Source organism: Lysinibacillus sp. 2017 (genome assembly GCF_003073375.1).
GTDB lineage: Bacteria > Bacillota > Bacilli > Bacillales_A > Planococcaceae > Solibacillus.
This window is the reverse complement of record NZ_CP029002.1, coordinates 807,400-922,742: the sequence shown is the minus strand read 5'-3', so window position 1 is coordinate 922,742 and position 115,343 is coordinate 807,400. Positions and strand designations below refer to the sequence as shown.

Genomic DNA, 115,343 nt, shown 5'->3' with positions numbered 1-115,343 from the left:
ACATATCTCGTCCAGCTTCATCTGCACCTAAAACATAGCCTCGAACACCTGGTTCAGTAAAACGTTCTAATAATTGAATTTTCATAACTGCCGTTTGGTCAATTACGAAGAATGCCAATGCTAAAACGCCTACGATTAATATCGTGATCCCTACTAATGAGAACATTGCTAATTTATCTTTTATAAACTCTCGCAAAATAACTTGAATACCCGTTGGTGGAGAGCTTTGAGATTCTAACTTTTCTACTGCTTGTTCATTTTTGTTTTCCATGATTAAAATCACCTCTCCTTAGTCATTATTAATTAATTAGTCTATGCGAATACGCGGGTCAACAATACTTAAAATAATATCGGACAATAGACTACCTAATAATGCTAAGAAGCCATATAACATAACTAGTGCTGTAATAACACTGTAGTCACGACTTAAAATTGAATCGATAAATAATTTCCCCATACCTGGATACGCAAATACTGTTTCGATGAAAATTGATCCACCAAGTAAACCAGTAATTGTGAAACCTAAGAAGGCTGCAATCGGAAGTAATGAGTTACGGAAAATGTGGCGTGAATACACCTTTTTCATTGGAATCCCTTTACTTCTAGCAGTTTTAACATAATCCATCGTTTTCGCATCGATAATTTCAGTACGCAAATATTGAATAATACCTGTCGTACCTAGTAGTGCATATGTTCCTGCTGGTAATAATAAGTGATAGAATTTGTTCCAGTAATATGCCCATGTTCCTTGGTCAAGTCCTATATCAACCGTACCACTTGTTGGGAACCACATGAGTCGATACCCGAAAATGTACACGAAAATTAATGATAATACGAATGTTGGAATTGCATACGAGATAAAGCTATATAAAACAATGGCTTTATCTGCAAGTGATTCTTGATAACGTCCGGCAACTACACCTAGTGGAATAGCTAGTCCGTACACGAGAATAACACTTAGTAATGATAGTAATAATGTATTCATACCACGGTCACCAATAATATCTGCAACTGGTTTTTTGAATGTATAACTTTGACCGAAGTCACCTTGTGCTGCATTTGCAATCCAGTTGTAATATTGTGTATACCATGGATCATTTAAGCCAGCTTTTTCTCGCAGTTGTTCAATTACAGATGGATCTGTTTCAGGTGTAATTAACCCTGTGAACGGATCTCCTGGCATTTGTTTTGCCAAAATGAAGATTAGGAGACTTAAAATAAATAGCTGCGGAATCATAATTAATACGCGTCGAGCAATCGTTTTCCACATACTATACACGCTCCTTTTCTGCTTCAGTCATCGCTACTTTATGCGTATCTGAAATTGATTTTAAAGGATATACTTTTCCATCTTTATCGTAATAATTATGTTGCTCTTCTTTATACTTCGCTTCAACTCTTTGACGTTCGATTTTACGTTCGATACGTGTTTCTGGCTCAATATTAGGAATTGCAGATAGAAGTCGGTTTGTATAAATATGTTGAGGATTCGTGTAAATATCTTCACGCTTACCTGTTTCTACAAAGCGTCCTTTATACATGATCGAAATATGGTCACACATGTGGCGAACAACACCTAAATCATGTGAGATGAATAAATAACTAATTCCATATTGATCTTGAATTTCCTTCATAAAGTTTAAAACTTGTGCTTGTACTGATAAATCCAGTGCTGAAACTGGCTCATCAGCAATGATCATTTTTGGATTACATGCCACTGCACGTGCAATACCTAAACGTTGCTTTTGACCACCTGAGAATTCATGTGGATATTTTAGTAAAACGTCTTCTGACATCCCAACAATGGCTAGTAATTCGTTAATACGTTTGCGCTCTTCTTGAGGCGACAATTTCATAAAGTTACGAATTGGCTCTGCTAAAATGTCTAATACACGTTTACGTGGATTCATACTTGAATGTGAATCTTGGAAAATCATTTGAATGTCGCGATTGTATGCAGAATCACGTTTACGACGTGTATTCGTTACATTTTCACCTTCATAAATAATTTTTCCTGATGTAATTTTTTCTAGTCCGATAATTGCTTTACCTGTCGTTGATTTACCAGAACCTGATTCCCCTACTAAACCGTAAGTTTTACCACGTTCGAATTCCATCGTTACACCATCTACAGCATATACATGGTCAACAACTGTATTGAAAAATCCACCTTTGATTGGATAGTGAACTTTTAAATCTTCAACTTGCATGAAACTCATCGATTTACGCTCCCTTCCTCGTCTTCAAAGTGGAAATTTTTCCAGCAAGTACAGCGTACAAGATGTCCTGGTGCCACTTCATGAAGTTGTGGATTCGCTTCGTGTTCTGAAGCATCAATCCATGGAGTACGAGATGAGAATCGGCACCCTTCACGTGGTAATTTCATTAGCGAAGGTACCATCCCCTGAATTACTTCTAGTTCATCGCTCTCACTGTTTGCTTGAGGAATCGATTTTAGTAATGATCTTGTGTATGGATGCTTCGGATTTCTGAATAATTCTACTACTGACGCTTCTTCAATTACCTGACCTGCATACATTACTGCAACTCGGTCTGCGACTTCTGCTACAACACCTAAGTCATGGGTAATTAAAATGATCCCTGATTGAATCTCGTCTTGTAGAGATTTTAACAAGTCTAAAATTTGAGCTTGAATTGTAACGTCAAGCGCTGTTGTAGGCTCATCGGCAATGATAATTGCTGGCTTACCTGATAAAGCAATGGCAATCATAACACGCTGACGCATACCACCTGATAATTGGTGAGGAAATTGATTAGCTACACGTGGCGGATTTGGAATCCCTACTTGATCTAACAATTCTAATACACGCTGACCGCGCTGTTGTTTGTTTAATTTTGAATGATAAACTAAACCTTCTTCAATTTGTTCTCCAATGCGCATTAATGGATTTAATGCCGATAATGGGTCTTGGAATATAAACCCAATATCATTCCCTCGAAGTTTATTAAACTGATCCTCATTCAATTTTACTAAGTTTTGATTGTTATAAAGAATTTCACCTTCAACTTTTGTGTTGTTTCCATTGTGTAATCCTACAATCGATGTTGCTAAAGTACTTTTACCGCAACCTGATTCACCAACGATAGCTAAAATTTCATTTTTGCGAAGCGTTAATGAAACATTGTCTACAGCCGGATAATAAGTATCTTTAATACGAAAGCTCGTACGTAAATCGCGGATTGTCAATAATTCATTCGTAGACACTAAATAATCGCTCCTTCCTTCATAACCCCTGCTCTGTCTCTACTTATCTCTCTATTTAAGCTATCTAAAACTCAGTCTCATAAAATATTATATTTTTTGTAATATTTATGTATTCCAATATAAATTATCCATAAAATACAACCAAAGTCAATTATTAAACTTTCTAACTATTCTAATTTAACATTTTTCTTTTATAAATAGCAAACTATTCTTTAAAATTTAAATTTTCCAATAATTAAATGCATAAAATAGGTAATAAATATCAGTTTAAAAGCTTAAAATTTGTTTTCCGCATATTAAACATTTTTGCTAAAGTTTAAAAAATTCCATTTCTATTAAACTTCAATTTTAAAAAAAATGCTGCTAGGCGTAAAAGAATTATATAACTATAACAAAAACGTGTAAAGAGTATTTTCAATACTTTCACACGTTTTTGAATTATTTTAATATTTTTTATTTTAATTTGCCTTCTTTTAAATCTTTATGCCAGTTTTTTAAGAAAGGAATTTGATTTTCTTCTATCGCTCCTGATTCATTTGCGGCTTCAATCAAAAAATCAAAATTTGTAAGAGAAACATATCTTACATTTGCGTCGTTAAATGCTTGCTCTGCTTTTGGTAAATTATATGTATAGACACATACAACGCCTAATACTTCACAGCCCGCAGCACGCAAAGCTTCTACCGCTACAATGGAAGATCCTCCAGTTGATACGATGTCCTCTACGACTACAACTTTTTGACCTGGTGCATACTTCCCCTCAATTTGATTGCCACGTCCGTGTTCTTTTGCTTTTGAACGTACATAAACCATTGGCAATTCTAAAATATCTGAAACCCATGCAGCATGAGGAATTCCTGCTGTAGCTGTACCTGCAACAACTTCACATTCCGAGAAATTTTCTTTAATTAAAGATGCTAAACCATTTGCTAATTGTTTTCGAATGACGGGATCTGAAATAGTTAAACGTGTATCGCAGTAAATAGGCGATTGAATTCCAGAAGCCCATGTGAATAGGTCAGTTGGATTTAATTCAACAGCTCCTACCTTTAACATTGCGTGTGCGATTTTATTTTGTAATGACATTTATTTTCCCTCCCATAATTCACAAACTTTTTTATATGCGATTACAGGATTTTCTGCACCTGTAATCGCACGTCCTACAACGATAAGTGATGAACCATCCTTTTTTGCTCCGTCTGGTGTTGCGATGCGTTTTTGGTCATTCGCTTCGTCACCAAGCATACGAATACCTGGTGTTACGCGTAAGAAATTTTCACCGCATGTTTCCGCAATAACTCTTGCTTCATGAACAGAACATACAACACCATTTAAGCCAGCTTGTTTCGTTAACTCCGCATAATGTAGAACAGATTCTTTTAGTGATAACGCAATTTTTTGCTCTTGGTGCATTTGTTGTTCTGTCGTTGATGTTAGTTGCGTTACTGCGATTAAAGCTGCGCGTTTTTTACCTGCTTCAGTACCAGCTTCTAACCCTTCTAGTGCACCTTCCATCATTGCTCTTCCACCTGCTGCATGGACATTGACTAAATCCACACCTAAGCGAGCTAAGCCCTTCATTGCTGATTTCACGGTATTTGGAATGTCATGTAATTTTAAATCCAGGAAAATATCATGTCCCTGATCTTTTACTTTACGAACAATATCTGGACCCTGTTGCATATAAAGTTCCATGCCAATTTTGACGAACAATTTTTCATCGAATTGCGTTAAAAAATTCATGACATCCTTCTCACCTGGAAAGTCGAGTGCAATAATCGGTTTTGTATTCATAATTAACGATGGCTCCTTCCAATAAGTTCTGAAATTTGGTTCACACCAAGTGCATCTAATTTCGCTGGTAACTCGTCGATAATTGTCGGACATACGAAATGATCGACAAAATTCGCTGTACCTACTGCAACTGCCGATGCGCCTGCTGACATGAAATCAATCACATCTTGCGCACAAGTAATACCACCCATCCCAATAATGGGGATATTCACCGATCTGTACACTTCATAAACCATACGAATTGCAACTGGTTTAATCGCCGGCCCAGATAACCCACCTGTACCGTTTGCGATGACTGGTTTTCCTGTACGTTCATCTAAACGCATACCTACTAATGTATTAATCATTGTAATTCCGTCTGCGCCTCCCGCTTCAACTGCTTTGGCGATATCGACAATATTCGTTACGTTTGGTGATAATTTTACATAGACAGGCACACTTGAAGCTGCTTTTACTGCCATTGTTAATTGTTTTGCTGTTTCAGGATCTGTACCAAACTGAATCCCTCCACATTTAACATTTGGACAAGAAATATTTAACTCTAATGCTTTTACGTTCGGTGCTTTCGAAATTTGCGCCGCCACTTCGACATAATCTGCTACTTCCGTTCCTGCTACGTTCGCAATAATTGGCACATCATAGCTTTCTAAAAATTTCAGCTCTTCCCCCATTACTTTATCAATACCTGGGTTTTGAAGGCCTATCGCGTTTAACATCCCTGCAGACGTTTCTGCTACACGTGGTGTTGGATTTCCTTTTCTTGTTTCAAGGGTCGTTGCTTTAATCATAATGCCGCCAAGTTTTGATAAATCATATAGTTGTGCATATTCGCGACCAAATCCAAAACATCCTGAAGCTGGCATGATTGGGTTTTTTAAGTCGAGTCCTGGTAGTTCAATCGTTAAACGGCTCATAGTGCCACAACTCCTTTCGGGAATACTGGCCCATCTGAGCACACTTTCACATAATCTTTTTCGATTTTATCAGTCGTGTCGCATACACAGGCGAAGCAAGCACCAATCCCGCAGCCCATGCGTTCTTCAAACGATAGATAGCCTTCTTTTTCTGGATAATAGCCTTCTAATGCGCGTAGCATTGCTAAAGGTCCACAAGAATAAAACACATCGAATTCAGGATTTACTTCATCGAAAACGGTTGTAACGAATCCTTTAGTTCCCTTTGTACCGTCTACTGTCGCATAGTATGTGTCGCCTAAAGCGTTAAACTCTTCTTCATAAAAACATACATCTTCTGATTGGAAGCCTAATACGTGGATTGTTTTGACACCGCGCGCATTTAATTGTTTTGATAACTCATATAATGGTGGTACACCAATACCGCCACCTACTAATAGCGCTGTTTGACCAGGCTCAGCTGCATCTACAGGGTAGCCGTTTCCGAGTGGTCCGAGCACATCAACAATTTGACCTTCACGGTTTGTCGCAAGGAATTTCGTACCTCGCCCTTCTGCACGATAAATCATCGTAAATTTACTTTTTTCTTTATCTACGTTGGCAATACTAATTGGTCGACGTAACAGTGGTTCGAATGTATCTGACACCTTGACATGAACAAACTGGCCAGGAGTCATGTCCTGAACCAGTTGTCCTTGTAGTGTCAATTCGAAAATGTTTGTCGCAATACTTCTTTGTGCTACAACGGTCATTTTCTCTTGACGAATCATGTTAGTGTACAACCTCCGCTTTTGGCATTTCTTCTGCTGTGAATGTCATCGATTCAATTACTCGTAACATTGCTTCTGCTGTATCAAGTGACGTTAAGCAAGGGACACCATTTTCTACTGATTCACGGCGAATACGGAAGCCGTCACGCGCTGGCTGTTTGCCTTTCGTAAGCGTGTTGACTACTAATTGTGCTTCTCCATTTTGAATCATATCGATTAATGTTTTTCCTTTTCCGCCGATTTTTTCAACGACGTCTGTTTTCACGCCATTCGCTTCAAATAATTTGGCTGTACCTTCTGTTGCAACGATACGGTAGCCTACTGTTGAAAAGCGTTTTGCTAGAGTAACAGCTTCTTCTTTATCTTTGTCGGATACAGTGAATAGGATCGTACCATGTGTTTTAATTTCCATACCTGCTGCTACGAAGCCTTTATACAATGCTTTTTCGTAAGTAGCATCTTTCCCCATTACCTCACCTGTTGATTTCATTTCAGGTCCTAATGTAATATCTACGCGGCGTAATTTTGCGAATGAGAATACCGGTACTTTGACAAACACACCTTTTCGTTCTTCAGCCAAGCCAGTTGGGTAACCTTGTTCAACAATCGATTGACCTAGGATTGCTTTTGTTGCAATGTTCGCCATCGGGATATTCGTAATTTTACTTAAGAACGGTACAGTACGGCTTGAACGTGGATTTACTTCGATTACATAAATTTCACCTTCACTCAATACATATTGGATATTCATTAAGCCAATAATGCCTAAGCCTTTTGCTAAGCGTGTTGTATAGTCGACTAATGTTGTTTTTTGTGCATCTGTTAGCTTTTGTGGTGGATATACTGAGATGGAGTCACCTGAGTGAACCCCAGCGCGTTCTACATGTTCCATAATCCCTGGAATTAACACATTCTCGCCATCACAAATGGCATCAACTTCGATTTCTTGACCCGTTAAGTAACGGTCAACAAGTACTGGATGATCTGGAGATGCTTCTACAGCATGTTCCATGTAGTACGCGAGTTCATCTAAGTTATAAACAATTTCCATCGCACGGCCACCAAGAACGTATGAAGGACGCACTAATACTGGGAAGCCTAATTTTTCTCCGATTACTAATGCTTCTTCCTTCGATACGGCTGTTTTACCAGCAGGTTGAGGAATCCCCATCTCTTGTAAGGCTGCTTCAAATTTGTTACGGTTTTCTGCACGGTCAATGTCTTCTAAAGATGTACCTAAAATTTTCACACCGTTTGCTTCTAATTTATCTGCTAAGTTAATGGCTGTTTGGCCACCGAACTGAACGACTACGCCTTCAGGTTGCTCTAGGTCAACGATGTGCATCACGTCTTCGATTGTTAATGGCTCAAAGTATAATTTATCTGAAATTGAGAAGTCTGTTGAAACTGTTTCTGGATTTGAGTTAATGATGATTGCTTCGTAACCTGCTTCTTGAATCGCCCATACTGAATGCACAGTTGCGTAGTCGAACTCAACCCCTTGACCAATACGAATTGGGCCCGAACCTAGTACGATAACAGACGGCTTATCTGATTTAATAGATTCGTTTTCGTCTTCGTATGTGCCGTAGAAGTATGGTGTATTTGATTCGAATTCTGCTGCACATGTATCGACCATTTTATACACTGGAATTATGCCATGTTCTTTGCGGTAGGCGTAAATTTCAGGCTCTGTCATATCCCATAACTGTGCAATTTTTTTATCAGCAAACCCTAGACGTTTTGCTGTGCGTAATATGTCTTTGTCTTGTTTGTTTTCAGTAAGTGTCGTTTCCATATCGACGATTTTCTTCAGTTTTGTTAAGAAGAATAAGTCGATGGCTGACCACTCATGAATTTGTTCTACTGTAACACCGCGACGTATTGCTTCCCCGATAAAGAATAAGCGCTCATCCCCTGCTTTTTTAATACGCTTTTCAATCCAAGAATCAGTTAAGCTTTCTGCGTTTTTCATTTCGATGTGTACATGACCTGTTTCTAAAGAACGCACCGCTTTTAGTAATGCTTCTTCAAATGTGCGCCCAAGTGCCATTACTTCACCTGTTGCTTTCATTTGTGTACCTAAATTACGTTTTGCAGATTCGAACTTATCAAATGGCCAGCGTGGAATTTTCGCTACGATATAGTCAAGTGCTGGTTCGAAACATGCGAATGTTGAACCTGTTACTGGATTTTTAATTTCATCTAATGTTAAACCGACTGCAATTTTCGCTGCTAATTTTGCGATTGGGTACCCCGTTGCTTTTGATGCTAATGCTGATGAACGAGATACACGTGGGTTTACTTCGATTACATAGTATTGGAATGAATAAGGATCAAGTGCTAACTGAACGTTACAGCCACCTTCGATTTTTAGTGCACGGATAATATCAAGTGAGATATTACGTAGCATTTGGTTTTCACGATCTGATAATGTTTGTGTTGGCGCTACTACAATTGAGTCCCCTGTATGAATACCTACTGGGTCAAAGTTTTCCATGTTACACACTACGATGGCGTTGTCTGCTGCGTCACGCATTACTTCATATTCAATCTCTTTTAAACCAGCGATTGATTTTTCAAGTAAGCATTGGGTTACAGGTGAATATTTTAACCCTGATGTCACGATTTCTTGTAAATCTTGATCGTTGTGACAAATACCACCACCAGTACCACCAAGCGTGAATGCTGGACGTACGATTACTGGATAACCGATTCTTTCAACGAATGTTTTTGCCTCTTCCATGTTGTGAATAATATCTGATTCAGGAACCGGTGCACCTAACTCATACATTAAGTTACGGAATAAATCGCGGTCTTCGGCTTTGTGGATGGCATCTAGCTTCGTACCTAAAATTTCAATTCCTAATTCATCTAAAATGCCTGATTCATCTAGCTCAATTGCCATGTTCAATCCTGTTTGACCACCTAATGTAGGAAGGATTGCATCTGGGCGCTCTTTGCGTAAAATACGTGATATGAATTCTAAGCTAATTGGCTCGATGTATACTTTATCAGCAATTTCCGTATCCGTCATAATAGTTGCTGGATTTGAGTTAATTAAAATAACGCGGTAGCCTTCTTCTCTTAATGAAAGACATGCTTGTGTACCTGCGTAGTCAAACTCTGCTGCTTGACCGATGACGATTGGACCTGATCCGATTACTAAAATTGTGTTTATATCTGTACGTTTAGGCATGTTGATTCTCCTTTGCTGCTTCGTTTTCCATCATTTCGATAAATTCATCAAATAAGTGATTTGAATCTTCTGGACCTGGTGAAGCCTCTGGGTGATATTGAACGGTGAATACTGGATATTTCGTATGGCGTACACCTTCACAAGTACCGTCATTTAATGCGACATGTGTTAATTCTAAATCTGTCCCTTCTAATGAATCGATATCGATCGCATAGCCATGGTTTTGTGATGTTAAATCTGTTCGACCTGTGCGTAAATCTTTTACTGGGTGATTTCCGCCGCGGTGACCGAATGGTAATTTGAAGCTTCGTGCGCCACATGCTAATGAGAAGAGCTGGTGACCTAAGCAAATACCGAACATTGGGACTTTTCCGATTAGATTTTTAATTGTTTCAATAGCTTCTGTTACATCTTCTGGGTTACCCGGACCATTAGACAACATAATGCCATCTGGGTGCATCGCTAAAATTTGCTCTGCTGTTGTATTATAAGGAACGACTAATACGTCACAGTCACGTTTGTTTAATTCGCGCAGGATTCCGTGCTTCATACCGAAATCTAGTAATACAACGCGCTTGCCACGACCTGGTGATGGGTACGGTGCTTTTGGTGATACTTCGTGTACATGATGCGTAATGAACGGTGTATTTTGTAATTCTAAAACTACTTTTTCTACATCAATTTCTGCATCTGCTTCTGTTAAAATCGCACGAACCGCACCTTTTGCACGGATGATGCGTGTTAGTTTACGTGTATCAATTCCTTCAATACCAGGAATGTTTTGAGAAGTTAAATAGTCGCCTAATGACATATCCGAGCGCCAGTTTGATGGTTGATCGGCTAATTCCCGAACAACAAATCCACGAATGGCTGGTGTAATGGATTCAAAATCATCACGGTTGATGCCGTAGTTCCCGATAAGTGGGTATGTTAATGTAACAATTTGTCCGTAAAAAGAAGGATCAGATAATGTTTCTTGGTAACCTGTCATCCCTGTTGTAAATACAACTTCACCTTGACTCGCTTCTTCACTACCAAATGCAGTTCCTGTAAATACCGTGCCATCTTCTAAAATTAATAAGCGTTTTTTCATCATTCTGCCTCCTGATATGCAATGTTGCCTTCGCAAATTGTCATGACTGGCCAACCTTTTGCTACCCAACCATTGAATGGTGTGTTGCGGCCTTTTGTCACGAAGCCCTCTGCATCAACTGTTTGCTCTTTATTTAAATCGATTACTACGAAATCTGCTGAAGCACCAACTTCTAATGTGCCATATGGTAAGTCAAAAATTTGTGCTGCTTTCACGCTCATCCAGTCCACTAATTGTTTTAATGTCCACTTACCAGTTTCCACAAAGTTTGTGTAAAGTAGCGGGAAGGCTGTTTCGAAACCAACAATACCAAATGGTGCGCGAACCATACCACAGCATTTTTCTTCTACTGTATGTGGCGCATGGTCTGTTGCAATGCAGTCGATTGTGCCATCAAGTAGTGCTGCGTGTAATGAATCTTTATCATCTACTGCACGTAATGGGGGGTTCATCTTCCAGTTGGCATCGTCTGACGGGATATCCATTTCTTCTAGCAATAAATGGTGTGGACAAACTTCGGCTGTTACACGGATGCCTGCTGCTTTTGCGTCACGTACAGCACGAACCGATTCTTTTGTTGATACGTGACATACGTGATATCTTGCCCCCGCAGCTTCAGCAAGCAGGACGTCACGTGCGATTTGTACGGATTCACAAATTGATGGAATCCCTGGTAAGCCAAGCTCAATATTACGTGTACCTTCGTGCATAACCCCATCATAAATTAGTGAGTTATCTTCACAGTGCGCAACAACGACCATGTTTAATTTTGCGGCTTGTTGCATTTGCTCGTACATTGTCGAAGCTAATTGAATACCAACTCCATCATCCGAAAATGCGACCGCGCCATTTGCTTTTAATTCGTCCATATTCGTACGAACTTCACCTGAAATATCTTTAGTTAACGAACCATAAGGTAGGACGCGAATAACAGCGCTGTCTTTAATTAGTCCGTTAATTAATTGCATGTTTTCTACTGAATCTGGTACTGGCTTTGTATTGGGCATCGCACAAATTGTTGTGAATCCACCTTTTGCTGCTGATGCGGTACCTGTTGCAATCGTTTCTTTATGTTCAAAACCTGGTTCACGAAGATGTGTATGAACATCGACAAACCCAGGTGAAACAAAATTTCCCTTTCCATCGATTACTTCAGCATCTTTTGGAATGTCTCCACCGATTGAAGCGATTTTTCCATCTTCTATTACAATAGAAGAAACTATTAATTCACCTTGTTCATTTAATAGTTGTATATTTTGAAGTACTGTTGTCATTTATTCTCTTCCTTTCAAAATCGTCTCTACGATGGCCATTCGTGTAAATACACCGTTTCGTACTTGCTCAAAAATTCTTGAACGCGCGCATTCTACTAATTCGTCTGCAATTTCAACATCACGGTTTACTGGAGCTGGGTGCATTATAATCGCGCCGTCCTTCATACGTTTTTCTCGTTCAATGGTTAAACCAAATTCATCATGGTAACTATCTTTCGAAAAATTTTTGCTCACTGAATGGCGTTCATGTTGGATGCGCAGTAACATAATGACGTCACTATCTTCTAGCACTTCATCCCAACTGTGGACAGCTTCAAAATCCCCTGCCCAAGCTGGTGGGCATAAAAATTGAACATTTGCTCCGAGTCTTTGCAGTGCTGTTGCATTGGATTTTGCTACGCGGCTATGCGAAATATCTCCAACGATTGTAATGTTTAGCCCTTCAAATCGACCGAACTCTTTACGAATTGTGTAAAGGTCTAATAAGCTTTGCGATGGATGTTGTCCCGCTCCGTCCCCTGCATTAATGACTGCACAGTTAATTCCTTCAAGCAGTTCGTTGTAATATTCATCTTCTTTATCACGAATCACAACCGCATCAATGCCGATCATTTCTAAAGTTTTGACCGTGTCATACATTGTTTCACCCTTTGTTGCACTTGAGAAGCTTGCATCAAATGGGATAACAGTACAACCAACACGTCGTTCCGCCATTTCAAAGCTTGTTTTTGTACGTGTACTCGGTTCAAAAAATAAATTTGCAATGTTGTATGGGCGCGATAAAATAGGCTCCTTACCGTTTTCGAAGTCTTGCGCTCGATCTAAAATACCTAGTATTTCTTCATTCGATAAATGTTCCATTGATAATAAATTTTTCATATCCGCGCCTCCGATTTAAAATGCATCATTAGTTTGAATTGCGTCAATTTTGGTTATTTGCATTATATTAAGAATATTTCACCTAAAGTTATGAGCGTTAACGTAATCCTGTTGTCTTTCTGACCTTTTGTGTAAAAAAAGCCTCGCTAAACAGTCATAGCGAGGCTTTAAGGGTGCGACAAGCTGGGCTCCACGATTGGCTTCATGTGCCTACTAACTTGCCGTACCCTTTATTGCCTCTCTGGACAATCTTAAAAGGTACTAACATATTTGATTAGTTTTCTATTTCTTCAATTTCACCAGTACTTTTGTCTCTACCTGGTAGTATTAAGTTTAACGCGACACCGATAATCGCGGCTAACGCCATACCTGATATGACTAATGTACCGAATTCAATTTTTGCACCACCGATACCGATAACCAAGATTACCGATGCGATAACCATGTTGCGGTTATTTCCAAAATCCACTTTGTTATCTACAAACATTCGTAAACCACTTGATGCGATGATACCGAATAATAGAATTGAGATACCGCCTAATACAGATACTGGAATCGTTGAAATGACCGCCATAACTTTACCTAAGAATGAAACTAGGATTGCCGCGATTGCTGCGCCAAAGATTACATATACGGAATACACACGTGTAATTGCTAATACACCGATATTTTCACCGTATGTTGTTTTTGGTGGCCCACCGATAAACGCACTGACAAATGTTCCTAAACCATCACCTAGTAATGAGCGATGTAAGCCCGGATCTTTAATATAATTACGATTTACTACTTTTCCTAATACTAATTGGTGACCAATATGTTCTGAAATCGTTACGATCACGACGGGTACCATTGCTAGTAAGATTGTTCCTGTAATCGAGAAATCATAATCTACTCCTGGAATCAAGAAGTTAGGTAGTGCAAACCAAGAAGCATCCTTCACTGGAGAGAAGTCAACAATACCGATTGCTAAAGAATAAAGATAACCAATGACTAAGCCTAAAAGAATTGGCATCGCGCTTAAAATATTTTTAAAGTATACATTGAAGATGATGGCTGTAAATAATGTAACTAAAGCAGCTGAGAAATGTAGTCCGTTATATTCCTCATTAAAGTTCATTGCCATATCTACTGCCGTTCCTGCTAAACCTAAACCAATTACGATAATTACTGGTGCTACTACGATTGGCGGAAGCAATGCCATTAACCATTTGTAACCTGTCATTTTAATTAATAACGCTACGATGGCATAAACAACACCGACTACCATTGCCCCAATCATTGCATTTCCTGGATTAACTGACATACCTGAAGCATCTAACCCTGCTACTGTAATAATTGGTGAGATGAAGGCAAATGAAGAACCTAAATATGCTGGCACTTTAAATTGCGTAATTAATAAGAAGATAATAGTTGCGATACCACTTGTTAATAATGCGATAGAAGGTTCTAACCCGACTAACGTTGGCACTAAAATTGTTGAACCAAACATGGCAAATAAATGTTGTAAACTTAAGGTTACGAGTTGTATGCTACCTGGCTTATCATTAATATCTAATACAGCTTTTGAAGACATTTATAATCTCCTCTTCTCTCTATTCTCTTTTAATCTTCTTTAACTATCTGAACAATGTCTTGGTCATCTACTTCTACTAAGTTGACGACAATTCGTTCATGTCCAGCTGTCGGAATATTTTTCCCCACATAATCTGCTCGGATTGGTAACTCACGGTGCCCACGATCTACAAGTACAGCTAATTGAATTTGTGAAGGTCTTCCCAAATCCATAATGGCATCAAGTGCTGCACGTACTGTTCTTCCTGTATACAGGACATCATCTACCAGAACAATTTTTTGGTCACTTACTTGATATTCAATATCCACTTGCTGCACTAGTGCTTGGTCGTTCACTTGCTTCGTTGATAAATCATCACGATACAGCGTAATATCTAGTTCACCTGTGCGAATTGCTTTTCCTTCAATCGTTTCAATTCTTTCTGCTAAACGTTTAGCTAAATAAGCGCCACGTGTTTTAATCCCAACGATAATTACTTCGTCAATTCCTTTGTTACGTTCGATAATTTCATGAGCAATGCGTGTAACGGCACGGTTCATCGATGGAGCATCTAATAAAACCGAAATATGTTGCATGTTGTTTCTCCTCTCATAAATTTGAAATGTTCACGGGTAATATAATGTTTCAATTCCAAACAAAAAACCCTCTAGATTACCTAGAGGGTTTGAAAAGTCATGTTGAAAAATTGCATACGGTATTTTTGCGCACAAAAATGCTCGTAGCTTTCACATTAGCCCTTCTCAGCCTCTCTGGACTGCCATTAAAGGTGAACAGTATTCATAATAAGTTGCGTGATTACTTGCTTGCTCTCGTCAAGATCTTTCATTCACTGTTGTCAGTATATATTCATTGCATTTCAAAGTCAATATCACTTATAGAGGTCAGACAACAAAGTCTCATTAAAAGAAGGTTTCTTATCACCCTTTTAATTCATAAAAAATAACCGAACCTGTTTTAGGCTCGGTTATTTTTATTATTTAGCTCGTAACTCTGTTAATAGTTCTTGGAAATCTTCTGGTAATGGTGTTTCGAATTCTAAGTATTCTTTTGTAACTGGATGTACGAAACCTAAAACACCAGCGTGTAATACTTGTCCGTTAAAATCAATTGTTTTCTTCGGACCATATTTTGGATCTCCCGCTAATGGGAAGCCGATATAATTCATGTGTACACGAATTTGGTGCGTACGACCTGTTTCTAAATGACATTCCACTAATGTGAAGTCACCGAAATGCTCAACTACTTGGAAATGTGTTACAGCATGTTTGCCTTTATCAACAACGGCTTGCTTTTGGCGGTCCTTTTGGTCGCGTCCAATCGGTGCATCAATCGTTCCTTTTTCGTGTGCAATATGCCCATGAACAAGTGCTGTATATTTACGCGTTACTGTTTTTTCTACTAATTGTTTCACTAAGCTTTCATGTGCAATATCATTTTTAGCAACCATCAGTAAACCCGATGTATCTTTATCGATACGATGCACAATCCCTGGACGTGCAACTCCGTTAATACCTGATAAATCTTTGCAATGATACATTAAACCATTTACTAATGTACCTGTAGGATGACCTGGTGCTGGATGCACAACCATACCTTTTGGTTTGTTTACGACTAATACATCTGCATCTTCATAAACGATTTCTAAATTTAAATCTTCTGGAATGATTTCTAAATCTACCACTTCAGGCACAGTTACTTCAATAACGTCGCCTTGTTTTACTTTATACTTTGGTTTTACATACACGCCATTTACAGTAATGCGTTCTTCGTCAAGCCAATTTCCGATTTGCGAGCGAGACCATGTTGCTTCCATTGATGAAAGCGCTTTGTCAATACGTTCCCCTGCAAATTCTTCTATCGTTAATGTGACTACTGTCATTTTTTCACCTTTTTCTTTCCTGCTTTTTCTTCTAAAATAATTGCTATAAATAGCATGACAACAGCAATTGTTAATGCTGCATCTGCGATATTAAAAATCGGGAAGTGATAGTTGATAACTGGAATTAATACATCCACAAAATCCACTACTTCTCCACGGAATAATCGGTCAATAAAGTTTCCGACTGCACCACCAAGTAACAACATTAAGCTAACTTGAAATAGTGGCTTGCCTTTTGCTTCTTTATGATAAAAATAGATAATGGCAATAATGACTGCGACAGTGACAATTGTGAACAACCACATTTGCCCTTCCATCATTCCCCAAGCCGCACCACGATTACGATGAGATAAAATACCAAACCATGGGTCCCATATACTTATACGTTCCCCAAATTCCATATTTTTAACGATTAGCCATTTAGACCATTGATCAAGAATGACTGCAAATATTGCTAACCCATAATATTTAAACACAGCAAATCCTCCGTTTACGATATATCTTTCCTATCTTAACATAATTGTCGGGTTGAACGATAATTTTAACTTTAAAATTGTGACAAGAATATTAGAAAAAGACATCTCGCCTAAAATAGTGCAAGATGTCGTCTATTAAGATATGAATTTCTAATACGCTTATACCTTCACGCCTAAAAAAGATTATAAACGATTATTTTTTAATGCTTCAATTAAATACTTCACTTGAATAATGTAAGTAATCGTATCATTTGCGTTATACGACTTTGTTTCAGAAAACCCATATAATTGTTTGATTTGTTCCATCGATGTTTCGGTGGATTGCACAATTTGTTCAAGTAACTGTTGGAGCTGCGAGTTCTCGTTCAGATTGCTCTATACGCCCAAAATATTGCTTCGTTTCCGCTGACATTTGTTGCGTTTTTTCTACAGTTTGCTGTTCACCTTGCACCAATAAAATCATTAAGTAAGTCTTCATTTTCTACACTATGTAAGAAAGTATTTTAATATCGCCATTGTCACTACGCCTGCAATAACTGTTTTCGATAAACTTTTTGTTAGTAGTGCTACAACTAAAGTAGGGATAAAGGTCACTACATTCACCCATTGAATCGTTACAACGTGCGCTTGCTTTTCAAAAAGGCCTTCAATAACTAATGCTGATAAAATACAAATTGGAATATACGCAAGCCAACGTAATACAATGGCTGGTAGTTTCATATTTTTTACTAATACAAACGGCAATATTCTCGGCAGCCATGTCACCAACGCGCACCCTAAAATTAATAACATCATTGCTAAAGAGGTCGTCATTTTTCTGTAGCCACCCCAATCGTCGCAATAACCAATGTCGAAAGAAGCACTGCCAGATGCCCAGGCATAACGTACATCATTCCATACATACTCATGACCATGAAGACGATAAGTTTTAAGTAATGCATTAGTTTTTCTCTCGGAATACTCTCTAATGTTAAAACAAGTAATGCTATAAACATTGCTACAAGTGCATAGTCCAAGCCCCATTTTTCTGGATCAGGTAACCACTGTCCAATGACGCCTCCAATCGTACATGCAGCAATCCAAGTTGTATAGGCGGTAATGTTTAGTCCATCCATCCATTTGCCACCAAGACGTTTTTCTTTACTTGCAGCTACTACGGATACACCAAAAGTTTCATCCGTTAATAATGTACCAAAGCCAATATTTCGCAAAGTCGAGTGTTTCGTAAAATACGGAGCAATCGTTAGTGACATGAGCAAATGACGTAAATTTACGATGAAGATTGTCACAATGACTGCTGTAACAGGTGCGCCAGCTAAATAAAGTCCGCAAAAAATAAATTGTGCCGATCCCGCATAAACAAGTACGGACAATAAAAATACTTCAAGCACAGATATCCCTGATGCAATCCCAACTACACCAAATGCAACGCCAATGCTTATATAGCCAAGAAGCGTTGGAATGCAATCTTTAACACCTTGCATAAACGTGTCAGGCGTTCGGATATTATGTTGTGTTTGTTGCACGATTTATACCTCCTTGAAATTTCTTTTTATTCAGAAAAATAAAAAGAGTATAAAGAACGCCATTACCAATAAAGGTAACAGCGTTCAATAAAGTGAAACTTCAATCAGTTAATACTGGATTAATTATGCGTAATAGTTTTCGACTACATCTGCACAACGTTTACATAAAGTAGGATGTGCTTCAGAAGTACCAACTGTTTCTGAAATTGTCCAACAACGGTCACATTTTTCACCATCTGCTTTTTCTACGACTAAAGCTGTTTTCTCTAGTACTAAGCTTTCAGCAGGAGCTGCATCTTTGCTACCAGCGATTACAAATTGTGAAACGATTGACAATTGAGCAAAGTTAATGTGTGCATCATTTAATAATTCCACTGTTTCACTATCTGCATAAACTGAAATTTTCGCTTCTAATGATTTACCGATTGTTTTAACGTTACGTGCTTCTTCTAACGCTTTTAACACTTCGTTACGAACAGCGATAATTTTAGCCCATTTTGGACGTAATTCAGCAAAGTTTGCTTGTTCATCTACTTCTGGGAAATCTGTTAATTGAATTGATTGTTCTTTATCATCTAATTCTACATAGCCCCATAATTCTTCTGTAGTATGCGGAATGATTGGTGTTAATACTTTTAGTAACGCCATTAATGTATCATACATAACCGTTTGCATTGCACGACGATCTTTGTTATCAGTACCTTCGATGTATACAACGTCTTTTGCAATATCTAAGTAGAATGAAGAAAGTTCGATTGCTACGAAGTTATTTACTGTTGTATAAACTGTTGAGAAGTCATAACGTTCATATGCAGCGCGAATTGTTTTAATAACATCTTGTAGGCGCATGTACATGTATTGATCCATTTCACGTAAATCATTGTACGCTACACGGTCAGTTGATGCATTGAAATCTGTTACGTTACCATGTAAGAAACGTAATGTGTTACGTACTTTACGGTAAGTTTCAGAAACCTGTTTTAACATATCCATAGAAATACGAACGTCGGCTGTATAGTCAACTGATGCTACCCACATACGTAGAATATCAGCACCGTATTGGCTCATTACTTTTAATGGATCAATTGTATTACCAAGTGATTTCGACATTTTACGGCCTTCACCGTCTAATACGAAACCATGTGTTAATAAGCCTTTATATGGTGCATGACCATTAATCGCAACAGATGTAATTAATGATGAGTTGAACCATCCACGGTGTTGGTCAGAACCTTCTAAGTAAAGGTCAGCAGGATATTTCATACCGCGTTCAACTAATACGCCTTGGTGAGATGATCCTGAGTCGAACCATACGTCCATAATGTCATTTTCTTTTGTAAATTTACCGTTCGGGCTACCTGGATGTGTAAAGCCTTCAGGTAATAATTCTTTTACTTCTTTTTGGAACCAAATATTTGAACCGTGTTCACGGAATAATTTTGAAATATGAGCGATTGTTTCTGGTGTGATAATTGGTTCTTCGTTTTCAGCATAGAAAATTGGAATCGGAACACCCCATGCACGTTGACGAGAAATTACCCAGTCACCACGGTCACGAATCATATTGTAAAGACGCGTTTCACCCCATGCAGGTGTGAATTCTGTTGATTTTACTGCAGCAAGTAACTCATCACGGAACATTTCAACCGAAGCAAACCATTGTGGTGTTGCACGGAAAATTACTGGTTTTTTTGTACGCCAGTCATGTGGGTATGAGTGAGAGAACTTAGACACATTTAATAACGCGCCTTCTTCTTTTAATTTTTCAATGACTACTGGATTTGCTTTTTCATAGAATAAGCCTTCAAAGCCAGGTGCTTCATCTGTATAACAACCACCATTATCTACTGGTGATAAAATATCTAAACCGTAACGTTTACCGATTTGATAGTCATCTTCACCATGACCTGGTGCTGTGTGTACACAACCTGTACCCGCTTCAGCTGTTACATGATCGCCTACCATTACTAATGAATCACGTTTGTAAATTGGGTGTTCTGCAACTAACATGTCAAGCTCTTGGCCTTTTACTTCTTGGACGATTTCGTAAGTTTCCCAACCAAATGTAGCAGCTAATTTTTCTAGTAAATCTTTCATGACGATATACTTAGAACCATTTGCTTCGACTACAACATATGTGTATTCAGGATTTACTGAGATCCCTAAGTTTGCAGGAATTGTCCAAGGTGTTGTTGTCCAAATCACGAATTTCGCATCCGCTGGTACGACACCTTTGCTATCTTTAATACCGAATGCTACATAAATTGAATACGATTCAACATCTTTGTATTCGATTTCTGCTTCTGCTAATGCTGATTCAGAAGATGGCGACCAATATACAGGTTTTAAACCTTTGTAGATGTAGCCTTTTTCCGCCATTTTACCAAATACTTCGATTTGACGTGCTTCGAATTCTGGTTTTAATGTGATGTATGGGTTTGCCCAATCCGCACGAACACCTAAGCGTTGGAATTGTGCACTTTGGTTTGCAACTTGCTCATATGCATATTTTTCACAAAGTTCACGGAAATCAGCTACTGACATTTCTTTACGCTTAACGCCTTTGTTTGTTAACGCTTGTTCGATTGGTAAACCATGTGTATCCCAACCTGGAATATAATTTACGTGGAAACCAGTCATCGATTTATGACGGTTAATCATATCTTTAATTACTTTGTTTAATGCATGACCTGCATGGATGTTACCATTTGCATATGGGGGGCCATCATGTAATAAGAAGTGTGGGCGATCCTTTGTACGCTCCATCACTAATTTATTGATATCCATTTCATCCCACTGTGCTTGAATTTGTGGTTCTTTTGTCGGTAATCCACCGCGCATTGGGAAATCTGTTTTTGGCATTAATAATGTATCTTTATACTCTACCATTTGAAAAGCCTCCTAAAGTTTTTTGAATAGCAAAAAGCCCCTCAATCCCATAAAAGGGACGAGGAGCATGACTCTCGTGGTACCACCCTAAATTTGCTCATCTTTATAGACTTGCCTCATTAGACACTGTAACGTCGTGTAAAACGAAATAGCTTACTTTTTTCAGCCATTTAGCTCAAGAGTGATTTTCTATTTAGATGCTTCGTTCGAGCTTCCACCATCCTCGAATCGCTTTACCACAACACTAAATTTACTGTCTCCGTCTTTGCTTTTATGCAGATTGCATCCTATTCATTATTTTTCAGTATATGAAAAGGTTACACACAATGTCAAGTACGATTCCTTAATACATTACATTTCCTTCTGCTGAACTCTCTTGTTCTTCATCAGAACGATTTTGATCTTGAATTTCTGTAAGATCAACATCATATTCAAGTAAGTGTTCCCAATCATCGGTGTTCAATAAATCTAATTGTGCTTCGACAAGCATTTTAAAACGATTGCGGAATACTTTTGATTGTTTCTTTAATTCATCAATTTCAATCGTTACTTTACGTGCTTTCGTTAATGCATCATTAATAATACGATCTGCATTTTTTTCTGCTTCTTTCACGATTAACTTGGCTTCTTTTTGAGAGTTGCGGCGAACTTCATCAGCCGCCTCTTGTGCTACAACGATTGATCTTTGCAATGTATCTTCTAATGAATTGTAGTGATTCATCCGTTCAGACATTATTTTTACTTTGTCTTCTAATTCTTTTCTTTCACGTAAAATAATCTCATAATCTTTAATAATTTGATCTAAAAACTCATTGACCTCATCTTCAGCATATCCACGGAATCCACGGGCAAATTCTTTATTATGTATATCAAGAGGTGATAATGGCATCTCGTTCTACTCTCCTTTACGAACAGTTCTTTTAAATATTATAATCTTTTCTAAAGTGAATAACATCCTATTTTCACAAAAAACACTGGTTTATTATGTTTTTTGCTCTAAACGTCCTACTTGTAGGCGAATTTTATCCTTTTTCGTACGTCCTTCTGTCATAATAACCTTCATTCGACCAAATCCACGTGCCGAAACAATATCGCCTTCTTGTAGCTCAAATGCAACAGCTTCACGCACCGTCCAATTGACTTTTACCTTTCCCGCGTTAATTAAGCTTTGTGATTTTTGGCGAGAAATATTAGCAATCGTTGCTAAGACAACATCTAAGCGCATAGAAGAAACGGTGTAAGAATTTTCCACCCATTTTTCTTCATTTTGAATATAGGGTGTTGTTGCATCTACTTCTTCTAAATGCACCTTCACTTTTCCAATACTCGTCAAATGAGCACGTACATAATCAGCAATTTCCATAGTGAGTGCAAATTGTACCGTATTTTCAGTTAAACGAATATCTCCAAACTTACTTCGATCAAGACCAATTGATAATAGTGAACCTAGCACATCTGGATGACGTAGTTGAACAAATTTCGTCGGGTAATGAATCGAATAAATCGTAATTTGAAACTCTTCTTCAGCAGGCTCAAAATAGGACGGAGCAATCAGCATTCGTTTTCGTTCTGCATTTTCAAATAAACCTTCCGTAAACACCTTCAAGTCCTCCGACTGTTTAACAATCGATTCAACGATAAAGCGCTGTCTCGGGTCAAGAAAATCCGTCAACTTTGGTGCATAGCGATCCTCTACTTCACGCTGCCAACCGACAACCTGTTCAATAAAGGGTTGTTCATCTTTTCGAAAATGTTGTATTAGATGCTCCACAGAACTTACCTCTTTCTTTAAAAATGTATCTTTAAATATTCCACTATTTTCTATTTCCGAAACACTATTTTCTTTAGAAAAACATTTTACGGGCCAAATAATGTGAAATTTTATCTTTTCTTATGTTGCTTGAAAATTTCTTCCTTCTTAGCCGTTAAAAAAGAATTCCCCTACTTGCCGCAGGGGAATTACTTTACTATAACAAAAATCCGATGACGTTATAAACACCTTGTTCGATGAAAATTAATACGAAAAGACCGACAATTGGTGAAATATCGATCATACCAATCGGTGGGATAAACTTACGGAAAAATCCTAAATACGGTTCACAAGCCTTTTCTAAAAATCGTCCTACTGCAGATTCTTGTAGCGCTGGAATCCAAGACATTAGTATGTAAGCGATCAGCATATAACGATAAATCATAAATGCTGCGCTAACAATTGAAATAATTGTCATTTTTATACCTCACTAAATTTATATTATTCAAACGTTAGGTTTGAAATTTCACCTGATACTTCTACGTTTTCTGGTGTGCATAAAAAAATATCATTGCCGATACGTTGAATATCGCCACCTAGTGCATATACCGTACCACTTAAGAAATCGATAATTCGTTTTCCTTGATCACGGTCGATACGTTGAAGATTTACAACTGTTGCACGTTTATTTTTTAAGTGTTCTGCTATATCTTGTGCTTCCGCATAAACTCGTGGCTCTATTAAAACAAGCTTTGAATTTTTAGAAGATGAAGCTGCTTGTAAACTTACAACATTATTTTGTACAGAAACTTCATTTCGTGACTGTTGTTGAGGCTTACGCTCTTTTTTTATACGATTTTGAATGACTTGCTGTTGAGGTATGCGCTCTTGATTTTGAGATGGCACTGCCCTTGGTACTTGCTTTTCTGCTGGTTGCGATTGCTCTAGTGCATGTTCTTCTTCTGCCTCTTCTAGATAGAAGAATTTATCAAATATATTTTTAATACTCATTGTACTTCCTCCTTAACCAACAAGAGCTGTTCCAATTCTTACAAATGTTGCACCTTCTTCAACGGCAATTTCATAGTCATTTGACATTCCCATCGATAACTCCGTACAAGGTACATTGTGTAAGTTTAATTGTGCAACCTCTTGTTGAAGCTGTTTTAATTCCTGAAACACATGTCTAATAACGGATTCATCCTCAGTGAAAGGAGCCATTGTCATTAAGCCAACTACTTCTATTTTTGAAAATTTCTCAAGTTGCTTTACAAATTCAAGTGTTTGCTCTTTCGTTAATCCATGCTTTGAATCTTCTCCCGATACATTCGCTTGAACAAAGCATTTCACCTTTTTTGTTGCTCTTTTTTCAATTTCCTCTGCTAAACTCAAACGATCTAATGAGTGTAAATAATCAATTTCATTAATGATTTGCTTCACTTTACGTGTTTGTAGAGAACCGATATAATGCCAAGAAATAGTTGACTGAATGGCCTGTAGCTTTGATTCTAAGCCTTCTGGACGATTTTCACCTAAGTTTACTAGACCTGCTTCAATTGCCTCTTGTGTGCGTGCTACATCAACTTGTTTCGTTACAGCAATAATATTGACGGCTTGCTGTGCATTTGATCGTTGTTTTGCTTGTTCTATATTATTTTGAATAATTTCTAAATTATTTACGATTTTCGCCACTTTTTCCCCAACTTTACAACAATAGTTTCTTTCATTGTAACAAGCGGTTCTGTAATTTTCAATGAATAGCGTGACCTATTCGTTTTGAGTCTTCACAAGTATGACATCTTTTCCCACTGTGAGTATATGACTATAAGCAATCTTCCTTACTCCCTCTTCCGCTTGGAATAAGTGGTAAAACTTCTTTGGCGCAGAAATTATAAACGCCTCAATCATTCCATCCTTTTCACTAACTTCTGCATCGACGATATAACCGATAAATTTTCCACTCTCTGCATCAATAATTTCCTTTTCCTGAACTGACGTAAACCGCATTTCTCCATCCTTTCATTTATATAAAAAGGACGGCCCATAATTTTGGACAGTCCCTTTTTAGTCATCTATTTTACATTTACCTAAAATCACGCTTCATCATTTCAACAGCACTCTTTTCTAATCGAGAAATTTGAGCTTGTGATATGCCTAATGATTGAGCAATTTCTGATTGTGTTTCTCCGTAAAAAAATCGTTTTGTAATAATTAATTTTTGACGGACATCTAATTTTTTCATACTTTCCTGTAAAGAAATTGTCCCGATCCATTGTTCTTCAGATACTTTATCTTTTAATTGATCAATCATATAAATGGCATCTCCACCATCTGAATAAATCGGTTCTTGTAAGGACAATGGATCTTGAATTGCATCGAGAGCATAGAGCACATCTTCTTTTTTCATATCAATCACTTGTGCCAGCTGATCGATTGTAGGTTCTACTAAATGCTCAGTAATATACTGTTCACGAGCTTGCATCGCTTTATAGGCAATATCACGTAATGAACGCGATACACGCAATGAATGATGGTCTCGTAAATGGCGGCGAATCTCTCCCATAATCATTGGTACCGCATACGTAGAAAAGCGGACATTATGCGATAAATCAAAATTATCTATGGCCTTTAATAATCCAATGCATCCTACTTGAAACAAATCATCTGCTTGTTCCCCTCGATATGCATAACGACCTACAATACTTAACACAAGTCTCAAATTACAAAACACTAATTCTTCTCGAACATGCTCTTCACCTTGCTGTAATCGGATAAAAAGATTTTTCATTTCTTCGGGCTTCAATAGCGGTAACGTTGATGTATCGACGCCACATAGCTCTACCTTTGTACGCATGTGCTTTCACCTTCCGAACTTTGATCTGTTTGCAATCAGTTTGTCCGTAAAAGCTCGCACTATGCGCGCCAAATTTAGCCAGAATTATGCGATTGGTTCATTTAAATATTCGCGTAGGTCTAAAATTATTTTCTTTTCTAAACGTGAAATGTAGGATTGTGATATTCCTAAATGATCGGCTACTTCCTTTTGAGTCATTTCCTCTTTACCATTTAATCCAAAGCGACATTCCATAATATATTTTTCTCGTGGTGTCAGCTGATCGATTGCCATAAACATATGTTGCCGTTCCAATTTCCGTTCGACATCCATCATGATAATATGTTCTTCTGTTCCTAATATGTCGGATAATAGTAATTCATTACCATCTGCGTCCGAGTTTAATGGCTCATCAAAAGAGACTTCGCCTTTCATTCGACTCGTTTTTCGTAAATGCATTAAAATCTCATTTTCTATACAACGTGAGGCATACGTAGCTAATTTAATATTTTTTTCTAAATTAAATGTTTCAATTGCTTTAATTAGTCCAATAGATCCAATACTGATTAGGTCTTCAATCGGGGTACCCGTATTATCAAATCTTCGTGCGATATACACGACTAAGCGTAAATTACGCTCAATTAGCATGTCTCTTGCTAGTAGATCACCATTCATAAAAGCTTCGACTACGACAACTTCTTCTTCACGAGTTAGTGGAATTGGCAATGAATCATGTCCTCCTATATAATATGTCCCTTTTTCGACAAAAATGTGGATGAATTTAAAAAAGAAATTTTTTATTTTTTGAAGCAATACCGATCCTCCCTTATGAATTGATAAGAACAATAACATGTGCAATCATTTGAGCATTTTGCGGAAAACGTGCGTCATTTTTAGTAAAAACAACATAATGATTATGATAGGTTTTTTCATTCATACAAAGTGCTATTCGAAATGCAGGCACGAACACTTTACGATTTTGTATCGTCGTAATGCTTACAATGCGCATGATTTTTCGAAATTTAGGTGGAAACATTTCCAGTTCAAGAGGCGCTTGCTCTGACCATTGTAATAAGCTCTCACTTAATTCAACGGGTAGCTTCTCTCGCACTGCTTGAAACGAAATAAAATGTACAGGTGCTTGGCTTAATGGTTCGATACATTCGTTTCCTGTATCGATATAAGCACGTAACGCTAATGTTTCTCCCGCTAATTGAACTTCACATGGAGTCACATATTGCGTTTGAATCATCTGAATGAGCTTCGCTTTCCAACTCGTTTTCATGATCAATAAACTACTACATACTATGCAAAAACATATAATAATATAAACGAAACTCGAGCGATGCATAAGTAATGGTTGAACAGCCGTAAGTAACCCGCCTGCTAATAAAGTCGCAACTAACAACCATCCACCTTGTACAAAAAAACTTTTAACACGGAATGAAAATGCTATTCCGATGAGCAAAATGAAACTCACAAATATGACCCACGCATGTCCATAAAAAATGACAACAATAAGCGCACTACTTAAGCTACTGATTAACATCCGCCAAATTGGTATCGTTACATTCGTCACCGCTTGTGTAAAACGAAGTAATGCTAGATTCAATATAAAATTAAATACAATGATTAATTCCGCAAACATGTATTGTCCTCCTGAAAAAAGACTATCATTTCAAAAGTTAAGATTTTGTAAAATAATGGCACCTAAAGCTAAAAATCATTTGACATTTTATTTACATATTTAGAATTTTTCGACATAAAAAAGCCGCTCGCAAAACTAAACTAATTAGTTTTGCGAGCGACTTTTTAAAGTAAGATTAGCGACGACGATTACGTAAGAATGTCGGAATATCTAATGCATCTTCTTGTTGATAGTTTGATTGTTGTTGCTGTTGACGAGGTGCTTCATGTTGAACTGGTTGTTCTTGAGCACGAACAGGTTGTTGTGGTGTCTGTGCTTGAGTTGCTGCTTGTTGACGTGATGCGATTGATGGACGAATCGGCTGAGGTTTTGGAACAATAAAGTCATCCGAGAAACCTGTTGCAATCACTGTTACGATGATTTCATCATTTAAGTTATCATTAATAACTGAACCGAAAATCATGTTTACTTCTTCGTCAGAAGCTAGTTGGACGATGTCTGCTGCTTCTTGTACTTCATATAAGCTTAAGTTTGTTCCACCAGTGATATTCATAATGACACCTTTAGCACCATCGATTGACGTTTCTAATAATGGTGAAGAAATAGCTTTTTTCGCAGCTTCTACAGAACGGTTTTCACCTGAAGCAATACCGATACCCATTAACGCAGAACCTTTATCAGACATAATCGTTTTTACGTCTGCAAAGTCTAGGTTGATAAGACCAGGTGTTGCGATTAAATCTGAAATACCTTGTACACCTTGACGTAATACGTTATCCGCTTCACGGAATGCCTCTAACATCGGTGTCGATTTATCTACAATTTGTAATAACTTATCGTTTGGAATGACGATTAGTGTATCAACCGCTTCTTTCATTGAAGTAATACCGCCAATCGCTTGTGTTTGACGTTTACGGCCTTCAAATGTAAATGGACGTGTCACAACACCAACCGTTAAAGCACCTAAATCACGAGCAATTGAAGCGATTACCGGCGCAGCACCTGTACCAGTACCACCACCCATACCAGCCGTTACGAATACCATATCCGCACCGCGTAGTACTTCTTCTAATTGTTCACGACTTTCTTCTGCTGCCTTTTTCCCTACTTCAGGGTTTGCACCAGCACCAAGACCGCGCGTTAACTTTCCACCGATTTGTAATTTATATTCAGCTTTTGATAAATTTAAAGCTTGTGCATCCGTATTAACAGCGATGAAATCAACGCCTTGTACACCATGTTCAATCATTCGGTTAACAGCATTGTTACCGCCACCGCCAACGCCGATTACTTTAATAACTGCTAGTTGGTCCATACCCATTTCAAATTCTAACATATGATTCTCCTCCTAATTGTTCACGTCATCCATTTTCGTATTAATCGAAAAATTTATTTAATAAGTTTTTAGCGCGATCAATAACACTTACTTTATTGCCGCTGTCTACTCTCTCCGGCGCATTTGCTTGTTTTTTAGAAGGAGCTTGTTGAGCAGGATAAGGTGCATAAGAAGCCACTGTACTTGGCTCACTTCGACCATAAAAATCATCATCGGCGTTCGCATAATGAATTAACCCAACTGACGTCGTAAATGCCGGTTCACGAACACCAATATAATCTGGCGTATAAATGCGTACACGTGATAACATTACTTGACGAGCTAACTGAGCGAGTCCTTCAAGCTGTGCTACTCCACCAGAGATAACAATACCACCTGGTAAATCTTGAATACCCATACGAGCTAACTCATCTAATACAAGTTCAAATAATTCTTCTAAACGTACACCAATAATTTCGGCAATATAACGCTGACTGTATTGGTCTGTTGAATCTGTTCCTACGACTGGAACTTCAAATAATTGTTCATCTGAAGCATCATCATAAAATGCATGTCCATATTGCTTTTTAATTTTTTCTGCTTGTTCCGTCGGTGTTTTTAATACAATTGATAAATCTTTTGTAATATGGTCGCCACCAACTGGAATCACAGCCGTATGTGTTAATAAGCCGTCCTGGAACACTGCAACTGTCGTAGATCCGCCGCCTAAATCAATATAAGCAGTTCCCTGGTTTTTTTCATCTTCCGTTAAAGCAAATTGGCCTGCTGCTAACGGCTGTAAATAAATTTCACGAATTTGCAAGCCGGCACGTTCAACACATCGTAAAACATTATGTACAAGCGTCTTAGATGTCGTAATCATCGTTGCGTCCATTTCTAAACGAATACCGATCATACCGCGTGGGTCTTTAATTTCATCGAGATTATCGACAATAAATTGTTTGGGAATTAAATTGACTAATTCACGCTCTGGTGGAATTGACATGACTTGTGCAGAATCAATTACACGAGCTAAATCATCATCTGTAATTTCTCGATCTTCCCCATTAACGGCAACAACACCTTTTACTGGTTGTAAAAAGGTTTGATTTGCTGGCACGCCAAGTACAACTTCTTCGATCTTAATCCCAGTCATTCTTTCTGCCTGCTCAACTGCTTTTTTTATTGATTGTACGGTTGCATCTATATCAACGATTGCACCTTTTCGAATACCTGTTGATTTCACATGACCTACACCAATTACGTGCAATTGATCATCACCCATTTCACCTATAAGGACCTTAATAGAAGATGACCCGATATCGAGTGAAACATATATTTCTTGATGATTCAATTTACTGCACCTCCTTCGATTAACTCCTATTATTCATTCTATTGTATATTTACGAGATTGTCTAAGTAAAACAATGTTTGTAATGTTATTTTAACGTGATTGTTACGAGTTTTCACCCTTTTTTAATCGTCTATTATCGATTTTTGTTAATATTATTCTACGAATTATAGCAATATTTTGAAATAATCGTACACCAAACGCAAAAATCGCAGCTAAATATAAATCTACGCCAATATGCACACCTAAAAATGCAAGACCTGCCGCTAAAATTATATTAAAGAAAAAACCGGAAATAAATACTTTGTCATCATATACCTGTTGTAACTGAGCGCGTATTCCCCCGACCATTGTATCAAGAGCGGCTAACACTGCGATAGATAAATAATTTTCATAAACTGATGGAATTTGAATATTCGTTAAAATACCTAACGCCACACCAAATATTAACCCTAAAAGTGGTAACCACATATTCGCATCCCCTTTTATTTCTCTTCTAAATACTTACTTTTTTGTAGCGTAACCGTTGAATTGATTCGAATGTTTTGCTTCGCGTCTTCAACTGTTAATAAAAGATTATCGATATAAAACTCATCCGGAAAAGTTGATGCAAGCAAATGATTTTTCAGCTTTTCGGCTTGTTCCATTGTTTGTGTAATAACATTTATTTTAATATCTGTTTTATCGATAGCTTCACTATTCACTGTTGTTTTCCCATTAATATCACGAATTGCCGTATTATAGGTTAACCGTTTCCCATCAATTTCAACCATTTCAGCATTATATCGATATAAATCATTTATTAGTCGGATAAGTAATTCGGGTGAAATAGGATTTATTTCATATCCGTATTGTAATAATTCAGTTGAAGGCTCAATCGTCAATGCTACTCCCGGACCACTTATCGGTAAGATGCCAGCTTGTTTTTTTAATTGATCGACAGTTTGTTGTAATAATAATTCGGGATTATCAAACTCCGCATCCTCATACTTATCAACAGTCGTAGATATGCTACTAATTTGTGAAAGCAATTCAGAATGACGCGATTTTTCCGCTGAAAGCTCTTGACGAATTTCCCAAATATCCGATGTATTGCGTTCGGTTGGATTTTGCACTGTATTGTATTGCACAGCTAACATAAAGCCAATGATGAACGATATAATGGTAATATTACGGTACATTTTTTTCGTCATCATACATCCCCCGAATAATTTCCTTACTCTTCATTGCTTGATTGCACCTTAATTAAATCACTTTTTTCAAGCGTCACATTCACTTGTTCATTTAATAATTGATCGAAAACACCGCCACTTATGTCTAATGAAGAAATAAGCACGTCTTGGTCACCAACTGCTTCAATAACAAACGGCGCAGGATATTGCACGTTGTCGATTGTAATAACAGGACCATTACAACTAATATAAGAGTTTGTTTTTAATCGTTGCCCGTTAATGGCAATCGCCTCTGCTCCTGAAATTTTCAACTCGTTTACAATTTTAAAAATATGACTTTCATGTACAATGTACTCGTTAGGATTCGTTGTTGCTGGATCGTAATCGCCATCTTCTAACGTAATTTTTATCCCTTTGCCTTGTCCAGCTGTATAACCCAATAACAGTCGTAGCTGTTCTGCTTCTGATATATTTTGTTCATACTGTTCTTCATTTGAAGAAAACTGTTTTTCATAAGTACGAATTTTTTCTTCTAAATTAGCGAGTTCTTCTGCCAATTCTTTGTTACGTTCTTTTTGTTCAATTAAATCTTCCATATATTGATTTTCATGACTTATTTGCAGTGCAGCGGTGCTTAATGTTCGCTTATCTTTTGAAAGATTATACGAAATCCCAATAATAAAGCCAGTGACGATACAAACGACAAATAGCACCATAAATTTTCGAGAAACGAAGAATGTTTTTTTATTCGGATGCTTGTTCATCTTGTTGTTTGTCATCTTGTTCTTCTCCCTCTAAATTTTCCCCATCAGTTTTTAGTTCTAATGAATACTCTTCTGAAAACGGACGATAGTAGGAACCGACCTCAATGTCAATAATCCCTTTTTCAAACGATTCTTCGTTCTCAATTTGTGCAATAATGGATGGATAATAATTTAGCTTCTCTGCTAACGTATTGGATTCGGCGCGTACTTCATAGCCATCATTCATATAGAGCGTGATTGCATATGGATCTGCTTCTGTAGGATTTGAATTCATTTGCGAAATAAGTGACAATACTTCAGGCTTTAATAAAGCCAGTTGCTTTAAAATCTTTTTTCGTAATGCTTCATCTTCAAATCTCAAAAAAATGGGGGCATCTATTGGTACAAATTCATTGGATTCATCAAAGATAACACCATTATCAAGGATCGGATAATAGACACCGTCTCGTGATATGTAAGCCACTTTTTGCCATTCTTCAATTGTTATTTGAACCCCATTTAATAACTGTCTTTTTACTTTCACAGATTTAATCCATTCATTCTTCGCTATATTCTCTTCAATATCCGCTATTTTAAAGCCCCATATCGAATCCGATTGTTTCAATGTCGATTGTTCAATATAAAATTCTTCATCTTTTAAGTGTGCCCCATGAACATCAATTTTACTAATGTCGCTATAAGATGATTGAAAATAAAGAAGTAATAAAATGATGAATAAGAAAAGGGTGATTAATGCGATGAATTTAAAATTCGTTCGACGTTTTCTACGCTTTTTCATGGCGGGTACACGTTCTGTTATATCGATTACTTTTTCCATCATTCATACTCCTTTCTTCATTCGAGTGAAAAATTTAAAATGAGCGCCACCGTTAGCCATATAACTAGCAGTGAGGTCCCTCCATAACTAATAAAAGGTAAAGTTACACCTGTTACAGGTAGTAAATTAATAACTACGCCAATATTTAGACAAGCTTGCACGGCAATCATTGTTGTTAAAGCACTAATGACATAAAAATGCAGGACTTTATGACATTGAAGCGCTAATTTGTAGCCACATATTAAAAAGCACGCAAAAATAAGCAGCAGTCCCATTCCCCCAACAAGCCCGATTTCTTCCAAAATGATAGAAAAAATAAAGTCATTTTGTGGTTCTGGTAAATATAAATATTTTTGTCTACTTTTTAATAATCCATGCCCAAACAATCCGGCTGGTCCAATTGCAAGCAATGATTGTACCGCTTGAAAGCCGCTTCCCAACGAATCTGCCCACGGGTTTAAAAAGGCTTCAATACGCTTTAATCGATACGGTGCAGCCGCAATTAAACCGACAAGCCCCCCCATTCCCAGTAAGAGAAACAATACAAATAACTTTATTGGATATTGTGCTAAAAAGAATAACAAAAAGGCCGTCACTACTAAAATAAATACCGCACCAAAATCAGGTTGCAACATTATTAAAGCAGATGGAATGAGTAGTACGATAAAATGCGACAATCTTACAATTCGCTGTCCACTCTTTCTTGCAGCGAGTAAAATACTTAAATAAATAAGCGTTGTCACTTTCGCTAATTCAGCTGGTTGCACGGTTAAAGAGCCGACCCCAATCCAACTTTGTGAACCATTTCGTACAATCCCCACACCAGGAATTAAAACACCAATTAATAAAACGACAGATAACAAGTATAAAATACGCCATACCTTTTCATTTTGTAGCCATTTTACATTCATAAATAGCACACAGCAAACTACCGCAAGGAGGAAATAAATACTTTGTTTTACATAGAAGGGAGTTTGTCCATCGTAATGGACAACACCCCAATACGTACCTGCCGAATAAATAAACAAAATCCCGACTAATGATAAACTAAACGCACTTGCAAAAAACCATCGTCTTAATGGTTGTGACAGTGAGACTATCCTTTCTTAAGAAAGTTTCATAACACGATCGATAAATAAATCCCCTCGAATTTCAAAGCTTGCATGCTGATCCCAACTTGCACATGCAGGAGATAATAAAATAATATCACCAGGCTCTGATACTTTTGCTGCATAACCTACAGCATCCTCGACATCAATCGCACGTACAATATTTGTAATACCACAAGTTTTCGCGAACTCAATAAAACGTAAGGCTGTTTCACCGAATGCAACAACCGCTTTTACACCTGACATTTCTTCACGCAACTCTTCAAATGAATGACCACGATCTAACCCACCAGCAAGTAATACAATCGGTTGTTTAAATGCTGCTAATGCACTCTTTGTTGCAAGCACATTTGTAGCTTTTGAATCGTTGTAAATTTTACGACCTTCCCAATCACGAACAAATTGAGTACGGTGACGAACACCCTCGAATGTTGATAATACTTGTTTGATTGCTTCTAACGGACAGTTTTGCAGTAACGCTGCCGCAACCGCACAACAAATGTTTTCTAAATTGTGTTTCCCTGGTAGCGCGATGTCACTACGTTTTAAAATTTCTTCACCTTGCCAATAAACACTTTGTTCATCCGCGCTAATACCTTCAGTTGAACGTCCTTTTGTTGTAAATGGAATAAGTTGTGCATTTGATTTTTTGGCATATTCCGTAACAACAGCTTGATCTGCGTTATAGATGAAGTAGTCTTCATTTGTTTGATTACGTGTTACACCAAACTTTGCTTCTGCATAATCTTCAAACGTGCCGTGATAGTCTAAATGTGCTTCATAAAGATTCGTTAAAATTGCAATATGTGGTTTAAATGTACGAGTACCCATTAATTGGAATGAAGATAACTCTGTTACGATAACATTTTCTTTCGTAGCTTCTGCTGCAACACCACATGCTACTGTCCCAATATTTCCTGCGATTAATGGTTTTAAATGACCTACTTGTAACATTTCAAAAATTAAAGTAGTTGTCGTTGTTTTACCATTAGAACCTGTAATGCCGATAAACGGTGCTTCACTTATTAAAAACGCAAGCTCTACCTCTGTAATGACTGGTAAACCTCGTTCAATCGCATCTGCTACGATTGGATTTGTATATGGAATCCCGGGATTTTTGACGACAAGTTCAAAACCTTCATCAAGTAAATCCTCTGGGTGACGACCACAAATAACGGTAATCCCTTTTGATAATAGTGCTTGCGCTTCAGGGTTAGCATCAAATGGTTTTGCATCGTTCACTGTTACGAATGCACCCAGCTGATGTAAAATTTCCGCAGCAGCTACACCACTTTTTGCTAATCCTAAAACTAAAACTTTTTTTGCTTGAAAACCTTCATATTCAATCATAATAACGCCTCCGCTAATACTGCTATAAGTGCCACTACTAATCCTGTTGACCAAAATACAATAACGACTTTCCATTCAGACCATCCTGATAATTCAAAATGGTGATGAATTGGACTCATTTTGAAAATACGTTTTTTACGAAGTTTAAAGCTACCTACTTGTAAAATAACGGATAACGTTTCAATAACAAAGACTAAACCGATTAGTAACAGTAAAAACTCTTGCTTCACTAATACGGAAATCATCGCTAAAGCGCCACCAAGTGCTAAAGAACCTGTATCACCCATAAATACTTTTGCTGGGTTTGCATTGAAAATTAAGAAGCCAAGTAATGCCCCTGTTACAGCAAATGCAAAAATCGCAATATCTGCTTGGTCATTAAATAAGGCAATGACACCAAAAGCAGCAAATGCTATCGATGCTGTACCTGATACAAGACCATCAAGTCCATCTGTTAAGTTGACTGCATTTGAGAAGCCAACTAACCAGAAAATTAAAAAGGCAACATAGAAAATGCCTAAATCTAGCGAAATATCTGTGTATGGAATCCCAACCGATGTATCAAATGAACCTAAACGTAATAATAAAAATGCAGCAATGGCAATCGCAATTTGCCCAATTAACTTTTGAATCGATGTTAAACCTAAGTTACGTTTAAAAATAACTTTTAAACCATCATCTAAAAATCCGATGATGCCAAATCCAACTAAAACAAGTAATAGGACAACGGTTTGCGTTGTAAATAAATCAAAAATCATCGCAACAATAATCGTTGAAACAATTATTGCTAATAAAAAAATGATCCCACCCATTGTCGGTGTGCCCGCTTTTTTCATATGCGATTTTGGGCCTTCTTCACGAATACTTTGCCCAAATTTTAATCGGCGAAGCAGTGGAATCCCAATTGGTGCTAAAATGACCGTTAATAAAAATGATGAAACAAGTATGGTCAATGTTGTAGATATTGTCATAATAAATCTCCTTTAAATCTTATGTCTGTAGAACTTCCTACACTATAATAGTTGTTTTAGGTGGATTTTAAAAGGTGAAATACGATTTAATTTCCTAAATATAAATGAATCACATCATTTTCATGGATGATTTCATTTGCTTGTGGTAATTGATGGGTAATTTTCTCACCTGAACCATGCCACTCAATTTTGTATGGATATAATTTTGTGAGCACTTCTTCTTTTGTAAGTTCCACAAAATTCGGCACTATTTCCGTCAATTCATCGCCCCATCTGTATTGCTTCTCGAGTTGATTTTGCTGCTTTTCAATGTTTAAAAGCGGCGCTGCATCTTCTATGATTTGGCCGACAATTGGTGCTGCAATGGCACTACCAAATTGCAGGGCACTTTGTGGATGATCAATAGCTACGTATATAACAACTTGCGGGTCATTTGCTGGTGCGAAGCCGATAAACGAAACAATATAATCGCCGTCTTTGTAGCGACCATTTTCTACTTTTTGTGCTGTCCCTGTTTTACCTGCAATTCGTAAGCCATCCCTAAAAGCGAGACGCCCAGAACCATTTGCAACAACACGCTCTAACGCTTCTCGTACAATATCCGAAGTTTGTTCACTAATCACTTGGTCTTTGACGACAGGTTCATTTTGAAGGAGAACTTTATTTGAATTTGAATCAATTACTTTCGACACAATATGCGGTTGATACAACGTACCACCATTAATGATAGCTGCTACTGCTTGCACTTGTTGGATAGGCGTTACAGATATGCCCTGCCCAAAAGAAGTTGTTGCATGTTCTACTGGACCAAATGCGGCTTTTGAAAATAAAATCCCTGTTGATTCACCTGCAATATTTGAACCTGTTTTTTTACCAAACCCAAATTTATGAATATAATCAAGTAATTTTGTAGCACCAACGCGTTGACCTAGTTCAACAAAGCCAGGATTGCATGAATTCTCGACAACTTCAAAAAACGTTTGGTCTTTATGTCCTTCCCGCTTCCAACATCGAAGTCGTGCACCTTCTACCATTGTATAACCTGCATCATGGAAATGTTCATCTTCCATATTCACAACACCTTCTTCAATAGCCGCACTTAATGTAATGATCTTAAACGTGGATCCTGGCTCATACGACATAAATACCGGTAAATTCCGGTTATAAATCGCTGGTTCTACTTCAGCAAATTTAGACGGATCATACGTTGGAAATGAAGCGAGTGCTAATATTTCACCACTATTTGGATTCATCGCTATTGCTAAAGCTTGATCGGAATCGTATTGTACCATCGCTTGAGAAAGTTCTCGTTCAACTATTTTTTGAAGTTCAATATCAATCGTCAATTGCAATGTTGCCCCGTCTTGCCCTTCCTTCCACTCATCATCAACATGCGCTAGTGAAACACCTTTTGCGTCAGTAAACAATCGGATTGCGGCATCTGAACCTGTTAATAACCGATCGTATTCATATTCAATGCCAGCTAAGCCTTGATTGTCTATACCCGTAAAACCGAGCAATCGTGCAAGTAAATTCCCTTGTGGATACGAACGAATATAATCGACCCCACTGTACAATCCTGGAATTTGCAATTGCTGAATTTTAACCGCTTGTTCATACGTAATATTTTTCGCTTCTGGTGCAAGTTTTACAAGAGATATACGCTGCTCTAATTTTTTTAAAATTGCAGCTCGATCTTTGTTTAATACACTTGAAATTGCTGTGGCAACTTGTTCTTTTTCACTATTTTGTGATGGCATAAAATATAGTGTCGGTGCTAATTTATTCGTAACAATAACTTCCCCGTTACGATCAGTAATTTCTCCACGCTGCGTGTTAAATGGTATTTCACGATCCCAGTTTTCCTTTGCTAATGTCGACAAATCATCATATTGCACGATTTGCAAAAACATTAGCTTAACAAAAATCGCCACGCCGTATAATACAAATGCGATGGCGATCCATGTTAATCTTTTTTTCGAATTTGTAGTTAACCATTTCATTACAACACCTCACATAACACAAAGTATGTCTGTAACTTAGGTTCTATTCAAATTCGATTAATCCTGTGGCAGTGCTTCTTCCTCGTTTTCTACTTCACTTTCTCCCTCTTCCATATCTTCAGCCGGTGGGGTCAAATAGTGCTCTTGCGGTGTTTTTAACTTCACAACAATTGGCGATTGATCCGAAACAATTGTTCCTTGCGACACACTTTGACTTTCTACATAGCCTTCACCGAAGAGTTCAATAGGAAGCTTCGTTAATGTTTTGTAAACGAGCATATTTCGTAGCGACCAGTTTTCAAATGATGGTAACGAAATGTCCCCATCTGTTTTTAAAAATACAATGCCGCCTTTTATTAATGACGAATTAGCTTTTGGGAATTGCTCGAGAATTTCTCCACCTTCACCAATTAGAATAGGATGCAATCCATCACCTTCAAGCTCTGTCATAACAGAATCTGTTTGTTGACCAACCATATTTGGTATAGCTTTCTTTTGAACTTCAGCTACATCTGTCGGATTAATATTCATATATTTCAAGCTGTTTTGTACAACTGAATTAAATACTTGTGATACAGGATCCGAACCAGCTTCTGTTGCACCAAGTTTTGGTTTTGCAACGGCAATGTAAACAATTAGTTGTGGGTCATCTACTGGTGCCATACCTAGGAATGAATACAAGAATTCATTTTTACCCCAGTCATAACCTGCTCCAGATACTTTTGGCATTTGAGCCGTACCTGTTTTACCAGCTACCTCATAACCCTCAATTTGGAAACGTTTTGCATTTCCTTTTTCTCCATAAACGGTTGAAGCTAAAAGTTCACGCATTGCTTTTGCTGTTTCTGCTGTAATCGGCTGTCCTTTTTTAGTTGGCTCAGAATCTAGTACAACCTCACCTGTATTCGAATTAACAATTTTATCAATCACAAACGGTTGCATCATTTTCCCATCATTAGCGATTGCTGTTAATCCTTGGATTAATTGAATTGGTGTGACCGTCGAACCTTGCCCAAATGTTGTTGTATATTTTTCTAAAGGATAGTGAGAGTTGATAACCCCACTGGCTTCACCAGGTAGATCAATTCCCGATTTTTGTCCAAATCCAAAACGGTCTAAATATTTTTCAAGTGTGTCCCAACCCATAATATCAAGTAAATTGGTCATCGCTGTATTACTCGAACGCTGGAATCCTTCTAAATACGTAATCGTACCCCAACCATATGTATTATGATCTCGAATCGTATTTTCATATACATTATATGAACCGGATTTATACCATGCGTTTGGGTGCCAATTTCCCGAATCCATCGCTGCAGCAACTGTAAATGTTTTCATCGTTGAACCGGGCTCAATTGTATTTTCAATAACGTCGTTCAACCAGTTTCCATCTAGTCCTTCGCGTGTATCTGGATTGAAAGTTGGACGTTGAGACATTGCTAATATTTCACCAGTCTTTGGATCTGCAACGACACCAATCATGGCCTGCGGATTGTATTTCGAATTCACACGAGACATGGCATCCTCTAAAAAGTTTTGAACGGTTTTATCAATCGTTAAATAAATATCATTACCATCTTGTGCATCTTGAACGACTTTATCACTACTTGGTAATAAGTAATTCTTTGCATCGCGTTGATACATTAACTTACCATCTTCACCAGTTAATTGATCATCATAAATAGACTCTAACCCCATTTTTCCGACAACTTCAGACGAACCATCCTTTTCCGTTTCACGAACCGCAAAACCGATTAAATGCGATGCGAAGGAACCGTTTGGATAGTAACGCTTTTTGTCACTAAATAATATGATCCCTGGTAAATTTAAAGCTTCTATTTGTTTTTTTACTTCATTACTAATACCGCGTCCAGCTAATCCAAACTCTACTTGATAAGGATCTGTGCCTTCAGCTGGCGTTAAAAGTTCTAAAATTTTTTCTTCATCCATAGGAATATACTGAGCAAGCTGTCTTGCTGTTTCAGTTTTGTCCACAACATGAATTGGTTTTTTGGGATTTTCTGTTGCTGATTCGCGAATTACAGCTACAAGACGATAACTCAATGTATCCTCTGCAATGACATTCGCATTGCGGTCAAAAATTTTCCCGCGATCTGCTGACAGCACATAACCTGATTGATATTTTGCTAATGCTTCTGCTTCTAGTTCATGTCCTTTTACAACACCCGTCGCTTGAATGGACACAAAACGCCAATATAACAGTAAAAAGAGCCCTCCAAATAAAATAAACATCAGAAAGGCTCCATACTGGTAACGAAATTTTCTCTTTTTCATTCTCCCGGCACTACCTTCACATTTTTCTCATTTTGTGTTAAACCGAGTTCTTTCGCTTTTTCCCAAATACGTTCATGAGTTGATAACTCACTTACACGTACTTTTAAATCTACGTTATTATTATTTGCCTCTGTAATTTCTCGCTCAATTTTTTGGATTTCCATACTCTTCGACTGAATATCACCTTGTGTATGTAAAATGGAAACGGCGAATGATGCTACAACAATTGCAAAAATGATAAATAAAAACTGTTCCCGAACAGAAAACAACCTTGGTTTTCTCTTTTTAGGTTGGACTGGTAGCCTTTGTTGCTCCTGTTCGGGTAGTTCTGGCTGATGTTGAATATATGTTTGCCTTACCCTAACTGCCATCGCTTACCCACGTCCTTTATCGTTTATTTTTTCAGCAATTCGTAGTTTTGCTGAACGTGAACGATTATTCGCCTCTAACTCCTCTTCAGTTGGTAAAATTGGTTTTCTAGTCACTAATTTCAACATCGGTTTCATATGATCTGGAATAATCGGTAAACCTGGTGGTAAATCTGGAAGTGATGAAGCTTCTTTAAACATTGTTTTTGTTAAACGGTCTTCTAATGAATGGAATGTAATAACGCTAATACGTCCACCAATTGCCAATAGTTCAATAGCATCTGCTAATGAATCTTCTGCTGCACCTAATTCGTCGTTTACCGCGATACGAATAGCTTGGAAAATTCGTTTTGCAGGATGTCCACCTTTTCGACGAGCAGGAGCTGGAATTCCATCTTTAATTAGTTCTACTAATTGAGCTGTCGTTTCGATTGGTGCAATTTCTCGAGCTTGTTCAATTTTACGCGCAATTTGTTTCGAGAACTTTTCTTCACCATAACGGAAGAAAATACGTAGTAAATCTCCAAAAGCCCATTCATTTACTACATGATACGCAGTTAGTTCAGCCGTTTGGTCCATACGCATATCAAGTGGTGCATCATAATGATAACTAAAGCCACGCTCTGGCGTATCTAACTGTGGTGATGAAACACCTAAATCATATAAAATTCCATCTACTTGATGAATATTCAAATTGTATAGTTCTTCTTTTAAATAGCGGAAGTTTGAATGTACGAATGTTACACGATCTAAATAGTCCGCTAACCGTACTTTCGCATTTTCAATAGCGATCGTATCTTGGTCAAAGCAAATTAATCGACCTTTTGATGACAATTGTTTTACTAAGTATTCACTGTGACCTGCACCGCCTAGAGTACAATCTACATAAATACCATCAGGATTGATGTTCAACCCGTCAACAGTTTCTTTCAATAATACGGTTGTATGATCAAACATTACCAATAACACCTCTTAATGCTTTAGAAATCAAAGCCAATTAAATTTTCAGCAATCTCATTAAAGGATTCCGCCGAATTATTAAAGTACTCGTTCCAAGCCTCTTTAGCCCAAATTTCAATTTTACTCGATACGCCTAATACAACGCACTCTTTTTCAAGATGAGCGTATCCAATTAGTGTTGATGGAATGTTAATTCGGCCCTGCTTGTCTACTTCTACTTCAGTAGCACCAGAAAAGAAAAATCGTGCAAATGCTCGAGCATCTTTCTTGGTCATCGGTAAATCTTTTAATTTCTCTTCGAGTTTTCGCCATTCATCCATAGGGTATCCAAAAATACATTGATCAAGACCCCGTGTTAGTACAAAGGTTTCACCAAGTGGTTCACGAAACTTTGCAGGTACAATCATACGGCCTTTAACATCGATCGAATGTTGAAATTCTCCCATGAACATGCTACTCACCCCACTTTAGTAAATAATGTACCACATCCCCCCACTTTCCACCACTGATTTTGCCATTTCTCCTTCCAATATAGAAAAATCGAGTAAATAAGCATATTCTCACACATACGTTCGGTGCCAAAAGACATAAAAAGAGTTACCTCATTACGAGGTAACTCTTCTATTTTATAGCGATACAATATTATGTCGATTAGAAATTTCCATATCTAACGACAGTAAATCATCAATTAATGTCGATCCATATACATTCATATATTGATATGGACTGTACACCCGTTCTTGATAGCCACCATTCGGGTAAAGCTCTGACTGAATTGTTTTGTATTGACGAATGGCCACATCATGTTTTTCCGTATCTTGCTGTTTAATTTTTTCCTGTAGATAGCGGAACTGTCGTTCATGATAATCTTTATTTTTTTTAATTAACGACTCTAAATGATAATTTCCTTGCTGTAAATATGTCGAAAGTTGCTCATATTGTTCTGCGAGTTGGTCATTCATTTGTTCGATTAATTGCTGAGACTTTTCATCTTGAATACTTTCAACAAACTTCGCTAATTTTTGTTCGACTCCATTATTTATTGCTTGTTCAACTGTTATATTATTTTGCTGTAATAGCGTTTGAACTTGTCTTGTCAGCATCGTAATATTCATTCTTGGTGCAAAAATCGGCATTTGTAAATTTAGTGTTTCAAACGCTGGCTTTAACGTAGCCCAATAAGCTAACTCTCCAGGTCCACCAACAAACGATAATACAGGAATCGTCATTTCTTGCATAAGTGGACGCGTCACAACATTGTTGCTTAGTAGCTGCGGCTCATTTTTAGCTAGTCCCAATAAATCCTCTTTCGAGAAATTTGCGTGAGCTAGAACATTTTTAAAGCGACCCTCTTTACGTTCAAGTAAAAAGCGTTCCCCATCTTTCACGTAAAACAAGTTAGCATTTTGTTTTGTTGCACCAATCGGCATCGAATAACCTGCTTGTACTAATTTTTCTTCTTGCGCAACAACTTTATGGGCAATTTCTTCATTATTTTTAATGATTGCTTCAAAATAGGCCTTTTCGTATTGACGGAATGGACCGTACGTCGCATCTAATAACAGCAAGCCATGATTTTTAAATAGATCATTCATTAATCTTGTGAAGAAATCTGTGAATGTTGAACTGCTATTTGCATGTGCTAAAACTGTATTTAATAATTGTTCCGTATATTGCGTTTCTCCAAAATCTTTAAAAACAGTCGCAATAAATTGTTGTATGGCTTCTTGATTCAACACAGTCGTTGAAGCCATTGTTTTAAATTTTGAGCGTTCGCTATAGCCACGCTTTTTTACTTCTGCATCAACGATCGTATACGTATGATTAATTTCTTCAATATCGTGGTCTTCTCCAGCAATCCAAAACATTGGTACAACGGGTATACTCAATTTTTCACGTTGCTGTTTTGCTAAGAGAATAACTGAAATCGCCTTATGCACGGAATAGAGCGGCCCCGTTAATAATCCTGATTGCTGACCGCCTACAATAACAAGCGCACCTTGTTCTAACTCTATTAAATGTTCATTTACCTTTTCAGATACGCCGTATTGTGACATATATTCGCGTATAATTTGAGCTAGTTGTTCAGAACGATGCGTTTTGTTTTGTAAATAGGTCGCACGTTCGTAAAAGGCCTGCTCATTGTATTGATAATCAAAAAATGAATGTATCGCTGTATTTTCAGCCCAATAATCCGCTAATAATTTATTATTCACTGGGGATTGTATTTGTTCCAGCTTCATTGAAATTCTCCTCTACTCAGTAACAAACTATATATTTGTTTCATTTATCCCGTATTAACAGTAGAGATGACTTCCCACTGATTGTCGGGTTCACTTTATCCATTTTCATTTTAACTGTTATGTACGCATAGTAAAAAGAAAATGCCTTCGTTTAATCCACCATCATAAAAATAATTACTGAGTGTGTTAAACCAACTGCCCATATTAAAAAATATGTAATACTTAAAAGGATAAAATAAATGCGCCATATTTTTTTAAATAGCGGTTTTACTTCGATTTCCTTCTTTGTTCGCCAATCAATATATGTAAAAAGAATTGCTATAATAAGCGCCGTAACTAATACAGGGATAACTACTGACTTATCCCATAAAGCTTGGATGGCGATTGGCACAGAAAAAAACAATAACCCTGTCGTTACATCCGCTGAATAACCAATTGCTTTATGCTTACCCAGTCGAATTTTACGACAAATAATTTGTGTCACGATAAATGCAAGAATTGGACATAATATTATGGTTGCTAATACAAATTGAACAACTAACATCACATTGTCTCACCGCTCTCCTCAAACGCTTTTACCAGCATATAAAGCGTTTGTAACATTGGCATTTGCTTATTTTGTATATGCGCTTTTTTTAAAATAGCGCCAACAATGGTATCAATTTCTGTTTTTCTACCTGCTTGAATGTCTGCTAACATAGACGATGTATTTTGCGACGTTTTCTCACATAGCCCGACCACCTGTTCAAATTGAAAAGTATCGGCATATTGAGGAAACGTATCTATTATTTCATTATATAAACTTTTTAATAATTGAAAAGCATTGTTTTGCTCAATTAGCTGACCATTTTTTACCCGAAGAATGGCAGTTAACGGATTAATAAAGCTATTTAATAATGCTTTTTCCATAAGCATGGCTTCTGCATCTAACTCAAACAAAATGGGTAGCAGGTCGCTCGAAAACGATTTTACTATAGAAAATTTCGAGAGCTCTCCTTTTCCTACCGCAATTTTCATCAACCCCATACCTTTATGTGCAACATGATGGACATCTAGCTTCTGTGCACCAAATTGAACGGAACTAAAGGCTATGTTCTGCTGTTCTAATTGCATCGCTTCTTCGAAATGCGCAATGCCGTTTTGAACAAATAAAAGCGGTATCGTAGAACGAATTGTTTTTAACTGCTCATATACCTGTTGTAATTGTCCATACTTCACAGCAATGATGACTAAATCCGTATCTTGACGAATAGTTGATGCTTCCTCCACTTGAAAAAACTGCGTAGTTGCATCTGTATTTGTTCGCTTAATTTGTATGTATTTTTCCTGCTTATTTTTCGCTCTTGTAATGAGACGAACTTCCGCTCCGTTTTCCGCATAAAAACTTGCTAATAATAATCCCACAGCGCCCGCGCCAATGATTTCAATTTGCATTTATTATACCTCAAATTTTTTTCGAATTAAAAAGGTCTGCCTTCAAGACAGACCCTCAGCTAACTCTATTATACTGGATACACTGGATGTTTTCGATATGGAAGCACCATTTGTTTAGAATTATAATAATTTAAACGTTGAACCAATGTCGTTCTCAATTGATTTGGTGCAACAATATCATCAATAACCATTTCCGATGCTAATTTATAAAGATCAATCTCTTCTTTATACTCTTCGATTTTTTGCTTCACAAATTGCATACGTTCTTTCGGATCTACAATTGCTTCTATTTTATTCGAATAGACAGCGTTCACAGCCGCTTCAGGACCCATAACTGCAATTTGAGCTGTCGGTAGCGCAATAACTACATCTGGATCAAATGCCGGTCCACACATCGCATAAAGGCCAGCTCCGTACGCTTTACGAATAATAACCGAGATTTTCGGAACAGTTGCCGAACTCATCGCGGAAATAAATTTTGCTCCATGACGAATGATTCCAGCGCGTTCTACCTTTGTTCCAATCATAAAGCCTGGTACATCCGCTAAAAATAACAGCGGAATTGAAAAGGCATCACATAATGTAATAAACTTCGATGCCTTATCCGCAGAATCTACAAATAGAACGCCGCCTTTTACTTTTGGCTGATTCGCAACAATTCCAACTACTTGCCCGTCAATTCTTGCTAAGCCTGTAATAAGCTCTGGTGCAAATAATTTTTTAACTTCAAAGAAACTATCAGCATCAATTAATTGGTCAATGCATTCATACATATCAAATGGTGCGTTTTGATTTTCTGGAATGATTTCTTCTAACGGTTTACTAGCAATTGGTGCCTTCACTTCTTCAAGTGGAGGAAACTCCGCAAAGTTCGCAGGGAAATAGCTAATATAGCGGCGAGCATGCAGTATTGCCTGCTCTTCATTTTCCGCAAGTACATCTCCACAGCCACTTACTGTACAGTGCATGCGCGCGCCGCCCATTTCCTCTAACGTTACTTTTTCTCCAATAACTTTTTCTGCCATACGCGGCGAGCCTAAATACATAGAAGCATTGCCATCCACCATGATAACAATGTCACAAAATGCAGGAATATAAGCCCCACCTGCAGCTGATGGACCGAATAGAATACAAATTTGAGGTACCATCCCACTCATACGAACTTGATTGTGGAAAATTCGCCCCGCACCACGTCTGCCAGGGAACATCTTCAATTGATCGGTAATGCGTGCTCCCGCAGAATCTACTAAGTATAAAATTGGCACTTGTAATTTCTCTGCCGTTTCTTGAATTCGAATAATTTTTTCAACTGTGCGTGAACCCCAAGAACCTGCTTTAATTGTCGAATCATTGGCCATAACACATACAGTTTGCCCATCAATTTGACCAATTGCTGTCACGACGCCATCTGCTGGTAAATCGCCCGCTTCGCAATTTGCAAAACGTCCATCTTCTTCATATTGCCCGTCATCAAACAATAGCTTCAAGCGGTCACGCACAAATAATTTGTTCGTTTCTTTTAACTTTTCATGATATTTTGATTGACCACCTGCATTGATGGTGTCAATTTTTTGTTGTAAGTGATTATTATATGTTGACTGCGTCATGCATTTCTCCCCCTGGCGATTAAGCTAGTTCCACTAATACATCATTTTCTTCAACAAAATCTCCTTCAGTTACATGGATCTTCACTACTGTTCCATCACTTTCTGAATCATGTGCAATTTCCATTTTCATAGATTCTAAAATGATAAGTGTCTGCCCCTTTGTTACACTACCGCCTTCTTTTACACTTACCTCAAAAACTGTTCCTGCCATTTGTGCTTTTACTTCTGCCATTATAATTCCCCCTAATAGAAGATATTTGCGCGAAAAAGCGCTATGTTTCTATCCTATTGTAAGCTAGCTTTAAATTTAAATACAAATATTTTCTCGAATAATATTATTATTTCTCTAATATTCAAATAAAACTCATTGATTTGTTTTTTCCCTTATTAGTAAAGCGCCTTGTTGCATCCACTTTAAAACCTTTTCATATTCGGTTTGAAGCTCCGAGTATTTCATTTCTAAATCATTATAAGCTTCTGTTAATTCTTCAAAACTTGATAATGCTAACTTTAAATGACTGCGCATTAATTGTTTAGGACGTTTTCTAACACTATTTAAAACTTGTCCATACTGCGCTCGTAACGTCTTATTCCATCGAAACCCACACGCTTGCTTCGTACGATTCAACGCCTGTGCAGCTTGTTCAAACGCTTCGAGCTGTGTGCGTCCATTTTGAACTGTTTGAATAACAATTTCCGCAAGCTTTTCATCATCTGCTAAAGTCCATTGGTCTTTCCTTCTTTTTTGTTCCATCATGCACCACCTCATATTTTTTACTACTATATGCACGGGGGAATGAAATAGAATAAAAAAGAGCAACCACAAAAATAGATTTGTGCTTGCTCGCTAGTATTACTTTTTGGATTTATTTAAAAAATTATTAACTGCTACGTGATGTGCTTCGGATTCCCATAGTTTTGCGCAGACAGCAATTTCTTGCATAACACGCTCGTACATATTACGTTCTCGCCATTTACGTAATTCAATTTCTTTATATGCCTGATGAACAGAAGGATGAACTTTCGCCATATGCTCAATAAAATCAGCTAGCGCTTGCTCTTTTGTTCCCTCTATATAAACACGCATCGCCCAGCCAATATCCAATAATGTTTGTGCATCATATGGTTTTGCATCTACGAGCATTTTCAACGCCCGGTCATGACGTAAGCCTCGCTCAAACAAATACGTTCCGCCGCCCCAACCAGATGTTATCGCGAGTGACCCTTGTATAAAGCCAGCCTTTGCATGAGAAGCCATTAAACGAAAATCACAAGCTGTTGCAATTTCACAGCCTCCACCAACAGCAGCACCATTTATAAGTGCAATCGTCGGAACTGGTAAAGTTGCTAATTCGTATAAGATATTCCCCATCTTACTTAACATACCAAAAGCTTGTTCTTCTGTTTCAAGATTATGAAATTCTGCTAAATCTCCACCAGAACAAAATGATTTTTCACCTGCACCAGTAATGACTAAAAAACGCACATCCTCATGTTCTTTAATATAGGTGATTACTTCCTTTAAACCATCCATTACAGCATAGTTAATGGCATTTCGTTTTTCTTCCCGATTGATCGTAAATGTTAATACGCCATCTTCGTTATGTATTATATAATCCATGAACTCATCCCCTATTTTGATATTTCAAAATAACACTATCATAATTAATAAACAATTCTTACAATAACCATAGTATCTGAGTCCATTTCATTTGACAATCATTTGCAAAGTAGCTATTTTAAAACAGAAAAAAGACTAGACGAGAGCCATGGTCTCTCATCTAGTCTTTATATAGCGTAAATACTGAATTATTTCGCTACTACTTCTTTACCTTTGTATTGTCCGCAAGCTTTGCAAACGTGGTGAGATAATTTAGCTTCTCCACAGTTTGGGCAAGCTACCATACCTGGTAACGTTAATTTGAAATGCGTACGACGCTTTCTTTTTGCAGTTTTAGAAGTTCTTCTAGCTGGTACAGCCATTATTGGCACCTCCTTACAGATAGTTATTCATCTGTTTGATCAAAATACTTAGCTAAAGCAGCCAGTCTTGGATCCAATTTTGGTTCGTCAACTTCCTTAGCTTTTTCTACATCTTCATCCGTTGAATAGGACCAGTCTTTACCACCTAGCACTTGTCCTTCGGTATTCTCTTTGAATACTTGCATCGGCACCTCAAGAAGAATTAAATCTTCAAGAACTGGCTTCATGTCAATAACGTCTCCAACTATATAGTGAATATCGCTAAAAACATCCCCGCGTTGTTCCTCACTGACCCAGCTAAAAATTTCAACTGTTTCAATGTTCACAGGGTATTCAACATCTTCCCACGTGCGAGCACATGGAAGCGTCAATGTAGCGCTAATCGTTAATTGACAAGTCATTTGCGATGCACCAAAAGTACATAGCCCTTTTACATGAACGGGTGAAACGTTACGGATATCAGAGTTACGTGATTTTACATCATTCAACTCGACATAGGTATCAAGTGGCATTCCGTCTTTACGAAACTTCGATAATTGATGAATTGACCATTTCATTCGTTAATCACCTCGAGACAACAATGTTGATTATATAGCGTTCAAAAAAAGATGTCAAGATAATTTCTTGTCACTCTTTAATTTCGTGCTTATAATCAAGTTAAATTCTATTTTTTTTGCATAGAATATTTTATTTTGATTATAAATTTCTATACCAATAACAATTGATTTTATCGTAAGGAGGATTTTTATGCAAGCTGTAGGAATTGTTGTTGAATACAACCCTTTTCATAACGGACATTTACATCATGTACAGGAAGCAAAAAGCACGACAGAATCTGACGTCGCTGTAGCAGTAATGAGTGGACAATTTTTGCAACGTGGAGAACCAGCGCTTGTCGATAAATGGTATCGTACAAAAATGGCACTTGAGAGCGGTGTCGATGTCGTTATCGAATTACCATACATTTTCAGTACAGCTCAAGCGAATCAATTTGCTTCAGGAGCAGTCCAATTACTCGAAGCAATAAAGTGTACTACGTTAGCGTTTGGAAGCGAACAGGGGTCTATTGAGCCCTTTTTGAATAGCTTTCAATTAATCGAAGCAAATCGCACCCTATACGATCAACTCATTAAAGAAAGTGTTCAATTAGGGACAAGCTATCCTCAAGCACTTCATACAGCTTATGAACAGCTTAAACAGCTTCATCCTAATTCATACATTGATTTAGCTCAACCAAATAATATTTTAGGATTTCATTATGTAGAAGCAATGGAAAAACTGCATTGTACGATGAAGCCCGCAACGATCCAGCGTATTGCAGCAGGCTATCATGATGCGATTGATGTACACAGTCAAATCGCAAGTGCAACTGGTATTCGCCAAGCACTCTTTAGTGGACAATCTTTACACGAAATTGCACATTATTTACCAAGAGCCAGTGTCGAACAGTTGGAAAAATGGCAGGATATACACAGTAAATTCGCGAGTTGGGAGAGCTTTTGGCCCTTGTTAAAATACGCCATTTTACGCCACACACCTGCTCAATTAAAACAATATGCGGATGTTTCAGAAGGATTGGAGAATTCTTTAATTAAGCACGCTCGAGCAAGTGAAACGTACACTGATTTTATGAATGCACTTAAATCAAAGCGTTATACATGGACACGCCTACAACGTATGCTTACACATATTTACACTGGCATTACAAAAGAACAACTCCATGCGCATACGGAGGCTTCTTTCATACGGATTTTAGGGATGACAAAGGCAGGCCAACAATATATTTCAAGTATCAAAAAATCGCTATCATTGCCATTAATAAGCCGTGTCGCAGCTGTAAACGACCCTATTTTAGAAATTGATTTACGCGCAACTGAAATGTATCAACTTGGAATCGCACAATTTTCCAATAAAAAAATAGGCGAAGATTATAAAATCCCGCCTATTCGTATTTAATTTTCCGGTTGTAATTTTTCTAAATAGCTCAGTGCATCATCAATTGTTTTAACCGGAACGATGATCATTTTTGAATGAATGTCCTCTGCTGTTTGTTTTGCTACTTCATAATTTGAAAGGATGTTTGGATTGTATTCAAGCATCTCTTTCGTTATTTCATCATCTGGTGCAAAGAAAATTTCCATTCCTTCACTATCTGCCGTGACTATTTTTTTCTCGATACCCCCGATACGCCCAACCGTACCATCCTCTAACATCTCACCTGTGCCTGCAATATCATAGCCCTTCGTAAGGTCCTCGTCTAACAACTGATTTAGCATTTCTAGCGTAAACATCAGTCCAGCTGAAGGACCACCAATATCCTCCGAATTTACTGTCACTTTAGGATCTGTTTTAATTGATTTGCTTTCAGAATATGTGATGCCAATGCCATATCGGCCATCTGAACCTGGTATTTCCTTTATTGTTAATAACTTATCTATCAACTCGTTGTCACGCTTAATAACGAGCTCAATCGTCTCATCTTGCTTTTTCGGCGTAATGATTTCTTTAAACATCGTTAAATTTTCAATACGTTTCCCATCTGCCTCGACAATTTCATCTCCTGGTTTCAGCTCACCGTCAGCTGCACCATCCGCTAAGACATTTAACACATATAACCCTTTATAGGTCACATTATAATCTAGCTTCGCACGATTAAACGCTACATAGGTTGCGTTAAATTGTGAATCAGTCATATATTTAAGCTGGCGAATATTGTATTCCTCGTCGTCCTCTTCTTCTTGACGCACATCAGAAATTTTCACCACATCATAATAATCACGGTACTTTGCCAACACGTAAGTTATTGGCGTTGCACGACCCATCGCAACAGTTGTCATATGAAACGTACCTTCGTCGTCCTCATCCCCATTTTGAATGTTGATAATATCCCCGACATTGTACGTGCCTCCTGGTTTTGTCACATAATAATCTAATTGATAAAAAGACAATCCCATCACAGCTAATAGAATCACTGCGAAAAAAATTTTTACTTTATTCCCCATGCTTATACGCCTCCAAAATCAGTGAAAGACTATTTCTAATCATCAGTGCATAAATTAGTGTAGCATTTGATTTCATGAATGACAAAACATCGCAGAGGATGAATTGAAATTTGGACGATATTATTATGTTTGTCTCTTATTATTCTCTTATTATTATTTCCTCAAGTAGCACATGAGGGCGCGGATTTAGGTGTCTCTCTTTTTATGGAGGCATTATTTCCCTACTTACTACCCTATTTAATTTTAACGAATTGGTTTATTCGCTTAACAGCTAATACTACTAAAAGCGATTCATTTTTCCTCTTTTTTAAAACTTATGCGATCAGTGCGATTGGTGGATTTCCTACTGGAGCTGCGACGATTGCGCATTTATTTAAACGGGGGGATTTCTCATCAAAGCAGGCCGCTTATTTACTTGGGATTTGCCATTGTCCAAGTCCACTTTTTATCTTTGGTTTTGTTGGACATGACCTATTTCAGTCAACAAGTATGAGTTGGAACTACTTACTCCTATTACATGCCATTTCTTTATGCGTACTTTTTTTCGCATATAGGGTTCTTCCGAAATCAACAAGTTCAGTTCAAGAAAACGTAAAAGAGCAATATCCTTTTACCAACAGTATACGAGACAGTGTTCCGACAGTACTTATCGTGGCAGCAACAATTATTTTTTTCACGACGGTCTATAGCGTTTTTTTACATAGCACTGAAACTTTTTTTACGTCACTCCCTCATTATTTTCATTTAATCGCAGCTAGTATCCTTGAAATGACAAACGGCTTATATTTATTGCATAGCCAGTTATATGGCAATACATTACTATTCGCAACGGTTTTATTACTTACAACACAAAGCTTGAGCATTCATCTACAAGTTATCGTTATTGCCCGTACAGCTAAAATCGCGATTCGGCCTTATATTTGGATTCGACTTTTTTATAGTATTGTTATTCCAATTCTTTATGCAGTTCTTTTTTTATAACAACAAAAAAACTTTCCCGCGCATGTAGAGAGCTATCTACATTACAGGAAAGTTTTTGTCATTTAAATTTTGTGATTAATGCTTGTTCCACAATTTTTGGAACAAGCTCACCAATATTGCCGCCGTATTTTGCTACTTCTTTGACGATGCTCGAACTTAAAAACGAATACTTATTTTTTGACATAATGAAAAATGTCTCAATATTTTCATCAAGCACTCGGTTCATCGACGTAATTTGCATTTCGTATTCAAAATCCGATACCGCGCGTAAACCACGGACAATTGCTTTTGCATTCTTTTCTCGTGCATAGTCAATCAATAGCCCAGAAGATGCTTCAATACGAATGTTCGGAATATCCTTTAATACTTCACCAATTAAAGCAATACGTTCATCAATCGAAAACAACGGGTTTTTCGCTGAGTTATTTAGCACCGCTACATAAACGATATCAAACACATCTGCTGCACGACGAATAATATCGACATGTCCCAATGTAATCGGATCAAAACTTCCGGGTACTACTGCTATTTTATCAATCAACTGATTTCTCCCTCTTCCTCTAAATGACGATAAATCGAGATAATCGTACTTCCATACGTTTCTTGTCTAGCTAACTGAAACACCCCATAATTTTCTGGCAGTGCCACTTCCCTTGAATGCTCACACATAATGATGGCATCTTCTGAAAGCTTCCCACCTTCAGCAAGTGTCTCGACTAAATCATAATACTCTTTTTTATGGTAAGGTGGATCGACAAATAAATAATCAATCACAATATCTCGTTTTAATAACGCCTTTACTGCGCGTATTGCGTCTGTACGAAATACTTCCGATACATCTTCATAGCGACATTTTTTTATATTTTCTTGTAGCGTTTGGTACGCGCGGCTATCTTTTTCAATAAATAGAGCATGCGCTGCACCACGGCTTAGCGTTTCAATGCCTAGTCCACCACTACCTGCAAATAAATCAAGTGCAATACCACCGTTAAAAAACGGACCAATCATATTGAAAATCGATTCTTTTACCTTATCCGTCGTTGGACGTGTCGTATTACCTTCAATCGCCTTTAGGGGCATTCCTTTTCGGTCTCCTGCTACTACGCGCATGATTTCACCAAACTTCCTTTATCAATCGTAAATATTATTCTTGAGGTGTGTTGATCGTGATGCGATTATCCGATTTTTTTAACTCAATTAAGAATAGACGTTGTAACCATGATTCCTCAATAAAGTGCTGATCCGCTACCATTTTAATCGGCATTGAAACAGTATTATAACGTCGTTGGTTAAATACATAAAATCCTGGATCCATTGGGAATCGGAACGAACGTGTCTCACTTGTTACATAATACCCGTTTTCACCAGTTTTCACATCATACCCTAACGCATTTAATAAAGAATCCGCAGAATATAATACTTCGCCGTCCTTTAAAACAACTTGAATATCGCTTTGTTTGTGTAAGTCGACATAAATTTCACGTGGATCGTTATATAAAAACGGATATGACGTTTTCGAGCGTGCACTCATCGTCACATATTTTGTCGATGCGCCAAGTACTGCTGATAATTGTTCATCGAGTACTTGTGCACTTATTTTTTTGTTTTCTAAATCTTTTAAATGCGCATTCCAATCTGCTAATTGCTCTTCTGTCATTTGCGCTGTAATCGTCGCAGCAACTTCTTTTGTTTTGTCGCTTCCAAATACTGAACCTGTTAAGTATGACGCCATTAATTCCTTAATCCAGTTCGGTGTATCACCAAATTGATACATCGATTCTAATTGTGAAATAATAACATTTTGCTGTACTTTTGCTACCGTTACATCTGGTAAGAACAACATGCGATCACTTTCTAGCTTATCCTTATTCGTTCCATTAATAATAGCTAAATGATCGTCACTTAAAAAGTTCACTTTCGCTAACTTCTCATAAAAAGCAGCTGTTAAAGGTGTTTTCGAATAAATAGAAAGCACATCTGATTGATTTTGCAAATCAAATCCACCTGATTGCCAGAAAAGATCCGTAACAGGTCCCTTCCCACTAAACATTGTGTAATTAACAAGCGCTAAATTTTGTTCACCAATTAACGGTAAACCGGTTACCCACTGACCTTCAATATCGTGGTCCGTTGTAATATGTACCGTTGAAAATTGAACATCTCCATTTTTTAATGTTGTAAAAACATTTTTCATCAGTTTTTGAGACTGTAAACCTTTTTCTAAAGGAATGGTATATGAAATGGATTGACCACGTGTATCACCTTCTTTGAACTTCGAAGAATCCTCACTTAAACGCGAACAACTATGTTCATTTTCAATAAAACAATTTGGATTCACAGCACTAATTGGCCATTGAATCGTAACTTCATCTGACGGTAAGTTTTTGAAATGCTGGCGAATATCAAGACTTTCACCACGGTAAACGATTTCAATTTCTTGCGAATACTTGTAACCTTTTTCAATCGAATCCACTTCGTCAGAGTATACTTGGAACTGCACAAAAACGATTGTTCCAATTATTATAGCTAAAAACGAAAAAATACTTACGGCAATTTTCATGTGCCTGTCCTCCTGCATCATGATACTATTGTATAGAAAGGATGTGTCTCTATTGATTCAACAATTTATCGAATTAGGTCAAGGCTATGGTGACGTTTATGAGCTTTGCGAATTAATTAAAACTAACGATCACCGTTTCCATAACGCGTTCATCTTCACTGCGAATCACGATAACGGCATGGTTGCTTCACTCGCTGTAGCGTTTAAGCCCTCAGGCGAAAGTAAATTTATGCCGATATATGTTTGCCGCGAAGGAATTCCATACAACGTCGAAAAACCATCGAAGCGAATCGAGCTATTTAAAGAAGCCGTACATACAATCGGCAAACAAGAAAATAGTTTCGAAATTAAGCACTCATCTATTTTTTCGGAATCAATTCAATTTTATCAATACTTAATTGGTATTTTACGATTAAATCATTATATTCCGCCGATGCAATAAATAAAGCATTATCAAAAATTGTCCAGGGATTTATAATCCCACTTTATAATCATACTCTTTTGCTTTATCTGGCTTCGCATTTTCGAATTCAGTTTTAACAAATGGTCGGTATGACTCTACAACGTCTTTCACAAATGGAAGGCGTTGTATTTTATTTTTAAGCGTTTCTACTTCATCACGATTACAATAAATGACAACATATTTTAATCTTCTTGAGATAAAATTCACATGTCCGTATTTTCGTAATGATTTTGCATGCTTCAATTGATGTACATATACGATTAGCCCTTGGCGTTCGTTCATGTAAAATCCCTCTTTTCTCTGCGCGGATTTCTTCTAAATTTTTACTTACTTGCCCACTAAAAGAATACCAAATGTGCAATTTGATAGCAACAGAGTTTAGACAGTAAGCATGCAACCCGTTATAATAGAAAGCAGTAGAGTGATTATTTAACTCATGCAAAATCCACCTAGCGCACTCTATTTTTCATGACACAAACGAAATTGGAAATGAATTATGTACGGTCAGAGGAGGACAAATTTATGGGTAAAAAAACAAAAGTGGCTCTGGCAATTGCTGCGGCAAGTGCAGCAGCTTGGGCAGGGTCAAAGGCGATTTCGAAGCCACAAAAGCGCGACTCAAAAGAAGCTTTACAATTTGAACGTCCCATTGTTATTGCCCAACATGGTGGGGCTGGCTTAGCACCTGAACATTCATTACAAGCTTTTGAAAACGCAGCACATTTAGAAGTAGATGGCTTTACAGTAAGCATTCGCTTAACAAAAGATGAGGAAATTCTCGCATTCCATGATGCCACAGTTGATCGCACCACAAACGGCTCTGGCTATGTAAAAGACTTAACTTTAGAAGAACTAAAACAACTGAACGTTGGCTATTACTTTGAAGATTTAGATGGAAATCATCCATACCGTGAGGACGCTGCATCTGTTGTGACACTTCGCGAACTTTTTGAAACTTATAATGACAAATTATTTATTATTTCCATTCAAGATAGTCCTGATACGTATGAAGGAAGCTTAATGCCTTCAAAATTATGGCGACTTATTGAAGAATTAGATGTACATTATCAAATCATTGTAACAAGTCCATATAGTGAACAAATTGATCGATTCAATTTATATGCACAAAACCGTATTGCTTTAGGCGCTGGCGATAGCGATATCAAAAAAGCCATCACAACATTTACAAGTCAATTTGGTCACTTGTATCATCCAAAAGTCGATTTATTTGTTTTGCCACTTAAATTAGGCGTATTCAATTTTGATTCGCAAAAATTTGTGAAGTTTTTAGCAGATTTAAATGTCCCTACAATTTACACAAACATTGATGATTTATTGACGATGAACCACGTGATTGAACAAGGCGCAATGGGTGTCGTAACAAATCGTCCAGATATTGCGCAAGTTTTACTACAAAAGGTTACTCATTAACACAAAAGAGCTTGTGAGATTATTGGTCTCACAAGCTCTTTTTTATTAAGCAGAACAAGAACAACCGCCACCAGTACCGCATCCCGTGCCACAAGATGAACTACTTGCTAAAAATGGGTTGCTAACCGGTACTTTGACCGCTTCCGAAACAGAATGACCTATCATCAGGCTTATCTCATCAAGTAAATCTTGATAATCATTTTCTGCTAGCTTTAATGCAGCTACTAGATCATTCAAATCAAGCTGACGTTTTTCTGTCCGAATCTTCTTCATAATTGTATGGTAATCAGGATGATATTTTCCAAATCGTTGGACATCCTCGTATTGATCTTTTAAACGTTGAAAGGTCTTAATTTGCGCGCTTAGCTCTGCATCCTCATAAACCGCCTTATACGCTTGTCGTAAATTTTGCGCTGCTTGAGAGGAAAGAATCATCGCACTTAATTCATCAACCTCATCTAATACAAAAACCCAATCTGAAGTCATGAGCATAGTTAATTCCTCCAATCTGACTTTATCATAACGAAAAAAAGTCAGAAAAGCAATGTGACATCGTATTATTACGATGCTGCCTTACCCCGTTTCTAATTGCTTCACAATTTGTCTTACGCATTCATGATCTGAAAAATAATCCACGGAACTTCCAATTTGCTGAGTTTTTTCATGTCCCTTTCCTAGGATGACAACCGTATCGCCCCTTTGTGCCATCTTTAGCGCTTTTTCGATTGCTTCTTTTCGTTCCAAAATCTCTTCATATTTTTGATAAGAAGAAAAACCTTCTTTAATTTGATTGTTAATTTGTTCAGGGGATTCTGATCGGGCATTATCAGTCGTTAAAATAATATAATCCGCAAAAGCAGAAGCAATCATGCCCATTTTAGGTCGCTTCATTTGGTCTCGATCTCCACCACAACTAAAGACTGCGATGACACGAGACTTTGCTTTTTTTCTAATCGTCTGTAGGATCATTTTCATCGCGTCTGGCGTATGTGCGTAGTCAATATAAACCGAAAGATCCAGCGTATTTATAATTCGGTCAAAACGTCCTTCAGGTAATGTTAGCTGTGGAATGACAGCGCAAATTTCATTTAATGGGAAACCTAACTCTGTAACAGAGCTAATCGCCGCTAATACATTGCTCGTTTGGTATTCCCCTATCACCGGCATTGTCACAACATGTCTCTCGTCTTTATATTGAATACAACAAACGGTACTTTCAGTCGATTCGATTAAATGTTGTATGTGATAGTTCACATGATTCGCTTTTCCATAATATTTTGCTTTACCCTTTGAAGCAATTCCAATGGATCGACAAGTGGCATCATCATTATTAATGATTACTTTTTTCGCTAATTTCATTAATATTTGTTTTGCCTGCTTATACTTTTCATAAGTTCCATGATCCTCAATATGCTCTTCTGTAATATTGAGAAAAACACCTAACGCAATTTCGCAATAATCTAATCGATGCTTTGCTAAACCCATTGACGATGCTTCGAGCACTATATAAGGAATTTCTCTTCGAATAGCCTCCGAACATATAAAATGTAAATCTTTTGCCTGGAGCGTTGTTAATTTTTCTAAATGTCCGTATTCTTGAACACCATTTACAAAAATACCATTTGTTCCGATAACCATTACTTGCTGATTGAGTTTAGTTAATAGTTGACCAATTAAATGCGTAACCGTCGTCTTGCCATTCGTACCTGTAATTGCAATAATTGATAATGCCTCTGATGGAAAACCATAAATCTTTGCACTTGCATAGGCAATAAATCTTTCACAATTCGGCACCCAAACAATCGGTACATTCATTTCGATCGAATCATAAAGTAGTTCATCATCTATCGCAATTGCTGTAGCACCCTTTTCAACTGCTTCTTTTATAAATTCTTTTCCATTATATTTCTTACCTTGTCTTGCAATATACAATGCACCTGGTGTGATTTTTCGCGCATCATCTTCAATGCTTTGTATATCAGTTCGCATCGAGCCCTTTACTGTGCATGGCCAATCCTTCACCAATTCCGCAATTTGCACGTTCACACTCCTCAACATACTATATGGCACAATAAAAAAAACGCCACTATAATCCGTAGCGTTCATCTGAATCAATATTTTGTTCGATATAGATTTGTGTATAGTAGTTAACAAATGTACCTGAGCCAATAAGTGTTAATTTATCATTAAGTAGCCACTCACGATGCTCTTTTGAATTGATCCACCCATACATTACTTCTATTGAATCTTTATAGTTAGAAGCTACATTTTCAGCTGCACTTTGAAAAGCCATGTCAATTTCATTTAACCGTTCATCTAGTGACTTGGTCGGTTCTGTAGCTTGAGTGGCCATACTTTCTAAAAGCATCCCTTCACTTTGCGTTTCCGCTAGCAAATTTAATTGCGGAGATGCAAGTAAAACAGGCAGTCTATTTTTTTGTCGATACGCATTTGCTAAATCCGTTAATTGTAAGCCATTTGCTCGATTAATATCCACTTGTTGAAAACTTGAAGGTGTAGTTGCTTCTAATAATTCCCCCACAAACTGTAATTCATATGGTTTATGGAGCACGAGCGTTTTTCCATCGATAAATCGCACACCATCCAACTTATTTGTTTCCGTATCTATGTATAATTGGGCATATAAACCTTCATAATTAACAAGAATACGACTATGCATATCTTGCTCATTCATCGCAAAAATATAAAGATTGCCTTCGATTTGAACCGTCACTTCTTGTTCAAAAATAGTCATTCGATACACATCATCTAACGACTGATCAATTACATAAGGTGCTGTATTAAAAGACGGAGAATTCGTATAAATTTGCGTAACCATTCCATCTTCCACTCCAACCATTAATAATGCATCATTTCCATGATACATCCACCATTCATAGCCAAATTCAGACGGATCAATCCGATCAGGTTTGCCGTAATTATCCAATATATCAGTGCTAGATTGACCGATAAATTTGGAAATCCCAGTAGTTGGTCGAGGTAGATTATTTTGATTTTTCTTTTGATCTTCAATATTGGAAACAGGCTGTATAATTTGTGAGGGTCCTTCTAATAGTTCGGTTTTTGATGGTTCTACATTTGAATAATAATAAATAATTCCTAAACATGTCGCGATGATTAAAATACGAAATAGCGTCTTCATAAGTCCCTTCTTCCAAGTATTTTCTTACTTATTATTATACCAATTGTAATGACGTTGACACAATGTTGTCATTGCAACAATTACCATTTTGTTCTATTATTAAATTTGACCGTATACTTATGTACGATAGGCAAAAGGAGGATATCTAGATGTATTTTGAAAACACACAACTCGAAGATGTAAAAGTTGACCAAGAAGTTTTATCTACAGTAATGGGTAAATTTGGTTTAGAGTGTCATGGCGCATGGGACTACGACCGTATGGCTTTTGACCGCTGCTATGATGTTCGTGAAGGTCGCTATTATTTACGCGTTTTCTGTAACGCAGTATCTGGCGATGTTGGCGCACATAATGCGACTTTAAACATTAACAAACCTGTTATCGGTAAATACTACTATCCACACGGTGTAGAATATACTGACGAAGTATTCCCAGCACATCTTGTAAAAGAGTGTGAAGCGGTATTAGCAGATGTTCGCAAAGAACTTACTGCATACGGAATCTAATCCTACAAAAAGCTGGTACTGCAATCCAGCTTTTTTATTTTGCCTTTCTTTATCATTTCCCCAAAAATATAAAAAGCTTCCCAAGCATTTGCCTGAGAAGCTTACATGTTAAAATCCTAAAATTGCTTTAAATACAGAGGTTGTTTCTCCGCCTTCATAAATTATATATAATAAGCAGTAAACTAAAACCCCTGTAATCCCGACGAAGAACCAAATAATACTTGTTATTGGACCAATTTTACGGTGTAATTTTAAATTATTTTTATAACCAGACAATATGCTTGTAATCCCAAACACAGCCCCAACTGTTGCTAAGGTAATGTGGAATATTAAGAAGAACGTATAATAGCCTTTAATATCATCTGGACCACCAAATGCGGTATTCCCAATAAATACTGTACGTGTTACATAAATTATGAAGAAAATTAATGCTGCTACACCCGCTGCAAACATTACTTTTTTGTGTGATTCCACTTTTTTCTGTGCAATTAATACCCAACCAATCGCTACTAAAACCGCACTAATAACGATAAAGCTCGTACTAATCGTAGGTAAGATAGGTAAGTCCATTTTCAAATCCCCAATCTACATGTAATCTGTTCGATGTTAAATTTAATACTGTGTTCTGTTTTGGAACTCTTTTAATGCATTTTCAGTAATTTCTTGTTGATTTGAACGCTCTGAATTCCACCATTTACGGAATATACGGAATAAAATAACCCCAAAAATGATTTCCTGAATAATTTTCATAAGAACGCCACCAACTTGTTGATCCGTAACTAAATCCATGCTCGAAAATAATTCTGGTCCAGATAAAGTTAATTCTGACAATGTTGATGCTGGCACACATAACTCCATTGCCTTCATCCACATTTCACTGTCACTATATGTACCATACATTGGACTTGAAGCAAAAATGATCAATGCACAAGCAGGTGTAATTAATACCGCATTCGCTGCAATATAACCTAATTTGTGAATGTTTTTCATTTTGTGTTGTCCTTCCACTTCATTTAATAAAGGCCAGTACATAAATAATGCAGCAAGAAATAAAATCATCGTGAAAATGCCATGGACTGTTTCGTTTAATTTAATGGCATCAAAAACTACTGGTAAATGATAAACCGAGAAAAGCCCAGTAAAAAGGAGAATTGCAAGTAAAGGTTTTGTGAAAATCTTAAAAATCGTACGAACAACTGGTGCCTCAACAATTACTTTCCAAACCCACCATGGGATTCCTTTAATAATAAAAACAGGTACTAACAATAGTAATAAGGCCATCTGTGTCATATGCATTGTAAACATAATGTGACCAAGCAAATCTACTGGTGAGCCCTTTACAATATAAAGCACAATCATACCTAAAATGAAATAAATTGCTTCAATTTTCTTTAATGGTTCACTTACTTTGAAATCTTTTCTCCAAGTGACAGTTACTAAAAAATAGACAACTGTTAGAAATACGATTACCCCTATTAAATAAGGACTCCATAATGCTTGAAAACCAAAAATACTAATCGGCATATAATCATGCTCCTTTAAACATCAGTAATTTCATTATAATTTGCCAATTGTTGAACTTCAATGGAAGAACTATGACAATTGCTTGAAATCAAACATGTATTTTATGTATTTGTTAAAAAATTGATACTTCTGTTCAAAAAACGTAAAAACTTCCGTTTAACCACGGGCAATGGGAGAACTCTTCGTAAAAATAGCCTTATTCAAAAATTGGACACAATCTAATGATTCTATACTTTATATTACAATAAGAAAACGCCCTCAGCTAAGCTAAGGACGCTTTCTTGCTGCATATTAACCCCACCAGATGATCGTTGTGAACGCTACAAAGAACGTAAACGCGATGAAGGCTGCACTCCAAATGAAGAACTCGATTACACCAACCATATGTGTAGAACGGTCTTCTAAGTGCATAAATGCATAAAGTTGTAATACGACTTGAATTCCAGCCAATAATAAAATGATTGGAATAATAAATGTTGGCGCAAAGCCAGATACTACAGAAGCAAACGCGATAAATGTTAAGAAAATCATAATCGCAAAGTTTACTACTTGTTTACGCATATGAGCTTTTGAATGAGCTTTATCATATTCGTATTGAGCTTGAGTACGTACTTCTATATGAGTTTCGTGTGACATATTATCCCAACACTCCCATCAGATATACTACCGTGAAGATAAATACCCATACAACGTCGATGAAGTGCCAGTACAGTGAAGCCGCAAAGAACTTCGGAGCGTTGTATAAGTTTAACCCACGTCCGCTGTTACGGATGATTAAACTTGAAATCCATACTAGACCAATAACTACGTGTAAACCATGCATCCCTACTAATGTAAAGAACGAAGAAGAGAATGCAGATTGAGTATAGCCGAAACCAATATGCACATAGTGATTGAACTCGTAAATTTCTAAAGCTAAGAATCCTAAACCTAATAGAACTGTAATTGCCATCCAAGTACGAACGCCATTAAAGTTATGATTCTTCAAATGGTACATTGCATACACAGAAGTTAATGAAGATGTTAAAAGTAACATCGTCATAATAAATGCTAATGGTAATTCAAAAAGATCTTTTGCAGCAAATTCCATTCCCGCAGGACCGTGATCTTTAAGTGCGATATATGTAGCAAACACACTCGCGAATAACACTGTATCTGATGCAAGGAAGATCCATAGTCCAACTAACTTGTTCTTCCCTTCCATTGTAGCTTGTTCAGGGTGTTTTGGCCAAGTTTGTGGAGTAAATTTTTGATTAATATCCATTACTTGTTACCCCCTTTTTTTCCTGTTGCACGGTAGTGAGCTAAATCAGCCTCAATTGCTTCTACTTCAGCAACTGATACATGGAATCCTAAATCGTCTTTGAATGAGCGAATGATCATACATGCAACTGTTAAACCTAAACCACCGATTATTAATGCTAATGAAACTGCAGGTGAAGTATGAATTGCTGTTCCAGCAATTGCTTGGTCACCCCATGGGCTATATAAAGCACCAAATGCAGCAATAAATACGCCGATTGACATTACTAAAGGTAAAATTGAATTGTTTGGCATGTGAATTTCACCTAGTGGCTCAGCATAGACCATTCCTTCTTTGTTACCTTCTTCTTTTTCAATCCAATATGGATCGTATCCACGTACAAGCGGCATTTGTTTAAAGTTATAGAATGGTAGTGGCGTTTCGATAGCCCACTCAAGTGAACGACCATCGCCCCAGTAATCACGTTTGTTAACTGGTTCTGATTTAATCGATAATAATACGTCGATTACTAGTAAAATTACCCCAACACCCATCATCATAGCGCCGATTGAAGAAATCAGGTTGAATAGATCCCAACCTTGACCACCCATGTAAGTGAATACACGACGTGGCATACCCATTAGGCCTAAGAAATGTTGAATGAAGAACGTTAAGTGGAAACCAATGAAGAATACCCAGAAAGTAAGTACTCCAAGCTTCGGATTTAACGCACGGTTAAACATGATCGGCCAGTAGAAGTGTGCTGAACCGAATAACGCTGTTACGATACCACCAACGATTACGTAGTGGAAGTGAGCAACGATAAAGTAAGAATCGTGTAATTGGTAGTCAAGTGGAGCAGTTGCTTGCATGACACCTGTTACACCACCGGCAACGAATGACGGGATGAAACCTAATGCGTAAAGCATTGGTACTGTAACTTTAATTGAACCGCCCCAGATCGTTAAGATCCAGTTGAATACTTTCATACCTGTTGGAACGGCAATTGCCATTGTTGCAACAGCAAAGATTGCGTTCGCAGTAGCACCTAAACCAACTGTGAACATATGGTGAGCCCATACCATGAACCCTAAGAAACCGATTAAGATTGTTGCGAATACCATTGAAGAGTATCCGAATAAGCGTTTACGAGCGAATACTGGAATAATCTCAGAGAATAAACCGAACGCTGGTAATACTAAGATGTATACTTCAGGGTGCCCGAAAATCCAGAATAAATGCTCCCAGATAATTGTGTTACCACCCATTGTATGATCGAAGAAGTTTGCTCCGAACATACGGTCAACTAACATTAAGAATAATCCACCAGTAAGTGGAGGGAATGCAAATAAGATTAATGAACTTGATACTAAAGTAGTCCAAGTGAATAGTGGCATACGCATGAACGTCATACCAGGTGCACGCATCGTAATTACAGTAACGATGAAGTTAATACCAGAAATTAATGTACCCGCACCAGAAATTTGTAAACCAAGGATATAGAAATCAATACCATGGCCTGGTGAGTATAAAGATAGTGATGCATAAGAAGTCCAACCTGCATCAGGTGCCCCACCTAAGAAGAATGATAGGTGAAGGAAAACTGCGCCTAGGAAGAATAGCCAAAACCCTAGTGCATTTAAGAACGGGAATGCTACGTCACGCGCACCAATTTGAAGTGGTACGATGGCGTTCATAAAGGCAAAGATAATCGGTGTCGCTGCTAAGAATAGCATCGTTGTACCGTGCATTGTTAATAATTCATTATATAGGCCTGCAGAGATGAACGTACTTTCTGGGAACATTAACTGAATACGCATTAGTAACGCTTCAAAACCTGCAATTGCAAAGAACAATGTACCAGCCGCTAAATACATAATGGCGATCTTTTTATGATCGACAGATGTTAAATAGTCCCATACATGTGCTCCAAAGCCCTTTTTCTGTGTAACAGAGCTCACAACTTTAACCTCCTTCAAAGTTTCTCTTTAATTGTTTAATTATTTTTCAACAGATAATGTCATTAAGTATTCAGCAATTGCTTTTGCTTCTTCTTCGCTTACAAGTTTATCTGGCATTGTATTAGTTGGCTTGTATTTTGAAGGTTGATAAATCCAATCTGCCGCTTTTTCAACTGTGTGATCCAAGAAACCAGCAACACGGTTACGATCACCAAATGTTGTTAAGTTAGGACCCATGCCGTTACCAGCTACTGCTGATACAGCGTGACATCCTAAGCAAGTGTTTGCAAAAGTAGCTTCTCCTACGTCAGATGATTCTTTGTCAGCTATTGCACCTTCAGTTGCTTGCATAGCTGCAACCCAAGCATCAAATGCCTTTGGTTCAAGTGTTTTAACTTTGAAGTCCATTAATGCGTGTGAAGGACCACATAACTCAGCACATTTACCGTAGAATACGCCTTCACCATCATTTAAATCAGATGATTCTTTGTCAAACTGTAAGTAGAATTTGTTAATACCGTCAACGTTTGTATCCATCTTACCACCTACTGATGGAATCCAGAATGAATGTTTTACGTCAGCTGCGATTAAATTGAAGTATACTTTTTCACCAGTTGGTACTACTAATTCTTGCGCAGTAATAATACCTTGCTCTGGATACTCAAATTCCCACCAATATAATTTTGCCGTTACATTTACTGTAAGTGCTGTTTTGTTGCCGTTTTCATCTACTTCATCCATTGCAGCAACATCTGCAAATTTATAAGTAGAGTTTAAAGTCGGTACAGCTAAGATTAGTAATAATACAATCGGAATAACTGTCCAAATCACTTCTAATGTGTGGCTTCCTTCCACTTGCTTTGGCATATGGTTCTCGCCAACTTTTGATCGGCGGAACTTTAAGAATGCAACTAAGTAGATAGTAGATACTACGATTACTACTAATGCCATAATCACAATAGATAATAATAAAATGTTTAATTGCTCTTTACCTACTGGACCTGATGGGCGAAGTGTTGAAAGATAATCTTCACCACATGCTGAAAGGAAAACTGTCATTACTGTTAATAGCGAGAATAAACGCCATTTTTTAAGCCCTTTCATCATAGCTTAATAAACCCCTCTTTCTTTGTTGTATTTTCCATGTGTAACTAGGACTACGTTATGTTGTATATGAATTCTTATGCAGTTTGCACTACGAAAGAAAGAATTCCGTTGTATAAATGCTACGTATTGCTTTCAGATTAGTTCACATTGATTCGTATTGTGTATGGAATGTACAGTTAGTAATAGCATTCTATACAACCAACAGGTATTAGTAGCATCGGAATATTATTCACACAATATTCATACTAGAAAAACACAAAAGAAAACGATGTAACAATCCACCATATCAACTTAAAGTGGATTAGTGCTAGAAATCTATTCGAACGGATAGATTGCTACTTTCCTTCTGATAAAAAAATGTTAACTAATCTAAATGCGTGTCCCCACATGTTGGCAGCGAACGATGCCATTAGTTACAAAATTTCGCTTACGTTATTAAGGAGTCTCTATTTCGTCATGTAACTATGCTTTCAATCCTCTCCCTAAGAGTTTATCTTTTCCAATTAATATTAAAAAAATATTCATTAGAGCAAATTGATGACTATATTTTGTAAGTTTCCATTAAGTTTGAATTGAATTTCCAATCTTTATGAGTGCAAGAAAATATTACAAAAATTCAGTCATGTAATGAACCAATTAATTCATTACAAACCATACATGATTAAAATTAACTTCTCCTTTCAAATTTGTAAGCATATTCCGCTACCATTAACTATATCTAAATTTGGATCGAATTTCTATACGTTTCGTGAAATTTCAACATTCAACATCTGAAATGTGACGAAGCGTTCAGAAATCTAAAACAACATATATATAGTAATGCATTTTCTTACAATATTTGTGAAGGATAGGAGACGAATTTATGAACAATTTGTGAAAAACTGGGTAATGAATATGGGTAAATATTGTTATAAGTTGTTTTTTTACCATTTTTTCGCTATCATCTTAAACTAGAGACGCTTTTATAAGCGATGTTGACTATTAAAGTAGGTGGGTTCACTTCATGCAACAAAAATATTACAAATATTTAAAATGGTTTGCTGTTGCGGCAACGCTTGGTATGTTACTTATTCTTCAGGGTGGGGCTCTCGTTACAAAAACAGACAGTGGACTGGGTTGTGGTCGAAATTGGCCAGACTGTAACGGATCTTTAATTCCTAAAGAAATTACATCCGAAGTTTTAATTGAATTCTCACACCGCCTTATTACAGGTGCTGTTTCCATCTTTATTCTTGTATTAGTTGTATGGACATGGCGTGCACTTGGACATATTCGTGAAGTGAAATTCTTAGGGTTCATGGCATTATTTTTCTTAATTTTACAGGCTTTAATCGGAGCTGCTCAAGTATTATGGGGGCAAGGCGATTTTATTCTCGCTCTACATTTCGGTATATCATTAATCTCATTTGCAGCTGTCTTATTACTCACATTTATCGTATTTGAAGTAGATCAGAAATTTGATGCAGATAAAATTTATATGAGTAAAAAGCTAAAAATACATACGATTAGCGTAACTTTATATTCCTATGTAGTTGTTTATACTGGTGCATTAGTTCGTCATACTGATGCAAGCTTAGTTTGTCCAGACTGGCCTTTCTGCCGTAATAATCAACCATTCGCCCTTCCTTTCAATATGTACGAATGGGTTCAAATGGGTCACCGATTTGCGGTATTACTTTTCGTCCTTTGGATTGCTTACATTACGATTTATGTTATTAAAAATTATAAAAAACAACGTGTCATTTATTGGGGTTGGATCATTGCAAGTATCATTGTTGTCATGCAAGTTCTAGCGGGTATGTTAGTTGTTTTATTAAAATTATATTTATTAGTTTCTTTATTACATTCATTATTAATTACATTATTATTTGGGTTATTATGTTATATGATTTTGCTCGTTTCACGAAGCAAATAAAAAAAGAACGGTTGCATTCATGTGCAGCCGTTCTTTTTTGGTCTTTATTCTAATTCGATAAGTAAATCACCTGTTGATATCGGATCACCCGCAGAGGCGTATACTTCTTTCACAATACCATCTTTAGGTGCTTGCACTGTCGTTTCCATTTTCATAGCTTCAGTAATTAATAAATGGTCACCTCGTTTAACAGAACTGCCTTTGTTCACAACCACTTTTAGCACAGTACCTGGCATCGTTGCCCCAATTTGATTAGGATTCGATGGATCTGCTTTTAAGGCGATACTACCGTCTACATCCACTGTTAAATCCTGAATGACCAATTCACGCGACTGACCGTTCATTTCAAAGTAAAGGACACGTGTACCATCATGTTGAGGTTCTCCAATCGATACGAGTTTAATAATCAGCGTTTTACCTTTTTCGATTTCCACTTCGACCTCTTCTCCAAGCTTTAGCCCATATAAGAATGTCGGTGTATCTAGTACAGATATATCGCCGAAAGATTCGGCAGTTTGCGCATATTGTTCAAACACTTTTGGATAGAGCGCATACGCTAGTAAATCCTTTTTCGTTGGTGTTCGACCTATCTTTTCTTCTAGCTCTACTGCTAATTGTTCAAAATTAACGGGTGCTAGTAACTCTCCAGGACGCACCGTAATAGGTGTGCGTTCTTTTAACACAACATCTTGAATTTCTTTCGGGAATCCCCCATGTGGCTGACCTAAATAGCCTTGGAAAAATTCTATAACTGATTCAGGGAAATCAATTGCTCGACCGCGATCGACAATATTATCTTCAGTTAAATCATTTTGCACCATAAATAGCGCCATATCGCCAACAACTTTTGATGACGGTGTTACTTTAACAATATCGCCAAACATTAAATTCACACGGGAATACATTGTTTTCACTTCATCCCAGCGGTCACCTAATCCAACTGCCTTTGCTTGTTGTTGTAAGTTACTATACTGACCACCTGGCATTTCATGAACATAAATTTCAGAATGTGGTGCGTTCATGCCACTTTCAAAGTCAATATAATACTTACGAACATCTTCCCAGTAATAAGAAAGTTTTTCTAAACTATCAATATCCGCACGTATTTCACGCTCAGAATTTTTCATCGCATAATACAGAGAGTTGGCACTCGGTTGTGAAGTTAACCCGGCCATTGAACCTAGAGCAGTATCAATAATATCGACACCTGCTTCAATCGCTTTTGCATATAAGTAAATCCCATTACCACTTGTATCATGCGTGTGTAAGTGAATCGGTAAACTTGTCGCTTCTTTTAACTCAGAAATTAAACGATAGGCTGCTTGTGGCTTAAGTAACCCGGCCATATCTTTAATTGCTAAAATATGTGCACCTGTAGCTTCTAACTCACGTGCCATATCTTTATAATATTGCACGGTATATTTTGCACGCGAATCATCTAAAATATCCCCTGTATAACAGATAGATGCCTCTGCAACCTTCCCACTGTTACGAACTTCATCAATTGCTACTTCCATCCCTTTAATCCAGTTAAGTGAATCAAAAATACGGAAGACATCGACACCTGATGAAGCCGATTCTTGAATGAACTCACGGATTAAGTTATCTGGATAATTCGTATAACCTACCGCATTCGCACCGCGTAATAACATTTGGAATAATACATTCGGCACTTGCTTACGTAATTTTTCAAGACGTGCCCACGGATCTTCTTTTAAGAAACGGTACGCCACATCAAATGTCGCCCCTCCCCACATTTCAAGTGAGAAATAGTTATGCATTAATCGCGCTGTCTCATCGGCAATTTGATACATATCTTGGGAACGAACACGTGTAGCAAGTAGTGATTGATGTGCATCGCGGAAAGTTGTGTCCGTTAAAAGAACATCTTTTTGCTCTTTAATCCATTTCACTAACCCGTCTGCACCTTGTGTATCTAAAATTTGTTTTGTCCCATTTAATGGTGGAACAAGGATATCCACTTTTGGCTTTTCTGGTTGCACAAAAATGGGCTTCGCGCGATTTTCTACGCCTGGGAAACCATTTAATGTAACATTTCCAATATAATTTAATAACTTTGTCCCACGGTCTTTACGCTCCATGAAATCGAATAATTCAGGTGTCGTATCAATAAAGCTTGTATCAAATGCGCCAGTTAAAAAATTCTCATGCACTACAACATTCCCTAAAAATGGGATATTCGTTTTCACACCACGAATACGGAATTCACGTAAATTTCGGTCCATTTTGGCAGCAGCTTCTGCAAAGGTCATGCCCCATGTCGAAATTTTTACTAACAGTGAATCATAATAGGGTGTTACCACAGCGCCTTGGAAGCCATTCCCTGCATCTAAACGAACCCCAAAACCACCACTTGAACGGTAAACCATTAATTTTCCTGTATCCGGCATGAAGTCATTTGCTGCATCTTCTGTCGTTACACGCGATTGAATCGCATAACCGAATAACGGAATTTTATCCTGTGCTGGAATCCCAACCTCTTTTGAATGAATATCGAGTCCTTGTGCTACTTTAATCTGTGCATGGACAATATCAATTCCTGTGATCATTTCTGTAATCGTATGCTCCACTTGAATACGCGGATTAACTTCGATGAAATAAAACTCTTCCCCCGCTACTAAAAATTCCACTGTTCCCGCATTAATATACGCAACATTTTTCATTAACTTAACAGCCGCATCACAAATACGGTTGCGTAATTGTTCAGAAATGGAATTAGAAGGTGCAATCTCTACTACTTTTTGGTGACGACGTTGAATCGAACAATCGCGTTCATATAAATGTATGATGTTTCCGTGCGTATCACCGATAATTTGAACTTCAATATGCTTCGGCTTAATAATCGCTTTTTCGACATACACCTCATCAGAGCCAAATGCTGCTTTTGCTTCTGATTTTGCACGCTCATAAGAAGAGGCTAATTCTCCTTCTGTTTGAACAAGGCGCATTCCACGACCACCGCCACCAAGAGAGGCTTTAATCATGACTGGATAGCCGTAATTATTCGCAAAGTCTTTTACTTCATCCAAGCTATCCACTGGACCATCTGTTCCTGGAATAACAGGAATGTCTGCTGCTATAGCTTGTTTACGCGCCTTCACTTTATCGCCAAACATATCTAAATGTGCTGAAGTTGGCCCGATAAACTGGATTCCTTCTTCTTCACAACGACGCGCAAACATTAAATTTTCAGATAAAAAACCATATCCAGGGTGAATCGCATCAACATTTGCTTCTTTCGCAATTTTAATGATTCCCTCAATATCTAAATAAGCATCGATTGGTTTTTTTCCAACCCCTACAATATAAGCTTCATCCGCTTTATAGCGGTGATAAGAGCCACTATCTTCACGAGAATAGATGGCAACCGTATTAATATGTAACTCATTACATGCACGTAAAATACGAATTGCAATTTCCCCACGGTTTGCCACTAAAATCTTTTTGATCGATTTCATTTCTCCCCAACCCCCATTACTTTCTTTTTTCTAATTTGTGATGTGTTGAGACATTAATTAATATCCCCATTGCTACTGAAAGCAATAATATAGAAGTACCGCCATAGCTAATAAAAGGTAGCGTTACTCCGGTTAACGGGATAATTCCCGATAGACCACCTAAATTAATAAAAGTTTGTAATCCTATCCAAGTAGAAATGCCCGTTGCAAGCATACGTGCTAACGGATCTTTTGTTGCCATTGCCACATAAAACCCTCGCATGACAATAAAGCCTAATCCTAAAATTACAATTGATACCCCTAACAATCCTAATTCTTCAGCAATAATCGCCATAATAAAGTCGGTTTGTGGCTCTGGAATATAGCCAAGTTTTTGAATGGATTGGCCAAGTCCTTTGCCTTCTAATCCACCAGAACCGATTGCATAATAACCATTTACAACTTGATATCCTGCACCTTTTGCATAAGCGAACGGATCTAGGTATGAAGTAAATCGGCCCATACGACCTACTGTTGAAATGGAGTCCCATTTCACAACTAATAATGCACCAACTAAAACAAAACCTAAGCCACTAAGTAAACCAAAAATCCTTAACAATGTTTTGCCCTTTAATCCACTAGAAAGTACGACCGCCATCGCAATAACAAAGAGTATCATTAAAGCCCCTAAGTCGGTTTCTATTGCAACACAGCCCAAAATAAATAACCACATTCCTAGTGGAAAAGAAATGTCATCAAACTTTAATTGCTGCATTGTACCTTTATTTACACCTTTACGATAAAAAGTACCCGCAAAGAATATAATAATAAATAATTTAGCAAACTCTGAAGGTTGGAAGTTCATTATTCCAAATAAACTAATCCAACTTTGAGAACCCGTTTCAGCTTTACCATGCCCTGCAAAAGTTACCCATAATTCTAATACAATCATCATGACCATTAACGGTAATAATAGCTTTTTGCTTTTCAAATTTCGATAGGGCATAATAACAGCCATCACAAAAACAATCAATGCTAGGAAAATATTAATTACTTGTTTATTATAATAGTAATTTGGTTCGGCACCTTTATAAACAATCGCCACCCAAATGCTCGAACTATAAATCATAACCAGCCCAAATAACATTAAGAAAATGTATACAATCAGCAAGCCATAATCAAAATTCCGAAAATAATTTTTAAAATATAGTTTCATTAAACAAACCTCATTTTTGAAAAAAAAACTCAAACGCATAATTGCGGTTTGAGTTTTCTTTTATTTCTCTGTATACGCATCATGTAATAAAGAAAGTTCTTTCTCTAGTGAGTCTAGAATTTCTTTTCCTTGCTCACGTTCAATTAAGCCTAGCTTCACTGCAAATTCAATTTCACGTGATAAACCAAACATTTGTGTATCTAAAACTTCTTCATATAATGGACAAGATGGCATTGTCAAATTATCCATTTGTACGCGAATTAATTGAGCAATTTTTTCTGCATCCGCAATTAATAGCTCTAATGCTTTTTCCTGAAAGGAAGCTTGTGCTTTCGTATCCATGAGGACGCCCCCATCTATGATATTTCTTCGATTCTATCTTAATAAAGTGTATCTTTTTACACTAAAAATTGCAAGCGTCTTTGTATGTTTTACATTCAATTCAATTATATTTCTTTCTCAATTGAATCGCGCTATAATAAGAAAGGATAAAAGCTAAGGGGGACTTACTCATGGTCGAAACAATTATTCCAATTAAAGGTGCAGTCAAATACCAGTTGACATTAGATCCAACAGTATGGATTTTTGATGATCGTAAACTAGATTTGACTACATATTTCCATACAGAAAAAGTAGAAGAAGATAACGAAAAGTATTTACGTGATATGGGGAAACATTGGTCACGTGAAATTATGGAAGGCGCTGTATTCCCTCCAACATTAAAAACGGAGCGTAAATTTGACCGTAAAGGTATGATGACAGGCACATTTGGAATGGAAATTAAACCATTCTTAAAAAATGCCGTTATTAATGCAGATGCAACAGAAGTAGTGTTTGAATGCACAACTGACGAAGAAGTTGTTTTTCCATTAGAAGAAGCAACAAACTTTATTTTTAAATTTTGTCAAGATGGTAAACCTCTATCAGAGGATGGTCCTGTTTACTTATTATTCGGTGATGGCTCTAATATCGAAAATCCAATTAAAAACATTCGTGCAATTCGCATTCAATAGGAGGTTGTTTCATGCGAGTAAAATGTGTTATTTGTGATACAATACATGATTTACCCAATGATTTACCTTTAGCAAAAAAATTGCGTAATCGTCCGATTCACACATTTATGTGCCCGTCTTGCTCACAACGCATCTCGGAAAACACAGAAAAACGTTTGGATACAGGAAAATTCCGATTTTTTAAAACGTCTTCTAAAATTGATGAAGAATTTTAATTGAACCAAAAAGCGACGAACCCTTCGAATTGGGCTCGTCGCTTTTCATTTTTATTAAAGATCAAATTTTTGTTCATGGAATTTAAATTTGATAAAGCTATCTGCATCAATTTTGCTTAGTTGGAAGAAGTTTCGCACTTCTGTTTTGATTCCATCAAAAATGCCTTCCTCATCTACTACATACGCTTCAATTGCAACAGGAATTTCCCCAAATTGCGCCTTTAATGTATGTGCAATTTGTTGTGCCATTTCTTCTGTTAAATCTTGCTCCACTAATAAATGAACGGCTGCTTTTTCAACCTTTGCATCTTCTAGTGCAATCTCTTCTTGTAATCCATCTTGGAAAACATTGGACATGACCATTGTTTCTTCGCCAACAATTGGTTGAACTAATTCATTTACTTTGGCATTTACATTTTCAGCATAGTATTCCCCTGAATAGTCACGATCTTTTGAAATAAAATCATACACAATTTTCGATTTCTCAGACTGAACAGTAATGTCAAAATCATCATTAACCGCGCCAACTGTTGATTTTGTAACGACAAATTGATCATTATAAATTTCACTTAATTCTGCTGCTGCTTTGTCTTCATTTTTAGCCGTTAATATTGCTGGGACAAAAATGATACAACTAATAATAACCAGTGCTAATCCCACACTGATAATAACTTGTTTTTTTGTAAAATGCATTTTCCTCTACTCCATTTACTTTATTTCAATCTCAACTATAAATTATACTGTTTTAGAATCCCTTTTCACAATTAAACGCACTAGTTAGAAGACCTAAATTGGCCAAAATAGCACGAAATTATGTCTTTCATTATGTGGATTCCATTAAAAATTTATACGTTTTATTCAACAAGAAAAAAGGTGTGGAAAAACGGAATGTTTTTCCACACCTTTTAATTTAGGCTTGTCTTGCAGCCTTTGCCTCTTCTCGTTTTTCACGCCATAAGCGAGATTTATAAACGATTAAAATTAAAGCTGCAACTATCAAACCTTCTACCATTGGTAAAAATAGCGCTAAAAACGTTAAGATTAAACATCCTATTAAAAGGAATGCATAAATCACAATGTTTTGACCAATTGATAGTTTTTTTGCAAAGCCTAATTTATAGACGAATGCTGACAAAAGGAACACAAGAATAAATGTTGCATAGCCAGCGATATCATAACTTGGTAAATTTTCGTATAAATATCTAGTAACACCAGACATACGACTAAAAACGTATTCTTGTTCATTCATTGATGCTAAATTTGCAGATGCTAATACTAAATTTAAATAGCTACTTATCACAGCCATCATATTCAACATCATTCATCCTTCCCATAAAGCGCTCATTATGAATTATTCTTGATCAGCGCTTTTTTTCTTTTTAGTAACACGTTCACGTTCGCCTTTTTCTAAAATCTGTTTACGTAAACGGATTGATACAGGTGTAACTTCTAAATACTCGTCATCATCTAAGAATTCTAATGCTTCTTCTAGAGACATGATTTTAGGAGTTTTAATAACGTTTGTTTGGTCTTTATTTGCTGAACGAACGTTTGTTTTTTGTTTCATTTTACAAATGTTTACAGTGATATCACCATCACGTGTGTTTTGACCAACGATCATACCTTCGTAAATTTCAGCACCTGGCTCTACGAATAATGTACCACGGTCTTCAACGCCCATCATACCGTAAGTAGTTGCTTTACCTGTTTCCATTGAAACTAAAGCACCTTGGTGACGGCCGCCAACTTTACCAGCTACTAATGGTTGGTAAGAGTCGAATGTGTGGTTGATAATACCGAAACCTTTTGTTAAAGACATGAATTCAGTTGTATAACCGATTAATCCACGTGCAGGTACCATGAATACTAAACGAACTTGTCCGTTACCTTCATTGACCATATCTAACATTTCACCTTTACGGTTACCTAATGATTCGATGATTGAACCTACGCAATCTTCTGGAACGTCGATTTGTACGCGTTCAACTGGTTCGTGTTTTTTACCATCGATTTCACGGATGATTACTTTTGGTTTAGAAACTTGTAATTCATAACCTTCACGACGCATATTTTCTACTAAGATTGATAAGTGAAGCTCACCACGACCAGAAACTAACCATGCATCTGGAGATTCAGTATCTTCTACACGTAATGATACGTCTGTTTGTAATTGAGAGCGTAAACGTTCTTCTACTTTACGAGAAGTCATCCATTTACCTTCACGACCTGCGAATGGTGAGTTGTTTACTAAGAAAGTCATTTGTAAAGTTGGCTCATCGATACGCATTGGAGGAAGTGCTTCTAAGTGATCAGTTGGACAAACTGTTTCACCAACGTTGATTTCTTCCATACCAGATACGGCGATTAAATCACCTGCATATGCTTCTTCAATTTCAACACGTTTTAAACCGAAGAAACCGAATAATTTTGTAACACGGAAGTTTTTCACTGCGCCATCTAATTTCATTACAGAAACTTGTTGACCTACAGCGATTGTACCGCGCATTACACGACCGATACCGATACGACCTACGAAGTCACTATAGTCAAGTAAAGCTACTTGGAATTGTAGTGGTTGATCGCGAGTATCAGCTGGTGCTGGGATATGCTCGATTACTGATTCGAATAAGCATTTCATATTTTCTTCTTGGTCTGCTGGGTTTGAGCTTAATGAAGCTGTACCATTTACACCAGAAGCAAATACTACTGGGAAGTCTAATTGATCTTCATTAGCACCTAATTCGATTAATAAGTCGATTACTTCGTCTACAACTTCATCAGGACGAGCTGAATCTTTGTCGACTTTGTTAACTACAACGATTGGTATTAATTTTTGTTCTAACGCTTTTTTTAATACGAAACGCGTTTGTGGCATACAGCCTTCATAAGCATCTACTACTAAAAGAACGCCATCTACCATTTTTAAGATACGCTCAACTTCACCACCGAAGTCAGCATGTCCTGGTGTATCTAAAATGTTAATACGAGTACCCTCGTAGTTAACAGCAGTGTTTTTAGCTAAAATTGTAATACCGCGCTCACGCTCGATATCATTTGAATCCATTGCACGTTCATCTACATGCTCATTAGTACGGAAAGTACCAGATTGTTTTAATAATTGGTCAACTAGGGTTGTTTTACCATGGTCAACGTGGGCGATAATTGCGATATTGCGTAAGTCTTGACGTAAATTTGTCATTTTTCCACTCCATATTCTTTTATCAGATGTTCAACTGTGATATTATAGCACATGAAAGATTAAATGTCTTTTTAGAAAATTTACGATTATCTTTTAGTCACATATAAAAAGTAATATGGAGGTCAAATTATGAATAAAGCAAAAGTGGTTATGTTCTTTTTTGCACTAGCAGCCATTTTATCAATGCTGAGCATGGGAATTTCAGTTTCATTAATTTTCATGACAGGTGATAAATACGAAACAACTGGTTTTATTAGTACTATCGTTGGTTTTGTAGTGATGTGCGCTATCTTTGATTTTGCCTTTAAAACAAAACGCAAATTCAGAGAACAAGGCTTATTATAGAAATAAAGAAAGCATTCTTGTATACGAATAATATACAAGAATGCTTTTTTATTTTTCTTCGATATAATTTTCTAAAATAAGTTGATGAATAGATGGATTAGCAATTATAAATGTATCAGTCGTCAAAAAATCGAAATGCTCTCCGTTAAAATTCGTCGCAACTGCACCCACTTCTTTTGCAATGACTACACCCCCACCGATATCCCAAGGTGCTAATCGCATTGAAATATAAGCATCTAATTTGCCACTCACAACAAATGCAATTTCCATCGCCGCAGATCCATAAGAACGTGTACCGCGAACCGTACGAACAAGCTCAATAATTTTTTCGTGATTAATCCGATTATTTGGGGTAACCCAGTTTGCATTTATGCCAATAACAGCTTCTTCTATTTTTAACGGCTCTAGTTTACGCATTGGTGAATCGTTATACCAAGCGCCCTTACCCGCAATTGCATAAAATAAATCTTCACGCATCACATCAAATATGTACCCTAAAATACCAACACCATCGATATACACACCTACCGATATCATAAAATGACGATGTTGCTTTACAAAATTCATCGTACCGTCGATTGGATCGATAATCCAAACAATTCCTTCTAGGCTTTCAACCTTCTCGCCCATACCTTCTTCTCCTAAAATTCGATACGTAGGGTCAAAGGCTTTAATTTTTTCAATGAAGAAAAGTTCCGTTTCACGGTCAATATTTGTCACAAGATCGTTGGCATTTGATTTGGTTTCAATTTCGATATCATAAGAAAATGCCTTTCGAATTCTTTCTCCTGCTTCAACAATAATCTCTTTCGCGAATTGATCAAGTTTTTTTACATCCATCCTGCATCCACCTTCCACCTACTAATAAGCATCATTTCACATCTTCAAGCCAATTTAATTTCTTTGAATATTCTTATTATAACAAAAAATCACTTGCTTTCTTTCATTCAGCAAGTGATTTTTTAGTTTGGATATGTTTTTTTATTAAGCATATGCATGTAAGCCATTTAATTCTTCTTGGATTTCAACTAATCGTTTTTTTGATTTATCGATTTCTGATTGATTATTTTCATTCATAGCTGCATACAGTGTTGCTAGCTCATAGTCCATCTCCAACATTAAAATCTCTTCATATTGCTTTTCAATATCCACTTTGCGTATAATTTTAATCATCTGTTTCATACCAATCACATCCTCGTCATATTTATGAACTTTTCACATTTGGATTAACAGTACTTTTATATTAGCGAATAGTTACTTATTACTAAAATTTCACTATTTCTAAATCCTCATGATAAAAAGTTTCTATTAACAGATTTTTTCCCATAAAATTAATAAAATAAACATCTTATCGAAAGGAATTGATAAAAAATATGAGTAATCTAAATTGGACTTCAGAAGATTTTCAAGTTTTTCAAATTGACGGCCTAGAAGAACGTATGGAGGCATTAACAACGATCATACGTCCAAAGTTCAATGAGCTTGGCGAATACTTTTCATCCTATTTTAGCGCAGCAACTGGAGATGAATTTTTTGCTCATGTAGCCAAACATGCACGCAGAACCGTTAATCCTCCAAAAGATTCTTGGGTAGCCTTTGCCCCTTATAAACGCGGTTATAAATCTTTACCTCATTTTCAAATCGGCTTATGGGGTAGTCACTTATTTATCGTACTAGCAATTATTTACGAGGCACCAAATAAGCAAGATTTTGCGAATCGCTTATCTCAAAACATGGATATACTTAAAAATTTATCAGATGATTACGTAGTTTCTGGTGATCATATGTCCCCAGATGCCATTACACTTCAAGAAGCTCGAGATGAAAAATTACAGCAACTTGTAACACGTCTGCATGATGTAAAAAAAGGAGAATTTCTTGTAGGTCGTCACATACAAGTACAAGAGGCCATTGGATATACTTCAGAACAGTTCATGGAGCTTGCCGAAAAAACATTCGACGACTTAGTTCCGATTTATAATATTATTGTTGGTAAATAATATTCATTACTTATTCATATGACCATTTTGCAAAGGGTATGCCCCTTTGCTTTTTTTTCATAAAAATAGATTTCACACCAAATAGCGCGAAATCATGTCTTTTCCTATATAAATTCCAATGGAAATTTTATACTTTCTTACCTATAAAAAAACTAGTAGCACAATTCAATTCATGCTACTAGTACGCTATTATTTCATTCGAACGATTTGACCGTCCGCTAATTCCTTGGCTAATTTAACAACTCGGAATGCTACATAGCTGCTTGCCTGTTCAAATTCACGGCAAATCGTTTTTTCCTCAGCTTGTGATGGGACAACTTCTTTAAAACGTTTATAACGTTCCATTACAAGTTCTCGTTTTGCGCCTTTTTCATATGCTAATTCAATCACTTCGAAAAAGTGAACGACATCCACCATTTCTTGTGTTGTCCAATCTGTAGATAACGGATATGAGTATTCCATAATTTTTTCCCTACCTTTATTTAAATCTTTTCTCATTTTATACGGAATAACAGTCGTTGTACAATTTTTCAATACATCAAATAATTATTCACCAACTTGTAATATAATATTAATTATTTAAAAATTTTGTATAGTCAGCAACTTCAATCGATGCTATAATTCACTTGTTTTAAAAAAATACTAAATAGTGAGGTGGTACCTGCGTTGTCACAATTAGAGACTCCTTTGTTTGATGCATTACTCAAGCATCGTAACAGACATCCTATTCAGTTCCATATTCCAGGTCATAAGAAAGGACAAGGAATGGATCCAGCTTACCGTGAATTCGTAGGCGACAACGTTTTATCAATAGATTTAATTAATATTGCTCCACTAGATGATTTACATGCTCCTAAAGGCGTTATAAAAGAAGCGCAAGATCTTGCGGCCAAAGCCTTTGGTGCTGACCATACATTTTTTTCCGTACAGGGTACTAGTGGCGCCATAATGACGATGATTCTGACCGTCGTCGGTCCAGGCGATAAAATCATAGTACCGCGGAATGTACATAAATCCATCATGTCCGCTATCGTATTTGCTGGTGCAATTCCTATTTTTGTTCATCCTGAAGTAGATCGAGAACTTGGCATTTCCCATGGGATTTCACCTGAATCAGTGGAACGTGCTTTAGCAAAATATCCAGATGCAAAAGCTGTACTTGTTATTAATCCAACGTATTTTGGCTTTGCTGCAGATTTAAAACGCATTGTTGATATCGTTCACGGCCATAATATTCCGGTGATTGTCGATGAAGCTCATGGTGTTCATATTAAATTCCATGAGGACTTACCGATTTCTGCAATGCAAGCTGGGGCAGATATGGCTGCTACAAGTATTCATAAACTAGGTGGTTCAATGACGGGTAGCTCTGTTTTGAATGTAAAGGAAGGACTTGTATCTGCAAAGCGTGTGCAGGCTGTATTTTCGATGTTAACAACAACATCTACTTCATATCCAATGTTAGCCTCTCTAGATACGGCACGTCGTCAGCTTGCGGTCCACGGGGAGGATTTACTCGATGAGGCGATTCGTCTTGCCAGAGATGCTCGTAAACGCATCTCAGCGATTCCGCACTTACATTGTGTTGGGCGTGAAAAACTAGGCTCTTCTGCAACCTATGACATGGATCCTTTAAAACTATTAATTAGCGTGAAGGATCTCGGCATTACAGGGCATGTCGCAGAAGAATGGCTTCGTCACAATGCGAATCTAGAAGTAGAATTGTCCGATTTATACAATATTTTATGTTTAGTGACGATTGCCGATACAAAAAAAGAAATCAACTTATTGGTAAACGTACTAAAACGTATGTCAAAAGCATTTGATTCTGAAGCGACCGTAACGGAGACGAATGTTAATATACCTGAAATCCCAGCATTAGCAATGACGCCTCGGGATGCGTTTTATGCTCAAACCGAAAGCATGCCATTACGAGACGCTGAAGGCTATATTTGTGCTGAATTCATAATGGTTTATCCGCCAGGAATTCCAATTTTTATTCCCGGGGAAATAATTACGCAAAGCAATATCGATTTCATTAAAATGAATATCGAAGCAGGTCTTCCTGTACAAGGCCCTGAAGATGATACATTACAAAATATTCGTGTCATTAAAGAACGCAAAGCAATTTATTAAAAAAGACAGAAATGTTGGATTCCAGCATTTCTGTCTTTCTCATTTATAAAAATAACATTGCCACAAATGGAATGATAAATGCACCTATTACTGCGCTTAACCCCATTGAAAGTGACCCCATTGATAAATCTTTTTCACTATATTCTTTTAGTCTTGTCAGCCCAACTCCATGTGAGGCACTCCCCATAGCAACGCCACGACTAATGGCCGTATCTATTTTAAATAGTTTAAATATAGTTGGACCCAGTAGTGCTCCTGTAAATCCCGCTACCATAACAAGGACCGCTGTTAACGGCGCAATTCCATTAACCGAATCACTTACTTGCATAGCTACAGGCGTCGTTAATGATTTCGGCAACGCTGTTAGTAAAAATGTATTACTTGCACCAAAAAGAATTAATAACACAATCACACTAATTAAACCAGCCACCATAGCGACAACAACACTGATTAATATTGAATATTTATATTTAAAAATAAGATGACGTTGGTTATATAAAGGAAAGGCAAGCGCAACAACAGCCGGTCCAAGCATTTTAGAAATCCATTGTCCACCTTCCATATATGTCTCATACGGAATATGAAATACAACTAAAATAACAGCCGTAATGATCGTTACTGTTAAAATTGGCAGTAAAAATGGATTTCCAACTTTTAAATACAATTTATTCATTACAACAAATAATACAACCGTACTAATGATGATGAAGAGAATTTGCAGTAGATGCATGGTTCGTTTTCTCCTCCTTTTTTTTCAGTTCTTTTTTCTCTACAAATTGACTCACTTTTCCCGTTACAATGAGTGAAAAAACTGTACTCACAATAACCGCCAAAATTAATAGTGCCCCTGAATTAGATAAGAGCTCAGGATAATTAATGACAGCCACTGTCGAAGGGATGAAGAATAATGTTAAAAACGCTAATAAAAAACTAGCCCCTTGCTGTATGTATGTAACTTTTAAAACTTTAAAAAATAAGGCGAGCCACAATAATACAAGCCCAATAATACTACCAGGAATAATGATCCCAGTTAATTTTACTATCCAATCTCCAAGCAAATAAAAACAATAAATAATTCCGATTTGTGCGATCGTGCGAATGATATTCATGTGTACCTCCTCGTATACGTATTTATCCCGCTATAATGTGAGTTACTTTATTTGAAGCTACAGAGTTATGATAACTCCCCTCTGAATTAAGGTTCACTTTATTTTACGCCTACCCAAAAATTATGTCTATTTTGTTTCTAAAAATAATTTACAAAATTTATGCTTTTTCGATAAAATCAACGGAGGTTTCAAACAAAAAGAGATATCGCCATTTAAGCAATACCTCTATTTGATACTATATTTAAGTTTAGGTCATTTATATTGAATGATATTCCAAGGGGGCCAGCGTATTATTTAGTTTTTGACAAAATCGAGTAGGAGACTAGCCATTAATTGGCTAGTCGACCTCTCACACCACCGTACGTACGGTTCCGTATACGGCGGTTCAAAAGTTTTATGTTGGATTTATGATTGTAGCGAGGTTCTTCAACTTGAGTTTTAACCAATATTTATTGTCTAATGCTCGATTGACGATTGGATTGTTCGAGGAGCGCCAGTACCCTTTGCGGGTATTGGCCATTTTATAGGCATCGTTATGGCTGATTCCTAATCTTTTGAGGTTTCTATATTTTGATATGGTTCTTTTCCATTCTTTCCATCGACATGCCCTTAATCTTCTTCGAATATGGCTATCTATTTTGTTAGCGTAAGACTGTATGTCGGCAACTTTGAAATAGTTTCCCCATCCTTGAATTAAGTAGTTAATTTTCTGAATGCGCGATTCCATATCAATTGAGTAATTACGGTTCGTAATGTCCTTCAGCTTTTCTTCGAAACGCTTCTTTGATTTCTTTGGCACGTATACCTTGATTTCACCTCTGTATTTATAGAAGCTCACACCCAAAAATATACGTGCTCTCGGCTTTCCCACTGCTGATTTCTCTTCATTTACTTTTAATTTAAGTTTCTTTTCGATAAATGATGTGACGCCTTCCTTAACTCGTTCTCCCGCTTTTACGCTTTTGACGTAGATGTTGCAGTCATCTGCGTAGCGCACGAATTTATGTTGGCGTTTCTCTAGCTCTTTATCCAGTTCATGAAGAATCACATTACTCAATAGTGGACTTAATGGTCCACCCTGTGGTGTTCCTTCTTTTGCGTAAATAAACGTTCCATCTATCATGGTTCCTGCATTTAAGAAGCTTCTTATTAATTTCAAGGTTGGTTTACATAAAATATATTTCGCCATAAGTGACATCAGCTTATCATGTTGAACTTTATCAAAGAATTTCTCTAGGTCTATGTCTACGACATACGTATAGCCTTCTTCAATATAGTTTCTTGCTTGTTCGATTGCTTGATGAGCGCTTTTGTTCGGACGAAATCCATAACTAAAATTACTAAACTTTGGGTCTAGTATTGGGGTTAATACTTGCACGACTGCTTGTTGAATGACACGGTCTGTAACCGTCGGGATTCCTAGAAGTCGTTTTCCTCCATCAGGTTTTGGGATTTCCACCCTTCTAACTGGTTGAGGTTTGTATTTTCCTGCTCGAATTGCTTCGATAATTTGGACTTTATTTTCTTTTAAGTATTGGCGGGTTGCCTCTATATCTTTCGCATCGACACCGGCTGCACCTTTGTTTTTACGCACTTTCTCAAAAGCATCATTCAAATTATCTCTGTTTACTATAACGTTGATTAATCCATCCATATGTTCGCGTGTGGGTAAGGAATGCACATGCAGAATTCCACGCTATTCCTACTCCTGGGGTATTCCGTACCTTACTGTAGGATAGACTTTTCAGTTCTGTGTCATCATTCGCATGTAATACCCTTATACACGTTCACTCCTTTCGTTCAGCCCTTCCCATTACTGGTACTATGGCTTCTGCTGACTTCTAATGATTCAGTTGTACATCGCTGTACAGGTTCCCTCTATGGGTTATTCATCAGATCTCCCGGGGTAAGTCTGCCCACTTTCCTCTCATCCATCTGCCGCATTTATCGCCTCATCTTTCCGAGGATATTTTGGACTTCAGTTTGTTTTGCAACCTTATCCAGATGAGACAACCTCATGCGATTCGTGTTCCTCAGACCAAGATTTTGCCTCGAACTTCCTTCAGATTCCGCGTCACCACGGACACCCTTGTTTTCAGCTAGTGGTTCGCATATCCTGACGCCCACAGTGAACTTTCATCACCTAGTTGACAGACATGCCCGGCACACAAAAAGGCTACGCAGTATTGAGCATACTACGTAGCCTTCAAAAATTTAAAATTATTTAGTAACGATATGGATTGGGTTGCCTAATAATACTTCAGCAGCTTCCATCGTAATTTCACCTAAAGTTGGGTGAGCATGGATAGTTAATGCGATATCTTCCGCAGTCATACCCGCTTCGATAGCAGTAGCCATTTCAGCGATCATATCAGAAGCACCAACACCAACGATTTGAGCACCTACTAATAGACCATCTTCTTTACGAGCTACTAGTTTCACGAAACCTTCTGTTGCGTTAAGTGCTAATGCACGGCCGTTTGCAGCGAATGGGAATTTTGCAGCTTTCACTTCAAGACCTTCCGCTTTAGCTTGCTCTTCTGAGTAACCTACAGTAGCCATTTCTGGATCTGTGAAGCATACTGCTGGAATTGCTAAGTAGTCAACTACTGATGGTTCACCAGCGATTGCTTCTGCAGCAACTTTACCTTCATAAGAAGCTTTGTGTGCAAGTTGTGGACCTGAAACAATATCACCGATAGCAAAGATGCTAGGTACTGAAGTACGACCTTGTTTGTCTACTTCTAATAAACCGCGCTCAGCATATTTAATACCGATTTGTTCTAAGCCTAATTCATCAGTATTTGGACGACGACCTACAGTTACTAATACATAATCCGCTTCAACCGTTTTTTCTTGACCGTCAGCTTCATAAGTAACAACTACGCCTGACTCAGTTTCTTCAACACCTTTAGCAGATGCGCCTACTACTACTTCAACGCCTTTCTTTTTAAGGCCTTTTTTAACAATTTGAGTCATTTGTTTTTCGAAACCAGCTAAGATGTCTTTACCGCCTTCGATAATCGTTACTTGAGAACCTAAGTTAGCATATGCAGAACCTAGCTCAGTACCGATATAACCGCCACCGATAACAACTAATTTACCTGGTACTTCAGGGAATGATAATGCACCAGTTGAACTAACTACACGCTTAGTAAATTTGAATGTTGGAATTTCAATTGGACGAGATCCTGTTGCTAAGATACAGTTTTTGAATGTATAAGTTTGTGCTTTTTCGCCATCGATTACACGTACAGTGTTACCGTCTACGAAGTAAGCTTCACCTTTAACAACATCAACTTTGTTACCTTTTAATAAGCCTTCAACGCCGCCTACTAATTTTTTAACAACGCTGTCTTTGAACGCTTGTGCTTTAGACCAGTCAAGTTTAACTTCTGAAGCTACAACACCCATATCATCTGAATGTTGAGCATGCTCGAAGCGGTGACCAACAGAGATTAAAGCTTTTGATGGGATACAACCTACGTTTAAGCATACGCCCCCTAATGCGCCACGCTCAACGACTGTTACTTTTTGACCTGTTTGTGCTGCGCGAATCGCTGCAACGTAACCCCCAGGACCTGACCCTACTACAAGAGTATCTAATTCGATTGGAAAATCTCCTACTACCATTTTTTTACGCCTCCATTAATAATAGTTGCGGCTCACTTAATAAACGTTTTAAATGATTTAAAGCGTTTTGTGCAGTCGCACCATCGATCATACGATGATCAAAGCTCATTGATAATGCTAACACATGTGCAGCTACAATTTCACCATTTTTTATTACTGGTTTCTCTGAAATTCGACCAATTCCTAAAATCGCTACTTCAGGATGGTTAATAACTGGTGTAAACCACTGACCACCTGCAGAACCGATATTTGTAATCGACATTGATGCACCTTTCATTTCGTGCGGTGCTAGCTTACCATCACGTGCTTTTACAGCTAGTTCATTAATTTCTGCAGATAAGCCAAATACTGATTTGTGATCAGCATGCTTAAGTACTGGAACTAGTAAGCCTTTGTCTGTATCAGCAGCAATACCTATATTATAGTAATGTTTTTGAATAATTTCTTGTGTCGCGTCATCTAGTGAACGGTTGAATTCAGGATATTTACGTAAAGTCGAGATTAAAGCCTTCACAACATACGGTAAATAAGTTAATTTAACGCCTTGCTCTGCCGCGATATCTTTGAATTGTTTGCGGTGTGCAACTAATTCTGTTACATCTACTTCATCCATTAATGTCACATGTGGTGCTGTATGTTTCGAATGAACCATCGCTTTTGCAATTGCTTTACGGATACCGCTCATTTTTTCACGTGTTTCAGGGAATTCCCCTTCAAGTACGACTGGCGCGGCTTGTGCTGCTTTGTCTGTCGAAGTAGATGTTGTCGAAACTTCTTGTGTTTCTTCTACTGTAGAAGCAGACGCCTGGCCACCATTTAAGAAGCTTTCAATATCTTCTTTTAAGATACGACCATTTTTTCCTGTACCTGTAACTTGTTGGATATCCGTACCTTTTTCACGTGCATATTTACGAACAGAAGGCATTGCAATAATACGCTTGCTTGAAGACGCTTCATCCACTTCTTTCACTGGTGCAGCTTCTTCTTTTTTTGCTTCTTGCTTGTCTGTAGTTACTTGTTCTTTTTCCACATTTTGACCAGCTTCAGCCGTCGCTTGTACTTGTGCTTCTGTTTTAGACGCTTCATTCGATTCGTGATGATCGTCGCCTTTTAGTTTCATGTCTTCATAGCCTGGCGCATCAAAGCGAATTAATGCATCGCCTACAACAGCAACTGTACCTTCTTCTACAAAAATTTCTTCAACTGTTCCATCTACTGGAGAAGGAATTTCTACTACTGCTTTATCATTTTGAACTTCAGCTAAAATATCATCCTCTTTTACTTGATCGCCTGGTTTAACGAACCATTTAACGATTTCACCTTCATGAATACCTTCACCGATATCTGGTAAACGAAATGTAAATGCCATCTATCTCACCCTCAATTCTTAGAATGTTAAAACTTTCTTCGCAGTTTCCATTACATCTTTATAAGTTGGTAACCATACACCCTCTGCTTGTGGGAACGGATAAATTGTATCCGGTGCAGTAACACGTAATACTGGTGCTTCTAATGAAAGAATCGCACGTTCTGTGATTTCTGCCACAACATTTGCTGCAATACCAGCTTGTTTTTGTGCTTCTTGAACAACAATGGCACGACCTGTTTTTTCAACTGAAGCAATAATTGTTTCAATATCAAGTGGTTGAATTGTACGTAAGTCAACTACTTCAACTGAGTATCCTTCTTTTTCAAGTTCTTCTGCTGCTTTTAAAGACTCGTGAACCATTAAGCCGTATGCAAAGATTGAAAGATCTTTCCCTTCACGTTTCACATCTGCTTTACCAAGTTCGATTGTGTATGATTCTTCCGGAACTTCTTCACGGAATGAACGATATAATTTTAAGTGCTCTAAGAAAATAACTGGGTCATTATCGCGAATAGAGGCGATTAATAAACCTTTTGCATCGTATGGCGTTGAAGGAATAACTACTTTTAAACCTGGTGATTGCGCCATTAACCCTTCTAAAGAGTCTGAGTGCATTTCAGGTGTGTGAACCCCACCACCGAATGGAGAACGAATTGTAACTGGTGCATTGTACGTTCCACCAGAACGGTATTTCATACGAGCTAATTGACCACTAATTGAGTCCATCACTTCGAAAACGAAGCCGAAAAATTGAATTTCAGGAACTGGACGGTAACCTGTTAACGCTAAACCAATCGCTAAACCACCGATACCTGATTCTGCAAGCGGCGTATCGAATACACGATCTACGCCGAATTCTTTTTGAAGACCTTCCGTTGCACGGAATACCCCACCGTTTACACCAACGTCTTCCCCGAATACTAATACGTTTTCATCGTTTTTCAATTCGCAACGTAATGCATCTGTAATTGCTTGAATCATCGTCATTTGTGCCATGGCTTATTTCGACTCCTTCTCTTTATAAATTGCATATTGCTCTTTTAAGTTCGCTGGCATTTCACTAGCGTACATATTATCCATTAGTTCTGTCACTTTTTGTTTTGGTGCTTGGTCTGCTAATTTAATCGCTTCTTTAATTTCGTCTTTAGCACGTTCGATTACTTCTTCTTCTTTTTGCTCACTCCATAATCCTTTTGCTTCTAAGAACTTACGGAAACGAACAAGTGGGTCTTTTGCTGACCACTCATTATCTGTATCAGAAGTACGGTAACGTGTTGGGTCATCCCCTGCCATTGTATGTGGACCATAACGGTAACACAGTGTCTCGATTAATGAAGGACCTTCTCCACGAACCGCGCGATCACGTGCATCTTTTGTTGCTACATAAACAGCTAGTGGATCCATACCATCAACTAACACACTTGGAATACCTGCTGCAATCCCTTTTTGTGCAATTGTTTTCGCTGCAGTTTGTAATTCACGTGGTGTTGAAATTGCGAATTGGTTATTTTGTACAATGAAAATTGCTGGCGCTTTGAATGCACCCGCAAAGTTAATTCCTTCATAGAAATCCCCTTGCGAAGAACCACCGTCACCTGTATATGTGATAGCCACAGTATTTGATTTACGTTTTTTCAAGCCAAGTGCAACACCTGCTGTTTGAACATATTGTGCACCGATAATAATTTGAGGTGCTAAAATATTTACACCTTCAGGTACTTGGTTACCAATAAAGTGACCACGGCTGAATAAAAATGCTTTCCATAATGGTAAACCGTGCATCACGATTTGTGGAACATCACGATATCCTGGTAAAATCCAGTCTTCTTTTTCCAACGCATAATGAGAAGCTAATTGTGATGCCTCTTGACCAGCAGTAGGCGCATAGAAACCAAGTCGTCCTTGACGGTTTAGTGAAATCGAACGTTGGTCTAAAATACGTACATAAACCATGCGTGACATTAATTCCACTAATTCTTCATCAGATAAATCTGGCATTGCTGCTTCGTTTACAACTTCACCTTGCTCATTTAAAATTTGGAACATTTCAAATTGTTCTTCAATTTGTTTTAATGTGCCAGCTGGGTCAAATTGTTTTATCATTTTTTCTCCCATATTATCCATCCCCTTTAAACTGTATTAAAAAAATATCATTTTCAATTAGTACAACTTCCTACTAACCCGAGTATAATGAATAAATTTCCATCGGTCAATCATTGTTTACCATCTAATTTAATCATTTTTCAATAAAAATTAAAAACTACAACAGTTTGTACGTCTGTTATACACATAAATTGAAACTGTACTATAATAGGACTAAAATGTTCGTATTGAAAGTTTTCCAGCAATAATTTTACAGTCCATTTTATCCATCTCCATATTTCGTTAAATTAAATCATTTTTTTTGCGTGTTCAACAAAGTTAGAAGTTTTTCCTACTTACGTTTTACAGAGTTGTGTATACTAGAAGCATAAAGATTTAAGTTCCAACTGAAAGGAAGTTTCACATGATTTTAATGAAAGATATTATTCGTGAAGGTCACCCAACATTACGCACACGTGCAGAAGAAGTGACATTTCCCCTCTCTGTAGAGGATAAAACATTAGCAGAGGATATGCTTCAATATTTAATTAACAGCCAAGATCCTGAAATGGCTGAAAAGTATAATTTACGTGGAGGCATCGGTCTAGCTGCCAACCAAGTAAATAGTTTAAAACGCATGTTTGCCCTTCATTTAGAAGATGAAAATGGGGAGTTATTAAGTTTTGTAGCAATTAACCCAAAAATCGTTAGTCATTCTGTTGAACAAACCTATATGACAGCGGGTGAAGGCTGTTTATCAGTTGATCGCGCAGTTTCTGGTTATGTCCCTCGCCACGCACGTATTACAGTAAAATTTATGACAATCGATGGCGAAGAGAAAAAGATGCGCTTAAGCGGATTACCAGCGATTTGTTTCCAACATGAACTGGATCATTTAAATGGTGTAATGTTCTTTGACCGTATTAATGAAAAAGATCCGTTTGGTGAAATTGAAAACAGCGTTCCATTTGACCGTCAATAATCAAATAAAAAGGTGTAGCATTTGTTGGCTACACCTTTTCTTCATATAAACTATTTTTTAATTGCACTAAATGTTCAATCACATCTTCATAAATGGAATCTTGTGCGTATTTTGTAAATATTTCAAAATACTTTTTAGCAGAATCAATAAATTCATTAATAAAATTTGTATACGATAAAATAAATACTTTTTCTTGTACTATAAACTCCAAAAAGTCTTGATCTAACTTTTTAAGATGTATATCGTTTGGGTCTTTTGTACAGACATTTTGTTTTTCCACTAACTCTTCAAATAGTTCAATATAGCGCAACCATTGTAACGGGATAATTTGACGCTCATATGTAACAAAAGGATCGACCTCGTTTATCAGCACTTTTATGTACCCGTAATGTATACCTTGTTTAACAATGCTTCTTACTTCTTCTTTCCTGTGTGTATCCTCAATATCAATATATAATTCGTGATCATTAGAAATATTAACTTCACAACTCCCACCAGATTTTCTTACCATGGTTATAAAACGAATCATGAATACATCCCTCCTGTAAAAGCAATAAAAGCCTCATTCCGAAACCAAATCAAATAATAAGTCAATTTAACTATCACCATTATATTAGAACATTTTGTCTATTTATACAATATTTATACATTTAAGCAGTTACTTTTAACCTAAATCAATCGCAAATCCTTCATTGCATTTGCTAATCCATCTTCGTCAACAGACTTTGCAATATAGGAAGCGGCTGCTTTTGCTTTTTCATGACCATTCCCCATCGCTACGCTAAATCCTACTGAACTCAACATTTCGATATCATTTAATCCATCTCCAAATGCTATTACATCTTCCATTGGGAAATTGATATATTCAATTAATTTTTGAATGCCTCTTGCTTTAGAGCCACCAGCTGGTAACATATCACAAGAATTTTCATGCCATCTTATAAATTGGACAGTTGGAAATTCCTTTTCATAATGTTGTTGTTCTTGTTGCTTTGCAAATAATAATGTTTGATAAACAGGTGTTTGCAAATAATACGAAGCATTAATTGCTGGATACGGATAATGAAGCGTAGCCAAACTTTCCGAAATACTAGTATAATTTGGGGCAGTCGCAATCATTTCTACATCATTAATAAAAACAAAAGGATGTTCATTTTTTTCACCATAATTTAAAATCTTTTGTAATGTGTCCTTAGGAATTTGATCTGTGAAAATAACTTTCCCTTTATAAACAACATATTGACCATTAAACGTGACGAATGTATCGATTTTTAATTCATCTAATAAACTTTGAATCATGAACGGGGCACGCCCTGTTGCAATTGCAATTTCATGTCCATTTTCGCGTGCTTTAAAGATTGCCTCTTTCGCTGATTTTGGTAACTGTTTATTGGAATCGTAAAGTGTGCCATCTACATCGAAAAATAAAAATTTCTTCATATTAATATTCCTTCTCTCTATTTAGTTATACCCTTTACAAAAGTCAGAATTTTTAGTAAAATAACATTTGAGGAGTGATGACCAATGTTACGACGTCTCAAAAAGAAATGGCTCAAACAATTAAATGGCATCCTCGGAAAAAAATTAATCGCCTAATGTATATATTTTCGATGGTACACCTCAAAAGTCGTGAGGTTGTACCATTTTTTCTTCTAATAAAACATTGTGCTTGTACATTAATTTGAAGGGCTTTTCTTTATTTTAAAGGAGCCTCATGATAAGATAAAGGAAATGTATTTTTCTAACGAATAGAAAATGCAATAATAATGTTCGTAATTAAAGGAGAGTAACTATGATTTACAAAGTTTATTATCAAGAAACAGTCACTGAGATTCCAGTTCGCGAAAACACAAAAACAGTTTATTTAGAGGCGTCGTCTGAACAAGAAGTGCGTCACTATTTAAAAGACCGTAATCATAATATCGAACTTGTTCAGCTATTAGAAGGCAACTACTTAGAGTATGAACAAAACAGCCCGAACTTCAAATTGGAGAACGCTTAACATTTATGAAATTCGTTAAGAATGATCAAGCGGCTGTTTTCGCACTCGGCGGACTGGGCGAAATCGGCAAAAACACATACGCAGTACAATTCCAAGATGAAATTATTTTAATTGATGCAGGTATTAAATTTCCTGAGGACGACTTACTTGGTATTGACTATGTCATTCCAGACTACACGTATCTAGTACGTAACGTCGACAAAATTAAAGGTTTATTCATTACGCACGGACACGAAGACCATATTGGCGGTATCCCGTATTTACTGCGTCAAGTTAATGTACCAGTTTATGGTGGTAAACTCGCTCTTGGACTTCTTCGTAACAAGCTCGACGAACACGGCTTATTACGTACGACGAAATTAATCGAATTCAAAGAAGATGATATTATCAAATTCCGTAAAACTTCGGTTAGCTTCTTCCGTACAACACACAGTATTCCAGATGCATACGGTATTGTTGTCAAAACACCACCAGGGAATATCGTGCATACAGGTGACTTTAAATTCGACTTTACGCCAGTGGGTGAGCCTGCAAACTTATCTAAAATGGCTGAAATTGGTCGTGACGGCGTACTGTGCTTACTTTCCGATAGTACAAACGCTGAAAAGACTGAATTTACAATGTCTGAGCGCACAGTAGGCAAAAGCATTGATGAAATTTTCCGTAAAGTAGATGGACGAGTCATTTTTGCAACATTCGCATCAAATATTCACCGTTTACAGCAAGCAACAGATGCTGCTGTAAAATACGGACGTAAAGTTGCCGTTTTCGGTCGTTCGATGGACAATGCCATTGCGATTGGACGAGAATTAGGCTATATTACAGCACCAAAGGAAACTTTTGTGGATGTACAAAGCTTAAACCGTTTACCAGCAAATGAAGTGATGATTTTATGTACAGGTTCTCAAGGTGAACCAATGGCTGCATTATCACGTATTGCAAATGGTACACATCGTCAAATTCAAATCCAGCCTGGTGATACTGTTGTATTCTCATCTTCTCCTGTACCAGGAAATACAATGAGTGTAAACAAAATTATCAACTTATTATTCCGTGCTGGTGCTGAAGTTATTCACGGCACATTAAACAATATCCATACATCTGGTCACGGTTCTCAACAAGAACAAAAATTAATGCTTCGTTTAATGAAGCCTAAATTCTTTATGCCAATTCACGGTGAATATCGTATGTTAAAAATTCACACGGAATTAGCAGAAGCTTGTGATGTTCCAATAGAAAACACATTCGTTATGGATAATGGTGACGTTTTGGCATTAAGTGCTAACGAAGCACATGTTGCTGGCCGTATCCCTTCAGGTGATGTTTATATTGATGGTAATGGTATTGGTGATATTGGAAATATCGTACTGCGCGATCGTCGCATTCTTTCTGAAGAAGGTTTAGTGATTGTTGTCGTAAGTGTTGATATGGAAAATAACAAAATCGTTTCAGGTCCAGATATTATCTCTCGAGGATTCGTCTACATGCGTGAATCAGGTACAATGATTAACGAAGCGCAAAAAATGTTAAACCAACATTTAAACAGTACAATCCAAGAAAAAGATACACAATGGAATGACTTGAAAAATGAAATTACAGACATTTTAGGACCGTACTTATATGAAAAAACAAAACGTCGTCCTATGGTTTTACCAATTATTATGGAAGTATAGAAATATACTTAAAAGAGCTGTTCCGTAAGCAAAACTTACAGAACAGCTCTTTTTTAGTAATTTGAAGGACTTCAATTTTTATCGTTGTATAACTTTTTTCACAAAGCGATTAATATCGACGTCCGCACCAATGATGAGTAGTACATCTCCAAGCTGAATACGCTCTGTTGCTGCTGGCGAGATCATTATTTCATCGCCTCTTGTAATCCCGACAATATTAACACCATATTTTGCCCGAATATCAAGCTCAATCAACGAATTTCCTGCAATATTTTCACTCGCTTTAATTTCCATAATGGAGTGCTCTGCGGATAACTCTAAATAATCCAAAACACTATTTGAAATCATGTTATTGGCAATTCGAATGCCCATATCACGTTCTGGGTGTACTACAAAATCCGCACCAATTTTGAGCAATACTTTTTCATGATAATCGTTTTGGGCTTTTACTGTAATTTGTGGTACCCCTAGTTCTTTTAAAATAAGCGTCGTTAAAATGCTCGATTGTATATTTTCACCAATGGCCACAATGACATGTTCAAAATTCCATAAGCCTAAAGATTTGATAACCTCTTCTTCCGTGGTATCTGCTACGATCGCTTGTGTGGCAATTTTCGAATATTCATCTACACGCTCACTGTCGGTGTCAATTGCCATGACATTGGCTCCTTGCTTCACCAATTCACGGACAATGCTACCGCCAAAACGTCCTAACCCTATGACTACAAATTCTTTTTTCATCGTTTCTCCTCCGAACCTATCCATTGCCAACATTTTAACGTAATTTCTTAACTTCCGCTATTAAATGAAGCGTTCAATTTTTTGTTGTAATAATTTTTTTGATGGTACTCCTGCTTGATAAAACCGTAGCTTTTTCTCTTTGTCAAAAAGATAATAGGCTGGTACAAATCGATTTTCAAACGCGTTCGTTAGACGTAAGTGTTGGTCAACATATACTGGTAATGCAATTGCAAGCTGTTTTAATTTTGATTTAATTGCCTTTACATCTTTGTCCTCTTCACTTCTCGGCATATGGATAGCAATAATCGTAAGTTTATTTTGAAATAATTGTTGCAGTTCTTTTAGTTTTATAATCGAAGTCTCACATTGATTACAGCTAATCGACCAAAAATAAATGAGTGTTATATTCGAAATATCCTTTGTTAATGCCCTTTCATTAATAATTAGCTCATCTCCATCTAAGCTAGGCATTGGCGTTCGAATCTTCAATTTATCTCCTCCTCAAGTTAGCATATGATGCCTCTCAATTTCCGTGAAATGACAAATGATTTTATTTCTAAAAGAATATTTATTTTTTAATACCATTATTATACTTGAAATTCTGTATACATTATGTATAATTATTATTGTTTTCGTAAACTTAAAGTTTTGTTAAAGTAAACTTCCATACTTAGAGTTTAACAGAAGTAAACTACTAGTGGAGCGTGATTATATGCAAATTGGCAATAAGATCAAGGCCCTTCGCATTAAAAAAGGGCTAACCCAAGAAGAACTTGGTGAACGAACAGACTTAACAAAAGGATACATTTCTCAACTTGAACGAGATCTAAACTCACCATCAATTGAAACTTTATTCAATTTATTAGAAGTTCTCGGGTGCTCACCGCGAGACTTTTTTGATGATGAACAGAAAAATGAAAAAATTGTTTTTACGAAAGATGACCAAACAAGCTTTATTGATCATGAAAAAAAATATGAAATCGAATGGTTAATTCCAACATCAAATGAAAAAGAAATGGAACCTGTTTTCATTACACTTCAAAAGGATGCAGAATTTAAAGAGTTTGCTCCATCATTAGCAGAAACATTCATTTATGTTATAAACGGAAGAATTCGTGTTGTTCTAGGCAATGACGAATATATCGCAGGGGAAGGTCATGCTGTCTATTACGAAGCATCTTCGAATCATCAAATTTTTAATGCGCACAATGGAATTACAAAATTACTATTAGTCGCAACACAATCTTATTTATAAGGCTTAGGAGGCTTTTGTATGGATAACACAATTATTCGCTTTGAAAATGTCACAAAATCATATGATGACGGTACAGTTGTATTAAAAAATATTAATTTTGAATTAGAACGTGGTAAGTTTTATACATTACTAGGACCATCTGGTTGTGGGAAAACGACTATTTTACGTATTATCGCAGGCTTTACAGACGCTTCTACAGGCGATGTTTATTTCGATGGAAGACGCATTAATGACGTACCTGCCAATGAACGTCAAGTAAACACAGTATTCCAAGATTACGCTCTATTCCCTCACTTAAATGTATTTGAGAATGTCGCGTTCGGTTTACGTATAAAGAAAGTAAAAGAAGCAGAAGTACAGCGACGTGTCCAAGAAGCATTAAAATTTGTAAACTTAGCAGGCTATGGCAACCGTGAAATTTCAGAAATGTCTGGTGGCCAACGCCAACGTGTTGCCATTGCACGTGCCATCGTTAATGACCCGGAAGTAATCTTACTAGATGAGCCATTATCGGCTTTGGACTTAAAATTGCGTACGGAAATGCAATATGAGTTACGTGAATTACAACAACGTCTTGGAAAAACATTCGTATTCGTTACGCATGACCAAGAAGAAGCACTTGCAATGAGTGATGAAATTTTCGTTCTATCTAATGGTGAAATTAAGCAATCAGGTACGCCAGTTGATATTTACGATGAGCCAATTAACCGCTTTGTTGCAGATTTCATCGGTGAATCTAATATCGTAGATGGCATTATGATCGAAGACTATAAAGTTAAATTCGCTGGCAAAGAATTCGAATGTGTCGATGGTGGGATGAAGTCAAACGAAAAAATCGATATCGTCATCCGTCCAGAAGATTTAGAAATTACAACACCTAATAAAGGGAAATTAATCGTAACAGTGGATACGCAATTATTCCGCGGTGTTCACTATGAGTTATCTACTTACGATAAAGACGGCAATGAATGGTTAGTGCACTCACTGAAAAAAGCTGACGTTGGCGAAGAGATCGGGTTAGATTTTGACCCTGAAGCAATTCACGTCATGCGCTTAAACGAAACAGAAGAGGACTTCGACAAACGTTTAGAAGCATATGGTGATGAAGACGATGAATAAAAAAACAGCAAAGGGACCGTTAATTCCTTATCTATTCTGGATACTTTTATTCGTAATCGCACCAATCGCATTAATCGTTTACTATTCAGTGTTAGATTTAAATGGTGACTTCACACTTGCCAACTATGTGAAATTCTTCACGCCCGTTTATTTAAAAATGACGTTAAGTAGTTTCTGGTATGCGTTTTTAATTACGGTCTTTACGTTATTATTTGCCTACCCTACTGCTTATCTTTTAACAAAAACAAAAAACAAGCAGCTTTGGTTAATGTTAATCATTATCCCGTCTTGGATTAACTTATTATTAAAAACTTATGCTTTCATTGGAATTTTTGGATTAAGTGGTCCAATTAACGCGATGATTAAAGTGTTCGGCTTTGATCCTAAGCAAATTTTATTTACAGATTTCAGTTTCGTATTCGTATCGGTCTACATCTTCATTCCGTTTATGATTATTCCAATATTCAACTCATTAGATAAAATGAATCCATCACTTGTTTTCGCTGCTCGAGATTTAGGAGCTTCAAGCTGGACTACTTTCCGTCGTGTCATTTTTCCATTAACTATTGACGGTGTAAAATCAGGGATTCAAGTTACATTTATTCCGGCATTATCATTATTCATGATTACGCGTTTAATCGCTGGTAACCAAGTAATTACGTTAGGTACTGCCATTGAGCAACAATTCCTTGTCTCTCAAAACTGGGGTATGGGTTCTACGATTGCGGTATTCTTAATTTTATTCATGATTTTAACAATGCTTGTAACAAAGCAAAAATCTAAAGGAGGCCGCGCATAATGAAAAAATTATCAGCAGCTTCTAAAGCCTATTTAGTTTTAATATTCGTCATTCTATATGCGCCTATCTTCTATTTAATTTTTTATTCATTCAATAGTGGCGGCAATATGAATAACTTTGAATCGTTCACATTAGAACATTACAAAGCGGTATTTGCAGATTCACGCCTGATTGTTATTTTAATTAATACGGTTATTGTTGCCTTACTATCAGGATTAATCGCAACGGTTATTGGTACACTTGGTGCCATTGGGATTGTTTCGATTAAAGATAAAAAAATGCGCAATACATTGCTCTCTTTAAACAATGTACTAATCGTTTCACCAGACGTTGTTATCGGGGCAAGCTTCTTAATTTTATTCACAATGGTTGGAGTTAAATTAGGCTTTGCATCCGTTCTTGTATCACATGTGGCATTTAGTGTGCCCATTGTTGTTTTAATGGTATTGCCAAAATTATTAGAAATGAACACTTCTTTACTTGATGCAGCACGCGATTTAGGTGCAACGAAGCGTGATGTGTTAACACGTGTTATTTTACCGTATATTGCACCAGGTATTTTCGCTGGATTCTTCATGGCATTAACGTATTCATTAGATGATTTCGCCGTGACATTCTTCGTAACAGGTAATGGCTTCAGTACATTATCAGTTGAAATTTATTCGATGGCTCGTGCTGGTATTTCCTTAACAGTAAACGCCATTTCTGGTTTAGTATTCGCGGTGACGTTAATAATCGTTATCGGGTATTACTTCATTAGTAAACGTACAAAATCTAATGCTGCGGAGGGACAACGATGAGAGATTTAGTTAAAGCTACCATTGCAATTATCATTGTCTGCGCCCTATTATTTGTTGTAGCAGATCAAATGCAATCGAAAGGTAGCGCAGGTAGCAAAGATACATTAACCATTTTTAACTGGGGTGAATATATCGACCCTGAGTTAATCGATAAATTTGAAGAGGAAACAGGAATTAAAGTTACCTATGAAACATTCGATTCAAATGAAGCAATGATGACAAAAATTGAGCAAGGTGGTTCGGCATATGATATCGCCGTGCCTTCAGAATATACAATTGAATCGATGAAGGAAAAAGATTTACTTATTCCAATCGATCATAAGTTAGTACCGAACTTAGTTAATATTAATGGAGACTTTTTAGATTTATCATTCGATAAAGGCAATGAATATTCTATCCCTTATTTTTGGGGAACGGTTGGGATTGTTTATAATCCAAACTTAATTGAGGACCATTTAACATTCGAGTCGTGGGAAGATTTATGGGACCCTTCATTAAAAGGCAAACTATTTTTAGTAGACAGCTCTCGTGAGGTGATCGGGATGGGCTTAAACTCGATTGGACATTCATTAAACGTGAAAGATGATGTGCTTTTAAGTGAAGCGACAGATAAACTAATTTCTTTAACACCAAACGTAAAAGCCATTATCGGTGATGAAATTACACCACTTATGGTCAAAAACGAAGCTGCTGTCGCACTAACTTGGTCTGGTCAAGCAGCCGATATGCTATGGGAAAATGAAGAACTAGATTTTGCTACACCTTATGAAGGTTCAAATATTTTCTTTGATAACATGGTCATTCCGAAAACATCGAAAAATGTAGCTGGTGCACATAAGTTCATTAACTTTATGTTAGATCCTGAAAACGCAGCACAAAATGCAGATTATGTTGGCTATTCATCGCCAAACGAAGCAGCATGGGCATTATTAGATGAAGAGGTAATCAATGATGAACGCTTCTACCCAACGCATGAACAACGCGAAAAGTTAGAAGTATACGAAAACCTGGGCCTAGAATGGTTAGGTAAATACAACGAACACTTCTTAGAATTTAAAATGAGCTTACGTTAATAAAAAAACCCGATCGCACTCTTCTTTCACAAGATACGATCGGTTTTTTTATGGCCAATTTAATTTTATGCTTGATTATATGCTTATAACATCAGTCAATAGGAGGATGATTTTTATCGATAATGCCGTTACAATATGGTATGCTATTGGAAAAATATTCATTTTAAAAATCGAAATCGTTCATTTGAAAGGCTGGCGAATATGGAGCAAAAATCAAACAAGCTTGCACTTTACTTATTAATGTTTAATATGTTTATCACAATGGGAGGTATCGGCATTATTGTTCCCGTGATGCCTGCTTATTTACAAGTTTTCGGCGTAGGTGGACAAGTGCTTGGCTTTTTAATTGCGAGCTTTGCACTCGCACAATTTTTACTATCCCCCGTTGCAGGTGATTTATCTGACCGTCATGGCCGTAAACGCTTTATCGTTTATGGGCTCGTTCTTTATGGCTGTTCCCAAATTTTATTTGGCATGGCATCGGAAGTTTGGATTTTATTTTTAGCTCGATTTTTAAGTGGTGTTGGCGCGGCCTTTATTATGCCACCGATTATGGCATTCGTTGCTGATATTACAACCTATGAAGAACGTGGCAAGGGCATGGGTATGATTGGGGCTGCGATGTCTCTAGGCTTTATGATAGGACCTGGTATTGGGGGCTTTTTAGCGAATGTTAATTTAACATTTCCCTTTTATTTAGCTGGCGTTGTCGCATTAATTGCAGCTATTCTTTCAGCAATCTTTTTACCAAATGTGAAGAATAACAAAGTTTCTGCACCACGCGAAAATATAGTCAAACAGCTAGCTCGTTCTGTGAAAACCTCGTATTTTATCTTTTTGATCGTTGTATTCACATTTAGCTTCGGAATTGCTAATTTCCAAGCAACACTTGCTTTATATCTAAATGGTAAATTTAACTACACACCGACAGATATTGCGATCATCTTAACAGTTGGTGGTTTCGCAGGTGTCATACTTCAAATGTTTATTGTCAATAAATTGTTTAAACGATTCGGCGAAATGAAAGTGATTTTAGTCAACTTGTTAGTCGCAGCTGTTATGATGCTATGTGTCATTTATATTAGTGGCTTCTTCGTTATTTTAGTTGTGGCTACATTATTCTCGATTGCAACGACGTTTATCCGACCTGCCGTTAATACACTCATTTCTAAGTTAGCTGGGCAAGAACAAGGATTTGCAGCGGGAATGAACAATGCCTACATGAGTTTAGGTAATATGTTTGGCCCTGCACTTGCTGGAATATTATTCGAGTGGAATCCCGACTCCCCTTATATCTTAGGAACAGTTGTATTAGTTGGTTGCTTCATTTTAGCTTTTACTTGGACATCAAAAAAGGCACCTCATTTAATGAAATCATCGTGAAAAACTGCGCAATTCTTTAACTCGAATTGCGCAGTTTTTTATTTTGTCTCTCTTAATTTCCTTACCGCAATCCATAAGCTAATAATTCCTATTAACATATAGGCAATGCAATATAGTAAAATCGGTGATAGTTCGACTTGCGTTACTTCTTTAATGCCAATCGCGATATCCGGGGAAATAATGCTTAATGCAACAGCAAATGGATTTAAGCTAATCCAAAAATACGAAACATTGGCCGACTGATCTACTACATGATTCACCATGCCTACCGCAAAAAAGATAGCTGTAAATAAGGCTAAAAAGATCGTCACACCATACGTTGAAATCATCGAAACAATCGTCTTTTTCGTCACGGTCGAAATCAAAATACCGACACTTCCTACCGCAAATACGGTTAATAAAAAGATTAAAAATACCGAGCCGAGCATTTTGGGTGATACGCCACCGAATAAAAACAACACACTATACATCGGTAAAGTTGCGATTAACATCACCACTAAAAATGCGAGTGATGCCATTAGTTTTCCTATGATGATTTGTGTCGACGTTTGAGTCGTCGTTAATAACATATTAAGCGTTTGTTTTTCACGTTCGGTACTAATCGAACCCGCCGTAAGTGCAGGTGCCATAAATAGTAATAGCCCCATTTGCAACATCGTTAAGCAACAAAATAAAATAAAGCTCGTTTGAGGTTGAATATACCCATTGCCCATAATGCCCGTCACGATGATAAAATAGGCCACTATAAAAATTGTTAACGCGATTAAATAAAAGGCTAAACTCGAGAAGCTTTTCGCATTACGGAATCGTAGCTTTAGTTCTTTTAGTAATACAGGATTAAAAGGTTTATTGTTCATGCTGCATGACCTCCTCTGTAATTACCATGAAAACATCTTCTAAATTTTTCTTTTGCACTTCAAATGATGTAATTTGAATGGTTGCTTCAATGGCCGACTTTAGTAAGTTTGCTTGCTCCATGTTCCCTCCGCTAAATGCAAAGGTTAACGTCTGCCCAAGTTCTTGAATTGACACATTGCTCACATTTGGTTGTGACATGAAAAACTGCTGTGCTTGCTGTAAGTCACTAACAGTTTGCAACGTGATCCATTTCTCCGCTTGTAACTGCGCTTGAATTTCTGAAATATTACCACTTGCGATTAATTTTCCTTCATGTAAAACGCCAATTTCATCACAAACTTCCGCGAGCTCTGGTAAAATATGCGAGCTAATGCAAATCGTTTTCCCTAGTCTTTTTAAATCCTTCAAAATATCACGCATTTCAACACGTGCCCTCGGATCTAAACCTGATGCGGGCTCATCTAAGATTAATACGTCAGGGTCATGCATTAATGTTCTTGCTAAACAAAGTCTTTGCTTCATCCCGCGCGATAAATCGTCCACGTATTCCTGTCGTTTCTCAGACAATCTGACAAGTGCTAATAACTGTGTGATTTTTTCTTTACGAACACTTGAAGGCAATGCATAGGCCGCACCGTAAAAGTCTAAGTACTCTTCTACTTTAAGTTGATCATATACTCCAAAAAAATCCGGCATATAACCAATGAGTGCTCGCACATCATGCGCATTCGTTAAAACACTTTTCCCGTTGACGAGTACATCGCCAGACGTTGGTGGAATGAGTGTGGCTAAAATAGAAAACGCTGTTGATTTACCTGCACCGTTTGCCCCAACAAATCCATAAATCGTTCCTTTTTTAATCGTTAAGGTTAAATCCTTTAGCGCTTGAACCGTATTGTAGCTCTTCTTTACATGCTGAAATTCAATCATAATTCATGCGCTCCTTTCAGCTGGATTATTGGAGAAGTAAATGTACGATTATAAATATTTTCTGAAATCGTCCATTTGAAGCGTATTTCCCCTTGTTTCAAATAATTCGATACCTCTTGTGTTGAAAACTGCGACGAAAATGGCTCATATTCATTCGTTGATACATTCCAAATTTGTGCCTTCATAAATGATTCATCAACCTCATAGTGAAGTTCCGACCAGTTCATCGGTTCTGCTTTTAATTGTTGTGGCAATTTATAGGTCACTTCATATTCACCGGGATCAAAATACCAATCTTTTAAACTTGTTACGGTTTGGTCTCTCATCCCACCATACATTTCAGAATTCAGTGAAACGAGGAAGGCTTGTTCCGTTAAAATCAGTTCACCCGTAAATTGAGTAGTTGCTGTAAATGGCTGGACAAGTAAAGTTGTCGATTCTGTTGTTGCCTTTTTCGTTAGTGTAGCGCCATACGTGATGTCTTTGGCATTGGCGATAATTGCTGGTGACTGCTCACTTGCGATTATACTTTGAGCAAGGGCTATTAATCGATTTTTTCGTTCTGTATCTATTGTCTCAGGTGTTGGTGTTGTGTACATTGTGTTATTTGGAAGTACAGTTGGTAATAATACAGCAAGTTGCATCGTCTTATTAACGGTTGTCGTCTCACCGCGTTTCATATCACCAATCGTTACTAGCTCCGCACCCGTCCAAATTTGCACATTCGTTACATCGACATCAAAGTTGTTTGTGATGGTACCAACTAATGTTCTATTTTCATTCGTTAAATCAACGTTAAATTGGCCAACATCGATGGCACCCTTCCCTACAATCGTCTCAACATCCCAATACGGGACATTTTTTAATAGTAATTGTTTTTTGTCACCCTCATTTTTCACATAGCTCCATCGACCATTCTGGAAATCATGTAAATTCGAAAAATCATTGCCGTAAACCGTTACATCGAGCTCTTTTCCAAATTCAAATTCATAATCTCCGCTACGATTTGAAAGTAAGGACTGAACAAAGTATTGCTGCGATTGCTCCCCTACTTTGATAACAGCCGTTTGTTGAATTTGCGGCTGCGCAATACGATCACGCGCTCCGATGAAAAATAACCCAAGTGAAAAGACAACAGCTATTGCAGGAATAATCCACCATGCATACTCTCGCTTATCTTTTTTCTTTAAAATAAAGTACAAAATTGGACCAATCACTAATATATACACGATGAGCACGGCTAAAATTTTCCACATTGAAAATTCAAAAGCAGGAAAGAGCTCATTTACTGATGCGACCGTATTAGACATTTCAATTTCTGCTGAATTCGAATACATTGGTGTTTGAAGATTCATCATTTGTGCTAGTAAGTTAGCATAGCCATCTGACGTTAATAGCACTGGATCTGTTAAAGAAAATGCTGTCTGTATAAGCGAACCCATTCCTACCGGACGCTTTGCAGCAAGGATTAGACCATCTACTTCAAACAGCTCCGAATTTTCTAAGGCATCCTTCTTCACAAGTGGTAAATCAGACTGAAATGTCCCTTCACGCGAAAACTGTTCTAAACTTTGAGTTGAAACCGTTGTCTTTGTAGCACCTTCGCTTGCTTGTAACGCAGCAAACTCTTTCATTGGTGTAAATGTTACATCCTGATCAACAATTAGTTGACCGCCATTTTTCATCCAACTGACAAGAATCTGAAGCTGCTCCTCATCATAAAGTTTAAGTGGCTCTGCTAAAATTAACGTATTAATAAAAGCTAATTGACGGACATCGGTAATTGTTTGTACGGTATCCATAGGAAAATATTGAACTTCTAAATTAGCATTCCCTTTTATTACACGTAATTTTTGAAGTGCCTTTGATACATCCTTTAGTCCTAAAATACCGACTACATGTGTGTCATACGAATAAAGCTTAGGCTCAGAATTTTTGAGTTGAAAATTTTTATATTTATCCCCTTTTTCTAAACTCCCCTCATATACATGTACAAATGATTTCGATTTTTGGTTATATAATTGATAGGGATAGCTATCAATTACGAAAAATTCCGAATATTTTTCGTGTGGTTCGAGTTTTAATCGAAAGACTTGACCCGTTTGTAATAAATAATTGCTAGGATATGTCGTCAATAGCTCCCCATCAAACGGTTGCTCATCATTTTCAATCGTAATCGTTACCCCAAGTGGCATGTCTTGCTTTCCTTGTCCATTTAAACCATAGTCTACGTTAATCTTCATTTCCGCAGATGCTGTTATTACAGGGATCAAGAATAAGAAAACAGCCATAAATGCGATGATTTTTTTCAAAATAAAAGCCACCTCCCTTTCTAACATTATACGAATTCAACCATATAAAGTTTCAATCCCATTTTATGGCTCATCACTATAAGTTGGGGATGATTTTTTCTTTATTAGTTTGTCTAGCTATTGGCAGGCTACGGCATGACCGCATTATGGCCACGTGGTACGTGCCCATACTACTGTCTTTAATGCCCGCATGCAAGGCCCGCCAATTCAAAGTGTCATGCATTTAACCTGGTCAAATGGAGTGACGCGAAGCGCAGGGGGCGACTCCTTGGGGGATTAAGCGTGAGCGGAATATCCACTTGTTGCTTGCCGCCGTAGAGGCAAGTAACAAGTTAGATGGAGCCACGCCCCCAGGAAAGCGTCCCCCGTAGCGTAGCAGAACGGACTTGATTAAAAAGGAATCACTTTGAATCCTAGATGTCATGCACAACTTCCGATGATGAACCAATAAAAAATAAGTTATATAAAAAAATACCCATTCAACCTCTACAGTTAAATGGGTACATAGCAGTTATTTTAGAATTCACGAATAAATTGCTCTACAAAGTTTACATTAAACGCTAACAATGCTTCATCTGGACTTATTTTTGCATGGTGTAAGCCGTACTCACAGTTGGCACCTGACCAAAACATTGCACCTGGAATGTCTTTAATAAAGTACCCAAAGTCTTCACCCGTCATCGCTGCTGGACATTCGTATGCACTAGCGCCTTCAAAGCTATTTGCAAACTCAAGTAGCTGTCTTGCGCAGGTTTCATCATTGTTCACTTCATAATACATCGAACCATAATCAATCGTAACCGTGCATTCAAAGGCGGCTTCAATCCCTGTGCAAATTGCTTCGATACGGCGTTTTACTTCAGCCATTGCTTCTGCATTTAACGTGCGAATCGTTCCTTCAAGTCGAGCATTTTCCGCAATGACATTTTGTACAGTTCCCGAAGTCATTTTACCAATCGTAATAACAGCGCTATCTAGTGGATTGACATTTCGACTAATGATTGTTTGTAGCTGCATGATTAAATTTGCTGCCGCTACCGTCATATCCCTTGTTTTATGAGGGAATGCAGCATGGCCACCAACACCTTTTAAATCGATAAATAATTCAGATGTATTAGCAAAAAGTAAACCAGGCTTCGTTGCAACGGTTCCTACGGGGTATTCAGGTGCGATATGTAATGCATAGATTTCATCTGCTACCAGATGCGGCTGTTCTTGCCTTAACCAATTAAGCATTGGCTCAGCACCTCCAGGACCCTCTTCAGCTGGTTGGAAGTAGAAGACCACATTTTGCATTGGCTGCTTATGCACAAACGCTTCTACAAGCCCTAGCGCAATGGTCATATGGCAATCATGCCCACAAGCGTGCATAAATCCTTCATGCTGAGAAGAAAAGTGGAGGAAAGTCTCCTCTTTTACAGGCAGTCCATCCATATCCGTACGCCAACCAATACATTTCGTTGGATTTGTCCCTTGAATAAATACGACAACCCCTGTTTTCCATGTTGTTATTTGTAAATGTTGTTGTGGTAGTTGCTTTAAAAAAGTTAAAATATAGCGCTGCGTTTTAAATTCTTGAAAGCCGATTTCTGGAATTTGATGTAATGCTCTTCGAATTTGAATAAGCTCATTCATGATGCTCTACACCCTCTTATAAATTTCTTAATGAATCGATAATCTCTGTTTTTGATTTCGTTTTTTCATCAAGCTTTTTAATTTCTCGAGCTGGGACACCTGCTACAACGGTATAGGGCTCTACATCTTTGATCACGATAGCACCCGCTGCAACCACAGCACCTTGCCCAATACGAACGCCTTCTAATACCACGGCATTCGCACCAATTACGACATCATCTTCTACAACAACTGGCAACGCACTTGGTGGTTCAACAACACCTGCTAACACCGTTCCCGCACCAATATGGCAGTTTTCGCCAACTGTTGCACGTCCCCCAAGCACACAGCCCATATCAATCATCGTTTTCGCGCCAATTTCAGCACCAATATTAATAATGGCACCCATCATAATGACCGCATTATCCCCTATAGTTACTTGGTCACGGATAATTGCACCTGGCTCGATACGTGCGTTCACATATTTCGTATCTAATAATGGTACACCTGAGTTACGGCGATCGCTCTCTACAACATAGTCTTCAATTTTTTCAGCATGCTCCTTTAAAGCAACTTCCACTTGCGCCCATTCTCCAAATACAACGGCACTGCTTCCTTCACCGAATACTTTTGAATCTGTACCATATGATAAATCCGCAACACCTGATCCTTTAACATAAACTTTTACAGGTGTTACTTTTTTAGATTGTGAAATAAAATCAATAATTTGTTGTGCATTTAACTTTTCCATTTAGACACCTCTTCGCATGTAAGTTTTCTTAACACGAACAATTGTACTAAATTTTCAGATAAATTTACACCATTATTTAAAAATATTGTTATTATTGACCTTTCGTATAATCATATAGGCAGCGTGCATGGTCTTGTACGACATTAACGAAAGCTTCTACTTGGCGTAGCTCGAATGCTGAATCATAACCAATTAACCACGTATCGCGTGTTAATCCATGATCACTTTCGGTGTTTGTTAATGGAATTTTATGGACATTTTCTTCCCCATTTAATGTGATGGAAGGTAAAATCGCATAACCAATTCCGTTAACAGCCATTTGTTTACACGTTTCAATTTGATCAACAAGAATTTGGTGCTTTGGATTGCAGTTGAAATGACGTTGCCACCATTGTTGAATTTCTTGATAATAATTGGAATCACTTTTAAATTGAATAAATGGGCGATCAGATGTCAATATATCTTCCATATCTTGAATTTCTTTGTCGACTAAATACATCATGTCACGGAATAAATGTATTTTTTTGCCCTTCCAATCTGCTTGACCACGCACAATCCCAATATGTGCCTCTCCCTCATAAAGTGCTTTGACAATTTCTGAACTCCAACCCGTCATTAATGAAATCTTCGTATCAGGATATTTTGTGACGTAATCTTTCAATACTTTCGGTAACCAATTCTGTCCGACAATCGATGCACAAGCAATTTTTAGTGTGCCATGTACTTTTGAATTTAATGCTTGAATCGTTTCAAATATTTCCTCACGTTTCATAATCATTTCATTGGAGTACTGAATGACTAATTCTCCCGCAGGTGTTGCGGTTAACCCTTTTTGTGAACGTATAAAAATCTGTGCGCCCCATTCCTTCTCGATTGATTGCAGACGCTGAGATAAGGCTGGCTGCGTTAAAAATAAACGTTCCGCTGCTTTACGCATATTTTTTTCTTCTGCTAAAATTTTTATGATTTCGGCTTCCGATGCTGTCATTGTATAGCCTCCTCTTGCTAAGTGTGAGATAAAAAATCGACAAAATCCTAATTGGACTTTGCCGATTCTTTTTAGTTACGCATTATGTTGATAAATATATTTCTTTAATTGTTTTAAAATAATTCTCCGCGTCATAATTCCCACGAATGTACCTTCTTCGTCCACTACACATAAAAAAGCATGATTAATGACCAAATCCAGTGCTCGTTGGAAGGTGTCGGTAATTTTTAAATACGCCACTTCAGGACTCATTACCTCATCCACTTTAATGGTTGATAGTTTATCATATTCAATTCTTTCTAAACCTAAAATGGATTCTGTGATCATTTTTGTACTTAATAAGCCTTGTAATCGGTACTTCATATCCAATACTGGAATCGATGAGTAACCTGTTTTGGTTAAGACAAGCAATGCATGTTCTGCACTATTTCCAGTTTGTACATGGGCTACCTTTTCAGATGAAACAATAAAATCTTCAATGGGCATGTCTAGTAACGCTCTGTTGTTAGTTGAAATCATGACATTCTACTCCTTTTATCCCGCTTTTTGCAGGCAGTACAACATGATGAAGACGATTGCAAATAGGAATATTGCAAAGCCTTCTTAAAAAGCGCTAGCAATCCCTTACAATTCATGCAGCGCGATTCACTTACCACTATCATACCATAACAACCAATTTCATGACATGAAAGCCGCCCATTCTAAAAACAAAAAAAGTGTAACAAAACGAATTAATCATCGCCTTGTTACACTATTAATATCCCTTAGCCCAATAATAAAAAATGATGGTTCCGGTAAAGATAAAGAAAATGGCGTAAACAAGTAAAATCGGATTCAACATAAACGGGTGATTTTCTATTTCTTCTGGAACGGATGGATCTCGCTCCGAGCCACTATCTTCAATTTGATGTCCAACACGGACAGTAAGCCAGTAACCGACTAAACAAATAACGACGCATACGATGATTGTTGGATAAAGCCACATACTATTGTCAACGCCCCCTTTTTGCATTAACAATAGTATGTGAAATTTATTTTATTTTATTCGAAATTAAAACGGGAATTGGTTTAACCATGCACCACCATCTAATGTAATGCATTCCCCATTCATATAAGCAGCTTTATCTGAAAGCATAAATGTCGCTAAATCAGCAATTTCTTCTGGTGTTCCTAAGCGACGTAGTGGTACAGAATTAATTGTACGCTTTGCTTGTTCCTCGGACTCCCATAACTTATCCGCACCACCTGTGCGTTCAATCGGACCAGGTGCAATTGCATTTACGCGAATTCCGTACTGTGCGCCCCACTCTACAGCTAATGTGCGAGTAAGTGAAAGGACGCCTGCTTTTGCTGCTGCCGAATGCACAACACCTGCACCTGCTCCCCAAGCATATGTTGCCACCATGTTGACCATTGAGCCTTTAATGCCTTTTTCAATCCAATAACGTCCAACTGCAGATGAACAATAAAATGTTCCGTTTAGTACGATATCAATGACTGCTTTCCAGCCATTTGGTGATAATTTCTCCGCATGTACTAAAAAGTTACCTGCCGCATTATTCACTAAGCTATCTACTTGTCCAAACTTTCCTACCGCAAACTCGACCATTGCTTGTGCATGATCTGGCTCACGTACGTCCATTTGGAACATTTCAATAGTAGAACCGAATGCTAAGATTTCTTGTTTTGCATTTGCTAAACGTTCTTCATCACGGCCGGTAATAACAACATTCGCACCTTCTTTTACAAATTGCTTGGCCATCCCAAGTCCCATCCCACTTGAGCCACCTGTAATAATAATTGTTTTATTTTGTAACATCTTTCAAACTCCCCCTTTGAAATAAAATGAATATTCATTCATATTTGAATTTTACTATAAATTAGGAGAAATAAACATATTTTTCTACTTTGTTCATGGATATCATTTTAATAAGTGAGCGGTATTGAAGCGAGTCCTTTGAATTTAGTAGAGCAAGGGGATTGTCAGAGCTTAATCATTTTCTAATAGAGATGTTATTAAAGTGTATCGTTTTTTGGCAGGCTGGGCGCCCAGAGTCGCAAAGATATGTTGCACATATCTGTACGACGCTTCTTTGCGCCTTGGGCTAGGCCTGCCAAATCAAAGTGTAATACATTCTACTTTTGCTTGAATTCGGGGGCGGCGCTGTTGACGAGCAAAGGCGCCGATTTTCTTTAAAGTGAGTCCGTTGAATTTGGTAGATCAAAAGGGATTGTCAAAGCTAGTTATTTTCTAATGAAGATGTTATGAAAGTGTATCGTATTTTGGCAGGCTGGGCGCCCAGAGTCGTACAGATATGTTGCACATATCTGTACGACTCTTCTTTGCGCCTTGGGCTAGGCCTGCCAAATCAAAGTGTAATCCATTCTACTTTTGCTTGAATTCGGGGGGCGGCGCTGTTGACGAGCAAAGGCGCCGTTTTTCTCTGAAGTGAATCCGTTAAACTTTGTGGGTTGAAGGGATTGTCAGAGCTAGTCATTTTCTAATAGAGATGTAATCAAAGTGTATTGAGTTTTGGCAGGCTGGGCGCCCAGAGTCGCAAAGATATGTTGCACATATCTGTACGACTCTTCTTTGCGCCTTGGGCTAGGCCAGCCAAATCAAAGTGTAATCCATTATGCCTTTGCATGTATTCGGGTGCGGCGCTGTTGGCGAGCAAAGGCGCCGTTTTTCTATAAAGCGAGTCCGTTGAATTTGGTGGGTTGAAGGTATTGTCAGAGCTAGTCATCTTCTAATAGAGATGTTATGAAAGTGTATTGAGTTTTGGCAGGCTGGGCGCCCAGAGTCGCAAAGATATGTTGCACATATCTGTACGACTCTTCTTTGCGCCTTGGGCTAGGCCTGCCAAATCAAAGGCTAGTCCATTCTACTTTTGCATGTATTCAGGGGCGGCGCTGTTGGCGAGCAAAGGCGCCGTTTACTTTTAAAGCGAGTCCGTTGAATTTATTGGGTTGAAGGGATTGTCAGAGCTAGTCATCTTCTAATAGAGATGTTATGAAAGTGTATCGTGTTTTGGCAGGCTGGGCGCCCAGAGTCGCAAAGATATGTTGCACATATCTGTACGACTCTTCTTTGCGCCTTGGGCTAGGCCTGCCAAATCAAAGGCTAGTCCATTCTACTTTTGCATGTATTCAGGGGCGGCGCTGTTGACGAGCAAAGGCGCCGTTTTTCTATAAAGCGAGTCCGTTGAATTTGGTGGGTTGAAGGTATTGTCAGAGCTAGTCATCTTCTAATAGAGATGTAATGAAAGTGTATCGTGTATTGGCAGGCTGGGCGCCCAGAGTCGCAAAGATATGTTGCACATATCTGTACGACTCTTCTTTGCGCCTTAGGCTAGGCCTGCCAAATCAAAGGCTAGTCCATTCTACTTTTGCATGTATTCACGGGCGGCGCTGTTGGCGAGCAAAGGCGCCGTTTACTTTTAAAGTGAGTCCGTTGAATTTTGTGGGTTGAAGGGATTGTTATAGCTAGTCATCTTCTAATAGAGATGTTATGAAAATGTATTGGGTTTTGGCAGGCGACCGCATATCAGCAGCAGGGTCACGTGGTACGTGTCCCTACTACTGATACTGTTGCGGTATGCTAGGCCTGCCAAATCAAAGGATAGTCCATTCTACTTTTACATGTATTCAGGGGCGGCGCTGTTGACGAGCAAAGGCGCCGTTTACTTTTAAAGCGAGTCCGTTGAATTTGGTGGGTTGAAGGGATTGTCAGAGCTAGTCAAATTCTAATAAATATTCTATTAAGGTGTTTCATATTTTGGCAGGCGACCGCATATCAGCAGCAGGGTCACGTGGTACGTGTCCCTACTACTGATACTGTTGCGGTATGCTAGGCCTGCCAAATCAAATGATAATCCATTCTACTTTTGCATGTATTCAGGGGCGGCGCTGTTGGCGAGCAAAGGCGCCGTTTACTTTTAAAGCGAGTCCGTTGAATTAAGTGTGAAAGGGACTGAAACAGATTCTCTTTTTATAAAGGGATGAATATACGGATAGGGTTCAATAGTTGTCAATGCCTTCATTTTCTATAATGGCAGGATTGCCTTTTCTACTAAAACTCTAGATAAATGAGTTCACAGTATTTAGATGTTAAATAAATACATTGTGATTTCACCTACTTTATAAAAAGATTCGCCTAATAAAAAGACTGGCGCCTACCACTGTAAGCGCCAGTACGTGAATACGAGTAAAGGGAAAATAGATACACCTTGAATGGGCGGGCCTTACACACAGCACAAAGAACATTCGCGAAAGACTCTTGCAAAGAGGCTTTGTTAATGTGTGCTGCGCCCGCCCAAACTAAACACCCGAATCACCACTTTAAAAAAGGCAGATCCACTTGAACTGTATCTTTCTCAACTTTATAAGGAAGATTCGATAAATTTAGAAGACTGGCGCCTACCACTGTAAGCGCCAGCACGTGAATACAAGTAAAGGGGAAATGGATACACTAAATATTGGCGGGTCTTTCACGAAGCACAAAGACGAGTCGTACAGACATGTGCAACATGGCTGTGCGGCTTGCGTGCGAAGAACCCGCCAAGTGATTATGCCCGAGTAACCACTTTAATAAAAGGCAGATTCACTTGAACTGTATCCTTCGCTACTTTAGAAGGAAGATTCGATAAATTTAGAAGACTGGCGCCTACCACTGTAAGCGCCAGCACGTGAATACAAGTAAAGGGAAAATGGATACACTAAATATTGGCAGGTCTTTCACGAAGCACAAAGGCGAGTCGTACAGACATGTGCAACATGGCTGTGCGGCTTGCGTGCGAAGAACCTGCCAAATGACTATGCTTGAATAACCACTTTAATAAAGGATGAATTCACTGTGATTTCCCTGATTTTATAAAAAGATTCGCCTAATAAACCGACTGGCGCCTACCACTGTAAGCGCCAGAACGTGAATATAAGTAAAAGGAAAATGGATACACCTTATATTG

The 115,343-nt window shown here is 37.5% G+C and carries 116 protein-coding genes and 1 other annotated feature (1 of these 117 running past the window's edge); of the genes, 20 read left to right on the top strand and 96 right to left on the bottom strand.

The features are described 5' to 3' along the window. The 53 genes from DCE79_RS04075 to DCE79_RS03825 form a co-directional block, all read right to left on the bottom strand. Nucleotides 1-271, bottom strand: partial view of an ABC transporter permease gene (locus DCE79_RS04075; protein WP_108711840.1) — the beginning only. Its footprint begins 644 nt before the window's first position; the window shows 271 of its 915 coding nt (coding positions 1-271); its start codon is at nt 269-271; its stop codon lies beyond the left edge, outside the window. Nucleotides 272-307: 36 nt separating this feature from the next. Next, the gene (gene opp4B / locus DCE79_RS04070; RefSeq protein ID WP_108711839.1) at nt 308-1,270 is read right to left on the bottom strand and encodes an oligopeptide ABC transporter permease; all 963 of its coding nucleotides are present in this window, start codon (nt 1,268-1,270) and stop codon (nt 308-310) included. A 1-nt stretch (nt 1,271) separates the two neighbouring features. Continuing rightward, a complete protein-coding gene (locus DCE79_RS04065; RefSeq protein WP_108711838.1) occupies nt 1,272-2,219 on the bottom strand; it encodes an ATP-binding cassette domain-containing protein in 948 nt (315 codons plus the stop codon). Further along, nucleotides 2,216-3,226, bottom strand: a complete 1,011-nt coding sequence (locus DCE79_RS04060) for an ABC transporter ATP-binding protein (RefSeq protein WP_108711837.1) — start codon at nt 3,224-3,226, stop codon at nt 2,216-2,218. The genes DCE79_RS04065 and DCE79_RS04060 overlap by 4 nt, the downstream gene beginning before the upstream one ends. 453 nt (nt 3,227-3,679) lie before the next feature. Continuing rightward, complete coding sequence (pyrE, locus tag DCE79_RS04055) at nt 3,680-4,312, bottom strand: orotate phosphoribosyltransferase (RefSeq protein ID WP_108711836.1); 633 nt, start codon at nt 4,310-4,312, stop codon at nt 3,680-3,682. Next, nucleotides 4,313-5,020 carry an orotidine-5'-phosphate decarboxylase gene (gene pyrF / locus DCE79_RS04050; protein WP_108711835.1) on the bottom strand — a complete coding sequence of 236 codons (708 nt, stop codon included), beginning with the start codon at nt 5,018-5,020 and terminating at the stop codon, nt 4,313-4,315. Between the two features lie 2 nt (nt 5,021-5,022). Beyond that, nucleotides 5,023-5,934, bottom strand: a complete 912-nt coding sequence (locus DCE79_RS04045; protein WP_108711834.1) for a dihydroorotate dehydrogenase — start codon at nt 5,932-5,934, stop codon at nt 5,023-5,025. Further along, nucleotides 5,931-6,704, bottom strand: coding sequence for a dihydroorotate dehydrogenase electron transfer subunit (locus tag DCE79_RS04040; protein ID WP_108711833.1), 774 nt, complete (start codon nt 6,702-6,704; stop codon nt 5,931-5,933). The genes DCE79_RS04045 and DCE79_RS04040 overlap by 4 nt, the downstream gene beginning before the upstream one ends. Before the next feature lies 1 nt (nt 6,705). Beyond that, nucleotides 6,706-9,903 (bottom strand): carbamoyl-phosphate synthase large subunit, encoded by a 3,198-nt coding sequence (carB, locus tag DCE79_RS04035; protein WP_108711832.1) that lies wholly within the window; start codon nt 9,901-9,903, stop codon nt 6,706-6,708. After that, entirely contained in the window at nt 9,896-10,996 is a 1,101-nt protein-coding gene (locus DCE79_RS04030; RefSeq protein ID WP_108711831.1) for a carbamoyl phosphate synthase small subunit, read from the bottom strand. Before DCE79_RS04030 ends, carB begins: the two co-directional genes overlap by 8 nt. Beyond that, nucleotides 10,996-12,270 carry a dihydroorotase gene (locus DCE79_RS04025; RefSeq protein ID WP_108711830.1) on the bottom strand — a complete coding sequence of 425 codons (1,275 nt, stop codon included), beginning with the start codon at nt 12,268-12,270 and terminating at the stop codon, nt 10,996-10,998. Before DCE79_RS04025 ends, DCE79_RS04030 begins: the two co-directional genes overlap by 1 nt. Continuing rightward, a complete protein-coding gene (locus DCE79_RS04020; RefSeq protein ID WP_108711829.1) occupies nt 12,271-13,149 on the bottom strand; it encodes an aspartate carbamoyltransferase catalytic subunit in 879 nt (292 codons plus the stop codon). It abuts the gene before it with no gap. Nucleotides 13,150-13,423: 274 nt separating this feature from the next. Beyond that, nucleotides 13,424-14,722, bottom strand: a complete 1,299-nt coding sequence (locus DCE79_RS04015) for a solute carrier family 23 protein (protein WP_108711828.1) — start codon at nt 14,720-14,722, stop codon at nt 13,424-13,426. Nucleotides 14,723-14,751: 29 nt separating this feature from the next. After that, the gene (pyrR, locus tag DCE79_RS04010; RefSeq protein WP_108711827.1) at nt 14,752-15,297 is read right to left on the bottom strand and encodes a bifunctional pyr operon transcriptional regulator/uracil phosphoribosyltransferase PyrR; all 546 of its coding nucleotides are present in this window, start codon (nt 15,295-15,297) and stop codon (nt 14,752-14,754) included. A gap of 398 nt (nt 15,298-15,695) precedes the next feature. Further along, nucleotides 15,696-16,601 carry an RluA family pseudouridine synthase gene (locus tag DCE79_RS04005; protein ID WP_108711826.1) on the bottom strand — a complete coding sequence of 302 codons (906 nt, stop codon included), beginning with the start codon at nt 16,599-16,601 and terminating at the stop codon, nt 15,696-15,698. Then, a complete protein-coding gene (gene lspA, locus DCE79_RS04000; RefSeq protein ID WP_108711825.1) occupies nt 16,598-17,077 on the bottom strand; it encodes a signal peptidase II in 480 nt (159 codons plus the stop codon). Before lspA ends, DCE79_RS04005 begins: the two co-directional genes overlap by 4 nt. A gap of 183 nt (nt 17,078-17,260) precedes the next feature. Beyond that, entirely contained in the window at nt 17,261-17,383 is a 123-nt protein-coding gene (locus tag DCE79_RS18840) for a hypothetical protein (protein ID WP_255417963.1), read from the bottom strand. A 28-nt stretch (nt 17,384-17,411) separates the two neighbouring features. Continuing rightward, nucleotides 17,412-17,555, bottom strand: a complete 144-nt coding sequence (locus DCE79_RS18440; protein ID WP_159083050.1) for a hypothetical protein — start codon at nt 17,553-17,555, stop codon at nt 17,412-17,414. Nucleotides 17,556-17,563: 8 nt separating this feature from the next. Continuing rightward, entirely contained in the window at nt 17,564-17,890 is a 327-nt protein-coding gene (locus DCE79_RS03995) for an AzlD domain-containing protein (protein ID WP_108711824.1), read from the bottom strand. Beyond that, on the bottom strand, nt 17,887-18,561 hold the full coding sequence (locus DCE79_RS03990; protein WP_108714420.1) for an AzlC family ABC transporter permease: 675 nt from the start codon (nt 18,559-18,561) through the stop codon (nt 17,887-17,889). The genes DCE79_RS03995 and DCE79_RS03990 overlap by 4 nt, the downstream gene beginning before the upstream one ends. Nucleotides 18,562-18,726: 165 nt before the next feature. Beyond that, nucleotides 18,727-21,492, bottom strand: a complete 2,766-nt coding sequence (gene ileS, locus DCE79_RS03985; protein WP_108711823.1) for an isoleucine--tRNA ligase — start codon at nt 21,490-21,492, stop codon at nt 18,727-18,729. Nucleotides 21,493-21,543: 51 nt separating this feature from the next. After that, nucleotides 21,544-21,767, bottom strand: a binding site (T-box leader). Nucleotides 21,768-21,835: 68 nt separating this feature from the next. Then, on the bottom strand, nt 21,836-22,381 hold the full coding sequence (locus DCE79_RS03980) for a DivIVA domain-containing protein (RefSeq protein WP_108711822.1): 546 nt from the start codon (nt 22,379-22,381) through the stop codon (nt 21,836-21,838). Between the two features lie 93 nt (nt 22,382-22,474). Further along, nucleotides 22,475-23,263 (bottom strand): YlmH family RNA-binding protein, encoded by a 789-nt coding sequence (locus tag DCE79_RS03975; RefSeq protein WP_108711821.1) that lies wholly within the window; start codon nt 23,261-23,263, stop codon nt 22,475-22,477. Between the two features lie 196 nt (nt 23,264-23,459). Beyond that, nucleotides 23,460-23,720 (bottom strand): YggT family protein, encoded by a 261-nt coding sequence (locus DCE79_RS03970; protein WP_108711820.1) that lies wholly within the window; start codon nt 23,718-23,720, stop codon nt 23,460-23,462. Between the two features lie 23 nt (nt 23,721-23,743). After that, nucleotides 23,744-24,253, bottom strand: coding sequence for a cell division protein SepF (locus tag DCE79_RS03965; protein WP_108711819.1), 510 nt, complete (start codon nt 24,251-24,253; stop codon nt 23,744-23,746). 12 nt (nt 24,254-24,265) lie between these two features. Beyond that, on the bottom strand, nt 24,266-24,934 hold the full coding sequence (locus tag DCE79_RS03960; protein WP_108711818.1) for a YggS family pyridoxal phosphate-dependent enzyme: 669 nt from the start codon (nt 24,932-24,934) through the stop codon (nt 24,266-24,268). A 75-nt stretch (nt 24,935-25,009) separates the two neighbouring features. Beyond that, nucleotides 25,010-25,249, bottom strand: a complete 240-nt coding sequence (locus tag DCE79_RS03955; protein WP_108711817.1) for a PRC-barrel domain-containing protein — start codon at nt 25,247-25,249, stop codon at nt 25,010-25,012. Nucleotides 25,250-25,325: 76 nt separating this feature from the next. Next, a complete protein-coding gene (gene sigG, locus DCE79_RS03950; RefSeq protein WP_108711816.1) occupies nt 25,326-26,096 on the bottom strand; it encodes an RNA polymerase sporulation sigma factor SigG in 771 nt (256 codons plus the stop codon). Nucleotides 26,097-26,180: 84 nt separating this feature from the next. Beyond that, nucleotides 26,181-26,888 (bottom strand): RNA polymerase sporulation sigma factor SigE, encoded by a 708-nt coding sequence (gene sigE, locus DCE79_RS03945; protein ID WP_108711815.1) that lies wholly within the window; start codon nt 26,886-26,888, stop codon nt 26,181-26,183. 13 nt (nt 26,889-26,901) lie between these two features. Continuing rightward, nucleotides 26,902-27,723, bottom strand: a complete 822-nt coding sequence (locus tag DCE79_RS03940) for a sigma-E processing peptidase SpoIIGA (protein ID WP_108711814.1) — start codon at nt 27,721-27,723, stop codon at nt 26,902-26,904. Between the two features lie 175 nt (nt 27,724-27,898). Further along, a complete protein-coding gene (gene ftsZ, locus DCE79_RS03935; protein ID WP_108711813.1) occupies nt 27,899-29,059 on the bottom strand; it encodes a cell division protein FtsZ in 1,161 nt (386 codons plus the stop codon). Between the two features lie 40 nt (nt 29,060-29,099). After that, a complete protein-coding gene (ftsA, locus tag DCE79_RS03930; protein WP_108711812.1) occupies nt 29,100-30,392 on the bottom strand; it encodes a cell division protein FtsA in 1,293 nt (430 codons plus the stop codon). Nucleotides 30,393-30,494: 102 nt separating this feature from the next. Beyond that, nucleotides 30,495-30,860 (bottom strand): small basic family protein, encoded by a 366-nt coding sequence (locus tag DCE79_RS03925; protein ID WP_108711811.1) that lies wholly within the window; start codon nt 30,858-30,860, stop codon nt 30,495-30,497. Nucleotides 30,861-30,874: 14 nt separating this feature from the next. Next, the gene (locus tag DCE79_RS03920) at nt 30,875-31,582 is read right to left on the bottom strand and encodes a DUF881 domain-containing protein (protein WP_108711810.1); all 708 of its coding nucleotides are present in this window, start codon (nt 31,580-31,582) and stop codon (nt 30,875-30,877) included. A gap of 23 nt (nt 31,583-31,605) precedes the next feature. Further along, nucleotides 31,606-32,340, bottom strand: coding sequence for a DUF881 domain-containing protein (locus DCE79_RS03915; protein WP_234417331.1), 735 nt, complete (start codon nt 32,338-32,340; stop codon nt 31,606-31,608). Further along, complete coding sequence (locus DCE79_RS03910; RefSeq protein WP_108711809.1) at nt 32,306-33,142, bottom strand: cell division protein FtsQ/DivIB; 837 nt, start codon at nt 33,140-33,142, stop codon at nt 32,306-32,308. The genes DCE79_RS03915 and DCE79_RS03910 overlap by 35 nt, the downstream gene beginning before the upstream one ends. A 17-nt stretch (nt 33,143-33,159) precedes the next feature. Further along, the gene (locus tag DCE79_RS03905) at nt 33,160-34,242 is read right to left on the bottom strand and encodes an FtsW/RodA/SpoVE family cell cycle protein (RefSeq protein WP_108711808.1); all 1,083 of its coding nucleotides are present in this window, start codon (nt 34,240-34,242) and stop codon (nt 33,160-33,162) included. Nucleotides 34,243-34,248: 6 nt separating this feature from the next. Then, nucleotides 34,249-35,601: a UDP-N-acetylmuramoyl-L-alanine--D-glutamate ligase gene (murD, locus tag DCE79_RS03900; protein ID WP_108711807.1), complete on the bottom strand. Its 1,353-nt coding sequence runs from the start codon at nt 35,599-35,601 to the stop codon at nt 34,249-34,251. Continuing rightward, a complete protein-coding gene (gene mraY / locus DCE79_RS03895) occupies nt 35,598-36,572 on the bottom strand; it encodes a phospho-N-acetylmuramoyl-pentapeptide-transferase (RefSeq protein ID WP_108711806.1) in 975 nt (324 codons plus the stop codon). The genes murD and mraY overlap by 4 nt, the downstream gene beginning before the upstream one ends. A gap of 86 nt (nt 36,573-36,658) precedes the next feature. Further along, nucleotides 36,659-38,575, bottom strand: coding sequence for a penicillin-binding transpeptidase domain-containing protein (locus DCE79_RS03890; protein WP_108711805.1), 1,917 nt, complete (start codon nt 38,573-38,575; stop codon nt 36,659-36,661). 57 nt (nt 38,576-38,632) lie between these two features. Then, a complete protein-coding gene (locus tag DCE79_RS03885; protein ID WP_108711804.1) occupies nt 38,633-40,828 on the bottom strand; it encodes a penicillin-binding transpeptidase domain-containing protein in 2,196 nt (731 codons plus the stop codon). Between the two features lie 38 nt (nt 40,829-40,866). Further along, nucleotides 40,867-41,241, bottom strand: a complete 375-nt coding sequence (gene ftsL, locus DCE79_RS03880) for a cell division protein FtsL (protein WP_108711803.1) — start codon at nt 41,239-41,241, stop codon at nt 40,867-40,869. Between the two features lie 3 nt (nt 41,242-41,244). Then, nucleotides 41,245-42,195 carry a 16S rRNA (cytosine(1402)-N(4))-methyltransferase RsmH gene (rsmH, locus tag DCE79_RS03875; protein WP_108711802.1) on the bottom strand — a complete coding sequence of 317 codons (951 nt, stop codon included), beginning with the start codon at nt 42,193-42,195 and terminating at the stop codon, nt 41,245-41,247. A gap of 23 nt (nt 42,196-42,218) precedes the next feature. Further along, nucleotides 42,219-42,650: a division/cell wall cluster transcriptional repressor MraZ gene (mraZ, locus tag DCE79_RS03870; protein WP_108711801.1), complete on the bottom strand. Its 432-nt coding sequence runs from the start codon at nt 42,648-42,650 to the stop codon at nt 42,219-42,221. Between the two features lie 174 nt (nt 42,651-42,824). Then, nucleotides 42,825-44,441: a bacillithiol biosynthesis cysteine-adding enzyme BshC gene (gene bshC, locus DCE79_RS03865; RefSeq protein WP_108711800.1), complete on the bottom strand. Its 1,617-nt coding sequence runs from the start codon at nt 44,439-44,441 to the stop codon at nt 42,825-42,827. Between the two features lie 151 nt (nt 44,442-44,592). Then, the gene (locus DCE79_RS03860) at nt 44,593-44,985 is read right to left on the bottom strand and encodes a DUF3397 domain-containing protein (protein ID WP_234417329.1); all 393 of its coding nucleotides are present in this window, start codon (nt 44,983-44,985) and stop codon (nt 44,593-44,595) included. Next, nucleotides 44,985-45,875, bottom strand: coding sequence for a ketopantoate reductase family protein (locus DCE79_RS03855; RefSeq protein ID WP_108711798.1), 891 nt, complete (start codon nt 45,873-45,875; stop codon nt 44,985-44,987). The genes DCE79_RS03860 and DCE79_RS03855 overlap by 1 nt, the downstream gene beginning before the upstream one ends. Before the next feature lie 68 nt (nt 45,876-45,943). Then, nucleotides 45,944-47,482, bottom strand: coding sequence for an acyl-CoA carboxylase subunit beta (locus DCE79_RS03850; RefSeq protein ID WP_108711797.1), 1,539 nt, complete (start codon nt 47,480-47,482; stop codon nt 45,944-45,946). A gap of 19 nt (nt 47,483-47,501) precedes the next feature. Beyond that, nucleotides 47,502-47,714 (bottom strand): acyl-CoA carboxylase biotin carboxyl carrier protein subunit, encoded by a 213-nt coding sequence (locus tag DCE79_RS03845; RefSeq protein ID WP_108711796.1) that lies wholly within the window; start codon nt 47,712-47,714, stop codon nt 47,502-47,504. Nucleotides 47,715-47,846: 132 nt separating this feature from the next. Next, nucleotides 47,847-48,236: a transcriptional regulator gene (locus tag DCE79_RS03840; protein ID WP_108711795.1), complete on the bottom strand. Its 390-nt coding sequence runs from the start codon at nt 48,234-48,236 to the stop codon at nt 47,847-47,849. Nucleotides 48,237-48,335: 99 nt separating this feature from the next. Beyond that, nucleotides 48,336-49,103, bottom strand: coding sequence for an enoyl-CoA hydratase/isomerase family protein (locus DCE79_RS03835; protein WP_108711794.1), 768 nt, complete (start codon nt 49,101-49,103; stop codon nt 48,336-48,338). Between the two features lie 188 nt (nt 49,104-49,291). Next, nucleotides 49,292-49,465: a 50S ribosomal protein L32 gene (gene rpmF, locus DCE79_RS03830; RefSeq protein WP_108711793.1), complete on the bottom strand. Its 174-nt coding sequence runs from the start codon at nt 49,463-49,465 to the stop codon at nt 49,292-49,294. A 23-nt stretch (nt 49,466-49,488) separates the two neighbouring features. Further along, nucleotides 49,489-50,022, bottom strand: coding sequence for a YceD family protein (locus DCE79_RS03825; RefSeq protein ID WP_108711792.1), 534 nt, complete (start codon nt 50,020-50,022; stop codon nt 49,489-49,491). A gap of 190 nt (nt 50,023-50,212) precedes the next feature. On the opposite strand from DCE79_RS03825, the gene DCE79_RS03820 reads away from it, so the two are divergent. Continuing rightward, nucleotides 50,213-51,421, top strand: a complete 1,209-nt coding sequence (locus DCE79_RS03820; RefSeq protein WP_108711791.1) for a nucleotidyltransferase — start codon at nt 50,213-50,215, stop codon at nt 51,419-51,421. Here DCE79_RS03820 and DCE79_RS03815 read toward each other — a convergent pair. After that, nucleotides 51,418-52,467 carry a SepM family pheromone-processing serine protease gene (locus DCE79_RS03815; RefSeq protein WP_108711790.1) on the bottom strand — a complete coding sequence of 350 codons (1,050 nt, stop codon included), beginning with the start codon at nt 52,465-52,467 and terminating at the stop codon, nt 51,418-51,420. The genes DCE79_RS03820 and DCE79_RS03815 overlap by 4 nt on opposite strands. A 204-nt stretch (nt 52,468-52,671) precedes the next feature. On the opposite strand from DCE79_RS03815, the gene DCE79_RS03810 reads away from it, so the two are divergent. Then, nucleotides 52,672-53,448, top strand: coding sequence for a hypothetical protein (locus DCE79_RS03810; protein ID WP_108711789.1), 777 nt, complete (start codon nt 52,672-52,674; stop codon nt 53,446-53,448). 58 nt (nt 53,449-53,506) lie between these two features. Here DCE79_RS03810 and coaD read toward each other — a convergent pair whose 3' ends face one another. Genes coaD through DCE79_RS03795 form a run of 3 tightly spaced genes read right to left on the bottom strand, consistent with a single transcriptional unit; the run spans nt 53,507 to nt 56,008 of the window. After that, a complete protein-coding gene (gene coaD / locus DCE79_RS03805) occupies nt 53,507-53,986 on the bottom strand; it encodes a pantetheine-phosphate adenylyltransferase (RefSeq protein ID WP_168214702.1) in 480 nt (159 codons plus the stop codon). Continuing rightward, nucleotides 53,986-54,558 carry a 16S rRNA (guanine(966)-N(2))-methyltransferase RsmD gene (gene rsmD, locus DCE79_RS03800; RefSeq protein WP_108711787.1) on the bottom strand — a complete coding sequence of 191 codons (573 nt, stop codon included), beginning with the start codon at nt 54,556-54,558 and terminating at the stop codon, nt 53,986-53,988. Before rsmD ends, coaD begins: the two co-directional genes overlap by 1 nt. Nucleotides 54,559-54,592: 34 nt before the next feature. Next, complete coding sequence (locus tag DCE79_RS03795; RefSeq protein WP_108711786.1) at nt 54,593-56,008, bottom strand: RNA polymerase II; 1,416 nt, start codon at nt 56,006-56,008, stop codon at nt 54,593-54,595. A 52-nt stretch (nt 56,009-56,060) separates the two neighbouring features. Here DCE79_RS03795 and DCE79_RS03790 point away from each other — a divergent pair, with 52 nt between their 5' ends. Next, the gene (locus DCE79_RS03790; protein ID WP_108711785.1) at nt 56,061-56,450 is read left to right on the top strand and encodes a DUF7147 family protein; all 390 of its coding nucleotides are present in this window, start codon (nt 56,061-56,063) and stop codon (nt 56,448-56,450) included. A gap of 30 nt (nt 56,451-56,480) precedes the next feature. On the opposite strand, the gene DCE79_RS03785 is transcribed toward DCE79_RS03790, so the two are convergent. After that, the gene (locus DCE79_RS03785; protein ID WP_108711784.1) at nt 56,481-56,753 is read right to left on the bottom strand and encodes a YlbG family protein; all 273 of its coding nucleotides are present in this window, start codon (nt 56,751-56,753) and stop codon (nt 56,481-56,483) included. A 240-nt stretch (nt 56,754-56,993) separates the two neighbouring features. Here DCE79_RS03785 and DCE79_RS03780 point away from each other — a divergent pair, with 240 nt between their 5' ends. Then, a complete protein-coding gene (locus DCE79_RS03780) occupies nt 56,994-57,902 on the top strand; it encodes a glycerophosphodiester phosphodiesterase family protein (protein WP_108711783.1) in 909 nt (302 codons plus the stop codon). A gap of 45 nt (nt 57,903-57,947) precedes the next feature. Here DCE79_RS03780 and DCE79_RS03775 read toward each other — a convergent pair whose 3' ends face one another. The 3 genes from DCE79_RS03775 to DCE79_RS03765 all read right to left on the bottom strand — a co-directional run bounded on the left by DCE79_RS03775 (nt 57,948) and on the right by DCE79_RS03765 (nt 61,065). After that, complete coding sequence (locus DCE79_RS03775) at nt 57,948-58,394, bottom strand: YlbF/YmcA family competence regulator (protein ID WP_108711782.1); 447 nt, start codon at nt 58,392-58,394, stop codon at nt 57,948-57,950. An 81-nt stretch (nt 58,395-58,475) separates the two neighbouring features. After that, on the bottom strand, nt 58,476-59,942 hold the full coding sequence (locus DCE79_RS03770) for a UDP-N-acetylmuramoyl-L-alanyl-D-glutamate--2,6-diaminopimelate ligase (protein ID WP_108711781.1): 1,467 nt from the start codon (nt 59,940-59,942) through the stop codon (nt 58,476-58,478). Nucleotides 59,943-59,988: 46 nt separating this feature from the next. Next, complete coding sequence (locus tag DCE79_RS03765) at nt 59,989-61,065, bottom strand: CAP domain-containing protein (RefSeq protein WP_108711780.1); 1,077 nt, start codon at nt 61,063-61,065, stop codon at nt 59,989-59,991. 149 nt (nt 61,066-61,214) lie between these two features. Here DCE79_RS03765 and DCE79_RS03760 point away from each other — a divergent pair, with 149 nt between their 5' ends. After that, on the top strand, nt 61,215-61,571 hold the full coding sequence (locus tag DCE79_RS03760; RefSeq protein WP_108711779.1) for a YugN family protein: 357 nt from the start codon (nt 61,215-61,217) through the stop codon (nt 61,569-61,571). Between the two features lie 108 nt (nt 61,572-61,679). Here DCE79_RS03760 and DCE79_RS03755 read toward each other — a convergent pair whose 3' ends face one another. The 6 genes from DCE79_RS03755 to coxB all read right to left on the bottom strand — a co-directional run bounded on the left by DCE79_RS03755 (nt 61,680) and on the right by coxB (nt 67,406). Then, nucleotides 61,680-62,141, bottom strand: coding sequence for a DUF420 domain-containing protein (locus DCE79_RS03755; protein WP_108711778.1), 462 nt, complete (start codon nt 62,139-62,141; stop codon nt 61,680-61,682). A gap of 42 nt (nt 62,142-62,183) precedes the next feature. Continuing rightward, nucleotides 62,184-63,095, bottom strand: a complete 912-nt coding sequence (ctaG, locus tag DCE79_RS03750) for a cytochrome c oxidase assembly factor CtaG (RefSeq protein ID WP_108711777.1) — start codon at nt 63,093-63,095, stop codon at nt 62,184-62,186. 291 nt (nt 63,096-63,386) lie between these two features. After that, nucleotides 63,387-63,731, bottom strand: a complete 345-nt coding sequence (locus DCE79_RS03745) for a cytochrome C oxidase subunit IV family protein (protein ID WP_108711776.1) — start codon at nt 63,729-63,731, stop codon at nt 63,387-63,389. Between the two features lies 1 nt (nt 63,732). After that, nucleotides 63,733-64,359: a cytochrome (ubi)quinol oxidase subunit III gene (locus DCE79_RS03740; RefSeq protein ID WP_108711775.1), complete on the bottom strand. Its 627-nt coding sequence runs from the start codon at nt 64,357-64,359 to the stop codon at nt 63,733-63,735. Then, nucleotides 64,359-66,299 carry a cytochrome c oxidase subunit I gene (locus DCE79_RS03735; RefSeq protein ID WP_108711774.1) on the bottom strand — a complete coding sequence of 647 codons (1,941 nt, stop codon included), beginning with the start codon at nt 66,297-66,299 and terminating at the stop codon, nt 64,359-64,361. Before DCE79_RS03735 ends, DCE79_RS03740 begins: the two co-directional genes overlap by 1 nt. Nucleotides 66,300-66,338: 39 nt before the next feature. Next, the gene (gene coxB / locus DCE79_RS03730; RefSeq protein ID WP_108711773.1) at nt 66,339-67,406 is read right to left on the bottom strand and encodes a cytochrome c oxidase subunit II; all 1,068 of its coding nucleotides are present in this window, start codon (nt 67,404-67,406) and stop codon (nt 66,339-66,341) included. 1,003 nt (nt 67,407-68,409) lie between these two features. On the opposite strand from coxB, the gene DCE79_RS03725 reads away from it, so the two are divergent. Then, the gene (locus tag DCE79_RS03725) at nt 68,410-69,321 is read left to right on the top strand and encodes a COX15/CtaA family protein (RefSeq protein ID WP_108711772.1); all 912 of its coding nucleotides are present in this window, start codon (nt 68,410-68,412) and stop codon (nt 69,319-69,321) included. 44 nt (nt 69,322-69,365) lie between these two features. Here the strand turns inward: DCE79_RS03725 and pyc are convergent, their stop codons facing one another. Genes pyc through DCE79_RS03710 form a run of 3 tightly spaced genes read right to left on the bottom strand, consistent with a single transcriptional unit; the run spans nt 69,366 to nt 74,337 of the window. Then, nucleotides 69,366-72,800, bottom strand: a complete 3,435-nt coding sequence (gene pyc / locus DCE79_RS03720) for a pyruvate carboxylase (protein WP_108711771.1) — start codon at nt 72,798-72,800, stop codon at nt 69,366-69,368. 16 nt (nt 72,801-72,816) lie between these two features. Beyond that, nucleotides 72,817-73,995: an FtsW/RodA/SpoVE family cell cycle protein gene (locus DCE79_RS03715; protein ID WP_108711770.1), complete on the bottom strand. Its 1,179-nt coding sequence runs from the start codon at nt 73,993-73,995 to the stop codon at nt 72,817-72,819. A 60-nt stretch (nt 73,996-74,055) separates the two neighbouring features. Continuing rightward, complete coding sequence (locus tag DCE79_RS03710; protein ID WP_108711769.1) at nt 74,056-74,337, bottom strand: Fpa/YlaN family protein; 282 nt, start codon at nt 74,335-74,337, stop codon at nt 74,056-74,058. A 170-nt stretch (nt 74,338-74,507) separates the two neighbouring features. Between DCE79_RS03710 and DCE79_RS03705 the strand changes: the two genes are divergently transcribed. Continuing rightward, entirely contained in the window at nt 74,508-75,008 is a 501-nt protein-coding gene (locus DCE79_RS03705) for a hypothetical protein (RefSeq protein ID WP_108711768.1), read from the top strand. Between the two features lie 11 nt (nt 75,009-75,019). Then, nucleotides 75,020-75,223 (top strand): YlaI family protein, encoded by a 204-nt coding sequence (locus tag DCE79_RS03700; RefSeq protein ID WP_108711767.1) that lies wholly within the window; start codon nt 75,020-75,022, stop codon nt 75,221-75,223. A gap of 54 nt (nt 75,224-75,277) precedes the next feature. On the opposite strand, the gene DCE79_RS03695 is transcribed toward DCE79_RS03700, so the two are convergent. The 3 genes from DCE79_RS03695 to typA all read right to left on the bottom strand — a co-directional run bounded on the left by DCE79_RS03695 (nt 75,278) and on the right by typA (nt 78,422). Continuing rightward, a complete protein-coding gene (locus DCE79_RS03695; protein ID WP_108711766.1) occupies nt 75,278-75,916 on the bottom strand; it encodes a fucose permease in 639 nt (212 codons plus the stop codon). A 217-nt stretch (nt 75,917-76,133) separates the two neighbouring features. Beyond that, on the bottom strand, nt 76,134-76,472 hold the full coding sequence (locus DCE79_RS03690; RefSeq protein ID WP_199912312.1) for a YlaH-like family protein: 339 nt from the start codon (nt 76,470-76,472) through the stop codon (nt 76,134-76,136). Nucleotides 76,473-76,574: 102 nt separating this feature from the next. Then, nucleotides 76,575-78,422: a translational GTPase TypA gene (gene typA / locus DCE79_RS03685; RefSeq protein ID WP_108711764.1), complete on the bottom strand. Its 1,848-nt coding sequence runs from the start codon at nt 78,420-78,422 to the stop codon at nt 76,575-76,577. 129 nt (nt 78,423-78,551) lie between these two features. Here typA and DCE79_RS03680 point away from each other — a divergent pair, with 129 nt between their 5' ends. Beyond that, nucleotides 78,552-78,767 (top strand): DUF5325 family protein, encoded by a 216-nt coding sequence (locus DCE79_RS03680; protein WP_108711763.1) that lies wholly within the window; start codon nt 78,552-78,554, stop codon nt 78,765-78,767. Nucleotides 78,768-78,815: 48 nt separating this feature from the next. Here the strand turns inward: DCE79_RS03680 and DCE79_RS03675 are convergent, their stop codons facing one another. Next, a complete protein-coding gene (locus DCE79_RS03675; RefSeq protein WP_108711762.1) occupies nt 78,816-79,607 on the bottom strand; it encodes an inositol monophosphatase family protein in 792 nt (263 codons plus the stop codon). Between the two features lie 144 nt (nt 79,608-79,751). Beyond that, complete coding sequence (locus DCE79_RS03670) at nt 79,752-79,949, bottom strand: hypothetical protein (protein ID WP_108711761.1); 198 nt, start codon at nt 79,947-79,949, stop codon at nt 79,752-79,754. A gap of 191 nt (nt 79,950-80,140) precedes the next feature. Here DCE79_RS03670 and DCE79_RS03665 point away from each other — a divergent pair, with 191 nt between their 5' ends. Then, the gene (locus tag DCE79_RS03665; protein WP_108711760.1) at nt 80,141-80,767 is read left to right on the top strand and encodes a YktB family protein; all 627 of its coding nucleotides are present in this window, start codon (nt 80,141-80,143) and stop codon (nt 80,765-80,767) included. Nucleotides 80,768-80,956: 189 nt separating this feature from the next. Here the strand turns inward: DCE79_RS03665 and DCE79_RS03660 are convergent, their stop codons facing one another. Continuing rightward, complete coding sequence (locus DCE79_RS03660; RefSeq protein ID WP_108711759.1) at nt 80,957-81,229, bottom strand: UPF0223 family protein; 273 nt, start codon at nt 81,227-81,229, stop codon at nt 80,957-80,959. Between the two features lie 204 nt (nt 81,230-81,433). On the opposite strand from DCE79_RS03660, the gene DCE79_RS03655 reads away from it, so the two are divergent. Continuing rightward, entirely contained in the window at nt 81,434-82,903 is a 1,470-nt protein-coding gene (locus tag DCE79_RS03655) for an aminotransferase class I/II-fold pyridoxal phosphate-dependent enzyme (RefSeq protein ID WP_108711758.1), read from the top strand. A 43-nt stretch (nt 82,904-82,946) separates the two neighbouring features. On the opposite strand, the gene DCE79_RS03650 is transcribed toward DCE79_RS03655, so the two are convergent. From DCE79_RS03650 to pdhA, 7 genes are all read right to left on the bottom strand, one after another. Continuing rightward, nucleotides 82,947-83,633 (bottom strand): LrgB family protein, encoded by a 687-nt coding sequence (locus tag DCE79_RS03650; protein WP_108711757.1) that lies wholly within the window; start codon nt 83,631-83,633, stop codon nt 82,947-82,949. Beyond that, nucleotides 83,599-84,012: a CidA/LrgA family holin-like protein gene (locus tag DCE79_RS03645; RefSeq protein ID WP_108711756.1), complete on the bottom strand. Its 414-nt coding sequence runs from the start codon at nt 84,010-84,012 to the stop codon at nt 83,599-83,601. Before DCE79_RS03645 ends, DCE79_RS03650 begins: the two co-directional genes overlap by 35 nt. Nucleotides 84,013-84,406: 394 nt before the next feature. After that, entirely contained in the window at nt 84,407-85,666 is a 1,260-nt protein-coding gene (gene ltrA, locus DCE79_RS03640) for a group II intron reverse transcriptase/maturase (protein WP_108714418.1), read from the bottom strand. A 566-nt stretch (nt 85,667-86,232) separates the two neighbouring features. Further along, nucleotides 86,233-87,645, bottom strand: a complete 1,413-nt coding sequence (gene lpdA / locus DCE79_RS03630) for a dihydrolipoyl dehydrogenase (RefSeq protein WP_108711755.1) — start codon at nt 87,643-87,645, stop codon at nt 86,233-86,235. Between the two features lie 4 nt (nt 87,646-87,649). Then, nucleotides 87,650-89,014 carry a dihydrolipoamide acetyltransferase family protein gene (locus DCE79_RS03625; RefSeq protein ID WP_108711754.1) on the bottom strand — a complete coding sequence of 455 codons (1,365 nt, stop codon included), beginning with the start codon at nt 89,012-89,014 and terminating at the stop codon, nt 87,650-87,652. A gap of 18 nt (nt 89,015-89,032) precedes the next feature. Further along, nucleotides 89,033-90,010: an alpha-ketoacid dehydrogenase subunit beta gene (locus DCE79_RS03620; RefSeq protein ID WP_108711753.1), complete on the bottom strand. Its 978-nt coding sequence runs from the start codon at nt 90,008-90,010 to the stop codon at nt 89,033-89,035. Between the two features lie 3 nt (nt 90,011-90,013). Next, the gene (pdhA, locus tag DCE79_RS03615) at nt 90,014-91,129 is read right to left on the bottom strand and encodes a pyruvate dehydrogenase (acetyl-transferring) E1 component subunit alpha (RefSeq protein ID WP_108711752.1); all 1,116 of its coding nucleotides are present in this window, start codon (nt 91,127-91,129) and stop codon (nt 90,014-90,016) included. A gap of 391 nt (nt 91,130-91,520) precedes the next feature. Here pdhA and def point away from each other — a divergent pair, with 391 nt between their 5' ends. Continuing rightward, nucleotides 91,521-92,078, top strand: coding sequence for a peptide deformylase (gene def / locus DCE79_RS03610; RefSeq protein ID WP_108711751.1), 558 nt, complete (start codon nt 91,521-91,523; stop codon nt 92,076-92,078). Nucleotides 92,079-92,106: 28 nt separating this feature from the next. Here def and DCE79_RS03605 read toward each other — a convergent pair whose 3' ends face one another. Further along, on the bottom strand, nt 92,107-92,607 hold the full coding sequence (locus DCE79_RS03605; RefSeq protein ID WP_108711750.1) for a hypothetical protein: 501 nt from the start codon (nt 92,605-92,607) through the stop codon (nt 92,107-92,109). Between the two features lie 140 nt (nt 92,608-92,747). Further along, the gene (locus tag DCE79_RS03600) at nt 92,748-93,518 is read right to left on the bottom strand and encodes a Cof-type HAD-IIB family hydrolase (RefSeq protein ID WP_108711749.1); all 771 of its coding nucleotides are present in this window, start codon (nt 93,516-93,518) and stop codon (nt 92,748-92,750) included. A gap of 352 nt (nt 93,519-93,870) precedes the next feature. Between DCE79_RS03600 and DCE79_RS03595 the strand changes: the two genes are divergently transcribed. After that, nucleotides 93,871-94,080, top strand: coding sequence for a DNA-dependent RNA polymerase subunit epsilon (locus tag DCE79_RS03595; protein WP_108711748.1), 210 nt, complete (start codon nt 93,871-93,873; stop codon nt 94,078-94,080). A 5-nt stretch (nt 94,081-94,085) separates the two neighbouring features. Then, on the top strand, nt 94,086-95,753 hold the full coding sequence (rnjA, locus tag DCE79_RS03590) for a ribonuclease J1 (RefSeq protein ID WP_108711747.1): 1,668 nt from the start codon (nt 94,086-94,088) through the stop codon (nt 95,751-95,753). A 78-nt stretch (nt 95,754-95,831) separates the two neighbouring features. Here the strand turns inward: rnjA and DCE79_RS03585 are convergent, their stop codons facing one another. Beyond that, nucleotides 95,832-96,494: a potassium channel family protein gene (locus DCE79_RS03585; RefSeq protein WP_108711746.1), complete on the bottom strand. Its 663-nt coding sequence runs from the start codon at nt 96,492-96,494 to the stop codon at nt 95,832-95,834. A 60-nt stretch (nt 96,495-96,554) separates the two neighbouring features. Beyond that, on the bottom strand, nt 96,555-96,983 hold the full coding sequence (locus tag DCE79_RS03580) for a TlpA family protein disulfide reductase (RefSeq protein ID WP_108711745.1): 429 nt from the start codon (nt 96,981-96,983) through the stop codon (nt 96,555-96,557). A gap of 223 nt (nt 96,984-97,206) precedes the next feature. On the opposite strand from DCE79_RS03580, the gene DCE79_RS03575 reads away from it, so the two are divergent. The 6 genes from DCE79_RS03575 (at nt 97,207) to DCE79_RS03550 (ending at nt 102,923) form a co-directional block, all read left to right on the top strand. Next, on the top strand, nt 97,207-97,749 hold the full coding sequence (locus tag DCE79_RS03575) for a helix-turn-helix domain-containing protein (RefSeq protein WP_108711744.1): 543 nt from the start codon (nt 97,207-97,209) through the stop codon (nt 97,747-97,749). An 18-nt stretch (nt 97,750-97,767) separates the two neighbouring features. Next, on the top strand, nt 97,768-98,868 hold the full coding sequence (locus DCE79_RS03570; protein WP_108711743.1) for an ABC transporter ATP-binding protein: 1,101 nt from the start codon (nt 97,768-97,770) through the stop codon (nt 98,866-98,868). Continuing rightward, complete coding sequence (locus DCE79_RS03565) at nt 98,861-99,667, top strand: ABC transporter permease (RefSeq protein ID WP_108711742.1); 807 nt, start codon at nt 98,861-98,863, stop codon at nt 99,665-99,667. The genes DCE79_RS03570 and DCE79_RS03565 overlap by 8 nt, the downstream gene beginning before the upstream one ends. Next, entirely contained in the window at nt 99,667-100,467 is an 801-nt protein-coding gene (locus tag DCE79_RS03560; RefSeq protein ID WP_108711741.1) for an ABC transporter permease, read from the top strand. The genes DCE79_RS03565 and DCE79_RS03560 overlap by 1 nt, the downstream gene beginning before the upstream one ends. Next, nucleotides 100,464-101,540, top strand: a complete 1,077-nt coding sequence (locus DCE79_RS03555; RefSeq protein WP_108711740.1) for an ABC transporter substrate-binding protein — start codon at nt 100,464-100,466, stop codon at nt 101,538-101,540. Before DCE79_RS03560 ends, DCE79_RS03555 begins: the two co-directional genes overlap by 4 nt. Nucleotides 101,541-101,741: 201 nt before the next feature. Then, nucleotides 101,742-102,923 carry an MFS transporter gene (locus DCE79_RS03550; protein WP_108714417.1) on the top strand — a complete coding sequence of 394 codons (1,182 nt, stop codon included), beginning with the start codon at nt 101,742-101,744 and terminating at the stop codon, nt 102,921-102,923. Between the two features lie 38 nt (nt 102,924-102,961). Here the strand turns inward: DCE79_RS03550 and DCE79_RS03545 are convergent, their stop codons facing one another. The 9 genes from DCE79_RS03545 to fadH all read right to left on the bottom strand — a co-directional run bounded on the left by DCE79_RS03545 (nt 102,962) and on the right by fadH (nt 112,195). Then, entirely contained in the window at nt 102,962-103,780 is an 819-nt protein-coding gene (locus tag DCE79_RS03545) for an ABC transporter permease (protein WP_108711739.1), read from the bottom strand. Further along, a complete protein-coding gene (locus DCE79_RS03540; RefSeq protein ID WP_108711738.1) occupies nt 103,770-104,711 on the bottom strand; it encodes an ABC transporter ATP-binding protein in 942 nt (313 codons plus the stop codon). Before DCE79_RS03540 ends, DCE79_RS03545 begins: the two co-directional genes overlap by 11 nt. Beyond that, a complete protein-coding gene (locus DCE79_RS03535; protein ID WP_108711737.1) occupies nt 104,708-107,023 on the bottom strand; it encodes a cytochrome c oxidase subunit II in 2,316 nt (771 codons plus the stop codon). The genes DCE79_RS03540 and DCE79_RS03535 overlap by 4 nt, the downstream gene beginning before the upstream one ends. A gap of 516 nt (nt 107,024-107,539) precedes the next feature. Next, a complete protein-coding gene (locus DCE79_RS03530; RefSeq protein ID WP_108711736.1) occupies nt 107,540-108,658 on the bottom strand; it encodes an N-acetyldiaminopimelate deacetylase in 1,119 nt (372 codons plus the stop codon). A 16-nt stretch (nt 108,659-108,674) separates the two neighbouring features. Continuing rightward, nucleotides 108,675-109,388 (bottom strand): 2,3,4,5-tetrahydropyridine-2,6-dicarboxylate N-acetyltransferase, encoded by a 714-nt coding sequence (gene dapD, locus DCE79_RS03525; RefSeq protein ID WP_108711735.1) that lies wholly within the window; start codon nt 109,386-109,388, stop codon nt 108,675-108,677. A 91-nt stretch (nt 109,389-109,479) separates the two neighbouring features. Continuing rightward, nucleotides 109,480-110,376, bottom strand: coding sequence for a transcriptional regulator CcpC (locus DCE79_RS03520; protein WP_108711734.1), 897 nt, complete (start codon nt 110,374-110,376; stop codon nt 109,480-109,482). A gap of 75 nt (nt 110,377-110,451) precedes the next feature. Beyond that, nucleotides 110,452-110,895 (bottom strand): cyclic-di-AMP-binding protein CbpB, encoded by a 444-nt coding sequence (gene cbpB / locus DCE79_RS03515; protein ID WP_108711733.1) that lies wholly within the window; start codon nt 110,893-110,895, stop codon nt 110,452-110,454. A gap of 235 nt (nt 110,896-111,130) precedes the next feature. Next, nucleotides 111,131-111,388 (bottom strand): short-chain dehydrogenase, encoded by a 258-nt coding sequence (locus DCE79_RS03510; RefSeq protein WP_159083049.1) that lies wholly within the window; start codon nt 111,386-111,388, stop codon nt 111,131-111,133. Nucleotides 111,389-111,427: 39 nt separating this feature from the next. Next, nucleotides 111,428-112,195 carry a 2,4-dienoyl-CoA reductase gene (gene fadH, locus DCE79_RS03505; protein ID WP_108711731.1) on the bottom strand — a complete coding sequence of 256 codons (768 nt, stop codon included), beginning with the start codon at nt 112,193-112,195 and terminating at the stop codon, nt 111,428-111,430. Between the last annotated feature and the right edge of the window lie 3,148 nt (nt 112,196-115,343).

What these genes read in the sequence shown, in the direction of transcription:
- opp4B (WP_108711839.1), bottom strand. Translation starts at nt 1,270, where the DNA reads ATGTGGAAAACGATTGCTCGACGCGTATTAATTATGATTCCGCAGCTA.
- DCE79_RS04065 (WP_108711838.1), bottom strand. Translation starts at nt 2,219, where the DNA reads ATGAGTTTCATGCAAGTTGAAGATTTAAAAGTTCACTATCCAATCAAA.
- pyrE (WP_108711836.1), bottom strand. Translation starts at nt 4,312, where the DNA reads ATGTCATTACAAAATAAAATCGCACACGCAATGTTAAAGGTAGGAGCT.
- pyrF (WP_108711835.1), bottom strand. Translation starts at nt 5,020, where the DNA reads ATGAATACAAAACCGATTATTGCACTCGACTTTCCAGGTGAGAAGGAT.
- DCE79_RS04045 (WP_108711834.1), bottom strand. Translation starts at nt 5,934, where the DNA reads ATGAGCCGTTTAACGATTGAACTACCAGGACTCGACTTAAAAAACCCA.
- DCE79_RS04040 (WP_108711833.1), bottom strand. Translation starts at nt 6,704, where the DNA reads ATGATTCGTCAAGAGAAAATGACCGTTGTAGCACAAAGAAGTATTGCG.
- carB (WP_108711832.1), bottom strand. Translation starts at nt 9,903, where the DNA reads ATGCCTAAACGTACAGATATAAACACAATTTTAGTAATCGGATCAGGT.
- DCE79_RS04030 (WP_108711831.1), bottom strand. Translation starts at nt 10,996, where the DNA reads ATGAAAAAACGCTTATTAATTTTAGAAGATGGCACGGTATTTACAGGA.
- DCE79_RS04025 (WP_108711830.1), bottom strand. Translation starts at nt 12,270, where the DNA reads ATGACAACAGTACTTCAAAATATACAACTATTAAATGAACAAGGTGAA.
- DCE79_RS04020 (WP_108711829.1), bottom strand. Translation starts at nt 13,149, where the DNA reads ATGAAAAATTTATTATCAATGGAACATTTATCGAATGAAGAAATACTA.
- DCE79_RS04015 (WP_108711828.1), bottom strand. Translation starts at nt 14,722, where the DNA reads ATGTCTTCAAAAGCTGTATTAGATATTAATGATAAGCCAGGTAGCATA.
- pyrR (WP_108711827.1), bottom strand. Translation starts at nt 15,297, where the DNA reads ATGCAACATATTTCGGTTTTATTAGATGCTCCATCGATGAACCGTGCC.
- DCE79_RS04005 (WP_108711826.1), bottom strand. Translation starts at nt 16,601, where the DNA reads ATGACAGTAGTCACATTAACGATAGAAGAATTTGCAGGGGAACGTATT.
- DCE79_RS18840 (WP_255417963.1), bottom strand. Translation starts at nt 17,383, where the DNA reads ATGGAACAAATCAAACAATTATATGGGTTTTCTGAAACAAAGTCGTAT.
- DCE79_RS18440 (WP_159083050.1), bottom strand. Translation starts at nt 17,555, where the DNA reads ATGAAGACTTACTTAATGATTTTATTGGTGCAAGGTGAACAGCAAACT.
- DCE79_RS03995 (WP_108711824.1), bottom strand. Translation starts at nt 17,890, where the DNA reads ATGACGACCTCTTTAGCAATGATGTTATTAATTTTAGGGTGCGCGTTG.
- DCE79_RS03990 (WP_108714420.1), bottom strand. Translation starts at nt 18,561, where the DNA reads ATGCAAGGTGTTAAAGATTGCATTCCAACGCTTCTTGGCTATATAAGC.
- ileS (WP_108711823.1), bottom strand. Translation starts at nt 21,492, where the DNA reads ATGGTAGAGTATAAAGATACATTATTAATGCCAAAAACAGATTTCCCA.
- DCE79_RS03980 (WP_108711822.1), bottom strand. Translation starts at nt 22,381, where the DNA reads ATGCCATTATCACCTCTTGATATACATAATAAAGAATTTGCCCGTGGA.
- DCE79_RS03970 (WP_108711820.1), bottom strand. Translation starts at nt 23,720, where the DNA reads ATGACAATTATTTCAATTGTTAGCGCAGCATTTATGATTTATCGTTAT.
- DCE79_RS03965 (WP_108711819.1), bottom strand. Translation starts at nt 24,253, where the DNA reads ATGAGTATTAAAAATATATTTGATAAATTCTTCTATCTAGAAGAGGCA.
- DCE79_RS03955 (WP_108711817.1), bottom strand. Translation starts at nt 25,249, where the DNA reads ATGCGGTTTACGTCAGTTCAGGAAAAGGAAATTATTGATGCAGAGAGT.
- sigG (WP_108711816.1), bottom strand. Translation starts at nt 26,096, where the DNA reads ATGCGTACAAAGGTAGAGCTATGTGGCGTCGATACATCAACGTTACCG.
- DCE79_RS03940 (WP_108711814.1), bottom strand. Translation starts at nt 27,723, where the DNA reads ATGTTTGCGGAATTAATCATTGTATTTAATTTTATATTGAATCTAGCA.
- ftsZ (WP_108711813.1), bottom strand. Translation starts at nt 29,059, where the DNA reads ATGTTAGAATTTGAAATGGGTATGGACCAACTAGCAGTTATTAAAGTA.
- DCE79_RS03925 (WP_108711811.1), bottom strand. Translation starts at nt 30,860, where the DNA reads ATGTGGTTACCACTTTTAGGGTTAATATTTGGTGTGGCGTTAGGTATT.
- DCE79_RS03920 (WP_108711810.1), bottom strand. Translation starts at nt 31,582, where the DNA reads ATGACGAAAAAAATGTACCGTAATATTACCATTATATCGTTCATCATT.
- DCE79_RS03915 (WP_234417331.1), bottom strand. Translation starts at nt 32,340, where the DNA reads ATGACAAACAACAAGATGAACAAGCATCCGAATAAAAAAACATTCTTC.
- DCE79_RS03910 (WP_108711809.1), bottom strand. Translation starts at nt 33,142, where the DNA reads ATGGAAAAAGTAATCGATATAACAGAACGTGTACCCGCCATGAAAAAG.
- murD (WP_108711807.1), bottom strand. Translation starts at nt 35,601, where the DNA reads ATGATTGAATATGAAGGTTTTCAAGCAAAAAAAGTTTTAGTTTTAGGA.
- mraY (WP_108711806.1), bottom strand. Translation starts at nt 36,572, where the DNA reads ATGACAATATCTACAACATTGACCATACTTGTTTCATCATTTTTATTA.
- DCE79_RS03890 (WP_108711805.1), bottom strand. Translation starts at nt 38,575, where the DNA reads ATGAAATGGTTAACTACAAATTCGAAAAAAAGATTAACATGGATCGCC.
- DCE79_RS03885 (WP_108711804.1), bottom strand. Translation starts at nt 40,828, where the DNA reads ATGTTTATTTTATTTGGAGGGCTCTTTTTACTGTTATATTGGCGTTTT.
- ftsL (WP_108711803.1), bottom strand. Translation starts at nt 41,241, where the DNA reads ATGGCAGTTAGGGTAAGGCAAACATATATTCAACATCAGCCAGAACTA.
- rsmH (WP_108711802.1), bottom strand. Translation starts at nt 42,195, where the DNA reads ATGTTTGATCATACAACCGTATTATTGAAAGAAACTGTTGACGGGTTG.
- mraZ (WP_108711801.1), bottom strand. Translation starts at nt 42,650, where the DNA reads ATGTTCATGGGAGAATTTCAACATTCGATCGATGTTAAAGGCCGTATG.
- bshC (WP_108711800.1), bottom strand. Translation starts at nt 44,441, where the DNA reads ATGAAGCTGGAACAAATACAATCCCCAGTGAATAATAAATTATTAGCG.
- DCE79_RS03860 (WP_234417329.1), bottom strand. Translation starts at nt 44,985, where the DNA reads ATGTTAGTTGTTCAATTTGTATTAGCAACCATAATATTATGTCCAATT.
- DCE79_RS03855 (WP_108711798.1), bottom strand. Translation starts at nt 45,875, where the DNA reads ATGCAAATTGAAATCATTGGCGCGGGCGCTGTGGGATTATTATTAGCA.
- DCE79_RS03850 (WP_108711797.1), bottom strand. Translation starts at nt 47,482, where the DNA reads ATGACGCAGTCAACATATAATAATCACTTACAACAAAAAATTGACACC.
- DCE79_RS03845 (WP_108711796.1), bottom strand. Translation starts at nt 47,714, where the DNA reads ATGGCAGAAGTAAAAGCACAAATGGCAGGAACAGTTTTTGAGGTAAGT.
- DCE79_RS03840 (WP_108711795.1), bottom strand. Translation starts at nt 48,236, where the DNA reads ATGGAACAAAAAAGAAGGAAAGACCAATGGACTTTAGCAGATGATGAA.
- DCE79_RS03835 (WP_108711794.1), bottom strand. Translation starts at nt 49,103, where the DNA reads ATGGATTATATAATACATAACGAAGATGGCGTATTAACATTTACGATC.
- rpmF (WP_108711793.1), bottom strand. Translation starts at nt 49,465, where the DNA reads ATGGCTGTACCAGCTAGAAGAACTTCTAAAACTGCAAAAAGAAAGCGT.
- DCE79_RS03825 (WP_108711792.1), bottom strand. Translation starts at nt 50,022, where the DNA reads ATGAAATGGTCAATTCATCAATTATCGAAGTTTCGTAAAGACGGAATG.
- DCE79_RS03820 (WP_108711791.1), top strand. Translation starts at nt 50,213, where the DNA reads ATGCAAGCTGTAGGAATTGTTGTTGAATACAACCCTTTTCATAACGGA.
- DCE79_RS03815 (WP_108711790.1), bottom strand. Translation starts at nt 52,467, where the DNA reads ATGGGGAATAAAGTAAAAATTTTTTTCGCAGTGATTCTATTAGCTGTG.
- DCE79_RS03810 (WP_108711789.1), top strand. Translation starts at nt 52,672, where the DNA reads ATGGAGGCATTATTTCCCTACTTACTACCCTATTTAATTTTAACGAAT.
- rsmD (WP_108711787.1), bottom strand. Translation starts at nt 54,558, where the DNA reads ATGCGCGTAGTAGCAGGAGACCGAAAAGGAATGCCCCTAAAGGCGATT.
- DCE79_RS03795 (WP_108711786.1), bottom strand. Translation starts at nt 56,008, where the DNA reads ATGAAAATTGCCGTAAGTATTTTTTCGTTTTTAGCTATAATAATTGGA.
- DCE79_RS03785 (WP_108711784.1), bottom strand. Translation starts at nt 56,753, where the DNA reads ATGAACGAACGCCAAGGGCTAATCGTATATGTACATCAATTGAAGCAT.
- DCE79_RS03780 (WP_108711783.1), top strand. Translation starts at nt 56,994, where the DNA reads ATGGGTAAAAAAACAAAAGTGGCTCTGGCAATTGCTGCGGCAAGTGCA.
- DCE79_RS03775 (WP_108711782.1), bottom strand. Translation starts at nt 58,394, where the DNA reads ATGCTCATGACTTCAGATTGGGTTTTTGTATTAGATGAGGTTGATGAA.
- DCE79_RS03765 (WP_108711780.1), bottom strand. Translation starts at nt 61,065, where the DNA reads ATGAAGACGCTATTTCGTATTTTAATCATCGCGACATGTTTAGGAATT.
- DCE79_RS03760 (WP_108711779.1), top strand. Translation starts at nt 61,215, where the DNA reads ATGTATTTTGAAAACACACAACTCGAAGATGTAAAAGTTGACCAAGAA.
- DCE79_RS03755 (WP_108711778.1), bottom strand. Translation starts at nt 62,141, where the DNA reads ATGGACTTACCTATCTTACCTACGATTAGTACGAGCTTTATCGTTATT.
- ctaG (WP_108711777.1), bottom strand. Translation starts at nt 63,095, where the DNA reads ATGCCGATTAGTATTTTTGGTTTTCAAGCATTATGGAGTCCTTATTTA.
- DCE79_RS03745 (WP_108711776.1), bottom strand. Translation starts at nt 63,731, where the DNA reads ATGTCACACGAAACTCATATAGAAGTACGTACTCAAGCTCAATACGAA.
- DCE79_RS03740 (WP_108711775.1), bottom strand. Translation starts at nt 64,359, where the DNA reads ATGGATATTAATCAAAAATTTACTCCACAAACTTGGCCAAAACACCCT.
- coxB (WP_108711773.1), bottom strand. Translation starts at nt 67,406, where the DNA reads ATGATGAAAGGGCTTAAAAAATGGCGTTTATTCTCGCTATTAACAGTA.
- DCE79_RS03725 (WP_108711772.1), top strand. Translation starts at nt 68,410, where the DNA reads ATGCAACAAAAATATTACAAATATTTAAAATGGTTTGCTGTTGCGGCA.
- pyc (WP_108711771.1), bottom strand. Translation starts at nt 72,800, where the DNA reads ATGAAATCGATCAAAAAGATTTTAGTGGCAAACCGTGGGGAAATTGCA.
- DCE79_RS03715 (WP_108711770.1), bottom strand. Translation starts at nt 73,995, where the DNA reads ATGAAACTATATTTTAAAAATTATTTTCGGAATTTTGATTATGGCTTG.
- DCE79_RS03710 (WP_108711769.1), bottom strand. Translation starts at nt 74,337, where the DNA reads ATGGATACGAAAGCACAAGCTTCCTTTCAGGAAAAAGCATTAGAGCTA.
- DCE79_RS03705 (WP_108711768.1), top strand. Translation starts at nt 74,508, where the DNA reads ATGGTCGAAACAATTATTCCAATTAAAGGTGCAGTCAAATACCAGTTG.
- DCE79_RS03700 (WP_108711767.1), top strand. Translation starts at nt 75,020, where the DNA reads ATGCGAGTAAAATGTGTTATTTGTGATACAATACATGATTTACCCAAT.
- DCE79_RS03695 (WP_108711766.1), bottom strand. Translation starts at nt 75,916, where the DNA reads ATGCATTTTACAAAAAAACAAGTTATTATCAGTGTGGGATTAGCACTG.
- DCE79_RS03690 (WP_199912312.1), bottom strand. Translation starts at nt 76,472, where the DNA reads ATGAATGAACAAGAATACGTTTTTAGTCGTATGTCTGGTGTTACTAGA.
- typA (WP_108711764.1), bottom strand. Translation starts at nt 78,422, where the DNA reads ATGACAAATTTACGTCAAGACTTACGCAATATCGCAATTATCGCCCAC.
- DCE79_RS03680 (WP_108711763.1), top strand. Translation starts at nt 78,552, where the DNA reads ATGAATAAAGCAAAAGTGGTTATGTTCTTTTTTGCACTAGCAGCCATT.
- DCE79_RS03675 (WP_108711762.1), bottom strand. Translation starts at nt 79,607, where the DNA reads ATGGATGTAAAAAAACTTGATCAATTCGCGAAAGAGATTATTGTTGAA.
- DCE79_RS03670 (WP_108711761.1), bottom strand. Translation starts at nt 79,949, where the DNA reads ATGAAACAGATGATTAAAATTATACGCAAAGTGGATATTGAAAAGCAA.
- DCE79_RS03665 (WP_108711760.1), top strand. Translation starts at nt 80,141, where the DNA reads ATGAGTAATCTAAATTGGACTTCAGAAGATTTTCAAGTTTTTCAAATT.
- DCE79_RS03660 (WP_108711759.1), bottom strand. Translation starts at nt 81,229, where the DNA reads ATGGAATACTCATATCCGTTATCTACAGATTGGACAACACAAGAAATG.
- DCE79_RS03650 (WP_108711757.1), bottom strand. Translation starts at nt 83,633, where the DNA reads ATGCATCTACTGCAAATTCTCTTCATCATCATTAGTACGGTTGTATTA.
- DCE79_RS03645 (WP_108711756.1), bottom strand. Translation starts at nt 84,012, where the DNA reads ATGAATATCATTCGCACGATCGCACAAATCGGAATTATTTATTGTTTT.
- ltrA (WP_108714418.1), bottom strand. Translation starts at nt 85,666, where the DNA reads ATGGATGGATTAATCAACGTTATAGTAAACAGAGATAATTTGAATGAT.
- lpdA (WP_108711755.1), bottom strand. Translation starts at nt 87,645, where the DNA reads ATGGTAGTAGGAGATTTTCCAATCGAATTAGATACTCTTGTAGTAGGG.
- DCE79_RS03625 (WP_108711754.1), bottom strand. Translation starts at nt 89,014, where the DNA reads ATGGCATTTACATTTCGTTTACCAGATATCGGTGAAGGTATTCATGAA.
- DCE79_RS03620 (WP_108711753.1), bottom strand. Translation starts at nt 90,010, where the DNA reads ATGGCACAAATGACGATGATTCAAGCAATTACAGATGCATTACGTTGC.
- pdhA (WP_108711752.1), bottom strand. Translation starts at nt 91,129, where the DNA reads ATGGGAGAAAAAATGATAAAACAATTTGACCCAGCTGGCACATTAAAA.
- def (WP_108711751.1), top strand. Translation starts at nt 91,521, where the DNA reads ATGATTTTAATGAAAGATATTATTCGTGAAGGTCACCCAACATTACGC.
- DCE79_RS03605 (WP_108711750.1), bottom strand. Translation starts at nt 92,607, where the DNA reads ATGATTCGTTTTATAACCATGGTAAGAAAATCTGGTGGGAGTTGTGAA.
- DCE79_RS03600 (WP_108711749.1), bottom strand. Translation starts at nt 93,518, where the DNA reads ATGAAGAAATTTTTATTTTTCGATGTAGATGGCACACTTTACGATTCC.
- DCE79_RS03595 (WP_108711748.1), top strand. Translation starts at nt 93,871, where the DNA reads ATGATTTACAAAGTTTATTATCAAGAAACAGTCACTGAGATTCCAGTT.
- rnjA (WP_108711747.1), top strand. Translation starts at nt 94,086, where the DNA reads ATGAAATTCGTTAAGAATGATCAAGCGGCTGTTTTCGCACTCGGCGGA.
- DCE79_RS03585 (WP_108711746.1), bottom strand. Translation starts at nt 96,494, where the DNA reads ATGAAAAAAGAATTTGTAGTCATAGGGTTAGGACGTTTTGGCGGTAGC.
- DCE79_RS03575 (WP_108711744.1), top strand. Translation starts at nt 97,207, where the DNA reads ATGCAAATTGGCAATAAGATCAAGGCCCTTCGCATTAAAAAAGGGCTA.
- DCE79_RS03570 (WP_108711743.1), top strand. Translation starts at nt 97,768, where the DNA reads ATGGATAACACAATTATTCGCTTTGAAAATGTCACAAAATCATATGAT.
- DCE79_RS03565 (WP_108711742.1), top strand. Translation starts at nt 98,861, where the DNA reads ATGAATAAAAAAACAGCAAAGGGACCGTTAATTCCTTATCTATTCTGG.
- DCE79_RS03560 (WP_108711741.1), top strand. Translation starts at nt 99,667, where the DNA reads ATGAAAAAATTATCAGCAGCTTCTAAAGCCTATTTAGTTTTAATATTC.
- DCE79_RS03555 (WP_108711740.1), top strand. Translation starts at nt 100,464, where the DNA reads ATGAGAGATTTAGTTAAAGCTACCATTGCAATTATCATTGTCTGCGCC.
- DCE79_RS03550 (WP_108714417.1), top strand. Translation starts at nt 101,742, where the DNA reads ATGGAGCAAAAATCAAACAAGCTTGCACTTTACTTATTAATGTTTAAT.
- DCE79_RS03545 (WP_108711739.1), bottom strand. Translation starts at nt 103,780, where the DNA reads ATGAACAATAAACCTTTTAATCCTGTATTACTAAAAGAACTAAAGCTA.
- DCE79_RS03540 (WP_108711738.1), bottom strand. Translation starts at nt 104,711, where the DNA reads ATGATTGAATTTCAGCATGTAAAGAAGAGCTACAATACGGTTCAAGCG.
- DCE79_RS03530 (WP_108711736.1), bottom strand. Translation starts at nt 108,658, where the DNA reads ATGAATGAGCTTATTCAAATTCGAAGAGCATTACATCAAATTCCAGAA.
- dapD (WP_108711735.1), bottom strand. Translation starts at nt 109,388, where the DNA reads ATGGAAAAGTTAAATGCACAACAAATTATTGATTTTATTTCACAATCT.
- DCE79_RS03520 (WP_108711734.1), bottom strand. Translation starts at nt 110,376, where the DNA reads ATGACAGCATCGGAAGCCGAAATCATAAAAATTTTAGCAGAAGAAAAA.
- cbpB (WP_108711733.1), bottom strand. Translation starts at nt 110,895, where the DNA reads ATGATTTCAACTAACAACAGAGCGTTACTAGACATGCCCATTGAAGAT.
- DCE79_RS03510 (WP_159083049.1), bottom strand. Translation starts at nt 111,388, where the DNA reads ATGCAAAAAGGGGGCGTTGACAATAGTATGTGGCTTTATCCAACAATC.
- fadH (WP_108711731.1), bottom strand. Translation starts at nt 112,195, where the DNA reads ATGTTACAAAATAAAACAATTATTATTACAGGTGGCTCAAGTGGGATG.